Genomic DNA, 82,907 nt, shown 5'->3' with positions numbered 1-82,907 from the left:
GACGTGAGCACGGTAGCTATTGACGAAACCTCGTACCGGCGCGGCCACGAGTATCTGACGCTGGTCGCCGACATGCAGGCGCGACGGGTCGTGTTCGTCACGCCCGGGCGTGAAGCGAAGACGATTGAAGGCTTCGCGGCATATCTGAGCCAACACCACGGCACGCCCGAGCAGGTCACCTCGGTGAGCATCGACATGTCGCCCGCCTTCATCAAAGGCGTGGGCGAACATCTGCCCAATGCGCGGCTGACGTTCGACAAGTTTCACGTCGTCGCCCACGCGTCCAAGGCGCTTGATACGGTGCGCCGCCAACAACAGAAAGCCGACCCACAACTTAAAGGGATGCGCTGGACGCTGCTCAAGGACGCCAACAAACTGAATCTGGCGCAATTGACCGACCTCGAGGCGCTGGTCAGGCAGTACGCCACCAAGCGCACCGCCCGCGCATGGCTGTATCGCGAGCAACTGCGCGAGATTCTCGAGCGCAAGCAAATCCATGTCGTCTCCGAGATGTTGCGGCAGTGGTGCACCAACGTCATGCGCTCGAAAGTCGAGCCGATGAAGGACGTCGCGCGTCTGATTCGTCGGCACTTCGACGGCATCGTCGCCTGGACTCAGACGCGCCAGACCAACGGCTTCATCGAAGCAATCAACGGCTTGTTTCAAGCGGCCAAGCGAAAGGCTCGCGGCTACACGCGCTTCGCGACGATGCGCACGGTCCTCTTTCTCGTTGCTGGCAAGCTCGATTTCTCCGGCTTCAACCCGCATGCCTCGTGAGCCCCGTTACCCACTGCATTTTCAAAAGAGCCAAATTACTCTGGTGGTGGCGCAAACGACATCGTGGGTCGCGATCACCAATATTCAAAACGCCACGCCAAGACGGCAGTGTACGAAGAAGTCCGAATCTTGAGGGTCCCCGAAAACGGCGGTGCTAATCTAGCTTCTTCGCAAGATCCTCGGCTCTCGGATGGTAGTAGCGCATAAGCATCTTCGTGTCGCGGTGGCCTGTAACCTTCGCCAGCTCATGGAGTGGAAATTCTTCAGCAAGGCGTGACGTTGCCTCGTGTCGCAAGTCGTGAAAGCATAGCAGATGCGGACGCTGCCTTTACATATGCGAGTTCATCGGTTGAGGTGCCTCTCTGGGCATCGCGTTCGATGCTCGAAATTCGTCGGGTGCGCTCATTCTTGATCGTAGGTTTGCGCACCAGTTCGACCGGGTTGGATATGCTCTCCAAGCCCCGTTCCTTGCGCGCGACTGTGAAAAAATGCGACTGCAAGCCGGCGGACAACCGTCGCCGGGCTATGAGTGACACACCATTCGTCGCGCAGCTTCGCAATGTCAGGCCGCCGGATCGCTGCAAGTGGTCGGTTTGCGAGCCACGAGTCGCGCAGTTGGCGAATGATCGATTTTTCCTCCGTTGCGCCTCGTTTGTGCGATGCAATCTCGCGCTCGTAGCGATCCAGCGCTTCGGTGAAGGTTGTGCTTTCAGCTTCCGCGCTGCTAACGAAGCGTCCCCGGCCCATCTCGCGTGCGATGGACCTCGCCCACTTCTCAGCATCTGCCTTGGTGTCGAAGGTCTTCGACTCTTGGGGGTAGCCTTTTCTGCGAATTTTGGCTTGCCACTGAAGATCGCCGCGTTTGGTAAAGGTCAGAAGCTCGATCCTCCTCCCAACGAGATTCTTGAGCGGTAAGCCGCGCAATACCGAGGCCTCCTCAACGTCTAAAACCCTTGGCGCCCCGCGGGGCGCAGTGGCGCAGCGTCGTGGCTAAGTCTACGGAACCAAGGGTAGCAGTCCGAGACACGTGCGCACCTGATGCTCCTCCGCGAGGTTGACCGAAACCTCCTCCGTAACGATGGCCCTGCACCCAAACGCGAAAAGGGTTACAGGCTGTTCACCTGTAACCCTTCGAGTTCCTCAATCGAGGCAATTTGAGCGAACCGCAGCCGGACCGCAGCTCTCAAAACATGCGACGTGGACCTAACGTTGAGTGCTGTCTGATGATAAGCGCGAAAATCCAATTATTTCCGTGCATTCGAGTCCAGCTAACCCGGCGCTAGTCCAATGATTTCCGTTTCCCTGCACTACAACACACCCTCAAACGTCGATATTCCCCGCCCTCAACGCATTCGACTCAATAAAAGCCCTGCGCGGCTCCACATCATCCCCCATGAGCGTAGTAAAGATGCCATCAGCAGCAATAGCATCCTCAATCTGCACCCGAAGAAGACGCCGCACCGCAGGATCCATAGTCGTCTCCCAAAGCTGCTCCGGATTCATCTCCCCGAGGCCTTTATAGCGCTGCTTGGACATGTTCCTCTCAGCATCAGCCAGCAGCCACTTCATCGCACTCTTAAAGTCGGTGACAGCCATACTCCGCTCCCCACGCTTGATCACAGCGCCAGAGCCAATCAACCCCTTGAACGTATTAGCGGTCGTCACAAGCTGCTGATAATCCGCAGTCAACTGAAACTCTTCATCGATCACAGAAATCTTCTGATTCCCATGATGCGTCCGCGCGACGCGCAGCGAGCGCAGCTCCCGCACAGGGTCATACATCGTGGTCACGGTCACCTCAGGCTTCAACGCATCATCCCGCAGCTTCGCTTCGAGCGCGCGCGCCGAAGCCTCGGCCGCCTGCTCACTGGACAGATCGATAGCAACCCCATCCATCACGGCCTCGAGCGCACCCGCGTCATACAGCCGGCTCAACCGATCAACCACGGCCTGCGCCAACAGATAAGCCCGAGCCAACTCACCCAACGCATCCCCGGTAATCGGAGTCGCACCTTCAGAAGCCACCAACTCCGACCCCTGCAACGCGAGCCGAAGAATATGAGCGTTGACTTCCGACTCATCCTTCAGATACCGCTCATCCTTCCCCGCCTTGATCTTGTAAAGCGGCGGCTGCGCGATATAGATATACCCTCGCTCGATCATCTCCGGCATCTGCCGATAGAAGAACGTCAACAACAGCGTCCGAATGTGCGCGCCATCGACGTCAGCATCGGTCATGATGATGATGCGGTGATAGCGCAGCTTGTCGAGATTGTAGTCTTCCTTACCGATCCCGCACCCAAGCGCGGTAATCAGCGTAACGATCTGCTCGGAAGAAAGCAGCTTGTCGTAGCGCGCCTTCTCGACGTTCAGCACCTTGCCGCGCAGCGGCAAGATAGCCTGAAACTTCCGATCACGCCCCTGCTTCGCCGACCCACCCGCCGAGTCACCCTCGACGATATAAATCTCCGACTTCGCCGGATCCTTCTCCTGGCAATCGGCGAGCTTGCCGGGCAAACCGACGCCATCGAGCACGCCCTTACGACGCGTCATCTCACGCGCCTTGCGCGCCGCGTCGCGCGCACGCGCCGCATCGACGATCTTGCCGCAGATGATCTTCGCGTCGGCCGGCGTCTCGAGCAGGAATTCCTCGAGCGCCTTTGCGACCACTTCTTCCACCGGCGCGCGCACTTCCGACGACACCAGCTTGTCCTTCGTCTGCGAGCTGAACTTCGGCTCCGGCACCTTCACCGACAGCACGCACGACAGCCCTTCACGCATGTCGTCGCCCGAGGTCTCGACCTTTGCCTTCTTCGCGACTTCGTGATCGGCGATGTACTTGTTCAGCACGCGCGTCATCGCCGCACGCAGACCGGTAAGGTGCGTGCCGCCATCGCGCTGCGGAATGTTGTTCGTGAAGCACAGCACGTTTTCGTTGTAGCTGTCGTTCCACTGCATCGCCACTTCGACGCCCACACTATCCTTCTCGCCCATGATGTGGAAGATGTTCGGGTGCAGCACGGACTTGTTCTTGTTGATGTACTCGACAAAACCCTTCACGCCGCCGACGAACGCGAAATCCTCTTCCTTACCCGAGCGCTGATCCACCAATCGAATCCGCACGCCGTTATTGAGGAACGAAAGCTCACGAATCCGCTTCGCGAGAATGTCGTAGTGGTATTCAACATTGCCGAAAATCTTTTCATCGGCCATGAAATGCACTTCGGTGCCGCGGTTTTCGGTGTCGCCGATCACCTGTATCGGCGACGTGGTCACGCCGTCGATCTCTTCGAGCACGCGGTTCTGCGGCACACCACGGTGGAATTCCATGAAGTGCTTCTTGCCGTCGCGGCGCACGGTGAGGCGCAACCACGCCGACAGCGCGTTCACGCACGACACGCCCACGCCGTGCAGGCCGCCCGACACCTTGTAGCTGTTCTGGTCGAACTTGCCGCCGGCGTGCAGCTCGGTCATCACGATTTCGGCGGCGCTGCGCTTCGGATCGTGCTTGTCGTCCATCTTGAGGCCGGTCGGCACGCCGCGGCCGTTGTCGGTGATCGACACGGAGTTGTCTGCGTGGATGATCACCTGGATGTCGTTGCAATGGCCGGCGAGCGCTTCGTCGATCGAGTTGTCGAGCACTTCGAACACGAGGTGGTGCAAACCGGTGCCATCCGATGTATCCCCGATGTACATCCCAGGCCGCTTGCGCACGGCTTCCAGACCTTCGAGGATCTGGATGGACGAGGCGCCGTAGCTGTTATCGGGCTGCGTATTGTTCGTTTCAGTCATGGATTTTTTCCGGTTCTGCGTTACTGCAAGGTTGCTGCTCTGGACTTTTCAAAACGCCATAAAAACGCCAAAGGGGCGCTGCGCCCCTTGGTGTTCTTCTTGATGTTGGACGCGTCAGATGCGCATCGGCATCACCACGTACTTGAATTCGTCGTTCTCGGGAATCGTGATCAACGCGCTGGAGCTGGCATCACCCAGGCTCACCTGCAGCATGTCGACCTTCAAATTCGCGAGCACGTCGAGCAGATACGTGACGTTGAACCCGATATCGACGCTGTCGCCGTCGTATGCGATTTCCAGTTCTTCCTGCGCCTCTTCCTGATCGGCGTTGGTCGACATGATCTTCAACTGGCCCGGCTCGACGATGCAGCGCACGCCCTTGAACTTATCCGACGTCAGAATCGCCGCGCGTTGCAGCGAACGCTGCAGTTCTTCGCGGCCAATCTGGAATTTGTTCTTGTGCGACTTCGGAATCACGCGCTGGAAGTCGGGGAACTTGCCTTCCACGAGCTTCGACACGAGTTCAACCTGACCGAACGTGAACTTGACCTGCGTCTGCGCGATGTCAATCTTCAGCGTGTCGTCGATGTCTTCGAGCAGGCGCTGCAGTTCGAGAATCGTCTTGCGCGGAATGATCACTTCGTGGCGCGCGAAGGAGCCCTCGATCTTCATCGACGAGAACGCGAGGCGGTGACCGTCGGTCGCGACCGCCATCAGCTGATCGCCGTCCACCACCAGCAGCATGCCGTTCAGGTAGTAGCGGATGTCCTGCTGGGCCATCGAGAAATGGACCATGCCGAGCAGCTGGCGGAACGTCTTTTGAGGAACCACCAGGCTCGCGCCGTAGTCCTTGGCCTGAGCGACGGTCGGGAATTCGTCCGCGGCGAGCGTCTGCAGCGCAAAGCGGCTCTTGCCGGATTGCACGGTCAGACGCTTGTCGTTCAGCGTCAGCGTGACCTGGCCGTCAGGCATCGCGCGCAGAATGTCGAGGAGCTTGCGCGCCGCCACCGTGGTCGCGACCGAATCGCCGCCCACGCCGAAATCGGCGCGCGTGGTGATCTGCAACTCCAGGTCGGTCGACAGGAACGATACGTCAGGACCGTTCTTGGTGATCAGCAAATTGGCGAGGATCGGCAACGTATGGCGGCGTTCGACGATGCCGCTCACGGTTTGCAGCGGCCTGAGGAGGTTGTCGCGTTCGGTCTTGACCAGTTGCATAGGGTTCCTTCGTTGATATAACGGCCTGCACGCCTTACGGGACAAGCTTTTCAGCGCGCAGCCACGGCTCCCCGTCGGCGCCCTGAAAAGCGCCCGACACGGCGTGAAATCCGCCCGTCGCCGCCGGGCGGTTAAACCTGTATTGTGCCTGAAAACGGGACCGCCTCACTAAAATGGGGGCGAGTTCGGGAATAAACAGGTCGATTTTGTAGGGCGTGGTCCGGGCTGCCGCCGACTTGTCGCGCCGCTGCGCGGCGCTACCGGTTCGCAGGCTCGTTGTTCCGCCACTCCTGGCCGGTTGCGCCGCAAATTCGTCACGGGTTTGCCGCGCTTTTTACGTCGCTTCTGCCCGCTTACCGTCGCGTTCCTTGTCATTTCCCGTTCGGACCCGACAGCGCCGCCGGGTTGCGGGTCACCTGCCCGTTTCTCGATTTACAGCGTTTTCGCGGCCTCATTCAAACCACTGCGTAGCCGCTTCCAGCGTTTCCTGCCGCCGACGTCCGTTTCACGGTCGCGTGCGGCGAGCCCCCGTTTAGCCCTTCAGCGTCTGCTCCAGCACGTGCAGTTCGTGATTCAGCTGCGCGTCCTTGCTGCGCTCGTCGGCGATCTTGCGCACCGCGTGCAGCACCGTCGTGTGGTCGCGCCCGCCGAACAGCTCGCCGATTTCCGGCAGACTCTTCTGCGTCAATTCCTTCGCCAGGTACATCGCGATCTGCCGCGGCCGCGCGATGTTCGCCGGACGCTTCTTCGAATACATGTCCGCGACCTTGATGCTGTAGAAGTCGGCGACCGTTTTCTGGATGTTTTCCACCGAAATCTGCCGGTTCTGCACCGTCAGCAGGTCTTTCAGCGCTTCCTTGGTCAGTTCGATCGTGATTTCGCGGCCGTGGAACTTCGAATACGCGAGGATCTTGCGCAGCGCGCCCTCGAGCTCGCGCACGTTCGAGCGGAGATGCTTCGCGACGAAGAACGCGACGTCCTCATTCAGGCTCACGAACTCCGATTGCGCCTTGCGCATCAGAATCGCGACGCGCATTTCGAGTTCGGGCGGCTCGATCGCCACCGTCAGGCCGGAGTCGAAGCGCGAGATCAGGCGATCGTCGATACCCGAGATTTCCTTCGGATACGTATCGCTCGTGATGATCACTTGCGCCTTGTTGGCGACCAGCGCCTCAAAAGCGTAGAAGAATTCCTCCTGCGTGCGCGACTTGCCCGAGAAGAACTGAATATCGTCGATCAGCAGCAGGTCGAGCGAGTGGTAGTAGCGCTTGAAGTCGTCGAACGCCTTGCGCTGGTACGCCTTCACGACATCGGACACGTACTGTTCCGCGTGGATGTAGCGAATCCGCGCGCCGGGTTTGTCCATCAGCAACTGATTTCCGATAGCATGGATCAGGTGTGTCTTGCCGAGGCCCACGCCACCGTACAGGAACAGCGGGTTATACGAAATGCCGGGGTTGTCGGCGACCTGGATCGCCGCGGCGCGCGCGAGCTGATTCGCCTTACCGGTCACGAAGTTGTCGAAGGTCAGCACGGGGTTCAGCTTCGAGCGCTCGTACATCGAGTCGCTCTCGCTGGATGCCGTCGCGCCCACGCCTTGGCCTGGGCGCCACGTGCGGCGTCCGGCGGCGGCTTCGTTCGCGTCCAGGCTCGGCAGATCGAGATCTGCAACGTCTTCGGCGGCGCTGCGCGAATTCGCGTTTTGCGCTGCGAGCGCCGCAGCCGCGGCTGCGGGATTCGCGCGCGCGGCATGCGCGGCGTGCACGGCGCCGACAGCCGCATCGACGGCCGCGACGCCACCGGCACTACCGCCCTGCGGCGCGGCTGAAGCCGGGCGTGCCGACGACGGAGCCGGCGCCGCGGCCGTTGGGCTACGCATGCCGGCCTTCGGATCCAATACGAATTGCACGTCCACCGGCGCATGCCAGAAATCGCGGGCCATATCCGCGATGCGGCCGGAGAACTGGCTCTTGACCCAGTCGAGCTTGAAGCGGTTCGGCGCGGCAATGCTCAACGTGTTCGCATCGGCGTCGAAGGCGACCGGGGCCAAGGGTTTGATCCACGTCACGTACTGCTGGGGCGTAAGCTCACGCTCCAGCAATGCGGAACAGTGTTGCCAGAATTCGTTCATCAAGTTGCTATCGTTATGGTGTGCACGGCGGTCGCCGCTGCCCCTGTCGCGCACGCGCAACAAGGCTCTGAGCAGCCAGGCGTAACGGCCCCAGGCGCCTGTGCCACAAGGGTCTGCGGGACAAGCGTGCCGGAGCGGCGTGCAACATTTTTGGGAAGTAAGGCGAGATTCTAACGCCAAAACGAACCCGAAAGTGAGTTATCCACAGGGACCGATCGCTTGGTCCGGCAACCCCCGGCTACGCCAGACGACGGCTAAACTATTGACGGCCAACGGAAAACCAGTTTAAATAGCGGGTTCCGCGAAAACCAATTTCAGTAAACCACCGGCCATTGCGCTTTCAGCGATGATCGCGCGGTTTTTTTCGATCAAGTGAGAGCAACATGAAACGTACTTACCAACCTTCCGTTACCCGTCGCAAGCGCACCCATGGCTTCCGCGTTCGCATGAAGACCGCTGGCGGCCGCAAGGTCATCAACGCACGTCGCGCGAAGGGCCGCAAGCGCCTCGCGATCTAAGGCAAGCGGATTGCGCGCTGTGACCGAAACCCGCGGCGAAGCGGGAGCGGCCGGGGCGCAGCAACCGGGCTCGGTTCCGTTGCGAGCGCAAGCCGCCTTCCCCAAAGCCGCAAGGCTGCTAAAAACGGATGAATTTTCATCCGTTTTTCGTTTGCGGCCGTGGCGCCGTACCGCACACTTCGTCGTGTACGGCCGGCCCACCGGCAACGAGGCGCGTCTTGGCCTCGTGATCGGTAAGAAGTATGCGCCGCGCGCGGCTACGCGGAATCTGGTGCGCCGGATCGCGCGCGAAGCCTTCCGGCTGCGTCGCACGGAATTCGGCGGTTGGGATGTGCTGCTGCGTCTACACGCGCGTTTCGACAAAAAAGCTTTGCCGAGCGCGTCGTCGTCGCCGTTGAAGGCGCTGTGCCGCAGCGAAATCGAGGCGCTGCTCGACAAGGCAGCGCGCGAAATTACCCGTCGTCAGGCGCCGCCCGCGGAGGCGCCCAGGACGGAATGACGCAGTGACCGCCCGCACCACGGTCGCCGCAACGGGCGTTACGCCGGCAGCTTCAGAGCGCGGGCGTCGTCCTGTACTTCACGTTGCGCGGCGCCGCACGGCCGCACCTGCCATGCAAACGGTACTCTTCGCTTTATTGCGCTTTTACAAGCTTGCCGTGAGCCCCATGCTCGGCAACCGGTGCCGTTTTTACCCTTCCTGCTCTGATTACGCGCGCGAGGCAATCCAGTATCATGGCGCCGCGCGCGGGACTTATCTCGCCGTGAGGCGTGTTTGCCGCTGCCACCCGTTTTCCGCGGGCGGCATCGATCTCGTCCCGCCACCCACTTCTGAAAAGCGCTGACGCGCCGTTCCATCGACACTGAGACAACGCATGGATATCAAACGCACCGTCCTATGGGTCATCTTTTTCATGTCAGCTGTCATGCTGTTCGACAACTGGCAACGCGACCACGGACGCCCGTCGATGTTCTTCCCGAGCACGACGCCGACCCAGACCGCCGGCAGCGCCGCGCCGGGCACCACGACACCGGGCACCCAGCCGGCCAATCTGCCGACAACTAACGCGGCCGCGCCGGGCAACGCGCCAGCGGCCGAGCAATCGCAGCTCGTGAAGTTCGGCACCGACGTCTATAGCGGCGAAATCGACACCCGCGGTGCCACATTGTCGCGCCTGTCGCTCGTCAAGCAGGGCGACGGCAAGCAGCCGGATCTCGTGATCACGCTGTTCGACAAGACGAACAATCACACGTATCTGGCGCGCACCGGCCTGCTCGGCGGTGACTTCCCGAATCACAACGACATCTTTACGCTGATGCCGAATCAGCCGACCCACCTGGCCGACGGCCAGAACTCGTTCCAGATGAGCTTCGAGTCGCCGGAAAAGGGCGGCCTCCGGGTCATCAAGACGTATACGTTCACGCGCGGCAGCTACGTGATCGGCGTCGAGACGAAGGTCCAGAACGTCGGCACCACGCCGGTGACGCCGCAGATCTATATGGAACTCGTGCGCGACGACCAGCCGGTCGAAACGCCGCGCTTCTCGCACACGTTCATCGGACCGGCTGTCTACACGAACGAGCATCACTTCCAGAAGATGACGTTCAGCGATCTCGACAAGAACAAGGAAAACTTCGCGACGTCGGCCAACGACGGCTGGGTCGCGATGGTCCAGCACTACTTCGCGTCGGCCTGGATTCCGCAGGAAGGCGTGAAGCGCGAGTTCTACGCCGAGAAGATCGATCCGTCGCTGTATCGCGTCGGCATGAAGGAGGCGATGCCGACCATTCAACCGGGCCAGACCGTCAGCGTGTCCGCGCGTCTGTTCGCCGGTCCGGAAGAAGAAAAGATGCTCGCAGGTATCGCGCCGGGTCTCGATCTGGTGAAGGACTACGGCTGGGTCACGATCATCGCGAAGCCGCTGTTCTGGCTGCTGTCGAAGATCCACAGCTATGTCGGCAACTGGGGCTGGTCGATCGTGCTGCTCACGGTGCTGATCAAGGCGGTGTTCTTCCCGCTGTCGGCCGCGAGCTACAAGTCGATGGCGCGCATGAAGGCGATCACGCCGCGCATGCAGGCGCTGCGCGAGCGTTTCAAAGGCGATCCGCAGAAGATGAACGCGGCGCTGATGGAGCTGTACAAGACCGAGAAGGTCAATCCGTTCGGCGGCTGTCTGCCGGTCGTGATCCAGATCCCGGTGTTCATCTCGCTGTACTGGGTGTTGCTGTCGTCGGTGGAAATGCGCGGCGCGCCGTGGATTCTATGGATCCAGGATCTGTCGCAGCAGGACCCGTACTTCATCCTGCCGATCCTGATGGCCGTGTCGATGTTCCTGCAGACCCGCTTGAACCCGACGCCGCCGGACCCAGTTCAGGCGAAGATGATGATGTTCATGCCGATCGCGTTCTCGGTGATGTTCTTCTTCTTCCCCGCAGGTCTCGTGTTGTACTACGTCGTGAACAACGTGCTGTCGATCGCGCAGCAGTACTACATCACGCGGATGATGGGCAGTTCGAAGGCGAAGCCGGCCTGATGTTCCGTCCGGCGGCGGCCCGCAGGGCCGCCGTGACGCAAGCTCAAAACGAAAAGCCGCCCGGTGCGAACCGGGCGGCTTTTTTTATGGTGCGGTTGTAGGAAATGCGGCGGGCGGCTGCGCTTGAGTTTCGTCGTTCACTCTTCGTCGGAATCTTCGCCGTAAAAACGCACGATCATTTCCTCGACCAGATTCCGGTCCTTCGGGGTCAACGATGCGATCTTCGAAGCGAGTTCGATCGTTTCGGGTGTCGGCGGATATTTTTCGCCACGTGCCATCGGTCGTGCGCTGGCGCCGGGCGGTGGTCCGTAATGGAGCCGGTGCTCCTTGACGTTCAACCATTCGGCGAGCGTGCGCAACTTGTCCGGCTTCGGGATCGTCGTGCCCGTCAGCCATTTGTGTGCGGTCTGGGGCGTCACGGGCCGCTCGCCGTAATAGCGAAGATTGAATTGCTCGGCGAGTTTGGTCCCGCCGCGGATTTTCAGCGGCTCCAGCAGATCCTTCAGCCTCTTGGCGAAGGCGGCTTTTTCTTTGTCGGTCGGCATGGGCCAGATTGTGCAATTCGGAGTTCAGCCAGTTGACAACCGATCAAGCTTTGTTTTCTCTTATTTGAGATAGTTTTAGCTTGCAGCGCGCGCCCCATAACGCATTGCGCGAATTTGATTTTTTTCATCTCTCGACTGCCAGGCTTGGCTTTACCTGAACTGCAGTTCCTGCCGAGTCTCAATAATTCCCAAGTAGCGCGGTAATAATCCTAGCTTAATTGGGATAAATCTGAGTTGTTCAAACGATAGGGGCGAACGGGCACGTCATCCGCTTCGCGTCCTTGTCGCCAGCCCTTCCGTGCGAGGCGCGCGCGTTACAATGCCTCGCGCCGGCTCGACCGACGCGGCCCTGCCCTTCCCCTCCCGTTTCGCCCGACTTCACATGCTCACGACCGACTCCGATTCCATCGTTGCCATTGCTACCGCGCCCGGCCGGGGAGGCATCGGCGTCGTGCGGATTTCGTTCGGCCGCGCTGGCGCGGCGGCGGCCCAGCCGTTGATGCAGGCCCTCACCGGCCAGACGCTCGCGGCGCGTCACGCGAGCTACGTGCCGTTTCTCGACGCGAGCGGCAATCCGCTCGATCGCGGCATCGCGCTGTACTTTCCGGCGCCGCATTCGTACACCGGCGAGCACGTGCTTGAACTGCAAGGCCATGGCGGCCCGGTCGTGCTGCAATTGGTCCTGCAGCGCTGCATCGACGCCGGCCGCGCGTTCGGTCTACGGCTCGCCGAGCCCGGCGAATTCACGCGTCGCGCGTTTCTGAACGACAAGCTCGACCTCGCGCAGGCCGAGGCCGTCGCCGATCTGATCGAGGCGAGCACCGAGGCCGCCGCGCGTTCGGCCGGCCGCTCGCTCGACGGCGCGTTCTCGCGCGACATCCACGCGCTGGTCGAAGAGGTGATCACGCTGCGGATGCTGGTCGAAGCGACGCTCGACTTCCCGGAAGAGGAAATCGACTTCCTCGAAGCCGCCGACGCGCGCGGCAAGCTCGTGCGCATACGCGAGCGTCTCGCGCACGTGCTGAGCGAGGCGCGCCAGGGCGCGTTGCTGCGCGAAGGTTTGTCGGTCGTGCTGGCGGGGCAGCCGAACGTCGGCAAGTCGTCGTTGCTGAATGCGCTCGCCGGCGCCGAACTCGCGATCGTCACGCCGATCGCCGGCACGACGCGCGACAAGGTAGCGCAGACGATCCAGATCGAAGGCATCCCGCTGCACGTGATCGACACGGCCGGCCTGCGCGAGACCGAGGACGAGGTCGAGAAGATCGGCATCGAGCGCACGTGGGGCGAGATCGAGCGCGCGGACGTGGTGCTGCATCTGCTCGACGCGCGCGCCGGAATGACGGCCGGCGACGAAACGATCGCCGGACGCTTTCCGCGCGGCGTGCCCGTCGTCCGCGTGCTGAACAAGACCGACCTGACAGGGCTCGCGCCCGCGACGCAGGCGCTCGACGCCGACCTCGAGCTTAGCGAGGTGCGGCTGTCGGCGAAGAAGGGTGACGGCGTCGCGCTGCTGCGCGACGAACTGCTGCGGATTGCCGGCTGGCAGGCGGGCGCGGAGAGCGTCTATCTCGCGCGCGAGCGGCACCTGATCGCGTTGCGCGCGGCCGACGAGCATCTGGCGACCGCCGCCGTGCATGCGGAGCAGAACGCGCAGGCGCTCGATCTGTTCGCCGAGGAATTGCGGCTCGCGCAGGATCAACTGAACTCGATCACCGGTGAGTTCAGTTCGGACGATCTGCTCGGTGTGATTTTCAGCCGATTCTGTATCGGCAAGTAACGCCGAACTTGTGCGTCGGCGCAATGCGGCCGTCATATAGGCTCTCGCGGCCGAATCGGCGCCGCTGCCGCACACGCGAAAATCGCACTCCGTCGACCAAAAACCCGCCGGATTTTTGGTACACAACCGGGCAAGGGTTTAGAATCCAGCTATCCGAGCCTAAACGTACAGCGTCCCCAAAGCATGCCCCGCCTCGCCACCCCGCTCACCGAATCCGAGATCCGCGCGCTCGAACCGCGCGCGACCCGCTACTGCGTCGCCGACGGCAACGGCCTCGTGATCGAGGTCATGACGACCGGCACCAAGGTCTGGCGCTTCCGCTATACGTTGAACGGCAAGCGTCAGCCGCTCGCGACCATCGGCGATTACCGGATGATTTCGCTGCGCGTCGCGCGCGCGAAGGCGCAGAGGTACGCGGCGCTCGTCGCGCAGGGCATCTCGCCGGTCGCAACCGCGCGGCGCGATCGCGGTGCCGAGAGCAAGGCCGACGTGCTGCGCGAAGCGGCCGAGCTTTATCTCGCGACGGCGCTGGCCGGCAAGTCGGATGAATATCGCCGCACCACGCGGCGCGCGCTCGACAAGGACGTGCTGCCCGCGATCGGCAACAAGCCGATCGGCGCGGTCACCGCTGACGACGTCGTCGCGATCTGCGAGCGCATCAAAAGCCGCGGCTCGCCGAAAATGGCGCTGCACACGCGCAACGTCGTGAAGCGCCTGTACGCATACCTGATCGCGCGCCAGCTCGCGACCGGCAATCCCGCGGAAGTCGTACCGGCGCGCTCGATCGCGACCTTCGACAGCCGCACCCGCGTGCTGTCCGGCGCCGAGATCGGTGTCATGCTGCGCACGATCGACACATCCAATATCCGCCGTCCGCTGAAGCTCGCGCTGCATCTGCTGGTGCTGACGATGGCACGCAAAGCGGACCTCGTCGAATCGACATGGGCCGAGTTCGATCTCGACAACGCGCTGTGGACGATCCCCGCCGCGCGCCTGAACGCGCGCGAGGACCGCGTCGTCCGTTTGCCGCGTCAGGCGGTTGCGCTGCTGCGCGAGCTGCAGCGCGGGCGCACCAGCGAGACGTTCGTGTTCCCGAGCGTCAGGGGCGACGATCGGCCGATCGCGAAAAGCACGCTGAACCAGGCAGTCAAGGCATTGGGGCTCGACGTGGAGCATTTCGTGCTACACGACTTTCGTCGCACCGCGTCGTCGCATCTGCGCGACATGGAACAGCAAACAGCTGCGGGGGGCGACATCGCGAAGCGTGAAGCAACCGACGAAGCGGCGTGGCAGCGTCGCATGCTTCAGAGTTGGGCGGACTTTGTCGATAGCCAGATGGAAGTCGCGCGGTAGACGGCGAACGGGACGGCTTGACGGCATTGTCATGGGTTTTGGCGCCATGTGACGCTTGCCGTCAGGCCGGTAACAGGATGGTACACAGGCTAATGCGACCTCGCCCAGACGCTAAGCAAATAAAGGAAAACTCATCAAAAGAACAGGTTTCCAAACCGGGCGCAAATGCGCCTTTTTTCGCTTCTCTGGACCGTTTGACATCGTCGTTCTTTCCCCGCTTCCTTCGCCTACACTGAGAGATGGATGCAAGCCGATACGGAGGTTCCGATGCCTGAATCAATGCTCGCTTATCTGATGGGGCCCGCCGTCATGCTGGTGGTCGGCCTTGCCATCTGGATGATGTCGCGTCACCGCGACCCGTCCAGACCGCCCAAGCTCGAGCGCTGGCTCGACACGCATTACGCGGAGTGGCTGCATCACAAGCATTAAGCCGTGCCTCAAATGGAAAAAGGCCGTCGCATTGGGCGACGGCCTTTTTGTCTGCGCGTTGTTCGGCTGAATCATCCGCGCATCAGAGCCTCGCCGCGCTCACCACTGCGGCTCGGGTTGCGGTTGCGCATAGCCGTACTGTCCGGGCGGCGGTGCGCCGCACGCGACATAGGCGCGCTGATACTGGTCGTAGCAATATCCGGGCGGCGGTGCCACGTAAGCCGGCGCGGGCTGGTACGCGGGCTCGGCATAGACCGGCTGCGGATACGCGACCACCGGCGCCGGCGTCAACGCCGAGGTGACCACCGCGCCCAGCACCGCGCCGCCAATCAGCGCACCCACCACATCACCGCCGTGTCCGTGCGCGGACGCCTGGCCCGCCACCGTCAAACTACCCGCCATTACCAACGCCACTGCGATCTTTTTCATATTGAGCTCCCGCCGTTCAGGCATGGACGAATTGTCGCCGGCGCGCGCGGAAATAGATGCTGCAGTTGGTAACCGGAGATTAACTCTGTAACAGGTGCATAACGCTGGACGCGTGAGCCCACGCATGGCATTGCGCTGCATTTCATCCAGGCATCGCGGGGAAGATCGCCGCGCTGGCCTTGACGCGGGCGCCGACTATTATCTGACCAAGGGCAGTGGTCAACGAGCGCCTCGCCTCCCCGCAAGCTGACGTGCCCTCCCTGAACTTCATCCTGGCCGAACCACATGGACACCTCTAAACCGCCCCGGAACGCCGCAACGCTGCATCCCGCAGACGACGTGAGCCCGCAGGCGCACGCGCTCGTCGCTGAGGATGCGCCCAGTCTCGCCAGCGACGACGCGCTCGCGCGCATCCTCGCCGACCCGCCGGCGGCCGAGTGCCCGATCATGGTGCTGCTGGTCGGCGACCACGCGGTCATCGCCGAGGGGGTGCGCGAGGCGCTCGCCGACGAGGCGGGCATCGACTTTCGCTACTGCGCGTCATGGGAAGACGCGGTGCGCTGCGCCGAGGAAACGCGCGCGACGGTGATCCTGCAAGATCTCGTGATGCCGGGCACCGACGGTCTGACGCTGGTGCGGCAATACCGGCTGAATGCCGCCACTCGCGACATCCCGATCGTCGTGCTGTCGACCAACGAAGAGCCGCTCGTCAAAAGCGCGGCGTTCGCGGCCGGTTCGAGCGACTACCTCGTGAAGCTGCCCGACCGCATCGAGCTGATAGCGCGCATCCGCTATCACTCGCGCTCGTACCTACACCTGCTGCAACGCGACGAGGCGTACCGCGCGCTGCGGCAATCTCAGCGACAACTGCTGGCGACGAATCTGGAGTTGCAGCGGCTCACGCATTCGGACGGTCTGACCGGCCTGTCGAACCGCCGCTACCTCGACCAGTATCTGGCCGCCGAATGGCACCGCGGCACCCGCGACAAGACCGGCCTCGGCCTCCTGATGATCGACGTCGATCACTTCAAGGCCTACAACGACACCTATGGGCACGTCGCCGGCGACGAAGTGCTGAAGAGCGTCGCGCATACGATCGAAGCGTGCCTCGGCCATTCACTGGATCTCGCCGCGCGCTTCGGCGGCGAGGAGTTCGCGGTGGTCGTGCCGGACACGTCGGCGGGCGGCTTGCGCCTGCTCGCGGAGAAAATCCGCATCGCGGTCGAAGACCGCGCGATCACCCATGCGGGCTCGGCAGAGGGCGTCGTCACGATCAGCATCGGCGCGGCGATGGTGGTGCCGTCGGCCGCCGAACCGGTCACGACGCTGATCGAGGCCGCCGGCGTCGGCCTGTATCGCGCGAAACACGACGGCAAGAATCAGGTGGCCGTGAGCGGCTGAGTCTGGCGCCGCCCTCCTCAACCTTCGGCTTACGCGGCCACGGCGCGCGTATAGCGCTCGGCCGGCGCGCTGCGCGACAGATTCGGCTGCAGATGCAAACGCGCGCTGTTCAGACGCTCCCAGTCGGCGGCATCGGGCAACGACGGGATCGTCACCAGTTCGCCCTGGTCGAGACCGGCAAGCGCCGCGTCGACCATGTCCTCGGCGCTCATCACGATCTGCGAAGGCAGGTTCTCGACCGCGAGACCCGCGCGATCCCAGAACGCGGTGCTCGTCGCGCCCGGCAGCACCGCTTGCAGCCGCACGCCCTTGCCGCCCACCTCGTGATGCAGCGACTGCGTGAGGTTCAACACGTAGGCCTTAGTGCCGCTATAGGTGCCGTTCAACAATTCCGGCGCCAGCGCGACGATCGACGAGATATTGATCACCGTACCGGCACCGCGCGCGATGAAGCCCGGCAACACCGCCGCCGTCAGGCGCGTGAGCGAGGTCACGTTCAGCTCGATCATCTGCTCGAGTTCATCGATGTCGGAGTCGAGCAGCGTCGCGGTCGCGCCGACGCCCGCGTTGTTGATCAGCATCGTGATGCCGCGCTCGGCGCGCAACTGGTTCTCGATGCGGCGCACGTCGGCTTTGTTGGTCAGATCGGCGCTGACGGTGCTCACGCGGCGGCCGGTTTCCTTCGTCAGCCGGTCGGCGAGGCTGCTGAGGCGTGCGCCGTCGCGCGCGATCAGCAGCAGGTCGTAGCCGCGTCGCGCGAGCCGGTCCGCGTAGACCGCGCCGATACCCGACGATGCGCCCGTGACCACCGCCGTACCCTTGCCTTCGTTCGAATTGCCTTGTACGCCCTTGTCTGCCTGCGTTGCCATTGAAGCTCTCCTTGCGGGCTGCGCATGATGCGGCCGCCCTGTCCGGTGAATGGGAACATCCGTGAACTCGCCGCCTTGCGGCTTTTGCGCTGATACGGCGGGGTTGACGAGCTGAGTTTAGGCGCGTACTGTTTTGTCTCAAATGTCGTATTTCCCTCGTTTCCGGACATCGCAAATGAAACGCATCGGCGTGGTGGTCTTTCCGGGCTTTCAGATCCTCGACATGGTCGCGGTATCGATTTTCGAACTCGCCAACCAGGACACCGGCGAGCCCGCGTACGACGTCGCGGTGATCTCCGAGCACGGCGGCATGGTGCGCAGCTCGGCGGGCGTCGAGGTCGCGACGCGCCCGTTCGGCGATCCCGCCTACGACACGGTGATCGTCACCGGCGCGATGGAGATCGCGCCGTCGTCGCCGGGGCTGCTCGCGTTTCTGAACGACGCCCTCGCCGCCTCGCGCCGCACCGCGAGCATCTGCACCGGCGCGTTCGTGCTCGCCGAAGCGGGCATCCTCGACGGCCGCCACGCGACTACGCACTGGGCGCATGCGCGCGATTTGCAACGGCGCTTTCCGCGCGCGCGGGTCGACGAGGACCGCATCTTCATCGTCGACGGCTCGGTGTGGACGTCGGCCGGCATGACCGCGTGTATCGATCTGTGCCTCGCGCTCGTCGAGAACGACCTCGGCGTCGCGGTTTCGCGCGCGATCGCGAAGAAGCTCGTGGTCTATCACCGGCGCACCGGCGGGCAATCGCAGTACTCCGCGATGCTCGATCTCGAACCGAAATCCGATCGGATCCAGAACGCGCTGTCGTATGCGAAGAGCCATCTGCGCGAGCCGCTGACCGTCGAGCAGCTCGCCGACGTCGCGCATCTGAGCCCGCGCCAGTTCAGCCGCGCGTTTCGCGACGAGACGCGCCAGTCGCCGGCCCGCGCGATCGAGGCGCTGCGTGTCGAAGCGGCTCGCACGATGCTCGAAACCGGCCGTCATTCGATCGAAACCGTCGCAGCGGACACTGGCTTCATCGACCCCGAGCGGATGCGGCGCGCGTTTTTGCGCGCGTTCGGCCAGCCACCTCAAGCGATCCGGCGTGCCGCACGCGTGGCGTAAGCGTTCGGGTAGAGAATAGGAAACCCGCGGTGCGAAGCTACGCAAAAAAAAGTATCCCGCTCGACCCGTGAATCGAACCCAGCCCAAATGAAAGGAAACGCGATGAGCTACAACGACAGCAACCCGTTCGCCAAAATCTTGCGCGGCGAACTACCGTGCATCAAGGTGGCCGAAAACGACCAGGCGCTGGCTTTCATGGACTTGATGCCGCAAGCCGACGGCCATCTGCTCGTCGTGCCGAAGGAAGCGGTCGCGGAAATTTTCGATCTGTCGGATGCGGCGCTCGTCGCGTCGACGCGCATGGCGCAAAAGCTCGCGATCGCGGTGCGCGCGGCACTGCGTCCTGACGGCGTATTCATCGGCCAGTTCAACGGCGCGGCGGCGGGACAGACAGTGCCGCACGTCCATTTCCACGTGATTCCGCGCTGGGAAGGCCAACCGCTGAAGCTGCATGCGCGCGAGGTCGCCGATCCGGACACGCTCGAAGCGCTCGCCAAACGGATTCGCGCGCACTGGCGCGCCCACTGAAGCGCGACGCGAGGCCTGCCGACGCAACGTCGCGCCCCGCATTACGGTCACGCCCGGTAACAACTGTAAAAGCCGTTGAAACCACCGATTAGCGTGTCGCGACTAGACTGCTATTGCCTTGTGTTCAAGGCATTGAGTGTGGATCTCTTTTTTCAGCCTGCCCCTGTGGCAGGCTTTTTTTCTTTGGGGACCCGCTTCGCAATCTCAGAGCCGCTCGCGCGAACGGCGTAGCGGGTGCCGCCAGTCGATGCGTCGGCGACGCGCTGCCAACGGCCGTCCGTCGTGCAGGTCTCGATGCTCCTGCCACAGTTCGTCGGAAAAAAGAAACATGACGATCAGCAGCGGAACGACCAGAAAAATCCCGAGTATTACGTGCTCGTTCACGATAGCCTCCGGGTGCAGGAGATTCGTTTTCATTGTAGAGCACCGCCTGTACCCGCATATGGGCTCGACGAAGATCCACCTGGATTCAGGCGGCACGCGAAGGGTACATCGCACTGCGATCGCGCCACCCCTCGCCTGTCCACGCGGCTTTGCGCCGCGCGGCTTTTTTTCATGCGTTTTCGGCAATGGCGCGTTGCAAGCGTTTCACCAAGGCCCGTGAGAGACGGCTGGCACTGTTTATTTTCTGCACTTGCCTCGTTATTGCGCATCGCAGCTTTTGCCTGTGGAATGACTTTGTGTGCGACGCACAAACTCATTGATTAAATTGTATTAAATCGCTTAATTGACGCTACGCGTTTACGTGAATGCGCGCGCAAAGCTTTACCAGCTAAGCCGTGTGCGGGAGTGGATTTTTAGTTATTCATTTCATTGCCATTCGATCAAGCGTGTGCTCAGGCTTTAATCAGCTTCGACAGCAGGTGCGACAATTCGCCACTGTTGCGATCGCACACAAGATGTGCTTGTCGTTCTCATCGGTTCTCCTACAGTGCGACATGCGGGTCCACCGTTAAAGTTAAATACATAGCTAACCGAGATTTTTTCGGCCCGCCCCGGAGGAACGAATGAAAACTCGAATTGCCGTTGTTTTCGCCATCGCGGGTTTGGCTGCCGCTAGCGTTCAGGCGCAAGACGTCGTGATCAAGCCGCAGCAAACGATCCAGTTCAAGGCCAATGCGTATGGCTGCGTATCGAAGGACAAGCTCGATGCCGCCGATCACCACGCGCAAGCCGGTGAACAGCAGCAGATGCAGGAATTCTTCTCCGGATATCAATGCGTGTCGACTCCGACCGACTCGAGTTTCCGCGTGGTGCGCGTGGTCGGCCACGACGTCGAGTTCGTGAATTCAGCCAATAGCGATACCGAGGGGCTCTGGGCGAACGACCGATTCATCAAGCAATAAGTACAACACCGGTATTCCGGCAAAAGCCGGAATACGGTCGCATGCGTATCCGCTGCGGCTTTAAAAGTCGCAGGCGTGAACGCGTGAGCTAAAAGAGACGGCTTGGGCATTCCGATGCCAAGCCGTTTTTTATTGCTTTTGATACTTGCCAGGCTTCACCTGCAATAAAAAAGCCGATGCGGGTTTTATCGACCCGCATCGGCAGTACGCCTTCTCGCAAAGCGCAGGAAACCGGCCACGAGCAACGGCGCGTCAGTGCACGCGCTTGCTGCGGCGGAACTGGTCGAACAGAACCGCGAGCAGCAGGATGCCGCCGCGAATCAGATACTGATAGAACGTCGGCACGTTCAGGAGACTCATGGCGTCCTGCACCGAGCCCATGATCAGCACGCCGACCAGCACGCCGGAGATCGTCGCGACACCGCCCGTCAGCGACACACCTCCGAGCACGCACGCGGAAATCACGCCGAGTTCGAGCCCGACCGACGTCTTCGGATCGCCGAGGCTCATGCGCGACGCGAGCATCACGCCCGCGAAGCCGGTCACGAGGCCTTGCAGCACGAACACGGTGATCTTGATCCGCGTGACGGGCAGCCCCGCGAGCACAGCCGCTTCGCTATTGCCGCCGACGGCCAGCACGTTCTTGCCGAACACGGTCTTTTTCAGCAGGAAGCCGAACAGAACGAAGCCGACGATGTTGCTCCAGATCGGATAAGAAATGCCGAGGAACGAGCCGCCGCCGAGGTCGAAGAAGCGCTCCTCGGAGATCATCACCGCGTCGCCGTTCGAGGTGATGTACGCGAGGCCGCGCACGACCTCCATCATCGCGAGCGTGACGATCAGCGAGTTGATCTTGTAGCGCGCCACCAGCGTGCCGTTGACGAGCCCGACCGCGCCGCCCGCGAGCACGCCGGCCGTGATGCCGACTAACACGCTGTGCGTCGCGGTGATCAGCACGGAAGCCACCACGCCCGAAAACGCGACGATCGACGCCACCGACAGGTCCACCTCGCCGAGCGCGAGCACGAACATCATCGTGACGGAGATCGAGCCGATCAGCGTGACCGACAGCAGCAGGCCCTGGATATTGCGCGTGCTCAGAAAGTCTGGGACCGTGAACGACAGCACCGCGAACAGGATGACGAACACCATCACGATGCCGGATTTGTTGATCAGGTCCCAGGTGCGCGCGGCGCGCGCGGTCAAGCCCACGGAGGCGACGGCGGGGGTCGAGGAATCGGTGGAAGGTGTATTCATGATGTCTGTTCCATTCAATGCCGTTTTCGTTGCGGTATTCGGTAAGGGGTCTGGTGGCGCGATCCGTTGGGCGATCAGCGCGGCAATGCCAGCTTGATCAGCGCATCCGGCGTGGCCTGCGCCTTCGGCAGATCGCCGACGATGCGGCCTTCCTTCATCACGATCACGCGATCGGTCACGCCGATCACCTCGGCGAGATCGCTCGACACGACGACGACCGTGCGGCCCGCCTCGGCGAGCCCATACAGCAGCCCATAGATCTCGCTGCGCGCCCCGACGTCGATGCCGCGCGTCGGCTCGTCCATCAGGAACACGTCGATCTCTTCGGCGAGCCAGCGCGACAGGATCACCTTCTGCTGATTGCCGCCGGACAGCGTGCCGATCGGCGTGTCGCCGTTGCGCGTCTTGATCGCGAGCTTGCCGATGAATTCACGCGTGGTCTGCGCTTCCTTGCGGCCGTTGAGCACGTTGATGCGGCTGAAGTGGCGGCGGCAGCTGATGTTCAGGTTGTCCGACACCGACGCGATCGAGACGATGCCTTCCTGCTTGCGATCCTCGGGACACAGCGCGACACCGGCGCGCACCGCGTCGCGCGGCGTGGCGAACTGCACGCGCTTGCCCTTCAGCGCGACCTCGCCGGCGCTCGGCTTGACCGCGCCGTAGATCAGCTTCATCAGCTCGGAGCGGCCCGCGCCGACGAGCCCGAAGAAGCCGACGATCTCGCCCTTGCGCGCCGAAAACGATGCCGGTTCGCGCAGGCCCGGTCCCATCAGGCCGTCGACCTGAAGCTGCACCTCGCCGTGCTCGCGCGCGCGATAGCCGTACACATCGGTGATCGAGCGGCCCACCATGCAGCTGATCAGCCGATCGCGGTCGAGTCCCGCGCCGGCCTCGAAGGTGTCGATGCGGCGGCCGTCGCGAAACACCGTGACGCGATCGCACAGTTCGTAGACTTCATCCATCCGGTGCGTGACGTAGATGATCGCGCGGCCTTCGGCCTTCAGCGCGCGGATGATGCGGAACAGTTGCGTGGTTTCGCGCGACGACAGCGAGCTGGTCGGTTCGTCGAACGCGATCACGCGCGCGTCGCGCATCAGCGCCTTGCCGATTTCGATCATCTGCCGCTGACCGATCGACAGATGCTTGACCTGCTGCGACGGATCGAGCTTTTCGCCGAGCCGTTCGAGCTCGCGCATCGCACGCGCGACCAAAGCCTTTTCGTCCAGTACGCCGAAGCGATTCGGCAGGGCGCCGAGCATCAGATTTTCGGCGACCGTCAGCTCCGGCACCAGATGCAGTTCCTGATAGATGATCGCGATGCCCGCGGCGATCGCCGCCTTGGTCGTCGCGAACTGCTGCTCGACGCCGTCGAGCGACAACGTGCCCGAGACAGGATGATTGACGCCGGACAGCACCTTCAGCAGCGTCGATTTGCCGGCGCCGTTTTCGCCCATCAGGCCGTGCACCTCGCCGCGGCGCACTTCTAGCGAGACCTGGTCGAGCGCGAGCACGCCCGGAAAGCGCACGGTGATGCCGTCGAGCCGGAGATAGGGGGCGTCGGATGCGGGCGTCGATGCAGGCGAGGGCGCGAGCGCCGCCTCGCTGGCAGGAGACCCGGTGAATAAGGACGTCATCGAAAAACCTCGAACGGATGAAACCTGAGCGGGCCGCGCTCGCGCTAAACGCGAGGCACGAGGCGGCCCGCCGACTGCTGCGAGAACCTCGCTCAAATACCCAGTTCCTTGCGCACGTCCTGCCAGTTGCCGCGCACCATCAGCTTGCCGGTGGTTTGCGTGTCGGCGGGCGGCTGCTTGCCGTCCTTGATCCACTCGATGAGGTTCTCGGTGCTTTCCTTGCCGTGGTTCGTCGAGCTGACCGCGATCGTGCCGTAGAAGCCCGTCGGTTCCTTCTTCTGGAACTCGGCGAACGCCTCGCCCGCGCCGTTGATGCCGACGCCGATCACGTCCGCGGCCGGAATATGCAGCTGTTCGGTCGCGCGCACGCCGCCGAGCACGCTTTCCTCGTTGAGCGCGAAGATCACCCACTTCTTGATGTTCGGATGCTGCGCGAGCACCGGCGACACCGCGTTGAAGCCGCCTTCGTCGTCGGTGGTTTTCTGCGGCGCGTCGAAGACGTTTTCCTTCTTGAAGCCGCCGGCGAGCAGCGACTGCGTCGCGCCGTCGGTGCGCAGCTTCGCGGTCGGCAGCTCATAGTCCGTGATACGCAGCGCGCCGACTTCCTCAGGCTTCCAGCCGCGGCGCTTCATTTCGTCGGTGATCGCCTGGCCCACCTGGTTGCCGATCTTGAAGGCCGACATGCCGAGGTGCGGCACGTTCGCCAGCGGCTTGCCGGTCGAATCGACCAGCTGGTCGTCGACGGTCACGAACTTCATGTTGTAGCGCTTCGCGCGCGCCTGAATCGCCGGTCCGAGACGCACGTCGGGCGCGCAGATCACGAAGCCCTTCGCGCCTTGCGCGCCGAGGTTGTCGATTGCGGCCAGCACTTTTTCGCCATCGGGCGTGCCGATGTTGACGACCGAGAAGCCGTCCTTCTTGCCGAGCGCGCTCGCGGCTTTCTGTTCGTTGATGAACCACGCCTGTTCGGGCATCTTCACGAGGAAGCCGACTTTGAGCGGCTCATCCGCGTGGGCGGACAGTTGTGCGGCGAACGGGGCGGCGAGGGCGGCGGCGGCCATCGCGGTCAGGGTCAAACGGCGAAGCTTGCTGGTCATCTACTGTCTCCTGAGGGTGAAAAGCTGCATTGATGTCGTGTAGTTGCAGCGGGGTAACGCGGGCGGCGTCAGCCGTCGCGCGAATCGGGGCGGATCTGCGCGCGGCACGCCGGGCGGTTCGCGCAAGTCGCGGTGAAAACGGTGGCGCGGCTCATTGCTTCTAGCTCGCCAGGTACGCCGTTTTCACGGCGGTCCAGAACGCGGCATCGCTCGCGCCATAGGCCGACGCCTTGCGCCCGCCGCCGGGTCCATGATGCTCGACGGCCGTAGTCGGCAGATTGATCGTGACGAGACCGCTCTGCACGTGGCGGCGAAAATGCCGCGCGCGTTCGAGCGAGCGCGTGCAGATGCCGGCGCACAGTCCGTAGGCGGTGTCGTTCGCGAGATGTAGCGCGTGTTCGTAATCGTCCGCGCGCAGCACGACCGCGAGCGGCCCGAAAATCTCTTCACGCGCGATGCGATGCTCCGATTCGCCGATAAACAGCGCCGGCTCGAAAAAATAGCCGCGCGTCGCGCGCTCCAGTTGCCGCCCGCCGCGCAGCAACTGCGCGCCTTCCTGCTCGCCGACGCGCATGTAGTCGAGATTGCGTTCGAGCTGCGCGGCGTTCGCCACCGGGCCGATATCGGTGCCGTGCTTCAACGCGTGATCGACGGTGAGTTTCGCGAGCTTTGCCTGCAACGCGTCGACGAAGGGCGCGAACACCGCGCGTTCGACGATCAGCCGCGCGGCAGCCGTGCTGCGCTGGCCGGTCGCGCTGAAGGCACCGGTGAGCGCCGCGTCGACCGCGCCGTCGAGATCGGCGTCGGCCAGCACGACGAACGGATTCTTGCCGCCCATCTCGAGCTGCACGCGCGCCTGGCGCGTCGCGGCGGCCTGCAGCACGCGCGTGCCGGTGTCGGACGAACCGGTGAAGCTGATCGCCGCGACGAGCGGATGCGCGACGATGCGCGCACCGACCTTGCGTCCGCTGCCCATCACGAGGTTGAACACGCCGGCCGGCAAGCCCGCGCGACTGACGATCGACGCGAGCGCCGCCGCGCAGGCCGGTGCCGACTCGGCCGGCTTGTAGACGACGCAGTTGCCGTGCGCGAGCGCGGCGCCGATCTTCGCCGCGGCGATCGCGAGCGGCGCGCTCCACGGCGCGATGATGCCGACCACCCCGAGCGGCTCGCGCGTCATGTCGATTTCGACACCGGCACGCGCCGACGCGAGCGGCTCGACGAACGCGCGCAGCGCCTCGGCCGCGAACAGCTTGAACAGTTGCCCTGCGCGCGTCGCTTCGGCGAGCGCCTCGGGCAGCACCTTGCCGACTTCACGCGCGAGCAGCCGGGCCAGCTCCTCGCGGCGCGCGAGCATTTCGCTGCCGATCGCGTCGAGCGCGTCGGCGCGGCGCTGTGCGGAGGCGAGCGACCAGTCGCGAAACGCCGCGTGCGCGGCCTCGATCGCGCTGTCGGTCTGCCGCACGTCGGCGCGCACGTATTCGCCGACCGGCTCGTCGAGATCCGACGGATTGAGCGACACGCCCGTGGTCGCGCCGGTCTCCCATCCGCCATTGATGTAATGGCGAAACGGGCTGGCAACGAGGGGGACGAGCGGATCGCGGTTCATCGGCGAAAAAAGGCGCACCGTAAGTTCACAAAGTCCACGAATGGTATGAGCCGGCCCAATAACTTTCCAATCCCTTTTTAGGCTTCTCCGATATCAGTTTCGGTATGGCATCATGGAGCTTCGGAGGAAGAACGTACAAACATCGCTCGTAAAAACCCAGGAGACCCTGCGATGACGCGTAGCTATTCGAACTGGTTCGTGCGCGCGCGGCTGAAGACGCGCCAGTTGCTGCTGCTTGCCGCGATGGAGGAGGAGGGCAACGTGCGCCGCGCGGCCGACGTGCTCGGCATGACGCAGCCGGCCGCGTCGCGCCTGTTGAAAGAGCTCGAGGACATGCTCGGCGTGAGCCTGTTCGACCGCACGCCGCACGGTATGCATGCGACGCTGTACGGCGAGGTGATGATCCGCCACGCGCGCATGGTGCTGTCGAACCTGAGCCAGGCGCACGACGAAATCTCGGCGCTCCGCTCGGGGCTCGCGGGTCAGGTGCGTATCGGCGTGATCGCCGCGGCCGCCGCGACAATGGTGCCGCGCGCGATCGCGAGCGTGAAGGAGCGTTATCCGCAGCTGCAGATCTGGGCCGAGGTCGAGACCTCCGACGTGATGCTGCCGCGGCTCGCCGAAGGCGATCTCGACATCATGATCGGCCGCGTGCTCGAACGGCAGAACCAGTTCAAGACCGACGTGCGCTACGAACCGCTCGCCGACGAACCGCTGTGCGTGGTCGCGCGTCCCGGCCATCCGCTCGAAAATGAAACGGGATTGACGCTGCGCGGTATCGTCAACGCGAGCTGGGTGCTGCATCCGCCGGGCAGCGTGCTGCGCCATCGCTTCGATCTGATGTTTTCGCAGATCGGCCTGAATCCGCCGCAGAACGTCGTCAATACGAACAACTTCCTCGCGATTTCGAGCCTGCTGCTGCAAAGCGACATGTTGGCGGTATTGCCCGATGAAGTGGCGCGTCAGTACCAACAGTACGGGGTATTGAAGCGCGTCCCGATCGATTTGCCTTGCAGGATGGATACATTCGGTATCATCACGCGCCAGTCGCATCTGTTGTCGCCGGCGGCCGCCGTCGTGCTCGACGCGCTGCGAGATGCGGCTCGCGACGTATACGGCACGGCCACGGAACCCGCGGTGGCCCGGTAAATGCTTCCTTCTGTGTCATAGGCACCGGCTGACGGCGCGGGAGGAACATCCGATGTACAGCAAACACAAGAAACGGCAACGCGCCGTCGACGATTCATTTTCGCTGCGCTCCGGTGGAGCGAGCGCCTGGTTTAGCAACGGCATGGCTCTCAAATCGACGATATACAAGGCGGAACTACAGATCGCTGACATGGACCGGCACTATTACGCCGACCATTCGCTGACGATCGCCCGTCACCCCTCCGAAACCGACGAACGGATGATGGTTCGCGTCGCCGCGTTCGCGCTGTTTGCGCAGGAACGGCTGGAGTTCTGCAAAGGTTTGTCGGATGTCGACGAACCGGATCTGTGGGCGAAGGATCTGACCGGCGCGATCGACACGTGGATCGAGGTCGGCCAGCCCGATGAGCGCCGCATCGCCAAGGCGAGCGGGCGGGCGAATCACGTGGTCGTGATCGCGTATGGCGGGCGTACTTCGGAAATCTGGTGGCAGGGCGTGCGCAACAAGGTCGAGCGCCTGCGCAACGTGACGGTCTGGACGCTCGGCGAAGACGTCGCGGCATCGCTCGGCTCGCTTGCCGAACGCACGATGCGGCTGCAATGCACGGTGCAGGACGGCGAAGCATGGCTCGGCAGCGCCGAAGCCGATGCGGTGAAGATCGACTGGACCGTACTGAAGGCGCCCGCCGATGCGTGACGGCTCAGGTCTGAACCAGTTTTTGCGCCGCTTCGCTCTCGCATTCAGAGCGACGTGACCCGCGCCGCTTCCGGCGCCCCCTTCAGCTCGACCATATTGCCCTCCGGGTCGAACAGATACAGCGACGGCCCGAATCCGTCCGCGCCATAACGCACTCCCTGTTCGCCGAGCCGCGCGCCATGCGCGCTCAGATGCGCCTTCAGCGCGTCGGCGTCGAACGACTCGACGCGCAGACACAGGTGGTCCATGTTGCGCCCCGTGCCCGCCGCGCCGTTTTCCGCGCGATCGAGCTTCGCGCCGACCTGCAGCAGATCGATCAGTGATCGGCCCGCGCGCAGTTGCGTGAGGCCGAGTTCGCGCTGCTCCTTTTCAACGCTGCAACCGAGTACGTCGCAGTAAAAGCGCGCGAGGGTTTCGACGTGCGTCGCCCGGATCACGACGTGGTCGATCTCGCGAATGTGGATTTTCATGTCGAACGCCCTTTCGCTAGTTCGGAGAACCGATTAGGAAGTGTAGGAGAAAGGAAAGGGCGGAGTGGATCGGCGGGAAGCCGTGGGCGAACCGGACCAAATGCGGACCAGGCGCGGACAGAAAACGCAGGCAAAAAAAGCCCGCTCAAGTGGAGCGGGCTGAATCCATATCAGGAGGAGACATGGAGGAGACAAGCACTAATATACACATCGGCTTGGTGCGACGCAATAACTTTTTAAGGGAAAACCCGATATCGTGCGAAATTGCCGCACTTTGAGGCAAAACGTCCGGCCGCAGGGCATTCCAAGGCGCTTCGGATTGCGATTTTGCCGGGTTTGACCCCACTACGGGTACGGACAAGCGCGTCCGAATGACAGAGCAAGATCCGGCGCGTACTGTGTAGCGTTCGGGCCTAGATTGATGAGCATCGACACTGCCTGCCCATCCGGGCCCCAGGACATCATGAACGCCACCACTCGCCATTCCGCCCCCATGCGCGCCGCCGCCGACGTCGACACCACCCAGTGGCGCACCGACGACGAACGCTGGGACGCCGTCACCCACCGCGAGCGCGATGCCGACGGCGCATTCTTCTACGCGGTCAGGACGACCGGCGTGTTCTGCCGGCCGTCGTGCGCGTCGCGCCAGCCGCGCCGCGAAAACGTCGTTTTCTTCACCGATGCCGCCGCCGCGCGCGCCGCGGGCTTTCGCGATTGCAAGCGCTGCCAGCCCGGCGGTCTGCCGCGCGAGCTCGACATCGTCGCCAGGGCGTGCGCCGCGCTCGACGCCGACCCGCAGCAGCGCCTCACGCTCGCGCAACTGAGCGATGCCGTGCACGTGAGCCCGTTCCATTTGCAGCGCCTGTTCAAGCGCGTGGTCGGCGTCTCGCCGCGTCAGTACCAGGCCGCGCAGCGCGGCGCCGCGTTGCGCGATGCGCTGCAGGGCGGCGCCGACGTTACGCGCGCGACGCTCGACGCCGGTTTCGGCTCGCCGTCGCGAATGTACGACAGCGCGCCGGCCGAGCTCGGCATGGCGCCGTCCGCGTATCGCCGCAAGGGCGCGGGCCTGACGGTGCGCTATGCGAGCGCGCCGACCTCGCTCGGCTTCGTGCTGGTCGCCGCGACTGACAAGGGCATCTGCAAGATCGGTTTCGGCGACGACACCACACTGCTGATCGACGAATTGCGCGGCGAGTTCGCGAATGCCGAGCTGCGCGAAGACGCCGGCCGGCTCGCGCCGTTCATCGCACAGATCGACGCGTATCTGCGCGGCACGCGCCACGACTTCGAGTTGCCGCTCGATATCGCGTCGACCGCATTCAAGCAGCGCGTATGGGATGCGCTGCGGCGAATCCCGTACGGCGAGACACGCAGCTATTCGCAGATCGCCGAGGCGGTCGGCTCGCCGCGGGCGGTGCGCGCCGTCGCGAGCGCATGCGCGACCAACCCGGTCGCGCTCGCGATTCCTTGCCATCGCGTCGTGCAGAAGGGCGGGGCGCTCGCCGGCTATCGCTGGGGGCTGCCGCGCAAGGCCGCGTTGCTCGACAATGAGGCGCAGCACGCAGGCGGCGTTTCAGCCAGCGACGCGCCCCGCCGCGACGCAAGCCGCACAGATGCCGACTCCCACAACTCCCAACTGGATCACGCCGCTTGAGCACGCTTCACGAGGTTGCAACTCTCGAATTGCCGTTCAAGGCACCGTTCGACTGGCCGCGGCTGCTGCGCTTTTTCAGCGGCCGCGCGACGCCTGGCGTCGAAGCCGTCGAGGACGGCGCGTATCGTCGCGCGATCGACTGGAACGGCGACGGCGGCACACTCAGCGTGCGGCTGCATCCGCGCAAGCGCTGCATCGTCGCGAGCATCGAAGGGCCGGCGAGCCGCCACGCCGATGCATTCGCCGCGCCAATCGCAAGAATGTTCGATCTGCGCGCCGATCCAAAGAAGATCGCCGCCGGACTCGCGGCGGACCCGTGGCTCGCGCCGCTCGTCGCCGCGGTGCCCGGCCTGCGCGTGCCGGGCGCGTGGTCCGGCTTCGAACTGGTGGTGCGCGCGATCGTCGGTCAGCAGGTCAGCGTGAAGGCCGCGACGACCATCATCGGACGGCTCGTGCAGCGAGCGGGCGAACGCATCGACGGGCATCCGCACGAAAACACCGCGTGGCGTTTTCCGACGCCGGCCGCGCTCGCCGAAGTCGATCTCGCGCAGATCGGCATGCCGGGCAAACGCGTCGCCGCGTTGCAGGGCTTCGCGCGTGCGGTCGCGAGCGGCGACGTGCCGCTCGACAGCAGCGACACCGTCGACGCCGCGAGCCTGCGCGCCGCATTGCTCGCGCTCGCGGGCATCGGCCCATGGACCGTCGAATACGTCGCGATGCGTGCATGGCGCGATCCCGATGCATGGCCCGAGGCGGATCTCGTGCTGATGCAATCGATCTGTGCGCGCGATCCTTCGCTCGTACGGCCCGCGCAACAGCGCAGCCGCACCGACGCGTGGCGGCCGTATCGCGCGTATGCCGCGATGCATCTGTGGAACGAGGTGGCGGATCGGGCGGGCGCTGCGCGCGGGGGATGAGCTGAGCGTGAGCGTCGTCGCGACGTGCCGATGCCGATGCCGATGGCGTAGTTCAGCGCGACCTCAAGTGCCCGCTGAAACTCCGCCGAAGCGGCCGCAAGCAGCGGTTCTGGCGAGATGTTAAAGTGCCCGCTACTGAAAATTCCGCCGAACGTTGTCAGCCGCTATACCGTCTGTGGATCGTCTGGCGATACACGGCGACCGGCAACGCCCGACTTGCATCAATGCCAAACACCACACCTTCCTGCACGACCGACGCGCTTTCGCACCGCCTGTCCGTGCTCGACTCGAGCCCGCAGCGCGATGTGCTGATACGCGGCCTGCGCGGCATCGAAAGGGAAAGCCTGCGCGTGACGCGCAACGGCCAGCTCGCGATGACGCCGCATCCGCGCGGGCTCGGCTCGGCGCTCACGCACCCGTCGCTGACGACCGACTACTCCGAGGCGCTGCTCGAGCTGATCACGCCGGCTGAGCAGGACGCCGCCGAAACCCTCGCGCAACTCGACGTGCTGCATCGTTTCGTCTACGCGGAGCTCGGCGACGAGATCCTGTGGAACAACTCGATGCCGGGACTGTTGCCCGCCACCGACGATGGCATTCCGATCGCGCACTACGGCACCTCGAACATCGGCAAGCTGAAGTACGTGTACCGCGTCGGCCTCGCGCTGCGCTATGGCCGCACGATGCAGTGCATCGCGGGCATCCACTACAACTATTCGCTGAGCGAAGACGTGTGGCGCCTGCTGCACGCCGATCAGCAATCCACCGCGAACGCCGTCGACTTCCAGTCCGACCGCTACCTCGCGCTGATCCGCAATTTCCGCCGCACGAACTGGCTGCTGATGTATCTGTTCGGCGCGTCGCCGGCGCTCGATCGGCGCTTTCTCCGCGATCGCAAACACACGCTCGAGACGTTCGACGCCGACACGCTGTACCGCCCGTACGCGACCAGCCTGCGCATGAGCGATCTCGGCTATTCGAACACGACCGCGCAAGCCGCGCTGCACGCCGACTACGACACGCTGCCCGGCTATCTCGACGCGCTCGCGAAAGCCGTGAGCCAGCCGTATCCCGCCTACGAGCAGATCGGCACGCAACGCGACGGCGAGTGGGTGCAGATCAACACCAACGTGCTGCAGATCGAAAACGAGTTCTATTCGACGATTCGTCCGAAGCGCGTCACGTATCCGGGTGAGCGGCCGTTGCATGCGCTCGCCGCACGCGGCGTGCAATACGTCGAAGTGCGTTGCATGGACATCGATCCGTTCGAGCCGGCCGGCATTTCGCTCGAAACGTCGCGCTTTCTCGACGCGTACCTGCTCGTGTGCGCGCTCGACGACAGCGCGTCCCTGCCTCCGCCCGCGTACACCGAAGCGAACCAGAACTTCGGCCGCGTGACGATGGAAGGCCGCAAGCCAGGCCTCGAACTGGTTCGCGACGGCAAGCCGGTCGCGATGATCGATTGGGCCGACGAACTGCTCGTGAAAATCGACGCCGCGGCGGCCGTGCTCGACAGCCTGAAGGGCGGTGACGAACACGCGCGCGCGGTCGCCGCGCAACGCGCGAAGCTCGCGGACGTGTCGCTGACGCCATCGGCGCGCGTGCTGCAAACGATGCGCGACCAGCAGCAAAGCTTCCTCGCGTTCGGCCTCGCGCAAAGTGAAGCGCACGCCGCGTACTTCCGTGCGCGTCCGCTCGATGCCGCGCAGTCCAAGGCGTTTGCCGACCTCGCGGTGCGATCGCTCGACGAACAGGCGAAGCTCGAACGCGACGAGGTTGGTTCGTTCGATGCGTTCGTCGCTGCGTATCGGGCCTATACGCTCAATCGCTTCAGCGTCTGAGCGTTCGGACCACAGCATCCCGGAAGTGCTTCAAGCGGCCCACGTGGCCGCTTTTTCTTTGCCCCGAGCAACGCGCAGGTAACCTCTACGGATTGCGCTCTTCAGGCGTCCGCGGAATCGGCAAATACTCCGCGCGACGTCGCGATTCTCTGATCTGGGTGAAACACCGCTTCGATGGGGTAGTCCAAACTCTTATGACATGCTCCACAGGGGAGGTATCGACGTGAGGAACAAAGCTCTGTTGGCCGCGCTGTGTCTCGTGGCGGCGACGGCATGCTCGACCCAGGGTCAGGTCGATCCCGATGTCATGCAGATCGCGACCAGGCCGTTGACGTGTTCGAACAAAGCCGAATGCGACCTCTGGTGGCAACGGGCGCAAACGTGGGTCGCGAGTCATTCGAAGTACAAGATCGAGACCGCTAACGACTCGCTGATCCAGACCGCCGGCCCGGACGGCGGCAAGCGCGCGCTCGCGTTTCAGATCACGCGCGCCGCAGGTCCCGATGGCACCACCACGATCGGCTTTTCGGCGCATTGCGACAGCTCGCTCGGCTGCAAGCCGAATCCGTGGGAAGCCGGTGCGGATTTCAAGCAGTATGTGAGAGGCACCACGGGCACAGCCGCCAGCGCGCCGCAAGGCAGCGCGACGCCATCGCAGAACGCGCCCGATGCGACGCATCCGGAGACGATGCCCCGTAACACGACCAGGCTGCCGAATGGCGAGGTGATGTCGCAATAGATCGAGCGGTGGCCGCAGCGGCGATGCGTTCGCCGCCGCCGCGCGTTTGCTTCAGTGTCCTAATGAAGGTCCGGTGCCTTTGCGCGGCTTCGTGATCCACACGAGCACCGCCAGCACGATAAACGCCGCGCCCGAGATGCGGAAGAAGTCGTTGGTGGCCATCATGTACGCCTGACTCGTCACCACCTGGTTCAGCTGCGCGGTCAGGCTGTCGCCGGAGAGCCCGGCGCCCGCCAGCGCATTCGTATAGGCGTTGGTGTTCGCCGAATACGTGCTGACCGTATCTGCAAGCATCGCGTGGTGATAGATCGTGTCGTTTTCCCAGAACGTCGTGCTGATCGCGGTGCCGATCGCGCCCGACAACGTGCGGAAAAAGTTCGACAAACCCGACGCGCTTGCAAGACGCTCGTCGGACACGCTCGACAGCGTGATCGTCGTCATCGGCACGAAGAAGCAGGCGACGCCGATCCCCTGCACGAGCCGCGGCAGGATCACGTGGCCGAACGGCACGTCGAGCGTGAACGTCGAGTTCCAGAACGATACGATCGCGAACACGACGAACGCGAAGCTCGCGACCATGCGCAGATTGAGCCGATGCATGTTCTTGCCGATCATCGGCGACAGAAACAGCGCGAGCAATCCGACCGGTGCCGTGGCGAGACCCGCGAGGCCGGCCGTATAGCCCATCACCGTTTGCAGCCATAGCGGGAAGATCACCACCGAGCCGAAGAACGCCATGAAGCCGAACGAGACGATCACGACGCCGAGCGCGAAGTTGCGATCCTTGAACAGCGACAGGTCGACGATCGGCTCCTTCTCGGTCAACTCCCACACGAGCAGGAACGCGATCGACACGAGCGCGATCACGGCGAGCGCCACGATGAACGTCGAGTTGAACCAGTCGCGGTCCTTGCCGAGGTCGAGCATCATCTGCAGACACGACACGCCGGTCACGAGCAGCACGAGGCCCACCGCGTCGATGCGCTGGCGCGTCGTCTGCGTCTCGCGGCCACGCAGCAGCAGATACGCGCAGAACGCCGAGAACAGGCCGATCGGCACGTTGATGTAGAAGATCCACGGCCACGTGAAGTTATCGGTGATGTAGCCGCCCATCACCGGGCCGAAGATCGGCGCGCAGATCACGGTCATCGCCCATAAGCCGAGCGCGAGTCCACGTTTGGCGGGCGGGTAGGAGCGCATCAGGATCGTCTGCGACAGCGGCACCATCGGCCCGGACACGAGCCCTTGCACGAGCCGGAAGGCGATCAGCGATTCGAAGTTGTGCGCGAAACCGCAGGCCGCCGACGCGATCGTAAACAGCAGCACGGACAGCGTGAAAAGTCGTACCTCGCCGACGCGTCGCGCGAGCCAGCCGGTCAGCGGCACGGCGATCGCCGAGGCGACCGAGTACGACGAGATCACCCAGGTGCCCTGGCTTGCGGCGACGCCGAGGCTGCCGGAAATGGTCGGCACCGCGACGTTCGCGATCGAGGTGTCGAGCACCTCCATGAAGGTGCCGAGCGCAAGGCCGACGGTCAGCAGCGCGAGCGTGCCGCCCTGGAGCGGGGCGAGTTCTGCTGCGGGCAGCGTGGCGTTGGAAGCCGTGGCATCCATAGGTTTGTTCTCCTCAGGCGGCGAAAGCTTGTCGCGGCAGCCTTATCGCGTGTTTCAGATACCATGCTTGCATGCTGCATCACCCTCTGCCCAGACAGATATCTGATGACAATGACGCCTTGGAAAAGCGCCTCGTGATTGTCCTGCTAGTACTTCGTGATGACGCGCCGCCGCCATCCGACGACGACCGTTGTTTGACGCATGCTTCGGCTCATCCCGGCGGCTCGTCCGGCGGTGGCGCCGGTCCGCAACCCACGTCGGCGTCTCCCTCGGGACCGTTTGCGATGAAACGGGCGAGCAGGTGAATCAGCGTCGCGTGCTCCTCGGCGGTAAAGCCGCGCAACTGGTCGTTCAGCACAGTTGCGCCGAGGTTCGGCAACTGGCGCGCGGCCTCGTGGCCCTGCTGCGTCAGCTCGAGTTTCACCATACGTCGGTCGTCGCTGCTGCGGGTGCGCACGACGAAGCCCTTCTTTTCCAGCCGGTCGAGCAGACGCGTCATCGAGCCGCTGTCGTACGACATCGCGCGCGACAGCTCGAATGGCGTACTCGCGCGCCGCGACGACAGCATCAGAATCACGCCGATCTGCTGCGCGGTGAGCCCGAGCGGCTTGACCGCACGGTCCGTGCGCTCGACCAGCACGTTGCGCGCTTTCGTCAGGTAGTAGCCGAGACTGCTCGTGAGCTCGACCTCGTCCGCTTTGTAGGGGCCATCAGTCATGGGGTATCCGTAACATCCAGGCAAGACGAAGTTTAGCTGCCTAAGCAGACAAGTCAAATCGCATTTTGCGGTGCGCAACGAGGCCAACCGAAATACAACAGTCGAATCAATTGCGCCGCACAGTATCTTGAAATTTGATTGCATAGTCAATATTATGACAAGCAATGAGTTTCGCGCGTCCTGCGCCATCGAGACCATGTTCTGACCGATCGACCGCACGCCGCCCGCCTCGCGACGCGCGCCAAAGGATTTCCCCGATGCTGTACCTCAAAAACACGCTTGGCGGCCTCAGCCGCTCACTGACCGATTCCGCACTCCATACCTTCCAGGGCCGACACCGCTGGTGGAAGCTCGCGCTGTTTGCGGGACTGTTCGTGCTGCCGGGTGGGTCGGTGGGTGTCGCGTTGCTCGCGTGGGCCGAGCATCGAAGGGCGACGAAGCGGGCGAGGAAAGGCAGCGTTGTGGGTGCGGAATCCAGCGAGATCGTGCTGTCGAAGGAAAGCTTCGTGATAAAGGCGGGAAACGTCGTCCCCGCGACGGCCAACAGCGGTAACGCTTGCCTCGCGCCTAGCGGTGCGTCGTGCCGGGCCTCGGCTGGCAAGCTCGCGTGTCAGCGTCAACGCCAGCAGACCCAATCCACGGAATCGCGGCTCTGAAGGTGCACCGATTCGCAGCGCGCTTTTCGGCACACAGTTTCGCTTCGTCTAGCCATCTGAACGACCGCGAACCCGCAGCCCCTCGCGCCGCCGGTAACAACGCGTAACCAGCGCGTCACCGCAAGTAACACACCTGCGCGCCGCCTCGCATTAACCTTTCGGCTTTCAGTTTCCCGCGCTCGCGCGGGCTCATACGCTAACATTCCGGCAGACCACGATCTCGCCCGGCCGGTGGCGCCATTCCCGGCCGCATTGCGGCGTCCAGAAGGAATTCATTGCATGCAGTCTGATCGAATGTCGCGGCCGCTTGCGCCGCGCGTCCTGTCCCTTGCCGTGAGCGCGGCCTGCGCGACGCTCCTGGCGGCCTGCGCGGTCGGTCCGAACTATCAGCGGCCGGCCACCGAGATCCCCGCGTCGTTCAAGGAAGCCGCGCCCGGCTGGAAAGTCGCCGAACCCGCCGATCAACACGACCGCGGCGACTGGTGGGCGATCTACGAAGACCCGAAGCTCAACGAACTCGAAGCCAAGCTCAACACCGCGAACCAGACCATCGCGCAATTCGCCGCGAGCTACCGGCAGGCGCGCGCGCTCGTCGGCGAAGCGCGGGCAGCGTACTTCCCGACGATCGGTGCGTCGGCGGGCGCGACGCGCTCGGGCAACGGCACGCAAACCGGTGGCAATGCGACTACGGCGACCAGTCGCGAGGGCATCACCAACAGCTTCAACGTGCAGATGACGGCGAGCTGGGAGCCCGACCTGTGGGGCTCGGTCACGCGCTCGGTCAACGCGCAGAAAGCCGGCCAGCAGGGCGCGGCCGCCGACCTCGCGAACGCGCGCCTGTCCGCCCAGGCCACGCTCGCGCAGACCTACTTCCTGCTGCGCGCGCTCGACTCCACGCAGAAGCTGCTCGACGACACCGTGATCGCCTATCAGCGCTCGCTGCAATTGACGCAGAATCAGTACGCGGCCGGCGTCGCCGCGCGCTCGGACGTGATCCAGGCGCAAACGCAGCTGCAATCGGCGCAGGCCGCCGCGATCGACAACGGCATCCAGCGCGCGCAGGACGAGCACGCGATCGCGGTGCTGGTCGGCGTGCCCGCGTCGATGTTCTCCCTGCCGCCGATGCCGCTCACCGCGACGCCGCCCGCCGTGCCTGCGCAGATGCCCTCCGCGCTGCTCGAACGCAGGCCGGATATCGCATCGGCGGAACGCAAGGCCGCGGCGGCGAACGAGCAGATCGGCGTGGCGATCGCCGCCTTCTTCCCGTCGCTGACGCTGTCGGCGACCGGCGGCTTCGAGAACTCGGTGTTCTCGCAATTGTTGACGTTGCCGTCGCGCTTCTGGACGCTCGGCCCGCAACTGGCCGGGACGATCTTCGACGCCGGCCTGCGCAAAGCGCAAACCGAGGCCGCGCGTGCCACCTATGACGCGGATGTCGCGACCTATCGGCAGACGGTGCTCGCCGCGTTCCAGGACGTCGAGGACAACCTCGCGTCGCTGCGCATCCTCGAACAGGAAATCGTCGTGCAGCGGCAGGCGGTCGACTCGGCGCGCCAGGCGCTCGCCATCGTGACGAACGAGTACAAGGCGGGTACGGTCGGCTTCGTCAATGTGCTGACCGCGCAGACCACGGCTTTCACGGCCGAACAGAAGCTCGAGAATATCGCCGGGCAGCGGATGGTGTCGTCGGTGGGGCTCGTGAAGGCGCTCGGCGGCGGCTGGGACGCGTCGCAGATGAATCGCGAGACCGGCGATGTCGCGGCGCCCGCGCCGCTGCCGGCATCGGCGCCGAGGGCTGCGGCCACGTCAGTCGGCGCGCCGTCCATCGCACAGAGCACCGCGTCGGGCACAGACGCGCCGCAAGCGCGGGTGCAGAGCAAATAATGTCCGCTGCGCTCGCCGCGCAGCAACGCCACAAAACAGAAGAGGCATGGTCGCAACTCGCGGCCATGCCTCTTTTTTCATCGCGCCACGCGCGCGAAACACGCGCCTCGGCACACATCAGCGCACGTCAGCCCCAACTCAGCGCACGAACGTCAGCGCCACCGTATCCGGCCCGCTAGGCCGGCCAAGCAGATTCAGCAGGCCGGCGAGGTTATCGTGCTGCTCCGGCGCGGCGCTCGCCGTGCCATGAAACGACGTCGATGCGGCCGACACCGTGCCGCTGCCGGTCAGCGTCAACGGACCCTTGATCGTGCTCAGATCGAGCGCCGACGACGTGCCCTGCGCCTGAAACCTGACCCGGTACGACCCGAGCGGCTTCACGAGCGACACCCGGGAGCTGACGTCGTCGAGCATCATCGTCAGCTGGCCGAACGCTTCGCCGTTGAAACTGCGCCACTCGGACCACGACAGCTGCACGTTGCCCTGCAGATCGAGGGTGTTGAATGGCGCGCCAAGCCCCGCGAGCAGCGACGCCGGCACCGCGAGCGCGCCGGGCGTGACGGTTGCGCCGCGCGGCGTCGCTTCGACCGTGACCGGGTCGGGCATCGCCTCGCTATGGCGCATGACCATGCGCACGCGTCCGGTGAAAAGCGGCCAGAACGCCGTGCGCCATTCGATCCGACCAGGCAGCAGCGTCGCCGCGCTCATATCGGCGCCGGCGGCCAGCATCAGGGTCGCCGAGCCATGCCACAGCGAGCCCTCGGCGTCGACGAGATTGACGTGCCCGTGCGTTTGCCGCGCGAACTGCGGCGTAATCCAGGCGGCCGGCAGTAACGCGAGCGTCACGGCCGCCACCGACAAAACGGCGACCACCAGCCACGGCAGCGCCGGACGCAGGCGCCACATCCAGTAATTCATGCGAGATCCTGTAGCGAGCGGCGCGTTGTTATTTCGCGGTCGACGGTTGCAGCGCGACCGTCAGATCGACCTGGCCGTCGTCTTTCAACGCGGTGATGTGCGCCTCGGAGACCTGCACCTTGAACTGCTTGCGCACGTCATCGACCCACGCGGTCCAGGCTGGAAACGCCACGTTTTTCATTTGCACCTGCACCGCGTTGCCGACGAACTGCACCTGCGTCGCGGCGAGGCCATGTTCGCCGAGCGATGCGGAAAGCGCGTCCTTCAGCGCCGCGCCGGTCGGCGCGACACCTTGCGCGGCCGCCGACAGCGAGCGCGCCTCGTTCGACTGCGCGGTCATCTGCGCAAGCTGCCGCTGCAGGCTGGGCAGCGATTCACGCAGGTGCGCGCGGCCTTCCTGCGCGGGCGCCCACAGCACCGACCATGCAATCGCCACGGCGAGCGCGGAGCCGCCCCACGTCAGCAGCGCCTTTTCGCGATCGGTGCGCTGGTCCCAGAAGCCAGCCCATGTTTGAGCGAGTTCAGCTTTCATTGTCCGTTCCTGATGGTCCACTTGCCGGTACTGCTGTCGATCGCACCGGTAAGGCCGTTGCGCGCGAGGCGCTTGGCGAAGTCGGGGTCGACCTTGACCGCGGGTTTGAAGGTCACGTCGAGGCGGTGCTCGTGATAGTCGAGCGCCGCAATGCCGTTGACCGGCAGCGGCGACAGCGAGCGCGCGAGGCCGTCGGCGAGCGACAGGAAATCCTCCGGCGACAGCTCGCCCGCCGCCACGCGCAGCTGTTGCACCTGACGCGCCATCTGATCGGGCGCGTCGAGTACGACGGTCGTCTTCGGGAACGTATTGAGCAGCAGCTCCGTCATCTGCGTGTTGATCGCGTCACGCTGACGCGCAAGCATCAGCCACTGCACGTTCGCGCCGATGATCGCGACGACGAGCGCGGCGAGCGCGAGCACGATCGGCAGACGCAGACGCCGCAGCGTCGCGCGATCGAGGCGCCACGGCTGCGACGCGAATTCGAACTGGCACAGGTCGAAGCGGCATTCGAGCGCGCGTCGCGCGAGCTGCTCGAACGGCAGCGGACTCGCGCCGTGAATATGCGAGGCGAGCCGCGCGGGACTCGTCGTGGATTGGTTCGGCTCGTTGCCGGGCACCTCGGTCAGCATGTACAGCGACACCGACGCCGCACCCGCTAGCGCGGACAGCGTCGCGTTCACCGCATCGGCCGGCGCCGCGAAACCCTCGCCCTGGACACCGCGTGCAATCGCCAGTTCGACGCGCGGCACGCCGCTGTCGAGCGCGCCTTCGACGAGCAGCGCGGGTGCGGTCTGCACGACCGCACCGAGCACCGCGGCCACCATCGGCACGATGGACGGCGCTTCGGGCGCGACCACCGGCGCGATGCCCGGTAGCGACGTCGCGACGCTCGCCGCGCCGGCCATCGTCGGCTCGCGCACTTCGGCTGTTTCATCGACGTTCGCGGCAACTTCGGTCACCGGCGCCAGCGGCAGGCAACGCGTGACCGGCACCGCGCGCAGACTGCGATGACCGGCCGCCGTGAACGCCTCACAGATGAAACGGAACCAGCCGCGATCAATGATCGCGAGCAGGTGCCGACCTTCACCAAGCCCCTGCGGATCGACCGCGATGTGGCAGGTCTGCGGGTCCTGGATCAGTTGATCCTCGACGATATTGGGCAGCGCCTGGCGCAGCTTCGGTCCACGCAGCGGCGGCAGCGTCGCGGGCATCAGCAGCAGGTCGCGCGCGGCGAGCATCAGCACCGTCGTGCCGGCGCGCGGCAGCAGCGCGAGTGCCGAGCGGCCGGCGCGCTGCGTGCGCCCCGTCTTGTCGAGCAGCACGAACGGCAGCTCGGGCAGTTGCCATTCCTGCGAGGGCACCGCCGGATCACGCGGTGGCAATAGGACGATCAGCGTGCTCAAAGGCCACTCTCTCTGTGGATTGCGTTGTTCATAGTTGGTCTTGTACCCGCACGATACGCGTGGTGTGAGTTAGCGGATCGCGATAGACGAGCGTCGTGCGATCCACTTCGGCGCGCTCGTGCTGCACACTGCCGTGGACTAAAAAGTAGCTCGAATTGACGTCGAACTCATTCGGATCGATCGACACCGATTGCACACCGGCGGCGGTCAGCGCGAGCTGCACGTCGCCGACGTTGCGGAAAAACACGGTCTGGCGCCGCGCGACGAGTGCTTGCGCCTGCGACACGGTCATGCCCGGCACCACCGCCGCGATCACTTCGGCCGACGCGGTGTTCATGTTGATCGCGGTGGTCGTAGGCAGCACGGTGACGAACGGCCGCAGCTTCGCGACGATCTCCGGCGTGTAGCCCGGAATGTCGAGCAGCGAATCGACGCTCGTCATCAGCAGCGGCGCGACCGCCACGTTGTCGTCGCCGTCCTCGATGCCGGGCTGGTTCGTGAAGTTGCCGCCCGTCATACCGCCGCCGCCACCCACCTGCGGCGTGCTGCTGATCGACGTGCCGGTCTGAAAGCGCGTCGCCGATTGCGACAGCCCCGCGCGCACGTGCAGCGCGGTCACTTTGGCGAGCTGCCCGCTCAGGCCGAGCGACACCAGCAGGCGCTGATACGCGGCCATCTGCTCGGCGCTGATTTGCGTCACGCCGGGCGCCGGACTTGCGACCAGATTGCGCAGATTGAATCGGGACTGCGCGTCCTCGATCGATCCCGACAGGTAGGTGGCCGCGCCTTGCTCAGCGCGTACCTCGCCAATCTGGCCGAGAAAATCCGACAGCCGGGTTTTCGCGATCGGCACGCCCCACAAGCCGCCCAGATACGTGATGCCAGCCGACGTATCGCCTTCGGAGCGCAGAATCAGCCGGGTCCAGTCGAGCGCGCCGCGCGCGACCCATTGCGCCTGCGACAACAGCCGCTGATTCTCGATGCGCCGGATTTGTACCTGCTGGCGCCACAACATGCCGGACACGAGGATCGCCGACAGCGCGACCACGAGCAGCGCGCTGATGATGGCCACGCCGCGCTCGCGCGCGCCGGCCACGCGCGAACCGGATGCCGACTTTTTCGACGACGAGGAGAACGTCATGTCATTCTCCGACCAGAAAAACGCGCGTGACCGGCCGCGCGAGCGATGTTGCGCCGATGCTGACCTCGAGCCCCGTCACCGAGCGCGGCATCGGCGCGTTGCCGAGCTGCGGCACCTTCAGGTTGTTGACGGCTTCGGTCAGCGCGGTCTGTACGTCGTTCATCCGTATGGTCCAGCCGAGCTTCGGCACGTACATGCGCGCCGAGATCGAGCCGACGCCACCCATCAGCGGCACCGCGCTCCAGCCTTCGTCGCTGCCGTGCAACGCGCGCCGCAATTCGCCGACGTTGCCGAGCGGCGGCGACGCGTAGCGCACCACGCGGCCGTTCGAGATCTGATAGCGCACCACCTGCAGACGCGGCGCGGTGGCCGGCAGCACCATGTGCCGCACGATCTGCAGCGCGTTGCCGGACACCGAGACCGCGGCCTGGCCCGATTCGTCGTCGCTGGCGGCCTGGCGTGCGTCGATGCGCATCTGGTCGAACAGCTGCGCGAACACGCGTTCGTCTTCCATCGCGTTCGTGATCGTCGTGCGGCCGCGGATGATCTGATCGAGCCCGCGCCATGACAGCACGGCGATCACCGCGAGGATCGCGATCGCGACCAGCAGTTCGATCAGCGTGAAGCCGCGCGCGCCATAACGGCGGCGGCGCTCACAGCGAGCGGTTGTTTTCATTCGCGACCACCGTGACCATCTGCGCGAGATTGCCGGACTGCCCTGGCATCGTCACCATCACTTCGACACGGCGAAACACCGGATTCGGCGTCGCCGTCACATGCTCGGTACAGCGCAGTTGCAGATTGCCTTGCGAGCAATCGAAGCTCGTTGAGCCGATGTTGGGCCATGCATGCTTCAGATGAAGGTCCGCGAGCGCGTTGTCCGCGCTCCAGCCGGCGAGCAGACGCCGGTGCAGATCGGCTTCGCCGCTCGCGAGACTGCCGACCGCGCGCAGCGACGCGGCAAGCGCGATCGCGATGATGGCGAGCGCGACCAGCACCTCGATCATCGTGAAGCCACGCTCCTCGCGGCACCCGACATCGCGCATCATGAAGAGGGAAGGGGCACGGACCGACCTGCCATAGCGAAGCATCCGCATCTCAGCGCACCTCGTAGCGGCCATTGCCGGTACCGACGATGGTCGCCTGGCCGGCCGCCGAAAACAGCGTGACCTGCACCGGCACGTCGATCGCCTCGGTACCGAACACGATGCGATCGGCGTGCGAATCCGAGCCCGGGTAACTGATCGCGACACTGGTCACGCCGCCTTCCCACTGACGCGGTCCGAGCAGATCGTCGCGCAGCGGACGCCAGCCGTCCTGGGTGCGTTGATCGAAACGGAAGCCGCCCTCGAACGGCTGCCACGCGATCGGCCGCGCGCGCACCTGCGCTTCATCGCCAGCCGATTCGAACAGCAGCGCGAGACGCTGCGCTTCCTCGTTCAGATCGGTGCGCGGATTGCGGGTCATCGTGACCGCGGTCAGCGACACGAGCAGGCCCGCGATCACGAGCACGACCATCATTTCGAGCAGCGTGAAGCCTGCCGCGCGGCGGCGGCGCAGGCGGGAGCGCGGCCGCGAAGCCGTACACGGAGTGTCCACACGGGACTTGCAAGCGGACGTGCGCATAGTGCCGGCCATCGACGATCAACGGAAATTCATACAGCAATGCATCGGTGAAGCACGCACGCTTGCACGCGCCGCGAACATAACGGCGTGGCGGGCAGGGCGCCTGGCGAAACGAGCGGCCGAACCGGTGGCAAGGAGGGCGCGTGCATGAACATCATCGAGTCTGCCGGGATGCCAGGTTCAGCCTGTTCATTGCCAGGACCCGACGTCGGCGTCGTTGCCTTCGCCGCCCGGTTTGCCATCGGCGCCGTAGCTGAACACATCGACCTCGCCGTGCACGCCGGGATTCAGGTACTGGTACGCATTGCCCCACGGATCGTTCGGCAGACGCTCGAGATAGCCGCCGTCCTTCCAGTTGTTCGGCACCGGGTCGGTGGACGGCTTTTCGATCAGTGCGTGCAGGCCTTGCTCCTGGGTCGGATAGCGGCCGTTGTCGAGGCGATAGAGCTTCAACGCCTGCATCACGGTGCCGATGTCCTGCTTCGCGGCAACGCGCCGCGCTTCGTCCGGACGGCTCATGATCTTCGGCACGATCAGCGCGGCGAGAATGCCGAGAATGGCGATCACGACCATGATTTCGATCAGCGTGAAACCGCGTTGACGACGGCCGCGCGAACCCGCGTTGTCAGCGCGGCGAATGGTCGACAGTTGCATAGGTTGCTACCTCTTTTCAGGTGAAATTTTCGGCCCGGCTTATCAGATTGAACACGCCGGGCCGTCATTTTAATGTCATGCAGTTGAAGGGTTTCAACCCACCGCAATTTTCACAATAGTCCGTACAATGTGCGCATGAACGCCATCCAAATCCGCCTCCTGTCGCTCGCGCTGTTCGCCGCTTTCTGCGCGACGCTGACCTACTGGGTCATCACGCTCATCACGTTGTCCGGCGCGCCGTTGCCGGCTGCGGCGGCGCATGCGCAGGTCTCGACCGATCAGGCCGCGACGCTGTTCGGCGGACAGCTCACGCGCAACGTCAATCAGGACATCCATCTCTTCGGCATCCTCGCGTTGAGCGAAGGCGCCGCGGCGATCGTCAGCGTCGGTGGCGAGCCGCCGCGCGCGGTGTCGCTCGGCAGCACGCTGATGCAAGGCACCAGGCTCTCCGAAGTCCGCGCCCGCTCGATCATCATCGACCGCAACGGCGCCCACTCGGAAATCTTCCTGCCCCCCAACTCCAGCGGTCCCACCATTTACGTGCGCTGAAACCCGAAGCGGTTGCGCGGCTGATACCGCATGCCGCGCAAATCCTTTCTCTTCCTTCCTCGCGCTACGACGACTACTACTGCACGAGGTTGTTCAGTTCGATGATCGGCAGCATCACCGCGAGCACGATCACCAGCACCACGCCCCCCATCGCCAGGATCAGCAGCGGCTCCAGCAGGCTCGTCAGGAACATCGTGCGACGCTCCAGCTCGCGCGCTTCGCCATCGGCCGCGCGATCGAGCATCGTCGTCACGTCGCCGGTCGCTTCGCCCGAGCGGATCAGGTGCACGAGCACCGGCGGAAACGTCTTCGTGTTGCCGAGCGCGCGCGACAGCGACGTACCTTCGCGCACTCGCACGATCGCGTCGTCGATGTTCTCGCGCATCGCATTGTTGCTGAGCGTTTCGGCCGCGGCTTGCAGCGCGCGCAGAATCGGCACGCCCGCCGCGGTCAGAATGCCGAGCGTGCTGGCGAAGCGGACCGTGTTATAGCCGCGCACGAGCTTGCCGATCAGCGGCGCGGTCAGCAGCCAGCGGTCGAAGGCGAGCCGTGGGCCCGGTTGCCTGAGGGTCGCGCGCACCAGATAGACGACCACGATCGCGCCGATCAGCATCGCCCACCACCAGTGCCGCACGAAGCCGGACAGCGCCATCATCACGATCGTCAGGAATGGCAGTTGCTGCTTGGTGCTCGCGAACACGTTGACGACCTGCGGCACCACATAGCTGAGCAGGAACGTGACGATGCCGAACGCGATGATCGTGACGATCGTCGGATACGTGAACGCCAGCACGATCTTCTGCTTCAGTGCATTGCGCTGCTCGATGTAGTCGGCGAGCCGCGACAGCACCAGGCCGAGCTTGCCCGTGTGTTCGCCGGCCGCGACGAGCGCCCGGTAGATCTCGGGGAAGTCCTTCGGATGCTGCTGCAGCGCATTCGCGAGCGAATGACCGCCGAGCACTTCGGCGCGAATCGCCGCCATCAGCTCGCGGATGTAGTCGCGCTCCGACTGCTCGGTGAGCACCGCGAGCGCTTCGTCGAGCGGCAGACCCGCGATCAGCAGACTCGCGAGCTGCCGCGTCAGAATGGCCTGCTCGCGCTGCGACAGACGACGCCCGAGCGCGAGCCGCTGATTGCGCTCGCCGCGGGTGCGCGACGCCGCCGGTTCGACGACGAGCGGAGTGAGTCCCTGCGAGCGCAGGTTGGTCCGCGCGCCGCGCGCACTGTCGGCGTCGAGCACGCCCTTTTGTGCCTTGCCCGCCGCGTCGATCGCTTCGAAACGGAATGCCGGCATGCGCTTATGCTCCGCCCGTCACGCGAATCACTTCTTCGAGCGACGTCAGTCCCGATGCGAGCCAGCGCTCCGAATCCTCGCGCAGCGTGCGCATGCCGTGCGCGCGGCCCGCTTCGAGAATTTCGGCGTCCGCCGCGTTGCGGTGGATCAGCGAACGGATCGTCTCATCGATCAGCAGCAGCTCGTAGACGCCGCGCCGTCCCGCGTAACCGGATTGGCCACAACGGTCGCAGCCGACCGGATGCCAGCGCTTGCTGCCGTCTTCCTCGGTGCGCTCTTCGCGGCACACCGGGCACAGCCGCCGCACGAGCCGCTGCGCGAGCACGCCGAGCAGCGACGAGGCGAGCAGATACGGCTCGACGCCCATGTCGGTCAGACGCGTGACCGCGGATGCCGCGTCGTTCGTGTGCAGCGTCGCGAGCACCAGGTGGCCGGTCAGCGAGGCCTGCACCGCGATCTGCGCGGTTTCGAGGTCGCGGATTTCACCGATCATGATGATGTCCGGATCCTGACGCAGAATCGAGCGCAACGCGCGCGCGAAGCTCATGCCGATCCGCTCGTTGACCTGGGTCTGGCCGATGCCGGACAGGTCGTATTCGATCGGGTCCTCCACCGTCATGATGTTGGTGGTCGCCGTCTCCAGTCGCGACATCGACGCATACAGCGTCGTGGTCTTGCCGGAGCCGGTCGGGCCCGTTACGAGCACGATGCCGTGTGGCTTGCCGATCAGCTTGTCGAACTTGCCGAGCGTGTCGGATGCCATGCCCAGCGCTTCGAGATTCAGTCGCGCCGCGTCTTTTTCGAGCAGCCGCAGCACCGCGCGCTCGCCGTGGCCGGTGGGCAGCGTCGATACGCGCACGTCGACCGGACGACCGCCGACGCGCAGCGTAATGCGGCCGTCCTGCGGCAGACGTTTCTCCGCGATGTCGAGCTGCGCCATGATCTTGATCCGCGAGATCAGCGCGCCGTGCAGCGCTTTTTTCGGCCGCACCACGTCGCGCAGCGTGCCGTCGACGCGAAAGCGCACCACGGACGCATTCTCGAACGGCTCGATATGAATATCCGATGCTTGTTCGCGCGCGGCTTGCGTGAGCAGCGCGTTGATCATGCGGATGATCGGCGCGTCGTCTTCCGATTCGAGCAGATCCTCGACCTCGGGAATGTCCTGCATCAGACGCGACAGATCGACTTCGCCTTCCACTTCACCGACCACCTGCGCAGCGCTGCCGTCCTGGCGCGCATAGGCCTGGTTGATCGCCTGCGCGAGATCGTCGGCGGGCACGCGCACCACCGATACCGTGCCGTAGTTGCGCGCGATTTCGGCAAGCGCGGCTTCGCTCGTGCGCTCGCTGATCCAGACTTCGAGGCTGTCGGCATACTGATGCGCGACCAGGATCTGGCCGCTGCGCGCGAAACCGTACGGCACGAGCCGGGCGGCGAGCGGCGAGGGCGCCACGCGCCCGCCGGCGGCGGCGTCGCCGTTCAACAGACCTTGCGATGGCGCGGTTTGCGCGGACGTCTGCGTCACGGACGCGCTCCCGGCGATACCGTACTCGGCACCACTCCGCTGGCCGAATCGACGACCGCCGGTTGCGGCACGGTTTGCGGCATCGTTTGCGGCACAGGTTGCGTGGTGGGCTGAGCGTTGGCTTGCGGCACGACCTGCGGCGGTACCTGTTGAGGCACCTGTTGCGGTGCCTGCTGCGGCATCATCTGCTGGCGGCGCATCTGGTTCAGATCGAACAGGTTCAGCGCCGGCACACCGCCCTGGCTCGGGCCGAGCGGCATCGGCGGCACGACCGGATCGTCGCGATCCTTCATGATGTTGTTGTCCGAACGGTACGCACCCTGCACACCCTGGACGTAGTCGTAGCGGTTCGCCGTGACGGCCTGGGTGGTGTCGCGATCGGCGAGAATGACCGGGCGCAGGAATACCATCAGGTTAGTCTTGTTGCGGTCCTTCTGCTCGGAGCGGAACAGCTGGCCCAGCCACGGAATGTCGCCGAGCAGCGGCACCTTGCTGTTGCTGACCTGGTAGTTATCCTGCATCAGGCCGCCGAGCACGATGATCTCGCCGTTATCGCACAGTACGGTCGACTGGATCGAACGCTTCGTGAATTCCGGGCCCGCCGGGTTCGTCGCCGCGTTGTTCGTACCGTTCACGATCGCCGAATCTTCGGTGTAGAGCTGCAGCTTCAGGATGCCGCCGTCGGTAATCTGCGGCTTCACGTGTAGCGTCAGACCGACGTCGACACGGTCGTACGTGTTGAACGCCGCGCTCGTCGTGCCGCTCGTCAGGTTCGAGTACGAACCGGTCTGGATCGGCACGTTGGTACCGACGATAATCTTCGCTTCTTCGTTGTCGAGCGTGATCAGGTTCGGCGTGGACAGCACGTTCGCGTCGGCGGTCTGCGACAGCGCCTGCAGCAGCGCGCCGAGACCCTGCACGCCGAAAATGTTGTGGATCCAGCCAACGTTCAGGCCCTGTTGCAAGTTCGAGGCGCCCAGTGCCGTAGCGAGACCGCCGGTCGAGCCGGCAGCGGCCGCGGCCGCCGTCAGGTTGACGATGCTGTTGCCCGAGCCAGTCGACAGGTTGGTACCGGCATACAAGTTACCGTTCGCGACCTGCCACTGAATCCCGAGGTTGCCGCTTGTATTCGAGTTCAGCTCGACGAGCAGCGCCTCGATATACACCTGCGCGCGACGTGCATCGAGCTGGTCGATCACCGCGCGCAAGTTGCGGTACGTCGCTTCGGGCGCCGTGATGATTAGCGAGTTGGTTGCGGGATCGGCCGTGATCATGCCGCCGCCCTGGTCTTCGCTCTTCTCCTTCTCTCCGCCGAGAAAGCCGCCACTATTGCTATTCGAGCCCGAGGCGCCGCCGCCCAACGGCGAGTTCATCGAGCTGCCGCCGAGTCCGCCTGACGGCAACGGTGGCGTGCCCGACGTGCCCGTCGAATTGCTGGCGTTCGACAGACCGCCGCCGCCGCCACCACCACTGCTGTTCTGGTTGAACGAGTTCGCCTCGTTCGCGCCGCCCGACGAGCCTTCGCCGCCGCCCTTGCCGAGCATGTTGCGCAGCGTGCGCGCGAGCTTCGTCGCGTCCGCGTTGCGCAGCGGCACGACGTGCATGTTGCCCGGCATCGTGGTCGGCACGTCGAGCTGTTTCGCGAGCTCCTTTGCCGCCGCGAGACGTGCGGTGTTCGACGCGCGCATCAGTAGCGAGTTGGTGCGCGGATCCGCTGCGATCGACACCTTCAGCGTCGCGTCCGTACTGCCTATCGAGCCCGGATCGAGCATCTTGTTCATCTGCTGCGCGATGTCGATCGCATTCGCATTCTTCAGCGGCACGACCGCCACCGACTGGCCTGCCGCGTTATCGATGCCCGCGATGATCTGCGCGATGCGCCGCACGTTGTCGGCGTAGTCGGTGACGACGATCGTATTGTTGGCGGGGTAGGCCGCGACGGTGTTGTTCGGCGAAATCAGCGGACGCAGTACCGGCAGCAGGTTGTTGGCCGATTCGTTCCTCAGCGTGAAGACCTGCGTGACGACCTGGTCGCCGCGCGCCGTCGGCGCGTTGCCGACGTAGGTCGGCACGCCTTGCAGCTTGGCGTCGGCCTCGGGCACCACTTTCAGCACGCCGTGATCCTGCACGAGCGCGAAGCCCTGCATGCGCAGCGCGGACTCCAGGGTTTTGAGCGCCTGATCCTCGGGTACCGCGTTTTCGGACACGAGGTTCAGTTGCCCCTTCACCCGCGGATCGACGATGATCGTCTTGCCGGTCGCCGCGCCGATCGCCTTGGCGACCTGGTCGATGTCAGCGTTGACGAAGTTGAGTGTCACCTCTGCCTGTGCCGTCTGCGCGGTGATCAGTCCAGCCACCAGCAGCGCCGTTGCCACGCGACGCAAAGCCATACAATTTCTTCTCATGGAATGTGATATCGATGCCGGCAGCCTCTGCCACCGACGGTCATGCGATGCGGACCTGGCAGCAAGCTACCGCCCGGTCGGTCTGTGAGCCGGCCCCAAAAGCGAGTTTCGCTTCGAGCTCCAGCGTCCCGACGTCCGAAAAAAACGAACAGTAACAGCTTTTCATGTCGGATTTGAAACAAAACAAGGGGCCTCATGCGAATCCTTACGGAATCGCAGGGTGGTCATTAAATTGAAAGCTGACCGGCACCGTACCTGGACGCCATTACCCGGCTTTGTACGGTCTTATGTCGGTTAGCCAACTTGACGAAGGTCGGACTGCCGGTATGATACGAGCCGTTCGACTCACTGCTATGTGTTTGCTGACGCGGGTTTTCCCCGATGCTCGACAAATGCCCGGCCAGCTTGCCGTTGCGGCCGAAATGCGGCCGGCAAACTGCCTTACCGATTCTTACCTCGGGTTTATCCAGTCCTGTTGACCGATGAAAAGTCCGCTCGTCACCGTCGCCGCTACGCTCGCACTGCTCGTCGCAGCCGGCTCCGCGCGCGCCGACTGCTTCGACGAAGCGGCGAAGTATCAGAAGGTCAACCCATTGATTTTACGGGCTATCGCGTGGCAGGAGTCGCACAACCGGCCGGATGCGCAGCACAAGAACGCGAACGGCTCGACCGACTACGGTGTGATGCAGATCAATTCGGTGCATCTGCCGGTGCTCGCCCAGTACGGGATCTCGCAGGGCACGCTGATGGAGCCGTGCAAGAACGTTTATATCGCGGCGTGGCATCTGCGCCGCCAGATGAACAAGTACGGCAATACCTGGCAGGCGGTCGGAGCATACCACTCTGAGACGCCGGCCTTGCGGGACAAATACTCGCAACAGATCGCCGCGATTCTGCGCAGGTGGAAGTTGATGCCCGCGCAGTAGGCTTGTCCAGCGCTGTCGCTTGCGCAGGCTGCGCCCCTTTTTAATGCACAATGCGGCTTCATGCTGCTGTCGCGCCGTCGCAGCGACGCCGACCATTTGGCCCCGCTCCCGACACGCCTTTCAATCCTCCCGTATTCCGTACCGCGATGAACCAGCCGCTATTGCCCATCACCGTGCTCTCCGGTTTTCTGGGCGCCGGCAAGACCACGCTCCTGAATCACATCCTCGCGAATCGCGCCGGTTTGCGCGTCGCCGCGATCGTCGACGATCTCGCCGCGGTCAATATCGACCCGACGCTCGTGCGCCAGGCGGCCGACCTGTCGAGCGTCGACGAGCAGGTCGTTGAACTTGAGAACGGCTGTATCTGCTGCACGCTGCGCGGCGAGCTGCAAAACGAAATCCGTCGCCTCGCCGGCGAAAATCGCTTCGACGCGCTCGTGATCGAATCGAGCGGCATCGCCGAGCCAATGTCGAGTGCCGAAACCATTACATTCGAGGGCCACGAAGGCGCGTCGCTCGGCGACGTCGCGCGGCTCGATACGATGGTCACGATCGTCGATGCGTTCAACTTCCTGCGCGATTACGCGTCGGCCGATGCGCTCGCCGAACGCGGCATCACGGTCGACGAAGACGACGACCGTACGATCGTCGAATTGCTGATCGAGCAGATCGAGTTTTGTGACGTGCTCGTCGTGAACAAGATCGATCTCGTCAACGCCGACGAGCTCGCGCGTTTGCAGCGCATCCTCGCACGCCTGAACCCGCGCGCGGTGCAGCTCGTGAGCCGCTTCGCCGACGTGCCGCTCGACCAGATCGTGAACACCGGACGCTTCGATTTCGACGAAGCGTCGAATGCGCCGGGCTGGCTCGCGGCACTCGAGCACGAGCACGGCGGTCAACACGGCCACATGCATCGCAGCGAAGCCGACGAATACGGCGTCGGCCATTTCGTCTATCGCGCACGCCGGCCGTTTCATCCGCAGCGGCTGTGGGAGCTGCTGCATCGAGAGTGGAAGGGCGTACTGCGTAGCAAGGGATTCTTCTGGCTCGCGACGCGCAACGATATCGGCGGTTCGCTATCGCAGGCCGGTGGCGCTTGCCGGCACGGTCCGGCGGGCATGTGGTGGGCCGCGCAGGATCGCAGCGAATGGCCGGCAGGCGACGACGAGTTGGCCGCCGAAATCGCCGCCGACTGGTACGGCGCGCCGGACGATACCAGCATCGGCGATCGTCGTCAGGAGTTCGTGCTGATCGGCGTGGATATCGACCCCGCCATCTGGCGCGCGAAGTTCGACGCCTGTCTGCTCACCGACGACGAATACGCGCTCGGGCCGCAAGCCTGGCAGCAGTTCCCTGATCCGTTCCCGGCGTGGGAGTTCGACGACCACGATCATGATGATGATCGCGGCCATCATCATCACGGGCACGGCGACGACTGAGAACATGGCGGACATGACCACGGCGAGAACGCGCATCGTCATGACTGAACGAAGCACGTCCCGCGCTTGAACCATATGCATGGACGAAAAAAAACCCGCCACTGGCGGGTTTTTCTCGCGGGTGTCAACTGCCCGGCAGGAATCTGCCTAGCGCTTGTTGACCGAGTCCTTGAACGCCTTGCCTGCCGTGAATTTGACGGTCTTGGCAGCCGGGATCTTGATAGTTTCGCCGGTCTTCGGATTACGACCCGTACGCGCTGCGCGCTTGCCCGAACCAAAGCTACCGAAGCCAATCAACTGGACCGCCTCACCCTTCGACACAGACTTCTTGATCACTTCAAGCAACGTGTCCAGCGTTTCACCGGTTTGAGCCTTGCTGGCGCCCGTCTGTCCTGCGACAGCGTCGATCAGTTCCTGTTTGTTCATTAAGGTTCCTTTCTGAGTTTAGGTTGATACGAACAGCGCGACCGCGCCGATTATACGTGCGCGCACCGCGCCGTCGAGCAGCTGCGGCCCTGATCCTGACGATCTCCCGCGCCGGACAAAACCCTGTTCGGCGGCCGTGCTGCCGCTCCCTTCGCGGCGCTTGCTATGATAGCGCAGCGCAAACCCAATCAGGATAAGGGTTTCGAGGAATTGCACGGTTTTCGGGCCGTTCTTGCAAGGAAATCGAAATTTTGCCCATCAGCACCCCCTAAACGAGGGCTGAAACCCAGTCCTGGCGGGGGTTAGCGTTGGTTTTTGCCAACGCAGCAAAGCGTCTAAATGCGTCCTGATGGGTCTTTTACGGCGACTCGCGCGCAGCACGCGCCGGCTCGAACCATCGAACCCGCTCTTTCGAGCGACCTTTTGAGCGTGTTTTCCCGTCGCGCATGACCGATCCGCTGATCCCCGCCGTCCTCGCTTTCCGCGACAACGGCAGCCCCTTTTCACCACACTACGACGACATCTATCACAGCGCCGTCGGCGCGCTCGAGCAGGCTCACTACGTCTTTCTGCGCGGCAACGAATTGCCGGAAAGATGGCAGAGCCGCCGTACGTTCACCGTGCTCGAAACCGGCTTTGGCATCGGCATCAACTTTCTCGTCACGTGGGCCGCATGGCGCGCCGATCCGGCTCGCTGCGAGCGGCTGCATTTCGTGTCGACCGAAAAGCATCCGTTTAGCGCCGCCGATCTGCGCCGCGTTCACGCAACGACGATCTCCGATCCGCTGATCGCCGGGCTCGCGGACACGCTCACGAACGCTTGGCCGATGCTCGTGCCCGGCACGCACCGGCTCGAATTCGAAGGCGGCCGCGTCGTGCTGACGTTGATCTTCGCCGATGCGCTCGACAGCCTGCCCACCTTGCGGCTGCGTGCCGATGCGTTCTATCTGGATGGCTTTGCGCCCGCGAAAAATCCCGAGCTGTGGAGCCCGGCGATCTTCAAGGCGCTCGCGCGCGTCGCGGGCGATGACGCGACCTTCTCCACCTATAGCAGCGCGGGCGACGTCAAACGCGCATTGACGCAATGCGGCTTCGAGTATCGCAAGGTCGACGGCTTCGGCTGGAAACGCGCGATGCTGGTCGGCCGCTTCTCGCCGCGCTGGCGTGTGCGCCGTTATGAGCCGCCCGCGCCGTTCTGGCACGACGAACGACACGCGGTCGTGATCGGTGCGGGGCTGGCCGGCTGCGCGGTGATCGAGCGGCTTGCGGCGCGCGGCTGGCGCGTGACTTCGCTCGAGCGGCATGCGTCGGTTGCACAAGATGCGTCTGGCAATCCAGCCGGTGTATTCCACCCAATGATTTCGCGCGACGACAGCGTCGCGTCGCGCGTCACGCGGGCGGGCTTTCTGTATGCGCTCAATCGTTGGGCCGGGCTCGAAAGTGCAGGGCATCGGCTCGCGCGCGGCGATCGCGGTCTGCTGCAGATCGCCGCGGACGACGACGAGGCGCGCGCAATCGGCGAGGCCATCGGCGCGTTCCGCTATCCGTCCGACTACGTGACGCCGGTGTGCGCGTCCGATGCCGAGCGACTCGCCGGCGTGCCGCTCGCGCGTGGCGGCTGGTTCTTTCCGCGCGGCGGCTGGATCGATCCGGCTTCGCTGTGCGCGGCGCAATTCGCATCGGCAGGCGGCTTGCTCGAACGACGCTTCGGTGTCGACGTCGCGCGGCTCGAACGTTCCGGCGATCAGTGGACCGTCTTCGATATCGCGGGAAAGGTAGTCGCTCGAGCGCCGGTCGTGATCGTCGCTGGTGCGCATGAAGCTGCGCGCATCGCTGGCTTGCGTCATGCGCCGACACGCAGCATTCGTGGTCAGTTGAGCTTGCTGCCGGCGGGTACCGTCGCGCCGCTTGCGCTGCCGGTGATCGGCGAGGGCTACGCCGTGCCGCTCGCGAACGATGTCACGCTGACAGGCGCGACCTATGAACTCGACGACCCCGACAGGTCGCTGCGCACGGACGGTCATCGCGAGAATATCGAGCGCGTCGCGCAGATGTTGCCGTCGTTCGCAAGCGCACTCGATGCCGCGCCGCTGACCTCGCTCGCCGGACGCGTTGCGTTTCGCTGCGTGAGCTCGGATCGCATGCCGATGATCGGCCAGCTCGCCGACGAAGCCGCTGCCGCCCGCGATGCTGCCCGCCTGCGCGGCGCATGGCCGCTCGATCTGCCGCGTCTCGACGGTCTGTACGGCGCATTCGCTTATGGTTCTCGCGGGCTGGTGTGGGCCGCGCTCGGCGCTGAACTGATCGCCTCGCAGCTCGAAGGCGAGCCGTGGCCGCTCGAACGCGATCTCGCCGAAGACATCGACCCTGCGCGCTTTCTGCTGCGGTCCTTGCGACAGGGAACGATCGGTTAGCCGGCTTCGACCATTGCGAAGTTATCTCTGCGCCCGGCACGTTAACTCCGCCCGCCCTGTAAACCCGGTTCCGGCTTGTCCACTGCGACCTGTGGATAACCGCGCGGTTAACCGGCGCAAGTCGTGTGGAACCGTTGTGGACGTAAACGGGGTAACTGGGACATCGCGAAAAAGTGCGAAAAGTTGCTCGCGTATACCGGCAGCCGCCGCACATGCTGTGCATCCGGTTATGCGGCCGGGAACTCGATGATTTGTTTCGGTAAACATAGGTTATCCACAGAAACCGAGGCAGCTTGTTAACTGTTACTACGTATACATACGGTAAACCAGTAAACAGCAAAGACGGGGGCTAACGCCCCGCCTATCGGGCTAGCTGAGTTTCGTTCGAGTTCGCGTAAACCGGATCGCTCGACGCGCTGCGTTAACGACAAAACCGCGCATCGAAATCACCGACGCGACGGTAACGCCCGAGAGCGGATTCGCCGTTCGCGACGTGGTCGAAACTGATGCGATACCTCGAAAAAAGGTCGCTTTTTCCGTTCGCTGGGAAAATAACGTTCTTTTTTACCGTTTTGCCTGCGAGTTAACGTCTTTTCGGTTAACCCGGAAAAAGCTATGGCACAATCCCCGTTTTTCCGCGTCGTGCCACAGCAATGACGGCACGCGCAGCAATGGAACGGTGCCGGTCAAACAGAATCTGATTCACGGTCGACGGCGTTCCTTCAGCGTGCCTGTTGCTACTGCCGCATCCCGTGTATGTGCCCGACTCCGTGCGGTTCTTCGCGGCCCTGGCGCATGCCGATCATCCGATCATTGAAACCTCGCAACGCTGATTTCGCGAAGCGCTTGCGACAACGTGCGCTCCCCGTGCGCTCGTGACGGCGTGCGTGTGCGCCGGTTCGTGTCGTCTGCCGTTGCTGCCAAGGAGAACCCATTACGATGAATTCGGCGTTTTCGTTTTTGCCAGCGTGGCCGCTTTCGCCCGACGCCATTTTCTGGGCGGGTCTTGCATTGCTTGCCGCCGGTCTGTGCGGCGAGCTTTGCTATCGCGCGTGGCGTTTACCGCGCATTTCCGGCTATGCGGTGATCGGACTCGTGGCCGGCGCGGCAGGCTTTGGCGTGATCGATGCGGATTCTGCGAGCGCCGCGCGGCCGCTGCTCGACGTCGCGCTCGGCCTGTTGCTGTTCGAACTCGGCAGCCGGCTCGATCTGCGCTGGATCCGCCGCAATCCGTGGCTGATTCTGTCGAGCGTCGCCGAAGCCACGCTGACTTTCGTGCTGGTGCTGCCCGTGTTGCTGTTTCTGCACGTGCCGCTGATGGTCGCGACCGTACTCGCCGCGATCGCGATGGCGACATCGCCCGCGATGGTGATCCAGCTCAAAACCGAACTACGCGCGGAAGGCCAGGTCACGCAGCGTCTTCTGACCTTGACCGCGCTGAACAGCATGTACGCGGTCGTGATCGAAAAGCTCGTGTCGAGCTGGCTGCATCAGGAGGTTTACGGCAACGTGTTCGCGACCATCCTGCAGCCGTTGTACCTGCTGGTCGGCTCGCTCGTGCTCGCGTATCTGCTCGCGCGCACCTGCACGTTCTTCTATCGGCGCCTGAACATGCAGGACGAGCATTCGTTCGTGGCGCTGTTCGGTCTCGTGCTGCTCGCGATCGCGATCGCGCATCTGTTCAAGCTGTCGACGATTCTCGCGTTGCTCGCCGCGGGCATCATCGTGAAGAATCACGAAGTGCGTCCGCAGTTGTGGCCAGAGCATTTCGGCACCGCGGGCTGGCTGCTGACGGTGATCCTGTTCGTGCTGACGCTGACGTCGTTCGAATGGAAGCACATCGCGTTGGGCGGAGTCGCCGCGCTGGGTCTGATCGTTGCTCGCCTCGTCGCGAAGCTGGTCGGCGTGCTGGCGTTCGCGAAGCCGAGCGGGCTGAACTTGAAGCAGGGCATCGCGCTCGGCCTGTCCTTGTCACCGATGTCGGCGCTCGCGTATCTGCTCGTCGACGACACGTACAACCTGTATCCGAACTTCGATCCGCAGCTGCGCGCAATCGCTATGTGTTCGATTTTCGTGCTGCAGATTCTCGGGCCGTGGCTCGTCTATCGCAGCCTCGCGCTCGTCGCCGAGCGGCGCGAGGGGTAAGCGTGAAACGCGCATGGGCTGCCGTGCGCGTTTCACGAACCCGTCTTTCAATTCCTTCGCCTCAAACGACCTGACTCAGGGGACGCCATGTCACTCGAACCCTTCATCGACTCGAAACCGTTCACGTTCGGTATCGAGCTCGAAATGCAGATCGTCAATACGCACGACTATGATCTGACCAAAGCCGGCACGGATCTGCTGCGCCTCATCAAGGACGAAAAAATCCCCGGCAATATCACGCCGGAAATCACCGAAAGCATGATCGAGCTGTCGACCGGCATCTGCACGTCGCACGAACAGGCGGTCACCGATCTGCGCAAGATTCGCGACACGCTGGTGTCCGCGGCCGATCATCTGAACGTCGGTCTGTGCGGTGGCGGCACCCATGCTTTCCAGCAATGGAGCGAGCGGCAGATCGTCGATACGCCGCGCTTTCAGTATATTTCCGAGCTATACGGCTATCTCGCGAAGCAGTTCACCGTGTTCGGCCAGCACGTGCACATCGGTTGCCCGAATCCGAACAGCGCGCTGTATCTGCTGCATTCGATGTCGCGCTTCATCCCGCATTTCATTGCGTTGTCCGCGTCGTCGCCTTTCGTACAGGGCGTCGATACCGGATTTCATTCGGCACGTCTGAATTCCGTGTTCGCGTTTCCGCTGTCGGGCCGCGCGCCGTTCGTGCTGACGTGGGACAGCTTCGAGGAGTATTTCTCGAAGATGGTCCATACGGGCGTGGTCAACAGCATGAAGGATTTCTACTGGGATATCCGTCCGAAGCCGGGCTTCGGCACGATTGAGGTCCGGGTGATGGATACACCGTTTTCGGTGGATCGCGCCGCGGCGATCGCCTGCTACATCCAGACGCTCGCGCGTCATTTGTTGCTCGATAAGCCGATCATGCCGCAGGAAGACGACTATCTGGTCTACACGTTCAACCGTTTCGAAGCCTGCCGCTTCGGACTCGGTGGCACCTGCATCAATCCGCAAACCGGTGAACGCAAGACGATTTCCGAAGATATTCTGGAAACGCTCGAACAGATCGGACCGCATGCGGAAGCGCTCGGCTCGGTGAATGCGCTGGCCGAAGTCGGCGCGATCGCGCGCGGTCAGGTCAACGACGCGACGTGGCTGCGCAGTGTGTTTGCGCAGGAAAAGTCCTTGCACGAAGCGGTACGCCAGCAGTGTCTGCAATGGCGCGCCTAGTCGCGAAGACTTCATGAAACCGTTTGCGTGCGCCAGCTACGCGACGTTCCGACGAAACCCGCCGCGTGCGGGTTTTTTTTCGTAAGAAAATTTTTATGGTTTTTCGCGCGCGCAACCCTTCAGGTTTTTCGAAAGCTTACGTATACCAGCGTAGTAGTCGTAAGCAGGCGTTGCCAAAGGCTGTGGACAACTGAATAATTTCCTGCAAAGTCAATGCACTGGGGAAATGATAACTGGGCTCGTAAAACGGGCTCCGGCCACGCCTGGCAAGCGCAACCGAGGAAACGTTCAACACGCTGCAAGTGCTTGTTGCAAAACGGTACACAGGCTGTCCAAACGTTTTCCCCTGCTTATCCACAGCTCGCGTTGGATAAGTTAGCTGTACGATTAGCCGCTGTCGCATAGAATGTCGTTTTTCGCCGCCTTCGGCTTCCAAGACGGTGTATTTTTGAGATAGTACAAACGGTTTCATCCGCGGTTGGACGAAGCTACCCCACACACGCAACGGGTGTACTCCGGCAGGCAGCCGCCGGCATTGCACCAAAGCGGTAAATAAACGAATCGAAGATTATGAGCGAAGGCGTATACGGAGAACAGGCAGCCGGGCGAGTGACCCACAGCCTCTTGCGATTGAGCACGGCGATGCGAAGCCAGGCTTGGGAATGGGCGGAAGGCGCGGGCCTTACGCCGACCCAGGGCGAGATCCTCGTGCTGTTGATGCAACGTAAGGGGCCGATGCGTCTCGGCGAAATCGCGCGTGAAACGGCGCTGACTGCCGCGACCACCAGCGATGCGGTCAGCACGCTCGAGACCAAGGGCCTCGTCGAAAAGCGTCGCGCACTCGACGACGGTCGCGCGCTCGCGGTACGTCTGACCTCGCGTGGCCGCACTGCTGCCAAACGCGCCGCGCAATGGCCGGACTTCCTCTCGAAGGCGGTCGGTACGCTGCGCGAGGACGAGCAGTCCGTGTTCTATCGCACGCTGCTCAAGACCATCTATCAGCTCGAAGCGCAAGACACGATTCCGTCGCATCGTATGTGCCTGAGCTGCACGCATTTCCAGCCGAGCAAGAATCCGAAGAAGACGCCGCATCACTGCGCGCTGCTCGACCTGAACATGTTGGACACCGATGTGCGTCTCGACTGCTCCGTGCATGAAACGGCGGACGTCGCCACCCAGAAGAAGACCTGGAAGATCTTCGCCCAATAACCGGCGTCTTCCTGGGCAATCCGCTAACATGGCCTGGCCGGCGACGGCGGGCGGTATGCGCCGCCTGCTTGCCGGCTGGTGCCGTGCAAGGATAAAGTCGTTGGCGGCAGGTCGTTAGTCAACCTGAAGATAGGGCAGGCCGATGAATCGGGAAGTACTCGCCATCCGCCATGTGCACTTCGAGGATCTGGGCAGTCTCGAACTCGTGCTCGGCGAGCGCGGGCGTCCGGTCCGTTATCTCGATGTGGGCGTTGCCCGTATCGAGGCGCCCAATCCGGTTGCCGCGTCGCTGATGGTCGTGCTGGGCGGCCCCATCAGCGCTACCGACGACGCGCTGTACCCCACGCTCGCGCCGCTGCTGTCGTTGATCGAAAAACGCATCGCGGCCGGTCTGCCGACACTCGGTATCTGCCTTGGCGCACAACTGATCGCGCGGGCGCTCGGTGCGCGCGTCTACCCCGCGGCTCAGGCCGAACTCGGCTGGACGCCGCTCACGCTGACCGATGCCGGCCGCGCCTCGCCGCTGCGTCATCTCGATGGCGCTCATACCTCGATGCTGCATTGGCACGGCGACACCTTCGATCTGCCGGCCAACGCGACCCGTCTGGCATCGACCCCGGCTTGCGAGAATCAGGCCTTCGCATGGGGCGATCACGTACTGGGCTTGCAGTGTCATCCCGAGATCCGCACCGATCGGTTCGAACCTTGGCTGATAGGGAATGCGAACGAACTCTCGGGCCACGGCATCGACGCGCGTCAGTTGCGCGCCGACACCGGCCGATACGGTCCCGTGCTCGAAGCCGCCGCGTGCCGCATGTTCGGCGAATGGCTCGATCACGTCGAGACGCAAGCCTGAATGGCTAGCCGAATGGCGACGTAAGCGGCCAGCCAGGTGCCACGTTCATGCAGTAAACCGCGTGCGGTGCTATCCTCGATCGCTCTCGGGCTTTCACTGGGCGTAATCCATGAGCGCGCTTTTCTCTCCGCTCACGCTGCGTAGCGTGACGCTTCCCAATCGTATCGTCGTCTCCCCAATGTGCCAGTACTCCGCCGAACGCGGCGAAGCGACCGCATGGCACATGATTCACCTCGGCGGTCTCGCGCTGTCCGGCGCGGGCATGCTGTGCATCGAAGCAACCGCCGTCGAGCCGGACGGGCGCATCACCCCCGGCGATCTCGGCTTGTGGGACGACGCGACCGAAGAGGCGCTCGTGCCGGTGCTGGCCGCGATCCGCAAGCATTCGCACGTCTGCGTGACGATGCAACTGGCGCACGCGGGCCGCAAGGCATCGAGCCACGTGCCGTGGGAAGGCGGCCAGCTGATTTCGGTGTCGCAAGGCGGGTGGCTGCCGCATGCGCCGTCGGCGCTGCCGCACAAGCCGGGCGAGGAGCCGCCGCTCGCGCTCGATGTCGTCGGCCTGAACCGGATTCGCGAGGCGTTCGCCGCGTCCGCGCGGCGCGCCGCGCGTCTTGGCATCGATGCGCTCGAAGTGCATGCCGCCCATGGCTATCTGCTGCATCAGTTCCTGTCGCCGATCGCCAACCAGCGCACCGACGACTACGGCGGCTCGGTCGAAAACCGCATGCGTTTTCCGCTCGAAATCTTCGACATCGTGCGTGCCGCATTTCCTGCCGACAAACCGGTCGGCGTGCGCGTGTCGGCGACGGACTGGGTCGAAGGCGGCTGGACGCTCGAAGACACGATCGCGTTTGCACACGAGCTGGAAAAGCGCGGCTGCGACTGGATCGACGTGTCGTCGGGCGGTGTCTCGCCGCTGCAGCAAATTCCGCTCGAGCCGGGCTATCAGATTCCATTCGCGAAAGCGGTCAAGCACGCAACCGGTCTGACGACGATCGGCGTCGGACTCATCACTGATCCGCTGCACGCCGAGCAGCTGATCGAAACGGGCGATGCCGATCTGATCGCGCTGGCTCGCGCGCTGCTCTATAACCCGCGCTGGCCGTGGCACGCCGCCGCTAACCTCGGTGCGACCGTCGAAGCGCCGCCGCAGTACTGGCGTTCACAACCGCGTGAGCAGAAAGCGCTGTTCGGCGACATTTCGTTTGGTCAACGGTGACGCCCGTCGCACGTTGAACGAACGCATCGGCTGACGGTTGAAGGAAGCCGTGGACAACGTGTAGGATGCCGGTTGTGGCGCGGTGCGCGTCGCAAGTCGACGCGGCGCTTTCAGGGCGCCGCGTTTGCTATTCGCGTCAGAAAAAAGCCGCGCGCACGACGTGCCTGACGATTGCCAGATTTGATTCCCCAGTTCTTCACAAGGATTCATTCAATGAATTCACGCAGGATCGCCGTGCGCCGTTCGGGTGTGCACGGCAAAGGCGTGTTTGCTCTCGAACCGATCGCGGCCGGCGAGCGACTGATCGAATACAAGGGCGAGCGGATTACCTGGAAAGAAGCGTTGCGCCGCCATCCGCATAATCCGGCTGAACCGAATCACACGTTTTATTTCGCGCTGGATAACGGCAAGGTCATCGACGGCAAGGTGAACGGCAATAGCGCGCGCTGGATCAATCATTCATGCGCGCCGAACTGCGAAGCCGAGGAAATCGACGGACACGTGTACGTGCATGCGCTGCGCGATATCGCGGAGGGCGAGGAAGTCTTTTACGACTACGGCCTCGTGATCGACGCGCGTCAGACGAAAAAGCTGAAAAAGGAATACGAATGCCGCTGCGGCGCGCGCAAGTGCCGCGGCACGATGCTGGCGCCGCCGCAGAAGGGCAAGGGCGGCGGCAAGTCGGGTAAAGGCGCCGACAAGGGCGAAAAGTCGAGCAAATCGGCGAAGAAATCGAAGAAGAAATGAGCCGCGGGTCGGTGCGCGGCGGTAGCTGTCTGCGCTGATCGAAGCGCTGAGGCGAACGCCGCCGCGGCAGCCGGGCAAACCTTCTACAAATCGACCGGCGCCGAGTGCGCCGGTTTTTTCGTGGCGCGCCGTGCGTTGGCATCGTTGGCGGTGGCAGCGCCTGCGGACGCACCGGGCGGCAGCAACGGAATCCTCACGATAAAGCGTGCGCCGCCCTCCGGTGCGTCCTCGTAATGCACGCTGCCATGATGCAGCACCATGATGTCGTGGACGATCGCGAGGCCCAGACCTGCGCCGCTGTCGACGCCCGCCTCGGTCTGCCCGTCGCCGCGGAAGAATCGCTTGAACAAATCCGCCTGCTGCGAACGCGGCACGCCCGGCCCGTTGTCTTCGACGACGATCTCGGCCATGCGCAGATCGTCGATCAACGTCTGCGAAACTGTGACCGTGATACGCCCGCCGTCGACCCGCGAAGGCGGCACATACTTCAGCGAGTTATCGAGCAGATTCGCGATCACTTCATGGAGCAGCACAGGGTTGCCGCGCGCCATCAGCGGGTCATCGTTCGACGGATCGTCGAGGCGCTGGAAGCCGAGATCCACGTGTACCGGTAGCGCGCGCGGCACCCATTCGGCGCCGGTGTCGAACGCGAGCGCGGCCATGTCGACATTGACGAAGCGGGCCGCCTGTTCGCCCGGCTCGGCGCGCGCGAGCGACAGCAATTGATTCGAAAGCCGCACGGCGCGATCGGCCGCGGCGCGCAGTTCGCGCACGGCAGCGAGCGTCTGCTGCGGATCGCGTGCGACGACCGCCTGCTCCGCATGCAGCTTCACGGCGGTGAGCGGCGTGCGCAGCTGATGCGCGGCATCGGCGATGAATTTGCGTTGCGCGTCGAGGGCGGCTTTCAGACGATCGAGCAACGCGTTCAGCGCGCCCGTCAGCGGACGGATCTCGACCGGCACATAGGTTTCGTCGACCGGCTCGAGCGACGTGTGCGTTTGCCGGTTCAGCGAATCGGCGAGCGCGGTCAGCGGATTGAGCTGCTGATTGACGACGCGCCACACGATCACCCAGCCGGCTAGCAGCAGCAGCAACAACGGCATCATGATCGCGATGAGGAACTCGGCGGCGATGCGGAAGCGGTGATGCACGGGCTGACCGACTTCGACGACGATCGGATTACCGCTCGGCTGATCGACGCGCACCTGAGCGACCCGCACGGTCACGCCTTCGTGCTGCGTCTCGAACACGTACGCGTAATGCATGCGGCGCACGTTGGTGCCTTGCAGCGGCAGATTGTGATCGCCGGCGATTTCGGTGTCGCCGGTGCTGATCCGGTAGACCAGATGTTCGACCGGGTCGGAGAACATCGCCTGCGCGAGCGGTGGCACCGTGATCGGCGCTTCCGGTCCGGCAATCTGGATCTGTTTGGAGATCGCGGTCGCGAGGTCCGCGAGCGAACGGTCGACCACGTGCTGCGTGTACTGCCATGCGAGCCAGTAAGCGATCAGGCCGCTCATCAGCGCGAGCAGCGACAGGGGAGCAGCGAGGCGCCGCAGCAGCGTGCGGCGCAGACTATTGGCGGCCGGCTGGTGCATGATCGAACGCGCGGTGCGGTGGCAACTGAGGTAGTAATGGCGCGCGGCGCCTTGATACGGCCCGGGGCCCGGCACAAGGCGCCGCGGGCACAGCCGATGCGCGGCGCCGCTCCGGGGCCGTCAGGCCGCGACGCAATGCGCGGCCTTCACGACGATTATGCGGCCTGGCGAATTTCCTGCAACAGGTAGCCAAAGCCACGCACGGTGACGATTTCGACACGGCAGTTCTCGAGCTTCTTGCGCACGCGGTGCACGTAGACTTCGATCGCGGTATCGCCGAGGTCGCCGCCGAAGTGTGTCAGATGATCCTGTAGTTGCGCCTTGCTGACGACGCGGCCATGACGCAGCAGCAGCATTTCGAGCACCGCGAATTCGCGCGGCGACAGTTCGAGCGGTTTGTCGTCGTTGAAGATGCGGCGGTCGACGCCCGACAGCCGCACGCCGCCCAGCGACACTTCCGGACGCGGCATGTCACCGTGCGGACCGCTGCGGCGCATCACCGCGCGAATACGCGCTTCGAGCTCGGCCGGCTCGAACGGCTTCAGCATGTAGTCGTCCGCGCCCGAGTTCAGGCCTTGCACGCGGTCGTTCAGTTCGTCGCGCGCGGTCAGGATGATCACCGGCGTGTGACGGTTGCTCTGGCGGAAACGCGACAGCAGCGTCATGCCGTCGATGCCCGGCAGACCCAGATCGAGGATCACGAGTTCGTGGCGATTTTGCGTGAGGGCCTGCTCGGCAAAGATGCCGTCATGGACCATGTCGACGGTGAAGCCGGCTTGTTCGAGACTGCTTTGGATGCCGCGTGCGATGGGGCGGTCATCTTCGATCAGAAGGAGTCGCATGGATTTCGCTCAATTACAATGGGTTTAGGCGTTTGGGCAAGCGGTTCGCCGGGGCGCCTGCTACACAGCCAGCGTGCGAAGCGGCGGCAGACGCGCCACGAAGCAGCTGTCGAGCCGAATCGAAGCACCGTGCCAGCCATCACGAAGTCATGTCCGAGATCAGCATTCACGAACTGGAAGCCGCGATCAACTTCTGGCGCACCCGCTCACCTTCAAGCGGCGACGAACACGTTCTGTGCAAGGAGGCAAGCGCGCTCTCCAAACCGTATGCGCTGCTGATTGTACAGCGTCAGCAGTCGCTATCACTCGATCGTTTCGACCCGATTGCAAGGCAGGCCTGGGAAGCTTACGTTCAACTTAAGAATAGCCTGTAGAACTGAAGGTTTGCCTAGGGAATTGCCTGCATTGTCCTTTCATGGTCACCTGATTACGCGGCGAGTTATGCATAAACACGCATAAAGGCCCGTAATTATTTGTATTACATAGTAATCCCGTCGATGAATGCGGCAAGCGCGATGTCGCGTTCGGTCACGCCGTTCGGACTCGCGTCATCGCGGATCAGTCCGAACTCCACTGTGTACCAATAGAGCCGCGCGAGCAGCGGCAGCGCGCCCGCGTCATTGGCAGCGAGCGCGACGCGGCCGTACGCGTGCATGTAATCGGCGAACACCGGGTCGATCAACAACGGCACATGGCCGAACAGATCGTGAAAACAGTCGGGCTCCTGCAGGTAGTAGAGCTGGTCGGGGCGACGCATCCACCACGTGACCGGAAAGCGGCGATTCGCCAGATGCTCGAAAAATACCTGATCCGGTACGAGGCCAGGCACCGCGACGATGCGCCAGCCGGTTGCGGGCGTGAGCTTCGCGTTGATGTCTTCGAAGGACGGCACGCGCTCGGACGGCAGGCCGATGCGCTCGACGCCCGCGAGGAATTCATCGCAGGCACGGCCTTCGAGCAAGGCTGTTTGGCGCGCGTACAGTTGTCGCCAGACCGCATGGTCAACCGTGCCGTAGCGCGCAAGCGGCTGATCGATCGTGAAGTCGGCGCGGGTCTCGAGACCGGCGTCGAACTGTTCCTTGAGTTTGGCGGTGCTGGCGGTGGACATGGCGAGGCTGCTGCAAGACGAATTGCATGAAATCGGTGTATGCAAGTGTAGAGCGAAGCACGTGCGGAAGGGGCGCAAGTTTCGCGTATAAACGGGTTAATATGCAATAATCGTGTGTTAAATGGCAGATTAATGCGGGATATCACCATGCTTGAACTCGACCACTTCGATCTCGCGCTGCTCGACGTGCTGCAGCGCTTCGGCCGCGCCACGCATCAGCAGTTGGCGGAGCAGGTGCCGCTGTCGCCGTCGCAGATCGGGCGACGCCTGCAACGGCTGGAACAGGTCGGCGTGGTGGATGGCTATCGCGTCGTGCTGCGGCCCGAAAAGCTTGGGCTTGGCGTCACCGCTTTCACGAGCCTGAAGCTGAAGCATCACGGCGATTCGATCATCGAGCAGTTTCAGCACCAGATCGACTTGCTGCCCGAAGTGCTCGAATGTCACGCGGTCGTCGGCGATGCCGACTATCTGCTGCGCATCGTCGCGCCGGATCTGAATTACCTGTCGACCTTCGTGATGAAGAAGCTGATGCGCGTGCCGGGTGTCGATAGCGTGCGCTCGAATATCGTGCTGACCACGTTCAAGCGCAATGGGCCGTTGCCGCTCGGGCATCTGGCGCCGGGGGCGGCGACGGTTTGAGGGTTCGAAGCCGTTGCCGGCAGTGCCGACTGACAGGAAGAGGGAGCCGCGCATGCCTTGCCGCGGCCCTGGGGTGACGGGATCTCTATGCCGCCCGCTGCGGCTCGTCGTCGGCATTCAGCAGATCGACATACGCGACCGGCACCAGATCCGCTTCCGATACGCCAAGGCGCTTGAACATCGCTTGTGCTTCCGCGTGGCCGCCTTCTTCGTCGTCGTCCTGCGCGAGCACCACTTCGAGTTCGACGAAATCGCCGAGACCGTCGACGCGATCCAGATGAATCCGCGTGCGCCCGCTCAGATATACGTGCCGCTCTTTCGAGACGATGCCGCGCGTGGTCAGCGCGGTCGCGAGCAGCGCATGCATCGCTTCGGGATTCGTCACCGGACTGCGCGTGTAGTACGACGCCTTCGGGCCGTCGCGGTCGTCGCGCTGATAGAAGATCAGCTCGGCCGGCGTGCCGTCGTCGAACTGGCGCAGCTTCAGGCGGCCGCGCGGCACGTCGTAGAAAAAGTCCTGCTGGCGGAAGATCAGCGGCGCGTCCGTCGCGAGCTGTGCGGCGCGCTCGCGCAGTTGGTCGAAATGCTGGGCGCGGGCTTTGATTTCGATGTTGCGTGCCATGTCAGGCTCCTGTGGATGGGGGAAGTGACCGGCGGCTCCGGAGTTGCTGGTGTTGCCGGGCGGAGGCCGCCGGGAAGGACGAAGCCAGGCGGAACGGAAAGCTGCGAGGGCGCTGCGCGAGCGCAAACCGACAATCTAGCAAAAATTTCGTGACGGAGCGGTTTCAGCTCGGCGGACAAGTGGGAGAGGGCGGGCATTAGCGAGGCTCATATCGCAACGCGTCAGACCGTCCCCGCTCAAATCGCCCACTGCTGTTCGATCAGCTTCAACGCCGCCGCGATCGCTGGCTCGGCCTTGCGCTCGTCGAGCGTGATGAAGCTCAGCTGCGTCGGCACCGTTATGCCATCGACGATCGTCAGCGCGTGGGCATGCGCCTCGGCGATCGCGGTTGCGTCGCGCGCAAGCGTGAGACCGACGCCCGATTTGACCAGATCGAGCATCGACGGCTCCTGGTCCACCTCGGCCACCTTGACCGGCTTCACGCCGGCTTCGCCGAAACAGCGCGACAGCAGCCGGTTGTGCGCGGACGCCGGCGGCGTCCAGATCCACGGCAGCGCCGCGAGCGAGCGCCAGTCTCGCGCACCCTTCACGCGATCTTTCCAGCCCGCCGGCGCGAGCACGCGATACTGGAAATGCGTGAGCGTGACCGCGTGAAACGTGGTGCCGTCGCGCGTCTCGTCGTCGGCGGGCAGGCCAATGTAATAGCCGACGTCGAGCTCGCCCGCGCGAATCTGTTCGCGCACCCAGCCCGACATGCCGTGGCGCAGCGCGGTTTCGATCTGCGGCCAGGTCTCGACGAGCTGCTTCAGGAAACCGCCGAGGCGCAAAAACTCGGGGTCGAGAATGGTGCCGATGCGCAGGCGCCCGCGTACTTCCTGGCGCAGCGTCTGCGCCGCCCGCTGCACGTCGGCTGCCGCGCCGAGCGCGCGTTCGGCATGCGGCAGCAGCGCCTGGCCGTCGCGTGTCAGCGCGAGCCCGTGCGAATTCCGCGTGAACAGCGTCACGCCGAGCGTCTCCTGCAAGTGCTTGATTTGCAGGCTGACGGCAGGTTGGGTCAGATGCAGTTGCACCGCGGCACGCGTAAGGTTGCCCTCGCGTGCGACGGTGACGAAGGCCCTGAGGAGAGTCAGATCCATATGCTGATATTAGCGCGGCTTATGGCGCAGTTGAGCATTACTCATTGGATTTGTCGCTCGTAAGGGCCGTACGCTTGGTGTTCAGCACGCTTGTGCGCGCGGCATCGAGCGCGAAGCGGAAGATTTCACAGGAAAGAGGAACGAGATGAGCGAGACATATTCCGACGCAACCGCGCAGGACGAAGCCGCACGCAGCGCGGCGAGTGCACGCGCGCTGAGCCATTTCATTAACGGCAAGACGGTCGAAGGCACGAGCGGGCGCTTCGGCGACGTCTTCAATCCGGCGCTCGGCAGCGTCAGCGCGCGCGTGCCGTTCGCGAGCGTCGCCGAGGTGGACGCCGCGGTCGCTGCCGCCAAAGCCGCGTTTCCCGCCTGGAGCGAAACCGCGCCGATCAAACGCGCGCGGGTGCTGTTCAAGTTCAAGGAACTGCTCGACCGTCATCACGATGAGCTCGCGGAGCTGATCACGCGCGAACACGGCAAGGTGTTCTCCGACGCCAAGGGCGAGGTGATGCGCGGCATCGAGATCGTCGAATTCGCGTGCGGCATCCCGAATCTGCTGAAGACCGATTTCACCGATCAGATTGGCGGCGGCATCGACAACTGGAATCTGCGGCAGCCGCTGGGCGTGGTCGCGGGCATCACGCCGTTCAACTTCCCGATGATGGTGCCGTGCTGGATGTTCCCCGTCGCGCTCGCGTGCGGCAACACCTTCGTGCTGAAACCGTCCGAACGCGATCCGTCCGCGTCGAACCGGCTCGCCGAACTGCTGAAGGAAGCCGGCCTGCCGGACGGCGTGTTCAACGTCGTGCACGGCGACAAGGTCGCGGTCGACGCGCTGCTCGTGCATCCGGAAGTCAGTGCGCTGTCGTTCGTCGGCTCCACGCCGATCGCCGAATACATCTACACCGAAGGCACGAAGCGCGGCAAGCGCGTGCAGGCGTTGGGCGGTGCCAAGAATCACCTCGTCGTCATGCCCGACGCCGATCTCGACCAGGCCGTCGACGCCCTGATCGGCGCCGCCTACGGCTCGGCCGGCGAGCGCTGCATGGCGATTTCGGTGGCGGTCGCGGTGGGGCATATCGCCGATGAGCTGATCGAGCGTCTGACGCCGCGCGTGAATAGCCTGAAGATCCTCAACGGCATGGAAGCGGCGGCCGAGATGGGGCCGCTCGTCACCGGCGCGCATCGCGACAAGGTGCTCGGCTATATCGACGCTGGCGTCGCCGCGGGCGCGAAGCTCGTCGTCGATGGGCGCGGTCATCAGGTCGCGGGGCACGAGAAGGGTTTCTTCCTCGGCGGCACGCTGTTCGACGACGTGTTACCCGACATGAAGATCTACCGCGAGGAGATTTTCGGACCGGTGCTATGCGTCGTGCGCGTGCCCGACTTCGCCTCCGCAGTCGAACTGATCAACGCGAATCAGTTTGCGAACGGCGTGTCGCTGTTCACGTCCGACGGCGGCATTGCACGCGCGTTTTCCCGGCAGATCGAGATCGGCATGGTCGGCATCAACGTGCCGATTCCGGTGCCGATGGCCTGGCATTCGTTCGGCGGCTGGAAGAAGTCGCTGTTCGGCGATCATCATGCGTACGGCGAGGAAGGCGTGCGGTTTTACACGCGCTACAAGAGCATCATGCAGCGCTGGCCTGACAGCATCGCGAAGGGCGCCGAATTCACGATGCCGGTCGCCAAATAAGCTGGCGGCTTTGCGCGGCATCAAGTCGGCAAGCGCGCCAGGAAAACAATAAAAGCGCAATAAAAGCGCAATAAAAGCGCTTCGCGGCGCACGCGTGGAAGCGATCGAGCAGCCACGCATGCGCCGCAAAAATGCTTAGGAGGCTAAACGATGAGTCATACCGACAGTACGCCTCGCGCCGCACGGCGACTCGAAGGCGAGTTCGACTACGTCATCGTCGGCGCGGGTACCGCCGGCTGCGTGCTGGCGAACCGGCTCACCGAAGATCCCGACATCCACGTGCTGCTGCTCGAAGCCGGGGGGAAGGACGACTATCACTGGATTCACGTGCCGGTCGGCTACCTGTATTGCATCGGCAATCCGCGCACGGACTGGCTGTACAAGACCCAGGCCGAGCCGGGTCTGAACGGCCGCACGCTGTCGTATCCGCGTGGGCGTGTGCTCGGCGGCAGTTCGTCGATCAACGGCATGATCTACATGCGCGGTCAGCGGGAAGACTACGACGAGTGGGCGCGTGTGACGAACGACAGGAGGTGGTCCTGGAACGCGGTGCTGCCGGTCTTCAGGCGCAGCGAGGATCACCACGGCGGCGCCAACGAAGCGCACGGCGCGGGCGGACCGTGGCGCGTCGAGAAGCAGCGCCTCAAATGGAAGATTCTCGAAGAGTTCGCGCAAGCCGCGCAGCAAACCGGCATCCCCGCCACCGACGATTTCAATCGCGGCGATAACACCGGTGTTGGCTACTTCGACGTCAACCAGAAGCGTGGCATTCGCTGGAATGCGTCGAAGGCGTTTTTGCGGCCCGCGTTGAAGCGGGAGAACCTCACTGTCATCACCGGTGCCCACACGCAGCGTGTCGTGTTCGATGGCCGCCGCTGCACCGGAGTCGAATATCGTGGCGGCGAGGTCGACTATCTCGCCAAAGCGCGTTGCGAAGTGATCCTTTCCGCCGGCGCGGTCAACTCGCCGCAACTGCTCGAATTGTCCGGTGTCGGCAATGGCGCGCGTCTGCAGAATCTCGGCATCGAGGTCGTTCAGGATCTGCGCGGTGTCGGTGAAAATCTGCAGGACCATCTGCAACTGCGCATGGCGTATCAGGTGCAGGGCGTGCGCACGCTGAATACGATGTCCGCGCACTGGTGGGGCAAGCTGATGATCGGCATGCGGTACGCGTTGTTTCAGAGCGGACCGATGTCGATGTCGCCGTCGCAACTCGGCGCGTTCGCGAAGTCCGACGCCGACGATCGCTCGCTGTCGCGACCCGATCTCGAGTATCACGTGCAGCCCTTGTCGCTTGATCGCTTCGGGGAACCGCTGCATCGCTTCAATGCGTTCACGGCTTCGGTGTGTCAGCTGCGCCCCACGTCGCGCGGCAGCATTCATATTGCGTCGGCCGATGCTTGCGCGCCACCGTTGATCGCGCCGAACTATCTGTCGACCGACTACGACCGCCACGTCGCCGCGAACGCGCTACGTCTGACGCGTCGCATCGTCGCGGCGCCCGCGCTCGCGCGCTATCAGCCGCGGGAGATCCTGCCGGGCCTCCAGTATCAAAGTGAAGAAGAATTGCAGCAGGCCGCGGGTGCGGTCGGCACGACGATCTTCCATCCGGTCGGCACCTGCCGCATGGGCACGACCGACGATCCCGCCGCGGTCGTCGACAACCGGCTACGAGTTATCGGAGTCGAGGGCTTGCGTGTCGTCGATGCGTCGGTGATGCCCAACATCACGTCAGGTAACACCAATTCGCCGACGCTGATGATCGCCGAGCGCGCCGGCGACATGATCCGCGAGGATCGTCGCGCGCGCGTGAGCGGCAGCATGGCCGCGCATACCGGTGTTGCCGCGTCGATGTCAGTTGTGTGACATGACTCGGTGAGCGCATCGGTCAGGTTTTTCGCCGCGTACGTGAAGCTTGTGAACCGCGCGTCACATATGCACGGCGCGGGCCTCGTTCCCTAAGTGCAAATCCCAATGATTGCGCTGCATCATTGGCGCGACAATGGCAGCCATGCTGCGTGCCACGCCATGGATTACCGTTCGGATTGGTGCAGCACGCCAAGGAGCGGCAAGGGGTGCCGCAAAAACAACAAGTCGCGCAGAGCTTCGCGCGGAAAGATCGTAGTGCTTCGCCTTACTCCGTATGGAAGGGAACATGATTCTCGGCGATACGATTCTCGAAACGCGCGGCCTCACCCGCGAGTTCAAAGGCTTTGTCGCCGTGAACGGCGTGAACCTGCGCGTGCGCCGTGGCTCGATCCATGCGCTGATCGGCCCCAATGGAGCGGGCAAGACCACCTGCTTCAATCTGCTCACCAAATTTCTCGAACCCACTGCGGGCCAGATCGTTTTCAACGGTGTCGATATCACCGGCGAACGGCCAGCTCAGATCGCGCGGCGCGGCATCATCCGTTCGTTCCAGATTTCCGCGGTATTTCCGCATCTGACGGCATTGCAGAACGTGCGCATCGGGTTGCAGCGCTCGCTCGGCACCGCGTTTCACTTCTGGAAGAGCGAGCGTACGTTGCGCCGTCTGAACGATCGCGCGATGGATCTGCTGACCCAGGTCGGCCTGACCGATTTCGCCGATGTGTTGACGGTCGAGCTCGCCTACGGCCGCAAGCGCGCGCTCGAAATCGCGACCACGCTCGCGATGGAGCCGGAACTGATGCTTCTCGACGAGCCCACGCAAGGCATGGGTCATGAGGACGTCGATCGCGTGACCGCGCTGATCAAGAAAGTGTCGGCCGGACGCACGATCCTGATGGTCGAACACAATATGAATGTGATCGCCGGTATCTCCGACACGATCACCGTGCTGCAACGGGGTGAAGTGCTCGCCGAGGGCAGCTACGCGGAAGTGTCGAAGAATCCGCTCGTGATGCAAGCCTACATGGGCAGCGCCGACGCGGCGCTCGCCGGAGCCCACGCATGAATACGACGGTCGAGCGCGAAGGCCTCGAAGCGAACGAAACGAAAAGCGGCGCACCCGCGCTGGAAATCGCGGGACTGCAAGCCTGGTACGGGGAATCCCACATTCTGCACGGCGTCGATCTGTCGGTCGGCCGCGGCGAGGTCGTGACGCTGCTCGGACGCAATGGCGCGGGCCGCACCACGACGCTACGCGCGATCATGGGCCTCACGGGTCGCCGTACCGGCTCGATCCGTATCGACGGACGCGAAACCGTCGGCTTGCCCACGCATCGCATCGCGCATTGCGGCATCGGCTATTGCCCGGAAGAACGCGGCATTTTCTCGAGCCTGTCGTGCGAGGAAAATCTGCTGCTGCCGCCGCCCGTCGGCGACAAGGCGCGCATGATGTCGCTCGAGGAAATCTACGCGATGTTCCCGAATCTGCACGAGCGGCGCATGAGTCAGGGCACGCGGCTCTCGGGCGGCGAACAACAGATGCTCGCGGTCGCGCGGATTCTGCGCACCGGCGCGAATCTGCTGCTGCTCGACGAAATCTCGGAAGGGCTCGCGCCCGTGATCGTGCAGGCGCTCGCGCGCATGATCGTTACGCTGAAGGCGCGCGGCTACACGATCGTGATGGTTGAGCAGAACTTCCGCTTCGCCGCGCCGCTCGCGGATCGTTTTTATGTGATGGAGCACGGCATGATCGTCGAGCATTTCGGGGCTAGCGAGCTCGAAGGCAAGATGCCGGTGCTGCACGATTTACTGGGCGTATAGACACGGACACACGCGCGCCCGACTGCCTCTGATAACCACAAGCGAAGAACCAGGAGACATGCATGAAAAAGAACCCACTCGCGCGAATTGCCTCACTCTGTTTTGCAGTCGCCGCCGGCACCGCACTGACGCTGGGCAGCGCGCAAGCGGCCGACGATGCCGTGAAGATCGGCTTCATCACGGACATGTCGGGGCTGTACGCGGATATCGACGGGCAGGGCGGTCTTGAAGCGATCCGGATGGCGGTCGCCGACTTCGGCGGCAAGGTCAACGGCAAGCCGATCACGGTGCTGTACGCGGATCACCAGAACAAGGCGGACATCGCGGCATCGCGCGCTCGTGAGTGGTTCGACCGCGACGGCGTGGACATGGTGATCGGCGGCACGAACTCGGCGACCGCGCTGTCGACTAACACCGTCGCGGGCGAGAAGCACAAGGTCTATATCAACGTCGGCGCCGGCGCCGATACGTTGACCAACGAGCAATGCACGCCGTACACGATCCACTACGCATACGACACGACCGCACTCGCGAACGGCACGGGCTCGGCCGTGACGAAGCAGGGCGGCAAGACCTGGTACTTCCTGACGGCAGACTACGCATTCGGCAAGGCGCTCGAAAAAGCGACCGCGGAGGTCGTGAAGGCGAACGGCGGCCAGGTGCTCGGCGAGGTGCGTCATCCGCTGTCGGCGTCGGACTTCTCGTCGTTCCTGCTGCAGGCGCAGGCGTCGAAGGCACAGATCCTCGGCCTCGCGAACGCGGGCGGCGACACGATCAACGCGATCAAGGCCGCGAAGGAATTCGGCATCACCAAGACGATGAAGCTCGCCGCGCTGCTGATGTTCATCAACGACGTGCACAGCCTCGGTCTCGAAACGACGCAAGGTCTCGTGTTGACCGACAGCTGGTACTGGAACAAGGACGCCGACACGCGTAAGTGGTCGCAGCGCTACTTCGACAAGATGAAGAAGATGCCGTCGAGCCTGCAGGCTGCCGACTACTCGGCGGCGATGAACTATCTGAAGGCGGTGCAGGCGGTGGGCTCGACCGATCCGGACAAGGTGATGGCGCAGTTGCGCAAGACGAAGATCGACGACTTCTACGCGAAGGGCTACATCCGTCAGGACGGCAGCATGATCCACGACATGTACCTGATGCAGGTGAAGACGCCGGCGGAATCGAAGGAGCCGTGGGATTACTACAAGATCACTGCGACGATTCCGGGCGATCAGGCCTTCACGACCAAGGCGCAGACCCGCTGCGCGCTGTGGAAGTAAGCGCGGGCGCAGTAAGCGGTCGAGGACCGCGCAGACCTGAGAGAACCGCCGGCGCTGCAGAGGCACGCGCTGGCGGATGACCGTTTCAGATGCCGCACGCGATGGGCAGCGTCGCCGCTCGTCGCGTGCCGGCCGGATCGTGCGTGACCGATCTCACCTTGACGATGGCTTGAAGGGCTAAGGGCTTCAATGGACATCTTTGGCGTTCCGCTACCGGCGATGCTGAGCCAGCTTCTGCTCGGGCTCGTGAACGGCTCGTTCTACGCGATTCTGAGCCTCGGGCTGGCGATTATTTTCGGCCTGCTCAACGTGATCAACTTCGCGCATGGCGCGCTGTTCATGCTCGGGGCGATGCTCGCGTGGATGGGGCTGGCGTATTTCAATCTGCCGTACTGGGTGATGCTCGTGCTCGCGCCGCTGATCGTCGGGCTGGTCGGCGTCGCGATCGAGCGCTCGATGCTGCGCTGGCTTTACAAGCTCGATCATCTGTATGGCCTGTTGCTGACGTTTGGCCTCACACTCGTGATCGAGGGCGTGTTCCATTCGATCTACGGCTCGTCGGGCCAGCCGTACGATGTGCCGTCGGCGCTGTCGGGCGCGACCAACCTCGGCTTCATGTATCTGCCGAACTATCGCGCATGGGTGGTGGTCGCGTCGCTGGTCGTGTGCTTTGCGACCTGGTTCGTGATCGAGAAGACGCGGCTTGGCGCGTATCTGCGCGCGGGCACCGAAAACCCGAAGCTTGTCGAGGCGTTCGGCGTCAACGTGCCGCTGATGATCACGCTGACCTACGGCTTCGGCGTCGCGCTCGCGGCGTTTGCCGGCGTGCTCGCCGCGCCGGTGATTCAGGTCTCGCCCCTGATGGGCCAGTCGATGATCATCACCGTGTTCGCGGTGGTCGTGATCGGCGGCATGGGCTCGATCATGGGCTCGATCCTGACCGGCCTGATGCTCGGCGTAGTCGAAGGACTCACGCGTGTGTTCTACCCCGAGGCGTCGGCGACCGTCGTCTTCGTGATCATGGCGCTCGTGTTGCTCGTGCGTCCGGCGGGTCTTTTCGGCAGGGAAAAATGATGCAGAGAAAGGTGCTCTACGGTCTGCTGCTGATCGTGCTGCTCGCGGTGCCGGTGCTCGGCATCTATCCGCTCTTCGTGATGAAGGTGCTGTGCTTCGCGCTGTTCGCGGCCGCCTTCAATCTGCTGATCGGCTATACGGGCTTGCTGTCCTTTGGTCATGCGATGTTTCTCGCGTCGGCCGGTTACGTGACCGGCTATGCGATGCAGACGCTCGGCTTTTCGCCGGAGCTCGGCGTGCTGAGCGGCACCGCGGCGGCGACGCTGCTTGGGCTCGTCGTCGGCTTCTTCGCGATTCGCCGTCAGGGTATCTACTTCGCGATGGTGACGCTCGCGCTCGCGCAGATGGTCTACTTCGTGTTCCTGCAGGCGCCGTTCACGCACGGGGAAGACGGTCTGCAAGGCGTGCCGCGCGGCAAGCTGTTCGGCGTGCTCGATCTCTCTTCGGACGTCGCGCTATATTTCGTCGTGCTCGCGGTGATCGTCGCGGCTTTCCTGCTGATCGTGCGGATCGTGCATTCGCCGTTCGGGCAGGTGCTCGTCGCGATCAAGGAAAACGAGCCGCGCGCGGTGTCGCTCGGCTACGACACCGACCGTTTCAAGCTGCTCGCATTCATTCTGTCGGCCGGCATTGCGGGTCTCGCGGGTTCGCTGAAGGTGCTGGTGCAAGGCTTCGAAACGCTGAGCGATGCCTATTGGACGATGTCCGGCCTCGTGATCCTGATGACGCTGGTGGGCGGCATGGGCACGCTGTTCGGGCCGTTGCTCGGCGCCGCGTTGATCGTGTCGCTCGAAGACAGGCTCGGCGATATCGGCGCGGCACTTGCGTCGATGACCGGCATCGACTGGTTCCGCTCGCTCGGCGAATCGGTGACGATCGTCACCGGGCTGATTTTCATCGCGTGTGTGCTGGCGTTCCGGCGCGGCATAGTCGGTGAGATCGTCGCGCGAGTGCGACCGTTGCGGGCTTGAGAGTGGCTGTTTGATCCCGCCCGCGTGGTCGCTCGCTTGATGCAGTGCGATACGAAATTGCTTCGACGTCCGATCTAATTGCGGCTCGTGCTGAAGGTCCGCTGGATCAGGGACTCGGGCGAACCTGTGGCAAACCGTGCGACGAAAAGCGCCCTACGCGCCCCAATCCGGTGCCGCAGTGCACCACTAGGGTAATTGCTAGTTGTGACTGCTGGGGTGGTCGTTTAATCTTCATGCAGTTCTGATGCACCACGAATTTGCCGGTGGAGAACGAGGAGACAAGTGAGGCACTCAGTGCCCAGAAGAAAGCGCTGTTGGATTGATATCCAACAGCGCTTTTTTATTGGTGTTTATCGAATTTTTTGACGCGATCTCCCGGCTATTTCACGCGCCATTTTTTACTCTCCGTTAGCCGCTGAGGTAAACGTCACAAGCCTGCGAAACGCTTGCAGCACGGCGCTTGCGTCCGCTACACTCGCTATTCACCGACCATTGGGTTGGCAATTAAATCCGCGGATTTAATTGCAATTGAATAACGGGGTTAATAGAGGAGCAGGATGAAGTCGGCATTGCGTTGGATCAGCGCGGCATTGGTCGCCACAGGGGTCTCGGCTGCTTGGAGCGGCCATGCATTCGCGGACGTGAAAATCGGCGTCACCGTGTCGGCAACAGGACCGGCCGCATCGCTCGGCATTCCGGAAAAGAACACGATTGCGCTGCTGCCGAAAGAAGTGGCGGGCCAGAAGATCGACTACATCGTCCTCGACGACGCAACCGATTCCACCCAGGCGGTCAAGAACGCCCGCAAGCTCACTAGCGAAGACCACGTCGATGCACTGATCGGCTCGACCGTCGTGCCGAACTCGCTCGCCATGATCGACATCGCTGCCGAAACCTCGACGCCGATGATCTCTCTGGCCGCGGCCGCGGGCATCGTCGAGCCGATGGACGCGAAGCGTGGATGGGTCTTTAAAACGCCGCAAAACGACATTCTGATGGCCACGGCGATCGCGCAGCACATGGCCAATCACGGCGTGAAAACGGTCGCGTTCATCGGCTTTTCCGACGCGTACGGCGAGAGCTGGTTCACGGAATTCAGCAAAGCCGCTGACTTCGCGAAGATCAAGATCGTCGCGAACGAGCGCTTCGCGCGCAACGATGCATCGGTCACGGGCCAGGTGCTGAAGATGATGTCGCAGAAGCCGGACGCGGTGCTGATCGCCGGTGCGGGCACGCCGGCCGCGCTGCCGCAGAAAACGCTGAAGGAGCGCGGCTACAAGGGCAAGTACTATCAGACGCACGGCGTCGCGAACAACGACTTCCTGCGCGTGTGCGGCAAGGATTGCGAAGGCACGTGGCTGCCCGCTGGCCCACTGCTGGTCGCCGAGCAACTGCCCGAGGCGAATCCGGTGAAGAAAAGCGCGCTCGCATACAAGCATGCGTATGAAACGGCATACGGCGCGGGGTCGGTGTCGACGTTCGGCGGTCACGCATGGGACGCGGGTCTGCTGCTGCAGCATGCGATCCCGCTCGCGTTGAAGAAGGGGCAGCCAGGCACGCCGGCATTCCGCGAGGCGCTGCGTGCCGCGCTCGAACGAACGAAAGATCTGCCCGCGTCGCACGGCATCTTCAACATGAGCGGGAACGACCATGCCGGCCTCGATCAGCGGGCGCGCGTGATGGTGCAGATCGTCGACGGCAAGTGGAAGCTCGCCGGCGACTGAGCGAAGGCTCTGCGCCACGGGACCTCATCGAAAAAGACGCGTGCAGTTGACGCGTCTTTTTTATTATCCGGGCCGGGTGTCCGCATCGCGCAAAAGTGTGGTTTCGCTGCTTCAGGACAAACCCGCATTTGGCGCACGCTCTCTTGACCGTCGATAATGCAGAACGCAAACTACTAACATATTAGTGGTTTAGGAGATGCCTGGTTGGAATAAAGCCGCGCCACGGAAACGCGGCGTATGACGCGAATGCGCACTCGCGCGACGCGAGAGGAGCGGTACCCAACGCAGCTGGGGAAGGTATGCGCGCCGAGCAGGGAAAACCATGCTTGGCACACTTGAACCCGCTCACTAGATTCAAACACCCGGCCCAGCAAGCCGGTTTATACATAGGCGCTTTTCAAAGCGTTTGGAGACTCGCAATGAAAAAGACAAGGCATTGGGTACGCACCGGCATCGCGATGGCGCTGATGTGCGGCGCGGGGGCTGCATTCGCGCAGGTGAAGATCGGCGTCACGTTGTCGACGACGGGGCCGGCCGCGTCGCTCGGGATTCCTGAAAAGAATACGATCGCGTTGCTGCCGAAGGAGATCGGCGGCAAGAGCGTGCAGTACATCATCCTCGACGACGGGTCGGACACCAGCAAGGCCGTGCAGAACACGCGCAAGCTGATCGACGAAGACCACGTCGACGCGATCATCGGCTCGACCGTCACGCCGAATTCGCTCGCGATGCTCGATCCGGCCGCTGAGGGCAAGACACCGGTGATCTCGCTCGCGGCATCGGCCGCGATCATTCAGCCGATGGATGCGAAGCGCGCATGGGCATTCAAACCACCTCAGAACGACAGCCTGATGGCCGAAGCGATCGCCGATTACATGCAGCATCACGGCGTGAAGACGGTCGGCTTCATCGGATTCTCGGACGCATACGGCGACAGCTGGAACACGACGTTCGACGCCGCCGCGAAAGCGCACAACCTGAAGATCGTGTCGAACGAGCGCTTCAACCGCACCGATGCATCGGTGACGGGCCAGGTGCTGAAGACGATGGGCGCGAATCCCGACGCGGTGCTGATCGCGGGCTCGGGCACGCCGTCGGCGCTGCCGGCCAAGACGCTGAAGGAGCGTGGCTACAAGGGCAAGATCTATCAGACTCACGGGGTCGCGAACAACGACTTCCTGCGCGTGTGCGGCAAGGATTGCGAAGGCGAACTGCTGCCGGCCGGTCCGATTCTCGTCGTCGATCAATTGCCGGATTCGAACCCGGTGAAGAAGTCGTCGGAAGCCTATAAGAACGCCTATGAGAAGGCTTATGGCGCGGGTTCGGTCGCGACCTTCGGCGGCCACGCATGGGATGCCGGCCAGATGTTGCAGGCTGCGATTCCGGTCGCGCTGAAGACCGCCCAGCCGGGCACGCCGGAGTTCCGCGCGGCGCTGCGCAACGCGCTCGAAAACATCAAGGAGCTGCCAGTGTCGCACGGCATCATGAACACCACCGCGAACGACCACAACGGCCTCGACCAGCGCGCACGCGTGATCGTGCAGATCGTCGACGGCAAGTGGAAGTTGCAGAACAACTAAGACTATTTACAAAAACCAGTAGCGGTACGCGCCTCTCGCGCAATCTGCGGTGCATGACGCCGCATTGCCATTGTGTTCGACGACAATGGCATCGACCGCCGCGCCGCGTCCCGGCGCGGCGGTTGTCTTTTCAGACATGCAGATCGATGGCCGGCTTCGCACCGCGCCGTCGCGACTGTTTCCCGGTTTTTCGATTTCGACGCTTCAGGACGAGGAAGTATGGATCTATCAATTGCGGCGATCCTCGCGCAGGACGGCATCACGACCGGCGCGATCTACGCGCTGCTCGCGCTTGCGCTGGTGCTGGTGTTCTCCGTCACGCGGGTGATCTTCATCCCGCAAGGGGAGTTCGTTTCGTACGGTGCGTTGACGCTCGCCGCACTGCAAACGCAGAAGTTTCCGGCCACCTGCTGGCTGTTGATGGCGATGGGCGCGGCATGCTTCGTCGTCGAGACGGCGGCCGTGTTGCGGCATGCTGAGCGGCGTCGTCATGCGGCGCGCACGCTGCCCGTGCTGGCGGGGAAGTACCTGCTGTTTCCGATCGCGGTCTACGCGCTCACGCGCGGCATCTTCCTGCAGCCGCTGCCGATGATCGTGCAGATCGCGCTGACGCTGCTGATCGTGATTCCGATGGGTCCGTTCGTGTATCGCCTTGCCTACGAGCCGATCGCGGAGGCGACCACGCTGCTGCTGTTGATCGTCGCGGTGGCCGTGCATTTCGTGATGGTCGGTCTCGGCCTCGTGATGTTCGGCGCCGAAGGCTCGCGCACCAACGCGTTTTCCGATGCGACGTTCAACATCGGCACGTTGTCGATCTCCGGCCAGAGCCTGTGGGTAATCGGCACCGCGGTCGTGCTGATCGGCGCGCTGTATTTGTACTTCGATCGCTCGATCTCGGGCAAGGCGTTGCGCGCGACGTCGGTGAACCGGCTCGGCGCGCGGCTCGTCGGCATCGGCACCACGCAGGCGGGACGCCTCGCGTTCACACTTGCGGCGGGGCTCGGCGCACTGTGCGGCATCCTCGTCGCGCCGCTCACGACGATCTACTACGACTCGGGCTTCCTGATCGGTTTGAAGGGCTTCGTGGGCGCGATCATCGGCGGTCTGGTCAGCTATCCGCTGGCGGCGGCCGGCTCGATTCTGGTTGGTCTGCTGGAGTCGTATTCGTCGTTCTGGGCTAGTGCTTATAAGGAAGTGATCGTGTTCACGTTAATCATCCCGGTGCTGCTGTGGCGCAGTCTTGCGAGTCCGCACGCCGAAGAGGAGGCGGAGTGACACGATGAAACGAATCATGCAAAAGAAGTTCTTCTGGTTGTTCCTCGTGGTGCTGTTCGCTTTGCCGGTTCTGCCGCATCCGATCCATGTACCCGAGTACTGGGTCACGCTGCTGAACTACATCGGTCTCTATTCGATCGTTGCGATCGGCCTCGTGCTGTTGACCGGCATCGGCGGGATGACGAGCTTCGGGCAGGCCGCGTTCGTTGGCATCGGCGCGTATGCAACCGCGTATCTGACGACGAACTTCGGCGTGTCGCCGTGGCTCGCACTGATTGCGGGCGTGATCGTCACTGCGCTGGTTGCGCTGATGCTCGGTCTCGTGACGATGCGCCTATCCG

The 82,907-nt window shown here is 63.7% G+C and carries 76 protein-coding genes and 1 pseudogene (1 of these 77 cut by a window edge); 43 read left to right on the top strand and 34 right to left on the bottom strand.

Annotation, left to right across the window (positions count from 1 at the left end):
• Window positions 1-777 (top strand): ISL3 family transposase (locus HDG32_RS19585; protein WP_184069938.1); only part of this gene is annotated, 777 nt, incomplete at its 5' end.
• Between the two features lie 154 nt (window positions 778-931).
• Here the strand turns inward: HDG32_RS19585 and HDG32_RS37265 are convergent.
• From HDG32_RS37265 to dnaA, 5 genes are all read right to left on the bottom strand, one after another.
• A complete protein-coding gene (locus HDG32_RS37265) occupies window positions 932-1,072 on the bottom strand; it encodes a hypothetical protein (protein WP_409340044.1) in 141 nt (46 codons plus the stop codon).
• Between the two features lie 107 nt (window positions 1,073-1,179).
• Window positions 1,180-1,701 (bottom strand): hypothetical protein, encoded by a 522-nt coding sequence (locus HDG32_RS37260; RefSeq protein ID WP_409340043.1) that lies wholly within the window; start codon window positions 1,699-1,701, stop codon window positions 1,180-1,182.
• Between the two features lie 396 nt (window positions 1,702-2,097).
• Entirely contained in the window at window positions 2,098-4,569 is a 2,472-nt protein-coding gene (gene gyrB, locus HDG32_RS19575; protein WP_184069936.1) for a DNA topoisomerase (ATP-hydrolyzing) subunit B, read from the bottom strand.
• A 114-nt stretch (window positions 4,570-4,683) separates the two neighbouring features.
• On the bottom strand, window positions 4,684-5,787 hold the full coding sequence (gene dnaN, locus HDG32_RS19570; protein ID WP_090802283.1) for a DNA polymerase III subunit beta: 1,104 nt from the start codon (window positions 5,785-5,787) through the stop codon (window positions 4,684-4,686).
• Between the two features lie 532 nt (window positions 5,788-6,319).
• On the bottom strand, window positions 6,320-7,918 hold the full coding sequence (dnaA, locus tag HDG32_RS19565) for a chromosomal replication initiator protein DnaA (RefSeq protein WP_221307799.1): 1,599 nt from the start codon (window positions 7,916-7,918) through the stop codon (window positions 6,320-6,322).
• 383 nt (window positions 7,919-8,301) lie between these two features.
• Here dnaA and rpmH point away from each other — a divergent pair, with 383 nt between their 5' ends.
• The 4 genes from rpmH to yidC all read left to right on the top strand — a co-directional run bounded on the left by rpmH (window position 8,302) and on the right by yidC (window position 10,967).
• Window positions 8,302-8,436, top strand: a complete 135-nt coding sequence (gene rpmH, locus HDG32_RS19560; protein WP_004198824.1) for a 50S ribosomal protein L34 — start codon at window positions 8,302-8,304, stop codon at window positions 8,434-8,436.
• 19 nt (window positions 8,437-8,455) lie between these two features.
• Complete coding sequence (locus HDG32_RS19555) at window positions 8,456-8,935, top strand: ribonuclease P protein component (RefSeq protein ID WP_409340042.1); 480 nt, start codon at window positions 8,456-8,458, stop codon at window positions 8,933-8,935.
• 112 nt (window positions 8,936-9,047) lie between these two features.
• On the top strand, window positions 9,048-9,278 hold the full coding sequence (gene yidD / locus HDG32_RS19550) for a membrane protein insertion efficiency factor YidD (RefSeq protein WP_167050029.1): 231 nt from the start codon (window positions 9,048-9,050) through the stop codon (window positions 9,276-9,278).
• Between the two features lie 30 nt (window positions 9,279-9,308).
• Window positions 9,309-10,967, top strand: coding sequence for a membrane protein insertase YidC (gene yidC, locus HDG32_RS19545; protein ID WP_184069930.1), 1,659 nt, complete (start codon window positions 9,309-9,311; stop codon window positions 10,965-10,967).
• Window positions 10,968-11,104: 137 nt separating this feature from the next.
• Here yidC and HDG32_RS19540 read toward each other — a convergent pair whose 3' ends face one another.
• Entirely contained in the window at window positions 11,105-11,512 is a 408-nt protein-coding gene (locus HDG32_RS19540; RefSeq protein ID WP_184069928.1) for an XRE family transcriptional regulator, read from the bottom strand.
• Window positions 11,513-11,894: 382 nt separating this feature from the next.
• On the opposite strand from HDG32_RS19540, the gene mnmE reads away from it, so the two are divergent.
• The 3 genes from mnmE (at window position 11,895) to HDG32_RS19525 (ending at window position 15,071) form a co-directional block, all read left to right on the top strand.
• Window positions 11,895-13,289, top strand: coding sequence for a tRNA uridine-5-carboxymethylaminomethyl(34) synthesis GTPase MnmE (mnmE, locus tag HDG32_RS19535; protein WP_184069927.1), 1,395 nt, complete (start codon window positions 11,895-11,897; stop codon window positions 13,287-13,289).
• Between the two features lie 183 nt (window positions 13,290-13,472).
• Window positions 13,473-14,642: an integrase arm-type DNA-binding domain-containing protein gene (locus HDG32_RS19530; RefSeq protein ID WP_184069925.1), complete on the top strand. Its 1,170-nt coding sequence runs from the start codon at window positions 13,473-13,475 to the stop codon at window positions 14,640-14,642.
• Between the two features lie 267 nt (window positions 14,643-14,909).
• Entirely contained in the window at window positions 14,910-15,071 is a 162-nt protein-coding gene (locus tag HDG32_RS19525) for a hypothetical protein (protein WP_167368611.1), read from the top strand.
• 99 nt (window positions 15,072-15,170) lie between these two features.
• Here HDG32_RS19525 and HDG32_RS19520 read toward each other — a convergent pair whose 3' ends face one another.
• On the bottom strand, window positions 15,171-15,500 hold the full coding sequence (locus HDG32_RS19520; RefSeq protein ID WP_090802296.1) for an ecotin precursor: 330 nt from the start codon (window positions 15,498-15,500) through the stop codon (window positions 15,171-15,173).
• A gap of 285 nt (window positions 15,501-15,785) precedes the next feature.
• Here HDG32_RS19520 and HDG32_RS19515 point away from each other — a divergent pair, with 285 nt between their 5' ends.
• Window positions 15,786-16,901: a diguanylate cyclase gene (locus tag HDG32_RS19515; RefSeq protein ID WP_184069923.1), complete on the top strand. Its 1,116-nt coding sequence runs from the start codon at window positions 15,786-15,788 to the stop codon at window positions 16,899-16,901.
• Between the two features lie 29 nt (window positions 16,902-16,930).
• Here HDG32_RS19515 and HDG32_RS19510 read toward each other — a convergent pair whose 3' ends face one another.
• Complete coding sequence (locus tag HDG32_RS19510; RefSeq protein WP_184069921.1) at window positions 16,931-17,770, bottom strand: SDR family oxidoreductase; 840 nt, start codon at window positions 17,768-17,770, stop codon at window positions 16,931-16,933.
• 175 nt (window positions 17,771-17,945) lie between these two features.
• Here HDG32_RS19510 and HDG32_RS19505 point away from each other — a divergent pair, with 175 nt between their 5' ends.
• Complete coding sequence (locus HDG32_RS19505; RefSeq protein WP_184055347.1) at window positions 17,946-18,881, top strand: GlxA family transcriptional regulator; 936 nt, start codon at window positions 17,946-17,948, stop codon at window positions 18,879-18,881.
• A 102-nt stretch (window positions 18,882-18,983) separates the two neighbouring features.
• The gene (locus tag HDG32_RS19500) at window positions 18,984-19,409 is read left to right on the top strand and encodes an HIT family protein (RefSeq protein WP_090805510.1); all 426 of its coding nucleotides are present in this window, start codon (window positions 18,984-18,986) and stop codon (window positions 19,407-19,409) included.
• A 204-nt stretch (window positions 19,410-19,613) separates the two neighbouring features.
• Here HDG32_RS19500 and HDG32_RS19495 read toward each other — a convergent pair whose 3' ends face one another.
• Window positions 19,614-19,793: a hypothetical protein gene (locus HDG32_RS19495; RefSeq protein WP_184069957.1), complete on the bottom strand. Its 180-nt coding sequence runs from the start codon at window positions 19,791-19,793 to the stop codon at window positions 19,614-19,616.
• Window positions 19,794-20,416: 623 nt separating this feature from the next.
• Here HDG32_RS19495 and sap1 point away from each other — a divergent pair.
• Window positions 20,417-20,755: a surface attachment protein Sap1 gene (sap1, locus tag HDG32_RS19490; RefSeq protein ID WP_018418921.1), complete on the top strand. Its 339-nt coding sequence runs from the start codon at window positions 20,417-20,419 to the stop codon at window positions 20,753-20,755.
• A 252-nt stretch (window positions 20,756-21,007) separates the two neighbouring features.
• On the opposite strand, the gene araH is transcribed toward sap1, so the two are convergent.
• From araH to HDG32_RS19470, 4 genes are all read right to left on the bottom strand, one after another.
• Window positions 21,008-22,012 carry an L-arabinose ABC transporter permease AraH gene (gene araH / locus HDG32_RS19485; RefSeq protein WP_184002994.1) on the bottom strand — a complete coding sequence of 335 codons (1,005 nt, stop codon included), beginning with the start codon at window positions 22,010-22,012 and terminating at the stop codon, window positions 21,008-21,010.
• Between the two features lie 74 nt (window positions 22,013-22,086).
• On the bottom strand, window positions 22,087-23,646 hold the full coding sequence (gene araG, locus HDG32_RS19480; protein ID WP_184069919.1) for an L-arabinose ABC transporter ATP-binding protein AraG: 1,560 nt from the start codon (window positions 23,644-23,646) through the stop codon (window positions 22,087-22,089).
• A 92-nt stretch (window positions 23,647-23,738) separates the two neighbouring features.
• Window positions 23,739-24,743 (bottom strand): arabinose ABC transporter substrate-binding protein, encoded by a 1,005-nt coding sequence (locus HDG32_RS19475; RefSeq protein WP_184069917.1) that lies wholly within the window; start codon window positions 24,741-24,743, stop codon window positions 23,739-23,741.
• Between the two features lie 160 nt (window positions 24,744-24,903).
• Complete coding sequence (locus HDG32_RS19470) at window positions 24,904-26,352, bottom strand: aldehyde dehydrogenase family protein (RefSeq protein ID WP_184069955.1); 1,449 nt, start codon at window positions 26,350-26,352, stop codon at window positions 24,904-24,906.
• Window positions 26,353-26,523: 171 nt separating this feature from the next.
• Between HDG32_RS19470 and HDG32_RS19465 the strand changes: the two genes are divergently transcribed.
• On the top strand, window positions 26,524-27,501 hold the full coding sequence (locus HDG32_RS19465; protein WP_184036791.1) for a LysR family transcriptional regulator: 978 nt from the start codon (window positions 26,524-26,526) through the stop codon (window positions 27,499-27,501).
• A 142-nt stretch (window positions 27,502-27,643) separates the two neighbouring features.
• A complete protein-coding gene (locus HDG32_RS19460) occupies window positions 27,644-28,198 on the top strand; it encodes a YaeQ family protein (protein WP_026228986.1) in 555 nt (184 codons plus the stop codon).
• 44 nt (window positions 28,199-28,242) lie between these two features.
• Here the strand turns inward: HDG32_RS19460 and HDG32_RS19455 are convergent, their stop codons facing one another.
• A complete protein-coding gene (locus HDG32_RS19455; RefSeq protein WP_018418913.1) occupies window positions 28,243-28,668 on the bottom strand; it encodes a VOC family protein in 426 nt (141 codons plus the stop codon).
• A gap of 493 nt (window positions 28,669-29,161) precedes the next feature.
• Between HDG32_RS19455 and ada the strand changes: the two genes are divergently transcribed.
• The 4 genes from ada (at window position 29,162) to HDG32_RS19435 (ending at window position 33,819) form a co-directional block, all read left to right on the top strand.
• Complete coding sequence (ada, locus tag HDG32_RS19450; RefSeq protein ID WP_184069953.1) at window positions 29,162-30,322, top strand: bifunctional DNA-binding transcriptional regulator/O6-methylguanine-DNA methyltransferase Ada; 1,161 nt, start codon at window positions 29,162-29,164, stop codon at window positions 30,320-30,322.
• Entirely contained in the window at window positions 30,319-31,239 is a 921-nt protein-coding gene (locus HDG32_RS19445; protein ID WP_184069915.1) for a DNA-3-methyladenine glycosylase, read from the top strand. Before ada ends, HDG32_RS19445 begins: the two co-directional genes overlap by 4 nt.
• Window positions 31,240-31,463: 224 nt before the next feature.
• Complete coding sequence (gshA, locus tag HDG32_RS19440) at window positions 31,464-33,080, top strand: glutamate--cysteine ligase (RefSeq protein ID WP_184069913.1); 1,617 nt, start codon at window positions 31,464-31,466, stop codon at window positions 33,078-33,080.
• A 223-nt stretch (window positions 33,081-33,303) separates the two neighbouring features.
• A complete protein-coding gene (locus HDG32_RS19435) occupies window positions 33,304-33,819 on the top strand; it encodes a hypothetical protein (RefSeq protein ID WP_311540095.1) in 516 nt (171 codons plus the stop codon).
• A 51-nt stretch (window positions 33,820-33,870) separates the two neighbouring features.
• Here HDG32_RS19435 and HDG32_RS19430 read toward each other — a convergent pair whose 3' ends face one another.
• Together HDG32_RS19430 and HDG32_RS19425 are read right to left on the bottom strand one after the other, a co-directional pair.
• Window positions 33,871-35,433 carry a DHA2 family efflux MFS transporter permease subunit gene (locus tag HDG32_RS19430; protein WP_184069911.1) on the bottom strand — a complete coding sequence of 521 codons (1,563 nt, stop codon included), beginning with the start codon at window positions 35,431-35,433 and terminating at the stop codon, window positions 33,871-33,873.
• Between the two features lie 211 nt (window positions 35,434-35,644).
• Window positions 35,645-36,151, bottom strand: a complete 507-nt coding sequence (locus HDG32_RS19425) for a MarR family winged helix-turn-helix transcriptional regulator (protein ID WP_018418907.1) — start codon at window positions 36,149-36,151, stop codon at window positions 35,645-35,647.
• 257 nt (window positions 36,152-36,408) lie between these two features.
• Between HDG32_RS19425 and HDG32_RS19420 the strand changes: the two genes are divergently transcribed.
• Together HDG32_RS19420 and HDG32_RS19415 are read left to right on the top strand one after the other, a co-directional pair.
• The gene (locus tag HDG32_RS19420) at window positions 36,409-36,807 is read left to right on the top strand and encodes a hypothetical protein (RefSeq protein WP_184069909.1); all 399 of its coding nucleotides are present in this window, start codon (window positions 36,409-36,411) and stop codon (window positions 36,805-36,807) included.
• Window positions 36,808-37,086: 279 nt separating this feature from the next.
• Window positions 37,087-38,691 carry an efflux transporter outer membrane subunit gene (locus HDG32_RS19415; RefSeq protein ID WP_184069906.1) on the top strand — a complete coding sequence of 535 codons (1,605 nt, stop codon included), beginning with the start codon at window positions 37,087-37,089 and terminating at the stop codon, window positions 38,689-38,691.
• A gap of 138 nt (window positions 38,692-38,829) precedes the next feature.
• On the opposite strand, the gene HDG32_RS19410 is transcribed toward HDG32_RS19415, so the two are convergent.
• The 8 genes from HDG32_RS19410 to gspG form a co-directional block, all read right to left on the bottom strand.
• The gene (locus HDG32_RS19410) at window positions 38,830-39,609 is read right to left on the bottom strand and encodes a type II secretion system protein N (protein ID WP_184069904.1); all 780 of its coding nucleotides are present in this window, start codon (window positions 39,607-39,609) and stop codon (window positions 38,830-38,832) included.
• Between the two features lie 28 nt (window positions 39,610-39,637).
• A complete protein-coding gene (locus tag HDG32_RS19405; RefSeq protein WP_184069902.1) occupies window positions 39,638-40,141 on the bottom strand; it encodes a type II secretion system protein M in 504 nt (167 codons plus the stop codon).
• Complete coding sequence (gspL, locus tag HDG32_RS19400) at window positions 40,138-41,547, bottom strand: type II secretion system protein GspL (RefSeq protein WP_184069900.1); 1,410 nt, start codon at window positions 41,545-41,547, stop codon at window positions 40,138-40,140. The genes HDG32_RS19405 and gspL overlap by 4 nt, the downstream gene beginning before the upstream one ends.
• A 28-nt stretch (window positions 41,548-41,575) precedes the next feature.
• On the bottom strand, window positions 41,576-42,688 hold the full coding sequence (gspK, locus tag HDG32_RS19395; RefSeq protein ID WP_184069898.1) for a type II secretion system minor pseudopilin GspK: 1,113 nt from the start codon (window positions 42,686-42,688) through the stop codon (window positions 41,576-41,578).
• A 1-nt stretch (window position 42,689) separates the two neighbouring features.
• Window positions 42,690-43,364 carry a type II secretion system protein J gene (locus HDG32_RS19390; protein WP_184069896.1) on the bottom strand — a complete coding sequence of 225 codons (675 nt, stop codon included), beginning with the start codon at window positions 43,362-43,364 and terminating at the stop codon, window positions 42,690-42,692.
• Window positions 43,342-43,734, bottom strand: a complete 393-nt coding sequence (gene gspI / locus HDG32_RS19385) for a type II secretion system minor pseudopilin GspI (RefSeq protein ID WP_184069951.1) — start codon at window positions 43,732-43,734, stop codon at window positions 43,342-43,344. Before gspI ends, HDG32_RS19390 begins: the two co-directional genes overlap by 23 nt.
• A gap of 52 nt (window positions 43,735-43,786) precedes the next feature.
• Complete coding sequence (locus tag HDG32_RS19380; protein WP_409259081.1) at window positions 43,787-44,314, bottom strand: GspH/FimT family pseudopilin; 528 nt, start codon at window positions 44,312-44,314, stop codon at window positions 43,787-43,789.
• A 189-nt stretch (window positions 44,315-44,503) separates the two neighbouring features.
• Window positions 44,504-44,968 (bottom strand): type II secretion system major pseudopilin GspG, encoded by a 465-nt coding sequence (gene gspG, locus HDG32_RS19375; RefSeq protein ID WP_184069894.1) that lies wholly within the window; start codon window positions 44,966-44,968, stop codon window positions 44,504-44,506.
• 135 nt (window positions 44,969-45,103) lie between these two features.
• On the opposite strand from gspG, the gene HDG32_RS19370 reads away from it, so the two are divergent.
• A complete protein-coding gene (locus tag HDG32_RS19370; RefSeq protein ID WP_184069892.1) occupies window positions 45,104-45,517 on the top strand; it encodes a type II secretion system protein N in 414 nt (137 codons plus the stop codon).
• Window positions 45,518-45,593: 76 nt separating this feature from the next.
• Here HDG32_RS19370 and gspF read toward each other — a convergent pair whose 3' ends face one another.
• From gspF to gspD, 3 genes are read right to left on the bottom strand one after another with little or no spacing between them, the layout of a single operon-like run.
• Window positions 45,594-46,811: a type II secretion system inner membrane protein GspF gene (gene gspF, locus HDG32_RS19365; protein WP_184036826.1), complete on the bottom strand. Its 1,218-nt coding sequence runs from the start codon at window positions 46,809-46,811 to the stop codon at window positions 45,594-45,596.
• Window positions 46,812-46,815: 4 nt separating this feature from the next.
• Entirely contained in the window at window positions 46,816-48,300 is a 1,485-nt protein-coding gene (gspE, locus tag HDG32_RS19360) for a type II secretion system ATPase GspE (RefSeq protein WP_221307807.1), read from the bottom strand.
• A 35-nt stretch (window positions 48,301-48,335) separates the two neighbouring features.
• Entirely contained in the window at window positions 48,336-50,729 is a 2,394-nt protein-coding gene (gspD, locus tag HDG32_RS19355) for a type II secretion system secretin GspD (RefSeq protein WP_184069887.1), read from the bottom strand.
• A gap of 497 nt (window positions 50,730-51,226) precedes the next feature.
• On the opposite strand from gspD, the gene HDG32_RS19350 reads away from it, so the two are divergent.
• Complete coding sequence (locus HDG32_RS19350; RefSeq protein WP_090802338.1) at window positions 51,227-51,670, top strand: lytic transglycosylase domain-containing protein; 444 nt, start codon at window positions 51,227-51,229, stop codon at window positions 51,668-51,670.
• Between the two features lie 146 nt (window positions 51,671-51,816).
• Window positions 51,817-53,109, top strand: a complete 1,293-nt coding sequence (locus HDG32_RS19345; protein ID WP_184069885.1) for a GTP-binding protein — start codon at window positions 51,817-51,819, stop codon at window positions 53,107-53,109.
• Between the two features lie 147 nt (window positions 53,110-53,256).
• Here HDG32_RS19345 and HDG32_RS19340 read toward each other — a convergent pair whose 3' ends face one another.
• Both HDG32_RS19340 and HDG32_RS19335 read right to left on the bottom strand, forming a co-directional pair.
• The gene (locus tag HDG32_RS19340; protein ID WP_018418891.1) at window positions 53,257-53,535 is read right to left on the bottom strand and encodes an HU family DNA-binding protein; all 279 of its coding nucleotides are present in this window, start codon (window positions 53,533-53,535) and stop codon (window positions 53,257-53,259) included.
• Between the two features lie 18 nt (window positions 53,536-53,553).
• Window positions 53,554-53,751, bottom strand: coding sequence for a hypothetical protein (locus HDG32_RS19335; RefSeq protein WP_090802341.1), 198 nt, complete (start codon window positions 53,749-53,751; stop codon window positions 53,554-53,556).
• Between the two features lie 230 nt (window positions 53,752-53,981).
• Between HDG32_RS19335 and mnmC the strand changes: the two genes are divergently transcribed.
• The 7 genes from mnmC to HDG32_RS19300 all read left to right on the top strand — a co-directional run bounded on the left by mnmC (window position 53,982) and on the right by HDG32_RS19300 (window position 63,331).
• A complete protein-coding gene (gene mnmC / locus HDG32_RS19330; RefSeq protein WP_184069883.1) occupies window positions 53,982-55,949 on the top strand; it encodes a bifunctional tRNA (5-methylaminomethyl-2-thiouridine)(34)-methyltransferase MnmD/FAD-dependent 5-carboxymethylaminomethyl-2-thiouridine(34) oxidoreductase MnmC in 1,968 nt (655 codons plus the stop codon).
• A gap of 939 nt (window positions 55,950-56,888) precedes the next feature.
• Window positions 56,889-58,094 (top strand): cation:proton antiporter, encoded by a 1,206-nt coding sequence (locus HDG32_RS19325; RefSeq protein ID WP_090802344.1) that lies wholly within the window; start codon window positions 56,889-56,891, stop codon window positions 58,092-58,094.
• Window positions 58,095-58,181: 87 nt separating this feature from the next.
• Window positions 58,182-59,297, top strand: coding sequence for a YbdK family carboxylate-amine ligase (locus HDG32_RS19320; protein ID WP_184036839.1), 1,116 nt, complete (start codon window positions 58,182-58,184; stop codon window positions 59,295-59,297).
• A 570-nt stretch (window positions 59,298-59,867) separates the two neighbouring features.
• Window positions 59,868-60,506, top strand: coding sequence for a MarR family winged helix-turn-helix transcriptional regulator (locus HDG32_RS19315; protein ID WP_184069881.1), 639 nt, complete (start codon window positions 59,868-59,870; stop codon window positions 60,504-60,506).
• Between the two features lie 142 nt (window positions 60,507-60,648).
• On the top strand, window positions 60,649-61,362 hold the full coding sequence (locus HDG32_RS19310) for a glutamine amidotransferase (protein WP_184069879.1): 714 nt from the start codon (window positions 60,649-60,651) through the stop codon (window positions 61,360-61,362).
• A gap of 109 nt (window positions 61,363-61,471) precedes the next feature.
• Window positions 61,472-62,584, top strand: coding sequence for an NADH:flavin oxidoreductase/NADH oxidase (locus HDG32_RS19305; RefSeq protein ID WP_184069877.1), 1,113 nt, complete (start codon window positions 61,472-61,474; stop codon window positions 62,582-62,584).
• A gap of 213 nt (window positions 62,585-62,797) precedes the next feature.
• On the top strand, window positions 62,798-63,331 hold the full coding sequence (locus tag HDG32_RS19300; RefSeq protein WP_018418882.1) for an SET domain-containing protein: 534 nt from the start codon (window positions 62,798-62,800) through the stop codon (window positions 63,329-63,331).
• Window positions 63,332-63,414: 83 nt separating this feature from the next.
• Here the strand turns inward: HDG32_RS19300 and HDG32_RS19295 are convergent, their stop codons facing one another.
• A complete protein-coding gene (locus HDG32_RS19295; RefSeq protein ID WP_184069875.1) occupies window positions 63,415-64,929 on the bottom strand; it encodes a sensor histidine kinase in 1,515 nt (504 codons plus the stop codon).
• 155 nt (window positions 64,930-65,084) lie between these two features.
• Window positions 65,085-65,771: a response regulator transcription factor gene (locus HDG32_RS19290; RefSeq protein WP_013090980.1), complete on the bottom strand. Its 687-nt coding sequence runs from the start codon at window positions 65,769-65,771 to the stop codon at window positions 65,085-65,087.
• Window positions 65,772-65,920: 149 nt separating this feature from the next.
• On the opposite strand from HDG32_RS19290, the gene HDG32_RS19285 reads away from it, so the two are divergent.
• A complete protein-coding gene (locus tag HDG32_RS19285) occupies window positions 65,921-66,145 on the top strand; it encodes a DUF3717 domain-containing protein (protein WP_090802357.1) in 225 nt (74 codons plus the stop codon).
• A 155-nt stretch (window positions 66,146-66,300) separates the two neighbouring features.
• On the opposite strand, the pseudogene phhA reads toward HDG32_RS19285, so the two are convergent.
• A pseudogene (gene phhA, locus HDG32_RS19280) lies at window positions 66,301-66,879 on the bottom strand (phenylalanine 4-monooxygenase); the annotation flags it as partial.
• A gap of 147 nt (window positions 66,880-67,026) precedes the next feature.
• Here phhA and HDG32_RS19275 point away from each other — a divergent pair.
• Complete coding sequence (locus HDG32_RS19275; RefSeq protein WP_184069873.1) at window positions 67,027-67,518, top strand: Lrp/AsnC family transcriptional regulator; 492 nt, start codon at window positions 67,027-67,029, stop codon at window positions 67,516-67,518.
• An 85-nt stretch (window positions 67,519-67,603) separates the two neighbouring features.
• Here the strand turns inward: HDG32_RS19275 and HDG32_RS19270 are convergent, their stop codons facing one another.
• Window positions 67,604-68,140, bottom strand: coding sequence for a class IV adenylate cyclase (locus HDG32_RS19270; protein ID WP_184036867.1), 537 nt, complete (start codon window positions 68,138-68,140; stop codon window positions 67,604-67,606).
• 236 nt (window positions 68,141-68,376) lie between these two features.
• A complete protein-coding gene (locus HDG32_RS19265; RefSeq protein WP_184069871.1) occupies window positions 68,377-69,276 on the bottom strand; it encodes a LysR family transcriptional regulator in 900 nt (299 codons plus the stop codon).
• Window positions 69,277-69,421: 145 nt separating this feature from the next.
• Between HDG32_RS19265 and HDG32_RS19260 the strand changes: the two genes are divergently transcribed.
• From HDG32_RS19260 to HDG32_RS19210, 11 genes are all read left to right on the top strand, one after another.
• Window positions 69,422-70,975 (top strand): CoA-acylating methylmalonate-semialdehyde dehydrogenase, encoded by a 1,554-nt coding sequence (locus tag HDG32_RS19260; protein WP_260336527.1) that lies wholly within the window; start codon window positions 69,422-69,424, stop codon window positions 70,973-70,975.
• A 150-nt stretch (window positions 70,976-71,125) separates the two neighbouring features.
• A complete protein-coding gene (locus HDG32_RS19255) occupies window positions 71,126-72,841 on the top strand; it encodes a GMC family oxidoreductase (RefSeq protein WP_184069869.1) in 1,716 nt (571 codons plus the stop codon).
• Window positions 72,842-73,130: 289 nt separating this feature from the next.
• On the top strand, window positions 73,131-73,910 hold the full coding sequence (locus tag HDG32_RS19250) for an ABC transporter ATP-binding protein (protein WP_018418872.1): 780 nt from the start codon (window positions 73,131-73,133) through the stop codon (window positions 73,908-73,910).
• Window positions 73,907-74,665 carry an ABC transporter ATP-binding protein gene (locus HDG32_RS19245; RefSeq protein ID WP_184036876.1) on the top strand — a complete coding sequence of 253 codons (759 nt, stop codon included), beginning with the start codon at window positions 73,907-73,909 and terminating at the stop codon, window positions 74,663-74,665. Before HDG32_RS19250 ends, HDG32_RS19245 begins: the two co-directional genes overlap by 4 nt.
• A gap of 62 nt (window positions 74,666-74,727) precedes the next feature.
• Window positions 74,728-75,942, top strand: coding sequence for an ABC transporter substrate-binding protein (locus HDG32_RS19240; protein WP_184069867.1), 1,215 nt, complete (start codon window positions 74,728-74,730; stop codon window positions 75,940-75,942).
• Window positions 75,943-76,131: 189 nt separating this feature from the next.
• Window positions 76,132-77,016, top strand: a complete 885-nt coding sequence (locus HDG32_RS19235) for a branched-chain amino acid ABC transporter permease (protein ID WP_184069865.1) — start codon at window positions 76,132-76,134, stop codon at window positions 77,014-77,016.
• Entirely contained in the window at window positions 77,016-77,987 is a 972-nt protein-coding gene (locus HDG32_RS19230; protein WP_018418868.1) for a branched-chain amino acid ABC transporter permease, read from the top strand. Before HDG32_RS19235 ends, HDG32_RS19230 begins: the two co-directional genes overlap by 1 nt.
• A 557-nt stretch (window positions 77,988-78,544) precedes the next feature.
• On the top strand, window positions 78,545-79,711 hold the full coding sequence (locus HDG32_RS19225; RefSeq protein WP_184069863.1) for an ABC transporter substrate-binding protein: 1,167 nt from the start codon (window positions 78,545-78,547) through the stop codon (window positions 79,709-79,711).
• Between the two features lie 419 nt (window positions 79,712-80,130).
• A complete protein-coding gene (locus HDG32_RS19220) occupies window positions 80,131-81,291 on the top strand; it encodes an ABC transporter substrate-binding protein (protein WP_184036889.1) in 1,161 nt (386 codons plus the stop codon).
• Between the two features lie 219 nt (window positions 81,292-81,510).
• On the top strand, window positions 81,511-82,566 hold the full coding sequence (locus HDG32_RS19215; RefSeq protein ID WP_184069861.1) for a branched-chain amino acid ABC transporter permease: 1,056 nt from the start codon (window positions 81,511-81,513) through the stop codon (window positions 82,564-82,566).
• Between the two features lie 4 nt (window positions 82,567-82,570).
• Window positions 82,571-82,907: the beginning of an ATP-binding cassette domain-containing protein gene (locus HDG32_RS19210; RefSeq protein WP_184069859.1), read on the top strand. 1,448 nt of this gene lie beyond the right edge of the window; the window shows 337 of its 1,785 coding nt (coding positions 1-337); its start codon is at window positions 82,571-82,573; the stop codon falls past the right edge of the window.

The organism is Paraburkholderia sp. CI2 (assembly GCF_014201055.1).
GTDB classification, from domain to species: domain Bacteria; phylum Pseudomonadota; class Gammaproteobacteria; order Burkholderiales; family Burkholderiaceae; genus Paraburkholderia; species Paraburkholderia tuberum.
This window is presented reverse-complemented; position numbering and strand designations above follow the sequence as displayed.

What these genes read in the sequence shown, in the direction of transcription:
- araG (WP_184069919.1), bottom strand. Translation starts at nt 23,646, where the DNA reads ATGACGTCCTTATTCACCGGGTCTCCTGCCAGCGAGGCGGCGCTCGCG.
- gyrB (WP_184069936.1), bottom strand. Translation starts at nt 4,569, where the DNA reads ATGACTGAAACGAACAATACGCAGCCCGATAACAGCTACGGCGCCTCG.
- HDG32_RS19420 (WP_184069909.1), top strand. Translation starts at nt 36,409, where the DNA reads ATGCTGTACCTCAAAAACACGCTTGGCGGCCTCAGCCGCTCACTGACC.
- HDG32_RS19290 (WP_013090980.1), bottom strand. Translation starts at nt 65,771, where the DNA reads ATGCGACTCCTTCTGATCGAAGATGACCGCCCCATCGCACGCGGCATC.
- HDG32_RS19240 (WP_184069867.1), top strand. Translation starts at nt 74,728, where the DNA reads ATGAAAAAGAACCCACTCGCGCGAATTGCCTCACTCTGTTTTGCAGTC.
- HDG32_RS19510 (WP_184069921.1), bottom strand. Translation starts at nt 17,770, where the DNA reads ATGGCAACGCAGGCAGACAAGGGCGTACAAGGCAATTCGAACGAAGGC.
- HDG32_RS19225 (WP_184069863.1), top strand. Translation starts at nt 78,545, where the DNA reads ATGAAGTCGGCATTGCGTTGGATCAGCGCGGCATTGGTCGCCACAGGG.
- HDG32_RS19350 (WP_090802338.1), top strand. Translation starts at nt 51,227, where the DNA reads ATGAAAAGTCCGCTCGTCACCGTCGCCGCTACGCTCGCACTGCTCGTC.
- mnmC (WP_184069883.1), top strand. Translation starts at nt 53,982, where the DNA reads ATGACCGATCCGCTGATCCCCGCCGTCCTCGCTTTCCGCGACAACGGC.
- HDG32_RS19305 (WP_184069877.1), top strand. Translation starts at nt 61,472, where the DNA reads ATGAGCGCGCTTTTCTCTCCGCTCACGCTGCGTAGCGTGACGCTTCCC.
- HDG32_RS19215 (WP_184069861.1), top strand. Translation starts at nt 81,511, where the DNA reads ATGGATCTATCAATTGCGGCGATCCTCGCGCAGGACGGCATCACGACC.
- HDG32_RS19250 (WP_018418872.1), top strand. Translation starts at nt 73,131, where the DNA reads ATGATTCTCGGCGATACGATTCTCGAAACGCGCGGCCTCACCCGCGAG.
- mnmE (WP_184069927.1), top strand. Translation starts at nt 11,895, where the DNA reads ATGCTCACGACCGACTCCGATTCCATCGTTGCCATTGCTACCGCGCCC.
- gspI (WP_184069951.1), bottom strand. Translation starts at nt 43,734, where the DNA reads ATGCGCGATGTCGGGTGCCGCGAGGAGCGTGGCTTCACGATGATCGAG.
- HDG32_RS19295 (WP_184069875.1), bottom strand. Translation starts at nt 64,929, where the DNA reads ATGCACCAGCCGGCCGCCAATAGTCTGCGCCGCACGCTGCTGCGGCGC.
- HDG32_RS19540 (WP_184069928.1), bottom strand. Translation starts at nt 11,512, where the DNA reads ATGCCGACCGACAAAGAAAAAGCCGCCTTCGCCAAGAGGCTGAAGGAT.
- HDG32_RS19245 (WP_184036876.1), top strand. Translation starts at nt 73,907, where the DNA reads ATGAATACGACGGTCGAGCGCGAAGGCCTCGAAGCGAACGAAACGAAA.
- HDG32_RS19220 (WP_184036889.1), top strand. Translation starts at nt 80,131, where the DNA reads ATGAAAAAGACAAGGCATTGGGTACGCACCGGCATCGCGATGGCGCTG.
- HDG32_RS19270 (WP_184036867.1), bottom strand. Translation starts at nt 68,140, where the DNA reads ATGGCACGCAACATCGAAATCAAAGCCCGCGCCCAGCATTTCGACCAA.
- HDG32_RS19475 (WP_184069917.1), bottom strand. Translation starts at nt 24,743, where the DNA reads ATGACCAGCAAGCTTCGCCGTTTGACCCTGACCGCGATGGCCGCCGCC.
- HDG32_RS19405 (WP_184069902.1), bottom strand. Translation starts at nt 40,141, where the DNA reads ATGAAAGCTGAACTCGCTCAAACATGGGCTGGCTTCTGGGACCAGCGC.
- HDG32_RS19415 (WP_184069906.1), top strand. Translation starts at nt 37,087, where the DNA reads ATGCAGTCTGATCGAATGTCGCGGCCGCTTGCGCCGCGCGTCCTGTCC.
- HDG32_RS19230 (WP_018418868.1), top strand. Translation starts at nt 77,016, where the DNA reads ATGCAGAGAAAGGTGCTCTACGGTCTGCTGCTGATCGTGCTGCTCGCG.
- HDG32_RS19380 (WP_409259081.1), bottom strand. Translation starts at nt 44,314, where the DNA reads ATGCGCACGTCCGCTTGCAAGTCCCGTGTGGACACTCCGTGTACGGCT.
- HDG32_RS19285 (WP_090802357.1), top strand. Translation starts at nt 65,921, where the DNA reads ATGTCCGAGATCAGCATTCACGAACTGGAAGCCGCGATCAACTTCTGG.
- HDG32_RS19410 (WP_184069904.1), bottom strand. Translation starts at nt 39,609, where the DNA reads ATGAATTACTGGATGTGGCGCCTGCGTCCGGCGCTGCCGTGGCTGGTG.
- HDG32_RS19470 (WP_184069955.1), bottom strand. Translation starts at nt 26,352, where the DNA reads ATGAACCGCGATCCGCTCGTCCCCCTCGTTGCCAGCCCGTTTCGCCAT.
- gshA (WP_184069913.1), top strand. Translation starts at nt 31,464, where the DNA reads ATGCCAAACACCACACCTTCCTGCACGACCGACGCGCTTTCGCACCGC.
- HDG32_RS19455 (WP_018418913.1), bottom strand. Translation starts at nt 28,668, where the DNA reads ATGAAAATCCACATTCGCGAGATCGACCACGTCGTGATCCGGGCGACG.
- HDG32_RS19525 (WP_167368611.1), top strand. Translation starts at nt 14,910, where the DNA reads ATGCCTGAATCAATGCTCGCTTATCTGATGGGGCCCGCCGTCATGCTG.
- yidC (WP_184069930.1), top strand. Translation starts at nt 9,309, where the DNA reads ATGGATATCAAACGCACCGTCCTATGGGTCATCTTTTTCATGTCAGCT.
- HDG32_RS19520 (WP_090802296.1), bottom strand. Translation starts at nt 15,500, where the DNA reads ATGAAAAAGATCGCAGTGGCGTTGGTAATGGCGGGTAGTTTGACGGTG.
- HDG32_RS19315 (WP_184069881.1), top strand. Translation starts at nt 59,868, where the DNA reads ATGAGCGAAGGCGTATACGGAGAACAGGCAGCCGGGCGAGTGACCCAC.
- HDG32_RS19255 (WP_184069869.1), top strand. Translation starts at nt 71,126, where the DNA reads ATGAGTCATACCGACAGTACGCCTCGCGCCGCACGGCGACTCGAAGGC.
- HDG32_RS19390 (WP_184069896.1), bottom strand. Translation starts at nt 43,364, where the DNA reads ATGAAAACAACCGCTCGCTGTGAGCGCCGCCGCCGTTATGGCGCGCGC.
- HDG32_RS19310 (WP_184069879.1), top strand. Translation starts at nt 60,649, where the DNA reads ATGAATCGGGAAGTACTCGCCATCCGCCATGTGCACTTCGAGGATCTG.
- ada (WP_184069953.1), top strand. Translation starts at nt 29,162, where the DNA reads ATGCGCGCCGCCGCCGACGTCGACACCACCCAGTGGCGCACCGACGAC.
- HDG32_RS19235 (WP_184069865.1), top strand. Translation starts at nt 76,132, where the DNA reads ATGGACATCTTTGGCGTTCCGCTACCGGCGATGCTGAGCCAGCTTCTG.
- HDG32_RS19325 (WP_090802344.1), top strand. Translation starts at nt 56,889, where the DNA reads ATGAATTCGGCGTTTTCGTTTTTGCCAGCGTGGCCGCTTTCGCCCGAC.
- yidD (WP_167050029.1), top strand. Translation starts at nt 9,048, where the DNA reads ATGCAAACGGTACTCTTCGCTTTATTGCGCTTTTACAAGCTTGCCGTG.
- HDG32_RS19345 (WP_184069885.1), top strand. Translation starts at nt 51,817, where the DNA reads ATGAACCAGCCGCTATTGCCCATCACCGTGCTCTCCGGTTTTCTGGGC.
- HDG32_RS19300 (WP_018418882.1), top strand. Translation starts at nt 62,798, where the DNA reads ATGAATTCACGCAGGATCGCCGTGCGCCGTTCGGGTGTGCACGGCAAA.
- gspD (WP_184069887.1), bottom strand. Translation starts at nt 50,729, where the DNA reads ATGGCTTTGCGTCGCGTGGCAACGGCGCTGCTGGTGGCTGGACTGATC.
- HDG32_RS19320 (WP_184036839.1), top strand. Translation starts at nt 58,182, where the DNA reads ATGTCACTCGAACCCTTCATCGACTCGAAACCGTTCACGTTCGGTATC.
- HDG32_RS19460 (WP_026228986.1), top strand. Translation starts at nt 27,644, where the DNA reads ATGGCTCTCAAATCGACGATATACAAGGCGGAACTACAGATCGCTGAC.
- gspK (WP_184069898.1), bottom strand. Translation starts at nt 42,688, where the DNA reads ATGACGTTCTCCTCGTCGTCGAAAAAGTCGGCATCCGGTTCGCGCGTG.
- HDG32_RS19370 (WP_184069892.1), top strand. Translation starts at nt 45,104, where the DNA reads ATGAACGCCATCCAAATCCGCCTCCTGTCGCTCGCGCTGTTCGCCGCT.
- gspF (WP_184036826.1), bottom strand. Translation starts at nt 46,811, where the DNA reads ATGCCGGCATTCCGTTTCGAAGCGATCGACGCGGCGGGCAAGGCACAA.
- sap1 (WP_018418921.1), top strand. Translation starts at nt 20,417, where the DNA reads ATGAAAACTCGAATTGCCGTTGTTTTCGCCATCGCGGGTTTGGCTGCC.
- HDG32_RS19500 (WP_090805510.1), top strand. Translation starts at nt 18,984, where the DNA reads ATGAGCTACAACGACAGCAACCCGTTCGCCAAAATCTTGCGCGGCGAA.
- dnaN (WP_090802283.1), bottom strand. Translation starts at nt 5,787, where the DNA reads ATGCAACTGGTCAAGACCGAACGCGACAACCTCCTCAGGCCGCTGCAA.
- rpmH (WP_004198824.1), top strand. Translation starts at nt 8,302, where the DNA reads ATGAAACGTACTTACCAACCTTCCGTTACCCGTCGCAAGCGCACCCAT.
- dnaA (WP_221307799.1), bottom strand. Translation starts at nt 7,918, where the DNA reads ATGAACGAATTCTGGCAACACTGTTCCGCATTGCTGGAGCGTGAGCTT.
- HDG32_RS19425 (WP_018418907.1), bottom strand. Translation starts at nt 36,151, where the DNA reads ATGACTGATGGCCCCTACAAAGCGGACGAGGTCGAGCTCACGAGCAGT.
- HDG32_RS19515 (WP_184069923.1), top strand. Translation starts at nt 15,786, where the DNA reads ATGGACACCTCTAAACCGCCCCGGAACGCCGCAACGCTGCATCCCGCA.
- HDG32_RS19465 (WP_184036791.1), top strand. Translation starts at nt 26,524, where the DNA reads ATGACGCGTAGCTATTCGAACTGGTTCGTGCGCGCGCGGCTGAAGACG.
- HDG32_RS19340 (WP_018418891.1), bottom strand. Translation starts at nt 53,535, where the DNA reads ATGAACAAACAGGAACTGATCGACGCTGTCGCAGGACAGACGGGCGCC.
- HDG32_RS19275 (WP_184069873.1), top strand. Translation starts at nt 67,027, where the DNA reads ATGCTTGAACTCGACCACTTCGATCTCGCGCTGCTCGACGTGCTGCAG.
- HDG32_RS19505 (WP_184055347.1), top strand. Translation starts at nt 17,946, where the DNA reads ATGAAACGCATCGGCGTGGTGGTCTTTCCGGGCTTTCAGATCCTCGAC.
- gspG (WP_184069894.1), bottom strand. Translation starts at nt 44,968, where the DNA reads ATGCAACTGTCGACCATTCGCCGCGCTGACAACGCGGGTTCGCGCGGC.
- HDG32_RS19530 (WP_184069925.1), top strand. Translation starts at nt 13,473, where the DNA reads ATGCCCCGCCTCGCCACCCCGCTCACCGAATCCGAGATCCGCGCGCTC.
- HDG32_RS19265 (WP_184069871.1), bottom strand. Translation starts at nt 69,276, where the DNA reads ATGGATCTGACTCTCCTCAGGGCCTTCGTCACCGTCGCACGCGAGGGC.
- HDG32_RS19260 (WP_260336527.1), top strand. Translation starts at nt 69,422, where the DNA reads ATGAGCGAGACATATTCCGACGCAACCGCGCAGGACGAAGCCGCACGC.
- HDG32_RS19430 (WP_184069911.1), bottom strand. Translation starts at nt 35,433, where the DNA reads ATGGATGCCACGGCTTCCAACGCCACGCTGCCCGCAGCAGAACTCGCC.
- araH (WP_184002994.1), bottom strand. Translation starts at nt 22,012, where the DNA reads ATGAATACACCTTCCACCGATTCCTCGACCCCCGCCGTCGCCTCCGTG.